Genomic DNA, 113,837 nt, shown 5'->3' on the forward strand with positions numbered 1-113,837 from the left:
TATCGCTTTCGGCGTCTTGAAGTCACAAACCGAATATCGGCCACAACCAACTCAATGAGGGTTGCGGCCGGTCAGGAGAGACGGTATCTCCTCTTCGGCTTGTCCCCAGCGCCCCTTGATTCCGTTAACTGCGATCGCCTTGCGATGCCGGTAGAAGCGCGCCCGGTCTTCTACAGTGAGGGTCAGGAGCACCGGCAGGATCGGAGCGTGGGCGCCTCGCCCACCCCCACCGACCAGGGAGCAGACCGCCGACCATGTGCCTGGCCATCCCCATGCAGATCACCCGCCTCGACGGCGACAGGGCGCGCGCGACTTCCCGCGGCATCGAGCGCGACATCGACCTGATGCTGGTCCAGGACCAGGCCCTCGCCGTGGGCGACTTCGTCATCGTGCACGTCGGCTACGCCCTGCAGCGCTTGGAGCCCGACGATGCCCTGGCGACCTGGCGGCTGATCGACGAGATGGAGGGCGCCGACGAGGCGGACGATGAGGGAGCCCCGGAACGTGCATGAGCTGAGCCTCTGTCGATCGCTGATTCGCCAGGCCACCCGAGTCGCCGCCGCGCATGGCGCGCCGAGCATTCGCCGTATCCGGGTACGCATCGGGCCACTTTCCGGCGTAGAGGTCGCGCTGATGCGCGAAGCCTTCCCGCTGGCGAGCCGCGACACCCCCGCCGAGGGCGCGCGGCTGGAGATCGCGACCTCGCCGGTGCGGATCCACTGCCCTCGCTGCGGGGAGGAGGCCGAGGCCCGGGTCAACGACCTGACCTGCCCTCGCTGCGGCCACTGGCAGACCCGACTGACCGGCGGCGACGAGCTGCTGCTGATCAGCGTCGACCTCGCAGCCCCCCATCTCCAACCAAGCCCCTAGTCCAACCAAGTCAATAGGAGACCCATCGTGTGCCAGACCTGCGGCTGCGCCCTGCCCGACCACCTTCATCCGGAATCGAGCGATGATGACGTCCACACCGTGGCGGTGCTCGAGGGCCTGAAGGCCCACAACGACGCTGCCGCGCGTCATAACCGCGCGCACTTCGACCGTGCCGGGCTGCTGGTCGTCAACCTGATGTCTTCCCCGGGCGCCGGCAAGACCCGCCTGCTGGAGGCGACCATCGAGGCGCTGGGCGACCACCATCGGCTGGCGGTGATCGAGGGCGACCTGGAGACCGAGAACGACGCCCGACGCATCCGCGCCAAGGGCGTGCCCGCGGTGCAGATCACCACCGGCAGCGCCTGCCACCTGGACGCGTCGATGGTGCACCGCGCGGCCCATGCGCTGCCGCTGGACGAGCTGGACATCCTGTTCATCGAGAACGTCGGCAACCTGGTCTGCCCCGCGAGCTTCGATCTGGGTCAGCATGCCAACGTCACCCTGCTCTCGACCCCCGAGGGCGACGACAAGCCGCTCAAGTACCCGGTCATGTTCCGCGCAAGCGACCTGGTGCTGATCACCAAGACCGACCTCTTGCCGGTGCTCGACGACTTCGACGTCGAGGCCGTGGCGGAGCACATGCGCCGGCTCGCCTCCAACGCCCCAGTGATGGCGCTGAGCAGCAAGGCGGGCTCGCTCGATGCCTGGCTCGAATGGCTAGAGGTTGGACTCGCCGAGCGGCGCCGGCGAATCTTTCGCCCGGCGGCGGGTGGAGAGCACCTGCTGACACCTCCCGCCGTTCCCGCCCCAGGCATCGCCTGATCCATGACGGCCCTGTCTCCCGGCGACTGGCTGTCGCGGATACGCGCCCTGCCCCGGCCCCCGTCGGGCCGCCTGCGGATCATGAATGTCTGCGGCGGCCACGAGCGCACCATCACCCAGGCCGGCCTGCGCACGGTGCTGCCCGACTACCTGGAGCTGATCCCCGGGCCGGGCTGCCCCGTCTGCGTCTGCCCCGAGGAGGATATCCATGCCGCGGTGGCCTTGAGCCTCGCAGACGACGTCATCGTCGCCACCTTCGGCGACATGGTGCGCGTGCCCTGCAATGCCCCGAAGCGCGAACCCCGCTCTCTCCAGGCGGCCCGGGCCCTCGGCGGCCAGGTGGTGCCGGTCGCCTCCCCCGGCGAGGTGCTGGCCCTGGCTCGCCGACATATGGATAAGCGGGTGGTCTTCTTCGCCGCCGGCTTCGAGACGACCACCGCACCGATCGCCGCGATGTTCTCGCGCCCCGACCTGCCGGCCAACCTGCTGCTGCTGCTCAGCGCCCGCCAGACCTGGCCGGCTATCGCCCACCTGCTGGAGGATGGCCGGGCCGGCTTCGATGCGCTGATCGCTCCGGGACACGTGGCCACCATCATGGGCGCCGAGCAGTGGCGCTTCGTGGCCGAGGCACATGCCTTGCCCACCGCCGTGGCCGGCTTCACCCCGGGCCTGATCCTGGAGGGCCTCTACCGGGTGCTCCAGCAGGCGCTCGACCGCGCTCCCAGGCTGGACAACGCCTACCCGCAGTGCGTCAGCGCCGAGGGCAACCGTCGGGCGCGTGAGCTGATCGCCTCAACCTTCGACATCGAAAGAGCCGACTGGCGCGGCATCGGCTCGCTTCCCGACTCGGGCTATGCCTGCACGGAGGCACTCTCCCACCGCGACGCCCGGCGGCAGTTTCCCGAGGTGTTCGAGGCCGCCTATGCCCGCCGCGGCGAGATGCCTCCCGGCTGCGACTGCGCCGAGGTGGTGCTGGGGCGGATCCGACCGCCGGAGTGCCGGCTCTACGGCAGCGCCTGCACCCCGGATCGGCCGGTGGGTCCCTGCATGGTCTCCGACGAGGGCGCCTGCCGGATCTGGTGGTCGAGCGGCGTCCGGTCGGGCCAGGCGCCGCCCGCCCGGCGGATCGCCGCCACCCCGATCGACGCAGTCCCTGATGAGACAGTCCCTGTCGATACACCCCCAGTCGAGACAACCCAGATCGAGAAAGACACTGTCGAGAAGGCCCCTGCCGAGCCATCGCCCAGCCTCGAGGCGCGCCGCTGGCGGCTGGCCGGCGTCGTTCAGGGCGTGGGCTTTCGCCCCTTCGTCCAGCGCCTGGCCAGCCGGCTGGAACTCGCGGGTGAGGTGCGCAACCGGGGCGGCGAGGTGGTGATCGAGGCCCAGGGGAACACCGAGCGACTGGCGGCGTTCGAGCGCGCCCTCCTCATGGATGCACCGCGCCTGTCGAGACCACGCCTCGTCAGCAGCGAGACGCTCGCGACCCAACCATTCGAGCTCCCGCCGAACGCGGCCCGAACGTTCGTGATCCGGCCAAGCGACGATGAGGGAGATGACGCGGGCCCGGTCCACCTGCCGCTGGACACCCCGGTCTGCCAGGCCTGCCTGGCGGAGATGCACGATCCGCAGGACCGTCACTACCGCTACCCCTTCACCCACTGCGACCAGTGCGGCCCGCGCTACAGCGTGATCGAGCGGCTGCCCTACGATCGCGCGCGCACCAGCCTGGCGGCCTTCCCGCTCTGCCCGGCCTGTCGGCGAGAATACGAGGACCCGGACAATCGGCGCTTCCATGCCCAGTCGATCGGCTGCCCGCAGTGTGGGCCCCGCCTGACGTTCGTGGAGAGTGTCGCACAGGGTGTCGTGCAGGACTTCGTGGAGAGCAATCGGACGCTCACGGATCCCGAGGAGGCGCTGGCGGCCGCCATCGCGGCCCTCGACGCGGGCCGGATCGTCGCCGTGAAGGGCGTCGGCGGCTATCACCTGATGGCCGATGCCGGCCAACCGGCGACCGTGGCGACACTGCGCGAGCGCAAGCACCGGCCCCACAAGCCGCTCGCCGTGATGTTTCCCTGGCGGGGCGAGGACGGCCTGGACGCCGTTCGCGAGCAGGCCCGGCTCGACCCGGTGGCCGCCGAGGCCCTGCTCTCGGACGAGCGTCCTGTCGTGCTGCTGCCGAAGCGAGCCGGTGCTCTCTTCACCGACGGCCTCGCCGACGGCCTCCCCGATGGCCTGGCGGCGGGCCTGGCAGAAGGCATCGCTCCGGGGCTTAACGAGATCGGTGCCCTGCTGCCCTATGCGCCCCTGCACCACCTGCTGCTGGAGGCGCTGGGGCGCTCGCTGGTCGCCACCTCGGCCAACCTCGCCGGCGAGCCCATCGTCACCGATCCCGCCTCGGCCGAGCAGCGCCTCGCCCGAATCGCCGACGCCTTCCTGCATCATGATCGCCCCATCCTGCGGGGCGTCGATGACGGCGTGCGGCGCCTTATCGCCGGCCGGGCGCGCCCCCTACGCCTGGGGCGCGGCGCGGCGCCCCTGGAGCTCGAGTTGCCCGATCGGCTGACCGTGCCGGAGGCCCAGCCCCTGCTCGCCGTGGGCGCCCACCAGAAGGCCACGGTCTGTCTCGCCTGGGGGACACGGCTGGTGCTGTCGCCGCATATCGGCGATCTCTCGAGCCTCGCCGCCCAGCGCGCCTTCGACCGCCAGGTCGAGACCCTCTCGCGGCTCTATGGCGTGCGCCCGGCGCGGGTCCTCCACGACGCCCACCCCGGCTATCACGCCACCCGCTGGGCCCGGGACAGCGGCCTGCCCTGTGATGAGATCGCCCACCATCACGCCCATGCCGCCGCGCTGTGCGGGGAACACGGCCGCTTCCGCGAGCCGACCCTGGTCTTCACCTGGGACGGCACCGGCCTGGGCCCGGACGGCACCCTGTGGGGCGGCGAGGCCCTGCTCGGCCGACCCGGCCACTGGCGGCGCCACGCCTCCTTCACGCCCTTCGCCCTGCCCGGCGGCGAGGCGGCCATCCGCGAGCCCTGGCGCCTCGCCGTCACGCTCTGCTGGCAGAGCGGCCTGGCGACGCCGGACGTTCCCGGCAGCGACGACGAGCTGGCCCTGCTGCGCGGGATCTGGGAGCGGCGCCTCAATGCGCCGCCCTGCTCCGCCGCGGGCCGGCTCTTTGATGCCGCCGCGGCGCTGCTGCTGCCGATCCGCCGGGCGAGCCACGAGGCCGAGGCGGCCATGCGCCTCGAGGCCCTGGCTGAGGAAGAGGGCGAGGGCGGCGGCGATGGCCTTGAGCTGCCCCACCATCGCGATCCGGACGGGGTGCTACGCTGTGACTGGCGCCCGCTGATCCGCCACCTCTGTGACGCCCGCCTCGCCCCGAGCCGCCGCGCCGCGGACGTTCATGCCACCCTGGTCCAGGTGCTGCGCCGCCAGGCCGAGGCGGCCCGAGAGACCTCCGGCGTGACGACCCTCGGCCTGACCGGCGGCGTGTTCCAGAACCGGCGGCTGACCGAGGCGGCCGTGGCGGCGCTGGAAGACGACGGCTTCACGGTGCTGCTGCACGAACGGCTGCCCTGCAACGACGCCGCCATCAGCGTCGGCCAGGTCATGGAGGCCCTGGCCCGGCACGATAGCCCCGACACGATAGCCCCGGCATGAGGAGACGTGAGCAATGACGCCCGACCGCGACACGGACACCGTCACCCTGGCCCACGGCAACGGCGGGCGCCTGATGCGCGGGCTGATCGAGTCGGTCTTCGTCCGCCACCTGGGCAACCCCTGGCTGGCCCCGCTCGCCGATGCCGCCGTGCTGCCCGATGCGATAGAGGAGGATGAGGCGCTGGTCTTCACCAGCGACGGCGTCACCGTGCAGCCACTGTTCTTCGCCGGGGGCAACATCGGCAGCCTCGCCGTGCACGGCACCGTCAACGACCTCGCCGTCGCCGGCGCAACCCCGCGCTACCTGAGCGTCAACGCCTTTCTCGAGGAGGGGCTGCCCCTGGCGCAGCTCGAGCGCATCGTCGAGAGCCTCGCCGCGGCGGCCCGGGCCTGCGATGTCCAGGTGGTGGCCGGCGATACCAAGGTGCTGCCGCGCGGCCTCTGCGGCGGCGCCTACTTCGGCGTCTCCGGGATCGGCCGGCGCCCGCGCGACCTGACGCTCGGCGCCGAGGGCATTCGCCTGGGCGACGCGGTGCTGGTCAGCGGGCCGGTGGGGGATCACGGCATCGCCGTGATGCTGGCCCGCGAGGCCTTCGGCCTCGGCGGCACCCTGGCCTCGGACAGCGACAGCGTGCTGCCCCTGACTCAGGCGCTGCTGGACCTGGCCGGCCTGCGCTTCATGCGCGACCCGACCCGCGGCGGCCTGGCGACGGTGCTCCACGAGGTCATTCACGCCACGGGCCTGGGGGTGACCCTTGAGGAGGCGCGGCTACCAATCCGCGGCGCCGTGCGCAGCGCCTGCGACATGCTGGGCTATGACCCGCTGTATATCGCCTGCGAGGGTCGGGTGGTCGCCATCGTCGCCGAGGACGAGGCCGACGAGGCCCTGCGGCGCTGGCAGGCGCTGCCCCAGGGGCGAGACGCGCAGCGGATCGGCACCCTCGACCCGCACCACGACCGGCTGCTGCTGATCAACGACTGGGGCGGCGAGCGCCTGCTGCAGGAGCTCGAGGACGATCCCCTGCCGCGCATCTGCTGAGATTCGACGACGTCTGCAAGGGAGACGGCAATGAAGGTGCATCACTTCCTGGCGAGAGACCGCTTCCCGTCACTCCTCGAGGCGCTGGTGGCGGCGGGCTATGAGGTCATCGGTCCCCAGGTACGCGACCACGCCATCGTCTTCGAGTCGCTCTCGACGGTGGAGCAGCTTCCCCGGGGAATCACCGACGAGCAGGCCCCTGGCCATTACCGGCTACGGCGCACCGAGTCGGGACGCCTCTTCGACTGGGCCACGGGTCCCCAGGCGATCAAGCCGCTGACCTTCGCGCCCCGCGAGACGCTGTGGCGGAGCGAGCGCCAGCCCGACGGCCGGCTGGTGTTCCGCGAGCAGCCCCCCGAGGCCCAGCCGACGGCGGTCATCGGCGTGCGCGCCTGCGACCTCGCGGCGCTGTCGATTCACGACCGCCACTTCCTGCACGACGCCCATCCCGATCCGCACTACCGCGAGCGACGCCGCAACCTCTTCCTGGTCGCCGTCAACTGCCTGCGCTCCGCGGCCACCTGCTTCTGCACCGCCACCGGGGACGGCCCGCGCGTCCAGCACGGCTTCGACCTGGCCCTCTCCGAGCTCGACGACGGCTTCGTGGTGGAGGCGCATTCGCAGGAGGGCCAGGCCATCCTCGACGCCCTGGAGACCACCCCGGCCCGCCATGACCAGCTCGAGCAGGTGGAGGCAGGGCTCGAACGGGCGACCTACCAGCAGCAGCGCCGGCTGCCCGAGGGCTCACTGCCGGACATGCTGCAGGCGGCCGTCGACCACCCGCACTGGCAGAGTCTGAACGACCGCTGCCTGACCTGCGGCAACTGCACCGCGGTCTGCCCCACCTGCTTCTGCCAGACCCACGTCGATGACCTCTCGCTGGACGGCCAGACGTCCGACCACGGCCGGCAATGGGCCAGCTGCTTCGACCCCGACCACAGCTATATCCACGGCACCGTGATCCGCGCCGAGCGGCCCCAGCGCTATCGCCAGTGGCTGACCCACAAGTTCGGCACCTGGGTGGAGCAGTATGGCCGCAGCGGCTGCGTGGGCTGTGGCCGCTGCATCGCCTGGTGCCCGGTGGGCATCGATGTGACCGAGGAGCTGACTGAGCTGTCTATGGCGCCCGAAGACGCGCCTCCTAAAGCGCCCGAACCCGCGCTGTCCAGAGCGCCCGAGAACGCGCCCCCCACGACGCCCGCTCGGCCCACCGATGGGGAGGAGCGGTCATGACCAGCGCGCTGGTGCCCTTCGAGGCCGAGGTCGTCGGCTGCAAGGACGAGACCCCGGACATGTTCAGCCTGCAGCTGCGCTTCACCGACCCCGAGGTGCAGGCCGCCTACCGCTTCGCGATGGGCCAGTTCAACATGCTCTACCTGCCGGGCATGGGCGAGGTGCCGATCTCCATCGTCTCCGATCCCGACGAGCGGGAGTGGATCGACCACACCATCCGCAAGGTCGGCTCGGTCACCCGCAACCTCGGGCGACTCAAGGTCGGTGACCGGCTCGGCCTGCGTGGCCCCTACGGCCGCGGCTGGCCCACGGAGGCGGCCGAGGGCACCGACCTGGTGATCGTCACCGGGGGGCTCGGCTGCGCGCCCTCGGTCTCGCTGATCGAATACGTCCTGCACCGCCGGGGACGCTACGGCCGCCTGCACATTATCCAGGGGGTCAAGCACTCCAATGACCTGATCTGGCGACATCGCTACGACGCCTGGCGCCAGCACCCGGACGTCGAGGTCTACCTGACCGCCGATACCGGCGACACGCTCTGGCCCTGGCATACCGGCCCGGTGACCCAGTTCTTCGAGCGCATCGACTTCGACCCGGCGCGCTGCTCGGTCTTCATCTGCGGCCCGGAGGGCATGATGCGCGCCGTCATCAAGGCGATGCGCCAACGCGAGGTGCCGGACGAGCGGATCTGGCTCAGCATGGAGCGCAACATGCACTGCGCCATCGGCTCCTGCGGCCGCTGCCAGCTGGGGCCCAAGTTCGTGTGCCGCGACGGCCCGGTCTTCACCTGCCGGGAACTGGCGCCCTACCTGTCACACCGGGGAGTCTGACCATGACCAACGGGACCCGCCGCGCGCGCATCGCCGTGCACAAGTTCAGCTCCTGCGACGGCTGCCAGCTGGCCTTCCTCAACCTGGGCGAGCCCCTGCTGGCCCTGGCCGAGACCGTCGACATCCTGCATTTCGCCGAGGCCGGGCCGGTCGACGAGGAGGCCGAGGTCGACATCGCCTTCATCGAGGGCAGCGTGGCCACCTCAAAGGACGCCGCCCGACTGCGCGGCATCCGTGAACGCAGCCGCTACCTGGTCACCCTCGGCGCCTGCGCCACCGCCGGCGGCATCCAGGCGCTGCGCAACCTCCACGACGCCGACGAGTGGATCTCCGGGGTCTATGCCCAGCCCGAGCATATCGACCTGCTCGCCGACTCCACCCCCATTGCCGAGACCGTCAAGGTCGACCTGGAGCTCTGGGGCTGCCCGGTCAGCGGCGAACAGGTGCTCGGCGCCACCAAGGCGATGCTCGCCGGCCACCTGCCCCGGGTCGACCACGGCGCGGTGTGCATGGAGTGCAAGCGCCAGCAGGCGGTATGCGTGATGGTGTCCCAGGGCAGGCCCTGCATGGGGCCTGTCACCAGCACCGGCTGCGGCGCGATCTGCCCGCGCTTCCAGCGCGACTGCTACGCCTGCTACGGGCCCGCCGTGCAGGCCAACGTCTCGGCGCTGGCCACCCATCTGGCCGATAGCGGCATGCCGGCAGGCGAAGTCGCCCGGCGCCTGCTGTTCATCAACGGCCATGCCGAGCCGTTCCGGGGCGAGGGCCTTTACTGGCAGGCGCGGATCATCCAGCGATCGGGCCGCCGCGAGGAGGAGCAGGGATGAGTCACAGCACGCAAACCGGCGAGATCCACGTGCCCATCCTGGCGCGGGTCGAGGGCGAGGGCGCTCTGGACATCCGCATCGAGGGCGGCCGAATCGAGGCGCTGAAGCTGCGCATCTTCGAGCCGCCGCGGCTGTTCGAGAAGCTGCTCGAGGGGCGCAGCACCCAGGACGTGATCGACAGCGTGGCGCGCATCTGCGGCATCTGCCCGGTGGCCTACCAGCTGAGCGCGGTCGCGGCGATCGAGTCGATCCTCGGCGTCACGCCCACCCCCTGGGTGGAGGCGATGCGGCGGGTGATGTACTGCGGCGAGTGGCTGCAGAGCCACAGCCTGCATATCCACCTGCTGGCCGCCCCCGACTTCCTCGGGTACGACAGTGCCCCGGCGATGGCCAAGGACCATCCGGACGAGGTTCGCCGCGGCCTGCGCCTCCAGGCGCTCGGCAACGAGATCATCCGCATCTTCGGCGGCCGCTCGGTGCACCCGGTCGGCCTCTGTCCGGGCGGCTTCTTCCACGCCCCCGACGCGGCGACCATCGAGGCCCTTCGAAAGCGCCTGGCCGAGGGCCTCGAGGAGGCCCGCGAGCTGATCGCCTGGACGGCCGGCCTGCCGCTGCCCGAGGACGACCAGGACTTCGTCTCGGTCTCGCTGCGCCATCCCCAGGACTACCCCATCACCGCGGGCCGGATCGTCTCCGACCAGGGGCTCGACCTCGACCCGACCGACTTCACGCAGCGCTTCCGCGAGTTCCAGGTCCCCCACTCCACCGCCCTGCACGCCCAGCTCGACGGCCACCCCTACCTGGTCGGCCCGCTGGCCCGGCTCAACAACAACCTCGGCCGGCTGCCCGCCGACCTCAGGCGGCTGCTCAGTGAGCTCGGCGTGACCTTCCCCAGCCGCAACATGTTCCACAGCGTCGTCGCCCGGGCGGTGGAGATCCATGTGGCCCTCGCCGAGGCGCTTCGCCTGACCGAGGACTATGCCCCCACCGCCGAGCCCCGCGTCGAGGCGCCCGCCCGGGCCGGGGCCGGCGTCGGGTGCACCGAGGCGCCCCGCGGCATTCTCTGGCATCGCTACGCGCTCGACGATGAGGCCCGGGTCGTCGAGGCGCGGATCGTCCCGCCGACCAGCCAGAACCAGGCGCGCATGGAGGAGGACCTCGCCGCGAGCCTCACGCGCTTCGGCCTGGAACGCGACGACGATGCCCTGCGGCTGCACGGCGAGATGGTGATCCGCAACTACGACCCCTGCATCTCCTGCGCGACCCACTTCCTGGATTTTCATGCCTGGCGAAAATAAGGCTTCCGACAATGCGCCGCGCGAGACGAAGCCAGCCGAGACGGCACCCTGCCCGGCTCGGCCGGAGGAAACCGACTGCCGGCCGGCGGGCCATGCCTACCTCTTCGGGCTCGGCTCACCCCATGGCAGCGACCGGCTGGGCTGGCTCGCCGCCGACGCCCTGCAGGGCGCATTGGCAGGCCGCGACGATGTCAGCGTCGAGTGCCTCGCCCAGCCCGTCGACCTCTTCCTCCACGCGGTGACGGCAAGCGACCGCCTGCTGCTGGTCGATGCCATGCGCGGCCAGGGTCCGCCCGGCACCCTCAGGGTCTTCGCGCCAGGGGAACTGCCGGAGAGCGGGGGGCGACTCTCCTCGCTCTCCTCGCTCTCCTCTCATGGCCTCGACTTGGCCGGCACCCTGGCGCTGGCCGAGGCCCTCGGGCTCTTCCGGGGCGGCATCCGGATCATCGGCATCGAGATGCCGGCAGACATGCCGAAAGAGGAAGGGCCCGACGCGCCCGCGCCGCGGCTCGACGGGGCAACGACCCGGCGACTCATGGAGGCGGTGCTTGGCTGGCTCGACGGCCGATGATCGCCGCGACATCGGGCCTCGGCGGCCACCCGGCTCGGGCGTGCCATAGTGAACGGAGAGATGTCGCTACCGGAGGCAGAACAGATGCAGGAGCGTAAGGTCGAGATCGCCATCGTCGGGGCCGGCAGCGCCGGGCTCAGCGCCTGGCACGCCGCCCGCAAGCATAGCGACAGCGTGCTGCTGATCGAGGGGGGCGCCTACGGCACCACCTGCGCCCGGGTGGGCTGCATGCCCTCCAAGCTGCTGATCGCCGCCGCCGAGGCCGCCCACCAGGCCCGCGAGGCCGGCGGCTTCGGCGTCGAGGTCGGCACGGTCGAGGTGGACGGGCGCGCCGTGATGGAGCGCGTCCGGCGCGAACGCGACCGCTTCGTGGGCGGCGTGCTCGGGACGGTGGAGCGCCTCGGCGAGGCGAATCGCCTGGAGGGCCACGCCCGCTTCGCCGACCCGCACACCCTGGTGGTCGGCGAGCATACCCGGGTGACGGCCCGTACCATCGTCATCGCCACCGGCTCACGGGGCACCTGGCCGGACCTCTTCGACGCGGCCGGCGACCGGCTGATCGTCAACGACGATGTCTTCGACTGGGAGGACCTGCCCGACTCGGTCGCCGTGTTCGGCCCCGGGGTGATCGGCCTGGAGCTCGGCCAGGCGCTGCACCGGCTGGGCGTGCGCCTGCGGGTGTTCGGCGTGGGCGGCGCCCTCGGACCCTTCCGCGACGAGACCGTCTGGGCCTATGCCGAGCGCACCTTCAACGAGGCGTTCTACGTCGACCCCGACGCCCAGGTGGAGCACATCGAGCGCGACGGCGACGCCGTGGTGATCACCTTCCTCGAGCGCGATAGCGGTACGCGACTCACCGAGCGCTTCGACTACCTGCTCGCCGCCACCGGCCGGCAGCCCAACCTCGACCGGCTCGATATCGAGCGGGCCCGCCTGGCGCTGGACGACCAGGGCGTGCCGCGCTTTCACCGCTTCACCCTGCAGTGCCTCAACGCCGACGAGAGCCCCGGCCATATCTTCATCGCCGGCGACGCCAACCAGGCGCTGCCGCTGCTGCACGAGGCCAACGCCGAGGGGCGCATCGCCGGCGACAACGCCGGGCGCTACCCGGAGCTGCGCGCCGGCCACCGCCATGTGCCCCTGGCGGTGGTCTTCACCGAGCCGCAGATGGCCACCGTCGGCGCCAGTCGGGCCGAGCTGGAACGCCAGTTCGGCGACGACTGCATCGCCACCGGCGAGGCCTCCTTCGAGGACCAGGGGCGAGCCGTGGTGATGCGCCAGAATCGCGGCCTGATGCGCCTGTATGCCGAGCACGGCTCGGGCCAGTTCCTGGGCGCCGAGCTGTTCGGCCCGCGGGTCGAGCACCTGGCCCACCTGCTGGCCTGGATGCTGGAGCAGCGGGTGAGCGTGGGTCGCCTGCTCGAGATGCCCTTCTATCATCCGGTGCTGGAGGAGGGCCTGCGCAGCGCCCTGCGCGACCTCAACGCCAGCCTGCGCCAGGGCCCGGCGATCACCGAACGCTGCATGGAATGCGGCCCAGGAGACTGAGCATGACGCCACGACGCCTCACCTCTGGCATTACCTCTGGCATTACCTCTGGCATTACCTCTGCCATCACCCCTGCCATCGCGTCGTCGATCGCGACCGCGCTGCTCATGAGCGTCCTGGTCAGCGCCTCGCTTCCTGCCGCCCCAGCCTTCGCTGCCGACAGGGCGATCACTGCCGCGCCCGACGCAACGGCGCGCCCGACCATCGGCCTGGCGCTGGGCTCGGGCGGGGCCAACGGCCTGGCGCACATCGCCATCCTCCAGGTCTTCGACGATCTGGGGATCGTGCCCGACCGCATCGCCGGCACCAGCATCGGCGCGGTGATCGGCGGGCTCTACGCGGCGGGCCTCTCCGCCGAGGAGATCCACGATATCTTCGACGACGTGGCCGGCTCGCCGCTGGATGCCGTCTCCGGCCTGGCCGAATCGGACCTGAAGCTGAGACAGCTGCTGCCGTTCCGGCGCGAGGAGGCCGGGCTGCTCGATTCCAGGGGCTTCCTGCGCTTTCTGGCCAGCCACACCGAAGTGCGCGCCTTCGAGGGGCTGCGTATCCCGCTCGAGATCGTGGCCACCGACTACTGGACGGGAGACAGCGTGATCCTCGACGAGGGCCCGCTGTTTCCGGCCATCGGCGCCAGCATGGCGGTGCCGGGGCTGTTCGTGCCCGTCAGCCACGGCGAGCAACTGCTGATCGATGGCGGCACCTCCAACCCCCTGCCCTTCGATCTGTTCGACGGCGAGGTCGACCTGGTCATCGCGGTGGACGTCTCGGGCAGCCAGCCACGCGACGAAGGCGAGGAGATCGGCCTGACCGACATGCTGTTCCAAAGCTTCAAGATCACGCAGAAGGCGATCATCCGACAGTCCCTGCGCTACCGTCCTCCCGACCTCTACCTGCGCCCGGAGACCCAAGGCGTGCGCCTGCTGCACTTCCATCGCCTCGACGAGATCCTGCGCCAGACCGCGCCCGCCGCAAAGGTGCTTCGCGAGCGGCTCGAGGGCTGGCGGGCGCCGCCGACCGGGACGGCCCCGCCGTCGTAAGGAGCGCCCCATGGCCCTGCCGCATCCGCCTCGCCTCCCCCTGTCCCGCCGCCGGCTGCTGCGCGGCCTGTTCGCCGCGGCGGCCGCTTCGGCGCTGCCCGGCGCCGGCGCCCTGGCGCAGTCGGCAGAGCCACTGACCCGCACGCTGCCCGGCACCGACGTGGCGCTGCCGAGGGTCGGCCTCGGCAGCTGGATCACCTTCAACGTCGGCGACGATCCGCTGCTGCTCGAAGCGTGCACCGCGGTCATGGCGGCCTTCTTCGCCGCGGGAGGGCGCCTGATCGACTCCTCGCCGATGTACGGCACGTCCCAGGCGACGATCGGCCACGCCCTGAAGCGACTCGAGGCCGTCGAGCGCGTCTACGCCGCCGACAAGGTCTGGACCTCGAGTCGCGACGAGGGGCCGGCGCAGATCGAGGCCTCCCGCCAGGCCTGGGGAGTGCCGCGCTTCGACCTGCTGCAGGTCCACAACCTGCGGGGCTGGGAAGGGCACCTCGAGACCCTGCAGGCGATGCAGGCGGCCGGCGAGGTGCGACACCTCGGCATCACCACCTCCCACGGGCGCCGCCACGACGAGGTCGAGCACATCATGCGCCGCGTGCCGCTGGACAGCGTCCAGCTCACCTACAACATCGTCGACCGCGAGGCCGAACAGCGCCTGCTGCCGCTGGCCCGGGAGCGCGGCATCGGCGTGATCGCCAACCGCCCCTTCCAGCGCAAGCGCCTGATCCGGCGCCTGGCGGGCACGCCGCTGCCGCCCTGGGCCGCCGAGATCGGGGCCGAGAGCTGGGCGCAGTTCATCCTCAAGTTCATCATCTCCCACCCGGCGATCACCTGCGCCATCCCCGCCACCACCCGGGTCGAGCATGTGCGCGAGAATCTCGCGGCCGCCCGCGAGCCGCTGCCCGACGAGGCGATGCGCCGGCGCATGGCCGAGCACGTCCGGGGACTCTAGGACATGGGCACCAGCGCCTGGTGGACCTATCGCCCCGAGGACCTGCTGATGGTCTCGCCGCGGGTCTACGCGCGGCTGTTCGAGCTGCACAACCAGGCGCTGTGGCCCGCCCAGCCGCTCGCCCTGGCGCTGGGTGTCGTCGCCCTGGCGGTCCTGCTGCGTCCCGGCCCGCAGGGCACTCGCCTGCTCCTCATGCTGCTGGCCGTGGCCTGGGCCTTCGTCGCCTGGGCCTTCCTGTGGCAGCGCTACGCCCCGATCCACTGGGGCATGGCCTATGTCGCCCCGCTGTTCGGCCTCCAGGCGCTGCTGCTGGCGGGCCTGGGCACGCTGCGCGCAGGGCTCCACCTGCCGCGACGGTGGAGCGTGCCGCGAGGCCTCGGCATCGGGCTGTTCGCCTATGCCCTGCTCCTGCATCCGCTGGTCGCCCCGGCGGCGGGACGCGGCTTCGCCGGCGCCGAGATCCTCGGGCTCACCCCCGACCCGCTCGCCATCGCCACGCTGGGCGTGATGGCCATGGCCGAACCGGCCCGTCGCGCCTGGGCGCTGCTGGCCCTTCCCGCGCTCTGGTGCCTGCAGAGCGGGCTCACCCTGGAGACCCTCGGCGAGCCCGGCGCCTGGCTGGCGCCGCTGGCCGTCGCCGCGGCGCTGGCGGCGCGGTGGTGGCCAGCGCCTGCCACGCTGCGTTGACTCGCCCCGGCCGGACGCCGCGACGAGGCTGTTAAGCTATTACTCATCTTATGGTTTCGCTTCGCCGATCAGGAGTTATCGCCCATGCCCAGGTTCCGCCTGCTGATCGCTCTCCTGCCGCTGGCCTTGCTCCAGGCCTGCGGCCAGGGTGAGCTCGCGCCGCCCGAACCCGGTGAGACGCTCAGGGTGGCCACCCGCAACGCCGCCACCACCTACTACCTCGACCGCCGTCAGGAGCCGGCCGGCCCCGAACACGACCTGGTCGAAGGCTTCGCCGAGGCCAACGGCTGGCGGGTCGAGTGGGTACCGCTGGGCTCCACCGCCGAGGTGCTCCAGGCCCTGGAGGGCGACACGGTCGACCTGGCCGCCGCCGGCCTGACTCACCTGCCCTCGCGTGACGAGCGCTTCCGCCAGGGGCCGACCCACACCGACGTCGTCGAGCAGCTGGTGTGCCATCGCGAGATGCGCCCGATGCCCCGCGAGGTGGAGGAGATGGCCGACGTCGAGATCCGCGTCACGGCGGACTCCAGCTACACGGAACGGCTCGAGAGCCTCTCCAACGATCACACCGGAATCACCTACGCGGAGGATCCGCGTACCACCGAGATGCTGCTGGCCGCGGTGGCCGAGCGACAGATCGACTGCACCCTGGCCGACTCCAACATCGTGCAGGTGGTGCGCCGCCACTTCCCGCATCTGGAGGTCGCCCTGAACCTGACCCGTGGCGATCGGCTGGGCTGGTACCTGCCCGCCGGGCACCAGGCCCTCGCCGCGCAGGCCCGGGAGTGGATGGCAAGCCCCGAGGGCGAGGCCAGCGTCGAGACGATGCAGCACCGCTACTACGACTACATCGGCGATTTCGACTTCGTCGACCTGCGGGCCCTGAACCGGCGCATCGAGGATCGCCTGCCCTCGCTGCTGACCCACTTCTTCTCCGCCGCCGAGGAGACCGGCATGCCCGCCGATCTGCTCGCCGCCCTGGCCTACCAGGAGTCGCACTGGGATCCGCGCGCCGTCTCCCCCACCGGGGTGCGCGGCATCATGATGCTGACCCAGAACACCGCCAAGTCACTGGGTGTCGCCAATCGCCTGGATCCGGCCGAGGCCATCGACGGCGGCGCCCGCTATCTGGCCGACCGGCATGACCGGCTGCCCGACACCATCCCCGAACCGGACCGCACCTACCTGGCACTGGCCAGCTACAACATCGGCCGCGGCCACCTGCTGGACGCCCGGCAGCTGGCCCGCGAGCTCGGCAAGGACCCGGACTCCTGGGCCGACATGCGAGAGGTGCTGCCGCTCAAGGCCGACAAGCGCTACTACCCCCAGACCCGCTACGGCTATGCCCGGGGCTACGAGCCGGTGCACTACGTGCAGCGGATCCGCAACTACCTGGACGTGATCAGCGCCGCGGTGGAGTGGCTTCCCCTGGAATCCCAGGACGCCGAGGACGAGAGCCTCACCCAGCAAGGCTAGGCCAGGCGGCCTCGCTCAGACCGTCGCGGGGGAATTGATGGCCAGGTGCACGGCGATGACCGCCATCATCACGCCGATGGTGCCGTCGATCGCCCGCCAGGCCAGCGGCCGGGAGAGCCAGGGCGAGAGCGCCGCACCGCCCCAGGCCAGCAAGCTGAACCAGAGGATCGAAGCGGTGACCGCCCCGGCCACGAAGGTGGCGGCGCTCTGCTGCTGGGCACCGATGGAAGGAATCAGCAGCAGGGTATCCAGGTAGACCTGGGGATTGAGCAGGGTGACCGCGAGGGTGGCGAGCAGCACGCGCCTCGGGCTACTCTCGCCCGCCCCGCCGACGGAGAGCCCCTGACGGCCGCTGGCGGCGCGGAAGAAGGCCTGGGCCGCCAGCCAGGCGAGAAAGACCACGCCCAGCCAGCGCAGCGCCTCCAGCGCACTCGGCATGCTCAAAAGCACCGCGCTGACGCCGAACATCCCGGCCATGAGCAGCAGCGCATCGGTGCTCATGCAGAGCCCCGCCGACCACCAGTGATGCTCACGGCGCACGGCCACTCCCAGCACGTAGGCATTCTGCGCGCCGATGGCGACGATGATGCCGCCGCACACCACAAGCCCGGTGAGATAGCTCTCCAGCATCGCGTTTCCCCCTCCTGGTTCCCATCGAGAGGGGCCAGCATAGCGACGCCTCGACATGCCGGAAAATCATCCTGTTAATATCACATCAGTTTTACTTATACCGAACGTCTCTCACGAGTACCCGAAGGAGGGCCGATGCTGGACTACAAGCTGCTCCAGGCGCTGGCCACGGTGATCGAGTGCGGCGGCTTCGAGCGCGCCGGCGAACAGCTGGGCCTCTCGCAGTCGGCGGTCTCCCAGCGAATCAAGGCGCTGGAGGTCCGCCTGGGACAGCCGGTGCTGATCCGCCACCCACGGCTCGCCCCTACCCCCGCGGGCCAGCGGCTGCTCAACCATGTCCAGCAGGTGCAGCTGCTGGAGCGCGACCTGCGCACGACGCTGCCGACCCTGGAGGAGGCCGCGCCGCGCCTGCGCATCGCCCTCAATGCCGATAGCCTGGCCACCTGGTGGGCCGAGGCCGTGGGCGACTTCTGCCGGGCCAAGGGCCTGCTGCTGGACCTGGTGGTCGAGGATCAGGACGTGGGGCTCAAGCGGCTGCGCGACGGGGAGGTGGCGGCCTGCCTCTGCGCCAGCGACCGTCCCATCGCCGGGGCCCGCTGCGTGCCGCTGGGCACCATGGTCTACCACCCCTACGCCACCCCGGCCTACCTCGCCCGCCACTTCCCGGACGGGCCGACGGCCGAAGCCTTCCGCCGCGCCCCGGCCATCGTCTACGGCCCCCATGACCAGCTGCAGCACCGTTTCCTGGCGAGCTGCGGCTACCATGGCCGCTTTCCCTACCACCTCTGCCCCTCGTCGGAGGGCTTCGTGAGCCTGACGCTCGCCGGCATGGGCTACGGCATGATGCCGCGCATGCAGGTGGCGCCGCTGGTGACGGAAGGCCGGCTGGCCAGCATCGCCCCGGAGCGGGCGCTGTCCGTCCCGCTTTTCTGGCACTTCTGGCGACACAGCGGCGAGGTACTGGAGCAGCTGACCAGGGTGCTGAGCAAGATCCAGCTCGAGTGAGTCACGGCTCGAGTGAGCCCCAGCTCGAGTGAGCCCCGACGCCAACCGCCCCGAGGCCCCGACCGTTCGGTGTCTCCCATGGCGGCAGCGATGGTCAGTCGAGCGAAAGCCTGTATGATGATCGAGCAACACTTTTCACCGCAGGGAGCAGCAGACACGATCGATCATTCTTTCCAGCCAGCACGGGAGGTTCTATGAAGGTCTACAAACCTGAATGGCAGTGCACGTTTAGCGTCAACGAGGGCATGGAAGAATCCGCCAGCTGGAAACAGCGAATGGCCTGGCGCTTCAGGGCCTTCGCCGATCGGCTGGATGGCGGTGGTAGAACGCTGAAGATTGACTGCAACGTGACCCCCGAAGTGAGCCGCGAGGACGTCGATACCTGCCTGGAGAAGGGCTTCGCCGTGACCCAGGGCCTGCTGATCCAGCTCGCCCATCAGGCCGCCTGCGAGAACGTCATGCGCGATGCCAAGGCGGAACTCTTCGAGGAACAGCCTCAACGCTGAGGCCATGAGCACGGTGCTGCGCTCACCGCACCCCATTCGGCTCTCGCCGGATGGGGTGTTTTCGTTTCGAAGCGCCGCGCCTGGTCGAAGCCCCCCGCTCGTCCACCGGCCGCCGCTAGTCAAAAAAACGCGACTCGCGAGCCAGGTGCACGGCGATGCCCACCATCATGATGCCGGTCACGGTCTCGATGGCGCGCCACGCCACCGGTCGGCACAGCCAGTGGGAGAGCCGGGCGCCGCCCCAGGCCAGCAGCGCGAACCAGGCGACCGATGCGGTGACGGCCCCCAGCATGAAGACCGTGGCGCTCTTGAGATGGATACCCACCGAGGGGATGACCAGCAGGGTCTCCAGATAGACCTGGGGATTGACCAGGGTGACCGCGGCCGTCGCCAGCAGCACCTGGCGACGGCTGCGCATCCTGGCCTGCGTCGAGACCAGCCGATCATTGCCGCTGATCGCTCGCCACAGGGCCTGGGCGCCGAGCACGGCGAGAAACGCCACCCCCAGCCAGCGCATCACCTCCATGGTCAGGGGCAGGGCCAGCAGCATGGCGCTGATCCCGAACATCCCGGCGCCGAGCAGCAGCACGTCACTGCCGATGCACAGCCCCGCCGACCACCAGTGGTGCTGTCGCCGGATCGCCTGGCCGAGCAGATAGGCGTTCTGGGCACCGATGGAGGCGATCAGTCCACCGTTCAGCGCCACTCCAGTGATATAGCTCTCCAGCATGTTGTGCGCCTTCCCAGCGAGGTGGCCGACGCCCGGCTCGGGCGCGGCCACCTCAGGCTAGTCGAGCCGGCCCGTTGCGCCAGGATTTACCTGACTCTCCCGTGCCGCATCGCCCGCCGACGGTGGGTCACGCGATGCTATCCCAGCGCGATCGCGACGCGAGTCGCATACGGCTTGGCGCGCCCGACGTTCTGAATTAGACTGGTCGTCTAGTACGACACGTACCCCCGCACACCGACAGGAGTCGCACGATGCAATCCCGCTTCTTCACCATCAACGATCATCCCCAGGGCACGCCGGCCCGCGAGCTGTTCGAGCTGCATGAGCAGGCGCTGCCCGCCCTCGCCGAGGGCGAGGTACGCGTCCATAACAGCTGGCTCTCGGTAGACCCCTACATGCGCGGCCGCATGAACGGCGTGACCACCTACATCGAGCCGTTCGAACTGAACGCGCCGCTGGGAGGCGCGGCCATCGGCGAGGTCATTGAATCCCGTGATGCGAGCTTCCCGGTGGGTACCAAGGTGCGCCACATGGACGGCTGGCGCGACATCGCCCAGCTGCCCGCTGATCAGCTGGAGACCCTGCCCGCCTTCGAGGTGCCGGAACAGGCCTACCTGGGCGTGCTCGGCATGCCGGGCATGACCGCCTGGACCGGCCTCAACCGCATCGCCGAGATGCAGGAAGGCGACAACGTGCTGGTCAGCGGCGCCGCCGGCGCGGTGGGCTCGCTGGCCGTGCAGCTGGCCAAGGCCAAGGGCGGCACCGTGGTCGGCATCGCCGGCTCCCAGGAGAAGCTCGACTGGCTCGAGGCGCGTGGCGTCAAGGCCGTCAGCTACAAGGGCAAGAATGCCGCCCAGCTCACCGCGGCCCTCAACGAGGCCTGCCCCGAGGGCTTCGACGTCTACTACGAGAACGTCGGCGGCACCTGCCTGGAGGCGGCGCTGAACACCCTGAGGGTCGGCGCGCGCATCGCCGTGTGCGGCATGATCGCCCGCTACAACGAGGACACCCCGAGCGCCGGGCCGGGCAACCTGGCGATGATCCTGATTCGCCGCGCCCGCATGCAGGGCTTCATCGTCTTCGATCACTGGGACCACTACCCGCAGTTCCTCGAGGAGGTCGGCCCGCAGGTCGAGAACGGCCAGATCGACTACGAGGAGACCATCGAGGATGGCCTCGAGCGCACCCCGGACGCCTTCCTCAAGCTGTTCGAGGGCGCCAACCGCGGCAAGATGCTGGTCAGGCTCTGATCCGTACCGCCCGACCTCGACGCGCCACGGGGGCGCCGGCCAGGCCGGCGCCCCCGTTGCTTTGGCCCACCCGGGCTGGAATCCTTGAGACACTCCCCTTTCCGCTATGCTCGCCCCCTGCCCCGAGGAGACGGCCATGAACGCCATCAACCCCGAGAAGCTCCACCATAGCAAGTGGACCGCCGTGCAGCCGAGTCACAAGGAGAAGCACTTCCTGGTGACGAAGCTCGTGCGCGACGAGGAGGAGACCGTGGTCGAGGTGGTCCTCGAGGCGGTCTACACCCACCGCGAGACCACCCTGCCCTGGCAGGCCCTCAAGGACGACGCCACCTGGCGGATGGGCTGGCGCTGAGCGTTCAGCGATCCGCCGCGTCGTCCCGTTCGTCCTCCTCCGATACCCGGGAGGTGACCTTGCTGATCAACTGGGGCACGAAACGCTCGGTGAAGCCCGCCACGAAGGACCAGAACAGCAGCTTGGCGAGATCCGGTCCCGAGCTCGGATAGGTGTCACGGAAGATGCGCAACATGAAGTCCTCTCCCTCCGGTATATCCTCCCGCGTGGGGAACGAGAAGGCGGGAAAGAGATCGCCCGCGACGATGCCGGACAGGAACAGCAGGTAGAGCACCAGGGCGAACACCCCGCCGAAGATGGGCACCAGCAGGATCTGGAACCAGGAGGCATCCAGCAGCACGAGCTCCTCTTCCGTGACCTTGTTGAGGCGCTGCTGGATACTGACGAACCCGCCGATGATGACGCACAGGGGCACCGCCCAGGTCACCAGGAAGCGCTGGTTCTGGTAGAAGGTCAGCGCGAAGATCACCCCGAGCACGGCGACCGCCACCGTGGTCATGATGATCAGGCGCCGGGTGATGGAATGGATATGCCGGATGCGCTCCAAGAGGCGGCCTCCGAGCCCGGATCCCCGGGCCATGACGGCGAGGATCGGGAAACCCGATCCGCTGCCTTGACGATAGCCGGCCTGCCCGGCTCCCACCACGAGGAGAAAGCTCGCCCAGCCTCTGAGGGGCCTCACCCGGCTTGCCGAGAGCCCTCCCCCATGACCACCCAAGACGCCAGCCATATCCTCGCCAGCTGCATGGCGCAGACACGGGTATGGACGAGGGGCCCGTCGTTCACCACGCGGGCAGAAGCTCCGCCTCAGCCGCGCGGATCCATCACCCCGGCAAAGCGCACCCCGCTGAGCAGGGCCATCTCGCGCTGCCAGGTAGCGAGGTCCTCGCGATTGAACTGATCCAGGCGGTGGTGACCGCAGGCCCGCGCCAGCACCTGCATCAGCGAGACGGAGGCCTCGAGGAAGGTCTGCAGCTGGCGGGCGGACTTGTCGACGTTGAGCCGCTGGCGCAGGTCCTGGCGCTGGGTAGCGATGCCGGCAGGACAGTTGTTGGTATTGCAGATCCGGGCGGCCACGCAGCCGATCGACTGGATGGCGCTGTTGGCGATGGCGATGCCGTCGGCGCCGAGCGCCATGGCCTTGACGAAGTCGCTCGGCACCCGCAGTCCGCCGGTGACGATCAGAGTGACGCGGCCGCTGGCGCCCTGCTCGTCGAGGTGGCGCCGGGCCCGCGCCAGGGCCGGAATGGTGGGCACGCTGATGTGGTCGCGAAAGAGCGTCGGGGCCGCCCCGGTGGCGCCGCCGCGACCGTCGAGGATGAGGTAGTCGGCGCCGGCGTCGAGCGCGAACTGGATGTCCCGTTCGATATGGTTGGCGCTGAGCTTGAAGCCGATCGGGATGCCGCCGCTGAGCTCGCGCACCCGATCGGCAAAGTGGCGGAAGTCGGCGACCGAGTGCAGGTCCTCGAAGGTCGGCGGCGATTCGGCCGGCTCGCCCTCCGGGATGCCGCGCACCTCGGCGATCCTGGCGGTGTTCTTGTTGCCCGGCAGGAAGCCGCCGGTGCCGGTCTTGGCGCCCTGCCCGCCCTTGAAGTGGAAGGCCTGGACCCTCTCGAGCAGCGCCTCATCGTAGCCGAACTTGGCGCTGGCGAGTTCGAAGAAGTAGCGCGAGTTCTCCTGCTGCTCCTCGGGCAGCATGCCCCCTTCGCCTGAACAGATGCCGGTGCCGGCCCGCTCGGCCCCGCGGGCCAGGGCGATCTTGGCCTCCTCGGAGAGGGCGCCGAAGCTCATGTCCGAGACCAGTAGCGGCATGGCAAGCGTCAGCGGCTTCTTGGCCTCGGGGCCGATGACCAGTTCGGTGGCGACCTCGGCCTCCTCCCCGAGCGGCTGGGTCGCCAGCTGGGCCGCCATGATCTGCAGGTCGTCCCAGTGCGGCAGGGTATGGCGCGGCACGCCCATGGCGGCGATCGGACCGTGGTGACCCATCTGCTCGAGCCCCTCGCGGGCCAGCCGATGGATGAAGGCCACCGTGGGCTCCTCCTCGGTGGCCTTGGCCTTGGGCGCCTGGTCGGACTCTTTCGCTTCGTCCGACTCGCCGCCTTCGTCTTCGGGGCCTTCCTGCCCCACCTGGTCATCGCTGAAGCGCGCATGGGTCCCGTCGCAGTAGGGGGCATCGGCGGTGTGCTTGCAGCGACACAGGGTGGCCTCGCCGTCCTGTTCGGCCACGAAGCTCAGGGGCGTGAAACCCGTGCCGGCGTGGGAACCATCGCAGAATGGCTGTTTGGCCGAGCGTCCGCAGCGGCAGAACGCGTACTCCTTGCCTTTGGTCAGGGTCACGGTCGCGGGCGAGTTGGCGGCTATCACGGGCTTGTTCATGGGCACGGGCTCCTCGATCGGCGAATCGACGCTACCTGCCAAGATAGTCACCGACCGCGACCGGCGAAAACCCCGCGGCCTCGATGTGCCCGATCGGCCCTGGCTATCGATCCCGGTTATCGATCCGGCTATCGACTCCGAGCACAGACGCCAGCGCTCTAGTCGTGCGCCGCGAACCGCGCCGCATAGGGGCGCTGGAGGGCGCGACGCACCTCGGCGAGCGAGAAGGCCCGCACGAAGGTGTCGAACCGCTGCCCCTCGAACCACAGCTCGACCACCGGCAGCGAGAAGACGCGCTGTTGGGCGCACAGCGCCGAGGCCTCGCCCTGGCAATCGACGTAGAGGGCCTCCAGGCGGGGAAACTCGGCGGCCAGCATCGCCGCCAGCCGGGGCTTGATGGCCTGACAGACGCCACAGGCCCGGCCGCCGTAGAGCACCAGCACCGCCGGACGCGCGGCCAGGGTGGCCTCGAGGGCGGCCTGATCCGCGATGGGCGTCACGGCCTCGGATCGCCGGCATCGGGCGCCTGCTCAGGTGACGCGTCAGAGGCATCGGGAGACGAGCCGGGCGCCTCACTGGCACCGCGCACGAAGCGCGTCAGGCGCACCTCCACGGTGACGGTGAGCCGCTCCAGCGCCGCCGCCCGCTCCCGGCCCTCGACGCTGGCGCGATAGAGGTGCGGGGTCATCGCCAGCAGGTCGGCGATGGGCGCGGTGCCCTCGAGCTCGAGGGGGTAGCGCACCGTCTCGGTATCGAGGCGCGTGAAGCCCCCCGGCGCCGGGGGCCGTTCCGTGCGCTCGGGCTTCAGCTCGGGATAGATGATCTCGCGCAGCTCGCGCAGGTGATCCGGCCCGGCCTCGGCCATCAGCAGCACCCCACCGGGCCTCATCACCCGAGCGAACTCCGCGGCCACCGGGAAGCCGAACAGGCACAGCAGCCGATCCAGCGTGCCCGTCTGCACGGGCAGGTGGGCGTTGCTGCCCACCACCCAGCTCGCCGACACGCCCGCCTGCTTGCCCTGCCGGGCGGCGGCGAGCACCGCCCACTTGGAGATATCCAGGCCCAGCAGCGCCAGCGACGGCGTCGCATCGCTTGCCGCGTCGCCCGATCCCTCGGGCTCCTCGTCACAGCTTTCTTCACAAGTGCGGGCCAGCTCGCGCAGGTAGTAACCCTCGCCGCAGCCGGCATCGAGGCAGCTCAGCATGCCCGGTCCCGCCCCCTCCAGCACGGCGCGGCCGACCGCGTCGGCGACCGGCCGATAGTAGCCGGCCTCGAGGAAGCGCTGACGCGCCGCGACCATCGCCTTGCTGTCGCCGGGATCGCGGGAGCGCTTCTGCTGCACCGGCAGCAGATGCACATAGCCCTGGCGGGCGATATCGAAACTGTGCCCGGCGGCGCAGCGCCAGGTGCCATCGCGGCGCTCTAGCGCCTCGCCGTCCAGCGGACAGGCCAGCGCCTCGAAGGGAGTGCTGCTCATGACACGTCACCCTGGCCAGCGGCGGCCACGGTCTGCGGCTCGGCGCGAGAGGCGATACGCTCGCCCTCGCTGCGGCCGATCACGGCGGTGCCGACGAGATCGCCGGTGACGTTGAGCGCCGTGCAGCCCATGCCGACCAGCGCATCGATGGCGGTGAGCAGCGCCACGGCCTCGATGGGCAGGCCGACCTGGGAGAACACCGTGGCGATCATCACGATGCCGGCGCCCGGCACCCCGGCGGTGCCCACCGAGATCAGCGTGCCCACCACCACGATCTGCAGCATGCTCGACCAGTCCAGCGGCGCGCCCATCACGTTGGCGGCGAACACCGCCGAGATGGCGATGCGGATCGCCGCCCCGTCCATGTTCAGCGTCGCGCCCAGCGGCAGGCTGAAGCCGTAGAGGCTGCGCGGCAGGCCCAGGCGGCTCGCGGCGTCCAGGGTCAGCGGCAGGGTGCCGGAGCTGCTCTGGGTGGCGAAGGCGGTGGCCATGGGCGTGCGCGCCTCGCGAAAAAACGCCCGCGCCGGCACGCCGAAGCCCTTGAGCAGGCCAAGATAGACCAGCAGCTGCACGCCCAGCGCAATGTAGAGCACCACCACCATGTCGCCCAGCGACAGCAGGGTCGAAAGGCCCTGTTCGGCGACGGTGCCGACCACGATGGCGAAGACCCCGACCGGCACGACGTGCAGGATGCCGCCCATCACCCGAAGCGTGGCGGCGTTGAGCGCCTCGATCAGCCCATAGAGCTTCTCACCGAGCTCCGCCTGGGACTCGGACTGGCGCATCTTCGCCACGGCCAGGCCAAACACCAGCGCGACGAAGATGATGCCCAGCAGGTCCTGCTCGGCGAAGGCGGCGACGATGTTGTTCGGCACGATGCCGAGCACCACCGAGAGAATGCCGGGGTTATCGGGCACCGACACCGAGCCGGCCCCGGCCAGCGACATGCCCTCCCCCGGCGACAGCAGGCTGGCGACGGCGAGGCCCACGGCGATGGCCAGCGCCGAGGTGGCCAGGTAGAAAAGAAACACCTTGCGGCCGATCCGCCCGAGGCTGCCGGCCCGGCCCTGGTTGATCCCGGCCATCAGGGTAAACAGCACGATGGGCAGGATGATGAACTTCAACAGCCGCATCAGCAGCTCGCCCAGCGGAGCCAGCCAGTCGGCCACCGTGGGCCCGCCGACCAGGCCGACCACCACGCCCAGCACCAGGGCGATGCTCACGCGCAGGATCAGCGAGGCATCGCGATAGCCGTGCCACAGGGGTGTCAGGAGCGTCGACATAGGGACCTCGTCAAAAAGGAAAAGCGCCGCGGACCTTAGGCCCACGGCGCACGGTGTGCAACGACCAGAAGATTAAGAGCTTATAACGTCCTGCGTCTTGTACTCGAAGTCGCTGGCGTCGTGGCGCTCATGCAGCTGCATGGACGGCTCGCCGAAGGTGCGGTTGACCATGCGTCCGCGCTGCACCGCCGGGCGGGCGTCGATCTCCTTGGCCCAGCGCTGCACGTGTTCGTACTCCTGCACCTGCAGAAACTCGCCAGCGCCGTAGATCCGGCCCAGCGCGAGCTGGCCATACCAGGCCCAGTTGGCGATATCGGCGATGGTGTAGGTGTCGCCGGCCAGGTAGCGCGTCTCGGCCAGGCGGCGGTCCAGCACGTCGAGCTGGCGCTTGACCTCCATGGCGTAGCGATCGATGGGGTACTGCAGCGGCTCGGGCGCGTAGGCGTAGAAGTGGCCGAAGCCGCCGCCCAGGAAGGGCGCACTACCCATCTGCCAGAACAGCCAGTTGAGGGTCTCGGTGCGCGCGCCGTGCTCGCTCGGCAGGAACTCGCCGAAGCGCTCGGCCAGATACAGCAGGATGGCGCCGGACTCGAACACCCGCACCGGCTCGTCGCCGCTGCGATCGACCAGCGCCGGGATCTTCGAGTTGGGATTGATCTCGACGAAGCCGCTGCCGAACTGGTCGCCCTCGCCGATGCGGATCAGCCAGGCGTCGTACTCGGCCTCCTGGTGACCGAGCGCCAGCAGCTCCTCGAACATCACCGTGACCTTCACGCCGTTGGGCGTACCCATGGAGTAGAGCTGGAAGGGGTGCTCCCCGACCGACAGCGCCTGCTCGTGGGTGGGCCCGGCGACCGGGCGATTGATGCTGGCGAAGGTGCCGCCGCTGGCCTTCTCCCAGCTCCAGACCTTCGGCGGAGTGTAATCGTTGCCTTGGCTCATGGGCCCTCCTCGGTGGCGAATCGTGTGCTGAGTGTCGATATGGGGACGCGTTAGCCTGCTATCAACCTGCGGCGAGGGAGATCAGGGCGTATCCAGCAGCGCCTCGACCAGCGCGGCCAGGCTGGCCTCGCAGCGGGCCTCGGGCGCCTGGGCCTCGTCGCCCTGGCGATACTTGCCGGAGCGCACCAGGCACGCCGCCAGGCCGACCTGCATGGCGGCGAGCACGTCGCACTCCACGTCGTCGCCCACCATCAGCGCCTCATGGGGTTCCACCCCGGCCTCCTCGAGCACGGCGCGGAAGAAGTCGCCCGAGGGCTTGCCGAGAATACGGGCCTCGGTGCCGGCGGCATACTCCAGGGCACGCACGAAGGGGCCCGCGTCCAGATGCAGGGTGCCTTTCTCGCGAAAGTAGCGATTGGTGCCCACGGCCAGCAGCGGCGCGCCCTCCAGCAGCAGCCGGAAGGCCTCGTCGAGGTGGGCGTAGTCCAGGCGCTGCCCGGCATCGCCGAGCACCACGGCGTTGGGCGCGTCCCCGGGCAGGTCGGCGAACTCCGGCTCGAGGTTCTCGTGGATCAGCAGGTAGGGCGTCAGCCGATGACGCTCGAGATGGCGCCGGATCGCCCCGGGCGCGGTGAAGACCTGCTCCGGCGCCACGTCGAAGCCGAGGCGCTCGAGCTCCTCGCAGACCGCCGCCGAGGTCTTGCGCGAGGTGTTGGTGAGAAAGCGCAGCGCCAGCCCGCTCGCCGTGAGCCGCGCCACCGCCTCCACGGCGCCGGGCAGGGCCTCGCCATCCTCGGTCAACACCCCACTGATATCGAGCAGTACAGCCTTGAGCATCGTCATGTCCTCCGCCGCGCGCCCTGAAAGCCTAGCCGCTCGCGGCTGGCTCGGCCCGGCAACGCGACGAACGTCACTCGGGGCAGCGATCGCCATAACGTTGATCAGGGTCGCGTTAGCGGCGGCGTGGGGTGGCTGCTGCGTCGATCATTCGATGGTAATGTCATCGTTAGCTAATCAAACAAGATCCGCGATGATGGACTGTCTATGGCGGAGACTCACGGCAACCTCCAGGGGCCTTCCGCTCTCATGACCCTCTTCCACGACGCGCCCCACGCGGCCACTTTCGGCGACGACGCCCTGCTCGATCGGCTCCAGACCCCCGTCTGGATCTTCGATATCGAGCAGGAAAGGATGCGCTATGCCAATGCCGCGGCGCTGAGGTTCTGGGAGGCGGACACGCCCCAGGGCCTCTACGCCCGTGACTTCACCTCGACGATGAGCGAGACGACGCGGCGCCGCCTGGCGGATTATCTCCCGCGCCTGGCGAGCGGCGAGGTCATCGACGAACACTGGAGCTTCTACCCTGGGGGCCAGGCCGTCTCGTTGCACTGTCGCTGCAGCCGTGTGGTGATGCGTGATGGGTGCAGCGGCATGCTGGTGGAGGGGGTCGATAGCGCCATCTCCCAGGATGCCTCCAGCCTGCGCGCCCTCGAGGCCGTCAGGCACTCGCCGATGATGGTCTCCGTGTTCGATGGCCAGGGGCGCCTGCTGGTGCGCAACCCGGCCGCCCTCGAGGCGCGCCAGGGGCTCGCCTCCTTCCACGCCTGTTTCACCGACCACGCCCTTGCCGAGCGGCTCCTCCCGCAGCTGGAGGACGAGCCACGCTGCTCGCTGGACGCGATCATGCAGATCAACGGCGGCGAGCGCTGGCATCATGTCGACCTGTGCCGCGCCACCGATCCCCAGACGGGACGGCCGATGATCGTGATGGGCGAACTCGACATCACCTCGCGCAAGACGCTGGAGGCCGCGCAGCTCGTCTCCCGGCGTCAGCTCGAAGTGGTCATCGAGGGGCTGGAACTGGGGCTGCTGCTCGAGGACGAGCATCGCCGGGTCATCGTGGCCAACCAGGCCTTCTGCGACCTCTTCGGGCTCGATGCGTCTCCCGAGAGCCTCGCAGAGCTGAACTGTCGGGAGGCGGCCCACTCCGTCAAGGAGTACTTCACGGAACCGGACGCCTTCGTGGCGCGCATCGAGGAGCTCGTCGTGGAGGGGCGCAAGCAGACCCGCGACCTGCTGACCATGAAGGGCGGCCGCTTCCTCGAGCGCAGCTATACGCCGCTGTTCGTCGCCGATGAGTACCACGGCCACCTCTGGGCATATCGCGACGTCACCCGGCAGAAACGCCAGCAGGCCTACTGGGCCCGTCAGGCCAGCACCGACCCCTTGACCGGGCTGGCCAACCGCCGCTCCTTCGACGACGCCGCCGGCGAGGTCGCCCGATCGGTCGAGCGCGAGGAGATCGAGGCGGCCCTGCTGATGATCGACATCGACCGCTTTAAGGCCATCAACGACAGCCTGGGGCACGCCGAAGGCGACAAGGGCCTGAAGCTCTTGGCGAACACCCTAAAAGACAACCTGCGCCCCAGCGACCTGCCCTGCCGCACCGGCGGGGAGGAGTTCATGGTGATCATGCCCGACATGGCCCCCGAGGAGGCCGAGAGCGTCGCCTGGCGCCTGCAGCGCCAGATCGCCGAGGCCTCGATCGACGCGCAAGAGCTCCCCTTCCACTTCACGGTGAGTATCGGCGTCACCCGCTTTCGTCCGGGCGATGCGAACATTCAGGCCGTGACCCAGCGCGCCGATGCCGCCATGTACCAGGCCAAGCACGAAGGCAGAAACTGCGTGGCAGTTCACTGGTAACCGCGCGCGAGGCTCAGGCAGGCATAAAACCGCCCGCCCCGCCGCCACGGTCCTAACGCGGTCAGGCAGTGATAGCAGCGCCTACCCCTCAGTGCTGCCTCTCCGAGGCTAGACCACGCCCTTCCCCCAGCCGTAGACGGCCCCGATCACCGCCCCGAAGACGAGGTGGGCGATCAGCATGGAGAGCGGTGCCACCAGCCCGAGGCCCAGGCCAAAGAAGCCGGAGCCCGCCAGGGGAAAGACCGTGACCATCACCACCAGCCAGCTGCCTACGCCGAACTCCAGGCCCCGCCGCGTGGGGGTGCGGCCGGGTAGGTAGGGCACCAGCAGCGCGAACAGCAGCCCCCAGATCAGCGTACCCACGGCGAAATGGATGCCCCAGGCCAGCATATGGCTGTCCGGCGTGCCGAGCAGGTCCTGAGCGGCCAGGTTCATGACTTCGATGGGGTCGTACCAGGGGATGATTCCCGCCGCCAGGCGCAGAATCAGGATCAACGAGATGACCAGGGTGGCCGTGAACCCGGCCATCAACCCGCGTAACAGACGATTGCTCATGGCGTCCTCCCGGCTGTCACTGTGTCTTTCAGTGTAGCCACTCGACGAAGGACTAGGCGCCGCGGCCACTCCAGGCTCCTCGCGCCCCGAGTGGATTGCCGATCACCCCAGGACACCGGAGTCAGCCGAACGCTGAAGGAACCCACCCTGTCGGGGTGACGATTCCACGCGATACCTGTACAGCAGGTCTCCGCCACCAGACCCGGCTACACTCGAGCGCAGCCACTGCCCCATGACCACGGCTCGACCGGCAAGCAGGGAAGATCGTTTCTCATCTCCGGTATTAAAATCGCCACACTATGGCGTCAGATCTCGCCGAGAAAATAGCGACACCCCCTTAAATCTTACGCCTGAAAATCATCAGACCATTAATCGGAAAAGGCGACATATTCGCGACCCTTCCGACTATCAAGTTTTGAAAGAAGCTGATTAACAATCACATAGACTATGCCAACGCACGGCAACATATCGAATATAAATCAAACACATTAATCTTAATAAATACGCAAACCCCACCGCTAAAACTTTATTTGCACGCCCCGCCCTCACCAACTATAAATGTAACTAATACACTGAAAATCCAACGATAACTGCATGAGGCTCTGTCACTAGGCTTGTCACACCTCAATCAAAAACCAGCAAATAACAATATAGAGGAACCGCCATGTACACCCATAAAGTCGGCACCTGCTTGACGGCCATCGTGATGAGCTTTTCCTTCTGGATAACTGCTCACGCCCAAGAAGAAAAGGTGGATGTCGGCAAACAGGAATATCTCAACAACTGTGCCGTATGTCACGGCAAGGAAGGCAAGGGCAACGGACCCTTTGCGGAAGTCCTCGAAACACGGGTTCCCGATCTCACCACGCTGGCTCAGAGGAACGACAACGTCTTCCCCATGGCGCGTGTCTACGAAACCATCGAGGGAACGGCCGACGTGCAGGCGCACGGTTCACGAGAAATGCCCATCTGGGGGCAACGATTTGGCATTGAAGCCGCGGAAGAATACTTCGACTTCGAGTACGATGCGGAGGCCGTGATTCGTGCCCGAATACTGGCTGTTGCCGAGTATATCTATCGTCTACAGGCGGCGGAGTAAAACGCTCTCACAACCACGATGCCCTGAATGATCCCCCCTTCCAAGCGGAAAACCTATTGCGCCACATGGAAGGGGGCATGCCCACAAATCCATCACATCCTGGCCCAAGCCAAGTGCTCCATGGTGATCGATGGAAAAGCTGTGTCTTTCTGTGTAGCCACTCCAAGAGAGGCGCAGCACGGGATCCGGCCTCTGCTCCCCATTACAAAGCTGTCATCTTGCCGTCAGCTGTTTGACGAGGCCCGCGTGTCACGATGCTGGAAACTCGCCGCGTCAACGTTCGGCGCCAGTGGAGGCATCACATGCTGATAAAAATCGCCAAGCCCAGCGATCTGCGCGAATCCGATGTGACACCGGAATCCGTCTACCTCTCCCGTCGCCGCTTCATGGGCGGCATGGCAGGCTTGGGGGCAGGGCTCGCCCTGTCCGGCAGGGCCAAGGCCAGCGCCGACTACTCGGACGTGCCCGACGGTGATGCCCCCGCCTGGCTGCAGGCGAAGCTCGGGGCCGCCCGCCCGCGCGCCATCGTGCCGGACGACCCCGAGAAGGACGCGATTGCCCCGTTCGGCGACGCCAGCGGCTACAACAACTTCTACGAGTTCGGCACCGGCAAGTCCGACCCGGCCCGCCACGCCGACGGCCTGGAGACCCAGCCGTGGAGCGTGGTGATCGACGGCGAAGTGAATAACGGCGGCCGCTTCAACCTGGAGGACTTCGCCAGCCCCTCTCACTTCGAGGAACGCATCTATCGCCTGCGCTGCGTCGAGGCGTGGTCGATGGTGATTCCCTGGCTGGGCATCTCGCTGGCCGACGTCATCAAGCGCGCCGAGCCCACCAGCAAGGCCCGCTACGTGCGCTTCGAGACCCTGGTCGACCCCGAGCAGATGCCCGGGCAGCGCTCCTCGTTCTCGCTGATCGACTGGCCCTACGTGGAGGGGCTGCGCCTGGACGAGGCCATGCAGCCGCTGACGCTGCTGGCGCTGGGCATGTACGGCCGCGAGCTGCCCAACCAGAACGGCGCGCCCCTGCGGCTGGTGGTGCCGTGGAAGTACGGCTTCAAGAGCATCAAGTCGATCGTGCGCATCTCGCTGGTGGAAGAGCAGCCCGTCAACTCCTGGCAGCGGATCGCCCCGGAGGAGTACGGCTTCTACGCCAACGTCAATCCCGAGGTCGACCACCCTCGCTGGAGCCAGGCCACCGAACGGCGCCTGCCCAACAGCCTGTTCAATCCCAACACCCTCGATACCCGCATGTTCAACGGCTACGCCGACGAGGTGGCCGAGCTGTACGCGGGCATGGATCTGCGGAAGCACTTCTGATGACGGCACAGCGCAAATGGCAGCTCTGGCGCACCGGCGTCTTCCTGGCGGCACTGGCGCCCCTGGTGCTGTGGAGCGGGCAGGTCGCCAGCAACGCCGCCGGCCCCGAGCCGGGGCGCTACCTGCTGCTGAATATCGGCCTGGGCGGGCTCTGGATGCTGCTGCTCACCCTGAGCCTGACGCCGCTCACCAAGCTCACCCGCTGGAAGGGCTTTGCGCTGATCCGGCGGCAGCTTGGTCTCTGGACGCTGGCCTACGCCAGCCTGCACCTGCTCAGCTACGCGCTGTTCATCCTGGGGCTCGACTGGGCGATGCTCGGCAGCGAGCTGATCGAGCGCCCCTACATCCTCGTCGGCCTGCTCGCCCTGATCGGCCTTGTCGCCCTAGGCGCGACCTCGAACCGCTGGTCGATGCGCCGGCTCGGCAAGCGATGGAAGCCGCTGCACAAGCTCTCCTACCCCATCCTGGGGCTGATACTCCTGCACTTCTTCTGGGGAGTGCGCGCCGACCTCGGGGAGTGGACCCTGTACGCCACAGCATCTGCCCTGATCATGGCGACCCGCCTGCCGCCGGTGGCCCGACGCCTTCCCAGGCTTCGTCAACGACTCATCAGCGCCTAGTTGACAGAGGGGTGGCCGGCACCAGCAGCGCGGCCAGAGTCCCTTAAGAACGTGCCCACGGTGAAATGCTCCTAGCTAAGGTATTAATAGGGGTCTGTCCCCCGATTATTTTTCGACCATCAACCTGCGTGACAGGCGAGACATCATGGCGTCCTCCCGGCTGTAACTGTTTCTTTCACTGTAGGCGATCACTCAAAGACCGGGGCCGTCCATGGGTCGTCCCGGGGGATACCGGCCTCATGCCCGAGGCCATACATACTGCGATCACTGCATCCGGAGGAGCACGGCAGGAACCCTCCTGATATTACCAATCGACTTTCTTGGCCGATGGAGTGGAGATATTTGGTTATCGAATGTGGTGCATTCAGAAATATTGATGGGAAAAGATAGGCTCGCAAATTACCTTCTAGGAAGAACACCAATAACCAGGTATTACCACCCACATAAAGGCCGAAAACCAATGGGGATTTCCAACAATGTCAGCCGTAGAGGCTTCCTCGGTGCCACGGGAAAACTGACGGGCGCATGTGCCATGACAGGTATGCTAGGCGGCATGGCCAGTGCCTCCTATGCATCCAGCATGGGCTCTCAAGGCCGCCACCAAGACTCTGACAAAAAAGACAAACTTACTGAGCATCACTATTACCTCACCGACGTCACCCTCGAGGAAGGATTCGAGTACGAGGGAGATATCGTCGTCGGCACCCGTACCGGCAGGCATACGCTGGAGATCAAGGACGGACGGATCACCGATGTCATTGCCGTGGGGCAAGAACCGAATGGACAGCTGCCCCGCTACAGTGCCCGGGGACACCTGCTGCTTCCCGCGACCCGGGACATGCACATCCATCTGGACAAGACATTCTACGGTGGCCCCTGGAGAGCTCCTCGATCGCGCCAGGGGAAGACCATCAGCGACATGATTGCCCTGGAGGAGAAGCTGATACCGCAGCTGCTCCCAACCTCACGGGAGCGGGCGGAAGCCTTGATTGCGCTGCTGCTGTCGAAAGGCAGTACGGTCGCCAGAAGTCATTGCAACATCGACCCGGTCAGCGGCCTGAAAAGCCTGGAGCACCTTCAACAGGCCCTCGACAACCATCGCGATGAATTTTCCTGTGAGATCGTCGCCTTCCCCCAGCATGGTCTGCTGCGCGCCGATGTCGATGGCCTGATGCGCGAGGCCATGCAGATGGGCGTGCAGTATGTCGGCGGCCTGGACCCGACGAATGTGGATGGCGATATGGAGGGATCGCTGGACGCGATGTTCCAGATCGCCATCGACCACGATGCCAAGATCGATATCCACCTGCACGAGACCGGCCCCTCTGGCCCGGCGGCCATTCGCTACATGATGGACACGGTGGAGAGCAATCCCGCGCTGAAAGGCAAGCTGACCATCAGCCATGCGTTCGCCCTGAGTACCCTGGACATGGCCGAGGTGAAGGAATTGGCGAGCCGGTTCGCCGCCCAGCAGGTGACGATTGCCTCGACGGTCCCGATCGCGGGCCTGGTAATGCCGCTGCCCACGCTGTATGAGGCAGGCGTCTCCGTCATGACCGGCACGGATAGCGTGGTGGATCACTGGTCGCCGTTTGGCACCGGAGATGTCATGGACAAGGCCAATCTCTATGCCCAGCTGTACGGTGGCATCGATGAATTCCAGCTCAGCCGGGCCATGTCGATCGCCACGGGCGGCATACTCCCCCTGGATGCCAATGGGCAACGGGCATGGCCCCGGTCAGGCGACAGCGCAGAGTTCATGCTGGTGGATGCGAGCTGCTCGGCGGAGACCGTTGCACGTGTCTCACCGCGCGTGGCCACCTTCCACCAGGGCCGTCTGGTGGCAGGAACCGTGCATCAAGCCTGAGCCGCCGGGGATGACAACGCCCCCCGATGCCTGAGACAGGATGGAAGACAGTGGTCTGCTGTCTTCCACTCTGCCATTCCCTCGACGGCCGATAGCTTCCCTACTGTCCGTGCTCCACCAGGTCCGCCAGCATGGAGGCCACCCGCCGCGTCAATGACGAAGCCCCCCGCGGGTAGTGGATGGCGACTTCCATGGGCGCCGGTACGGGCAAACCGGAACCGTCGGACAGGATACGATGGCCAGAAATCACGGTGCGTCGCGGAAGCAGGCTGACGCCCATGCCCGCGGCCACGGCTTGCTGGACGCTGGCCAGGCTGGAACTGGTATAGACGATCTGCCACTGGCGCCCTTGGGAGTCGAGCGCATCCGTCATGTCTCGACGATAGAGACCATCGGCAGGAAAGGCCACCAATGGCAGGGGATCCAGGTCCACCACCGGGTAGGACGCACTGTCGATCCAACACAACGGCTCGGGCCAGTGCATCGTGGTGCCTTCGACGCCCGGAGGTTGTTTCACCAGAACCAGGTCGAACTCGCCCAGGTCGTAGGCACGCTTCAGGTCACGACTCAACCCGCTGGTGACTTCCAGCCTGACGCGCGGATTCTCCCTCATGAAACTCGCCAGCATGGGAGTTGCGACCGAAGAGGCGAAGTCCTCGGGCAGGCCGAGACGGAGCGTCTCGCTGAGGGCATGGCCGGATAATACGCTCACCGCCTCGGCATTGAGGCGCAGGATTTTCCTCGCGTACCCCTGTAGCTGTTCTCCCGCTTCCGTCGGCCGGACATGGTGATGCTCCCTCTCCAGCAGGCGTTGCCCCACCGCCGACTCGAGCCGCAGGATTTGCTGACTGACTGTCGACTGTGTCGAGTTGAGGCGTTTTGCCGCCGCAGTGAAGCTTCCCGTATCGATGACCGTGATAAAGGTATAGAGGAGATCGTGATTGAGAGGCCTATTCATCGCATCACTGCCGGCTGTCCACGCCGGACACGTCCATTCGTCGAGGGAAGCGATGATCTTTTCAGTCTAATCACCGCGGTGCAATATCGTTCAGTATCCCGACATGCACGTTCCCCCCTCTCACCAGTATCTTCAGGCCCTCGAGTGCGGTTTCGCCGTGGACCACGCCGGCCAGCGGCCCAGACACGAAGAACCCGCCATAGGGCGGGTTCTCGTCGTTCAGCACACTAAGTGACAGGAAGGGTCACTCCCACTCGATCGTCGCGGGCGGCTTGCTGCTCACGTCGTAGGTGACGCGGGAGACGCCGGTGATCTCGTTGATGATGCGGTTGGAGACCTTCTCCAGCAACTCGTAGGGCAGATGCGCCCAGCGAGCAGTCATGAAGTCGATGGTCTCCACGGCGCGCAGCGCGATCACCCACTCGTAGCGGCGGCCGTCGCCGACCACGCCCACGGACTTCACCGGCAGGAAGACGGCGAAGGCCTGGCTGGTCTTGTGGTACCAGCCAGCGTTGTGCAGCTCCTCGATGAAGATGGCGTCGGCCTCGCGCAGGATGTCGGCGTACTCCTTCTTCACCTCGCCGAGGATGCGCACGCCCAGGCCCGGCCCCGGGAAGGGGTGACGGTAGACCATGTCGTAGGGTAGGCCAAGCTCGACGCCGAGCTTGCGCACCTCGTCCTTGAACAGCTCGCGCAGCGGCTCGACGAGCTTGAGCTTCATGGTCTCGGGCAGGCCGCCCACGTTGTGGTGCGACTTGATCACGTGCGCCTTGCCGGTCTTGGCGGCGGCGGACTCGATCACGTCCGGGTAGATGGTGCCCTGGGCCAGGAAGTCGACGCCCTCGATCTTGGCGGCCTCGGTATCGAACACGTCGATGAAGGTGTTGCCGATGATCTTGCGCTTGGCCTCGGGCTCGGCCTCGCCTTTCAGCTTGCTGAGGAACAGGTCCTCGGCGTCGACGCGGATCACCTTCACGCCCATGTGCTTGGCGAAGGTCTCCATCACTTGGTCGCCTTCCGCCTTGCGCAGCAGGCCGTTGTCGACGAACACGCAGGTCAGCTGGTCGCCGATGGCCTTGTGCAGGAGTGCCGCCACCACTGAGGAGTCCACGCCGCCGGAGAGGCCGAGCAGCACGTGGCGGTCGCCCACCTGATCACGCACGCGACTGATCTGGTCCTCGATGATCTGCGCCGGGGTCCAGTTGCGCTCGCTGCCGCAGATATCCAGCACGAAGTGCTCGAGGATGCGCTGGCCCTGCAGGGTGTGAGTCACCTCAGGGTGGAACTGCACGCCGTAGAAGCGCTTCTCCTCCCAGCTCATGGCGGCAATCGGGCAGCTCGGGGTGGAGGCGGTCACGGTGAACTCGGCGGGCACCTCGGCCACCTTGTCGCCGTGGCTCATCCACACATCGAGCAGGCTGTTGCCGGTCTCATGATCGATGTGATCCGAGATGTTCTTGAACAGCGCGGTCTCGGCATCCAGGCGGATCTGGGCGTAGCCGAACTCACGCACGTTCGACCCGGCCACCTGGCCGCCGAGCTGCTCGGCCATGGTCTGCATGCCGTAGCAGATGCCGAACACCGGCAGGCCCATCTCGAACACGCACTGCGGGGCGCGGGGCGAATCCAGCTCGGTGACCGACTCGGGGCCGCCGGCGAGAATGATGCCGTTGGGGGCGTACTCGCGAATCTCGGCCTCGGTGATGTCGAAGGCACGAACCTCGGAGTAGACGCCGATCTCGCGCACGCGGCGGGCGATCAGCTGGGTGTACTGGGAGCCGAAGTCGAGGATCAGGATCTTGTGGGCGTGAATATCGGTCATGGGAACGTCTCGGTGTGGCGGCAGGCCGGATCCAAAAGCGAGCGGCGGGGTTGCCCCCGCCGCGGTAGTTCAGAGGTCGGGATCACCCGGCCCGGTAGTTCGGGGCTTCCTTGGTGATCTGCACGTCGTGCACGTGGGACTCGTTGAAGCCGGCCCCGGTGATCTGCACGAACTGCGGCTTGGTGCGCATCTCCTGGATGTCGCGGCAGCCGGTGTAGCCCATGGAGGCACGCAGGCCGCCCATCAGCTGGTGGACGATGGCGCTCATCATGCCCTTGTAGGGCACGCGGCCTTCGATGCCTTCGGGCACCAGCTTCTCGGCGCCCTCGCTCTTGTCCTGGAAGTAGCGGTCGGCGCTGCCCTGGGTCTGGGACATGGCGCCCATGGAGCCCATGCCGCGGTAGGCCTTGTAGGTACGGCCCTGGAAGAGCTCGATCTCGCCCGGGGATTCCTCGGTGCCGGCCAAGAGGCCACCGGCCATCACGCAGCTGGCACCGGCCGCCACGGCCTTGGCCAGGTCGCCGGAGAAGCGCACGCCGCCATCGGCGATCAGCGGGATGTCGTAGGGCACCAGGGCCGCGGCGACGTTGGAGACGGCGGTGATCTGCGGCACGCCGACGCCCGCCACCACGCGGGTGGTGCAGATGGAGCCGGGGCCGATGCCGACCTTGACGGCATCGGCGCCGGCCTCGGCCAGCGCCTTGGCGGCCTCGGCGGTGGCGATGTTGCCGCCGATCACCTGGATCTGCGGGAAATTCTGCTTGACCCAGCGCACGCGCTCGATCACGCCCTTGGAGTGGCCGTGGGCGGTGTCGACCACCACCACGTCGACCCCGGCCTCGGCGAGGGCGGCCACGCGGTCCGGCGTCTCGGGGCCGGTGCCCACCGCGGCGCCGACCAGCAGGCGGCCGTCGGCGTCCTTGGCGGCGAGGGGGAAGGTGCGGGCCTTCTCGATGTCCTGGAAGGTGACCAGGCCGCGCAGGCGCTGCTCGTCATCCACCACCAGCATCTTCTCGATGCGGTGCTCCTGCATCTTGCCCTTGATGACGTCGAGGGTGGTGCCGACCGGCACGGTCACGAGCTTCTCGCCGGGGGTCATGATGTCGGCGACGCTGTCGCCGTGGTTGGGCTGGAAGCGCATGTCGCGCTGGGTCACCAGGCCAACCAGGGTCTCTCCCTCCACCACCGGGAAGCCGGAGAAGCCGTGCTCCTCGGCCATCGCCAGCAGGTCGTCCAGCTTGGCCTTGGGGCTGACGGTGACCGGGTCCTTCACGATCACGCTCTCGTGCTTCTTGACCTTGCGCACCTCGGTGGCCTGCTGCGCCATGGTCATGCTCTTGTGGATGATGCCGATGCCCCCTTCCTGGGCCATGGCGATGGCCAGGCGAGCCTCGGTGACGGTGTCCATGGCGGCGGAGACCAGCGGGATGTTCAGGTACAGATCCCGGGTCAGACGGGTCCGGAGGCTGACGTCGTTGGGCAGGACCTCGGAATACCCGGGGACGAGTAATACGTCATCGAACGTAAGAGCTTCTTGGGCCATACGTAGCATATGCGGCAACACCCATGGAGGTAGGAGGAGGGAGTGAAGTTAATCCCCCATTATAGCGGCCGGCCCGGGGGTCCGGCAATCCGTGGCGTGCTTGCTCACTCCTCCCCGGCGCGGCGAAACTCTCGGCGCCAGCGCTCCAGGAAGGCGGCGCGGCGCTGGGGATCGACGAAGGCCAGCAGCGAGGCGTTGAGGGGAATCGGGAAGAGCCGCTCGCCCACCTGATCGCGCAGCCGCGCCGCCGTATAGGGCCCGACGATGTCCGGGCGCACGCTGAACAGCGGGGTCTGGCCGGCAAGCACACGCTGGCCCTCGCGGCCGAGCAGGAAATCGACGAAGGCCTCGGCGGCCGCCGGATGCGGTGCGTCGCGATGGATGAAGGCCATGCGCATCATCACCAGCGAGTAGTCCCTGGGCACCTGCACGATCACCTCGGGGTGCTGCTGGGCCCAGACCATGGCGTAGGAGCCCAGCAGGTTGTAGCCGAGCCAGTAGCGCCCGTCGGAGAGCCCCTCGAGCATCACCCGGGTGCTGCCCTCGAGGTGAGCGTTCACCCGCCCCATGCCGGCCACCAGGTCCCAGAAGCGCGGCGTGTAGCGGGCATCCTGCTGGAAGAGCGTATAGCCCACGCCGCTCTCCAGGGGTGAGTAAGTGGTCACCCTGCCCTCGAGCATGTCCCGCTCGGTGGTCAGCAGGGTGTGCAGGTCGGCGTGGGTCTGGGGCGGCATCATGTGGCGCGAGAGATCGAGCCGGTAGGCCATGACGATGGGCTCGAAGGTGAAGCCGAACACCTCGTCGCGCCACTTGGCCCAGGCCGGCCAGCGCCGCGCCGCCGGCGAGTCCAGCCGCCGCGCGTAGCCCTGGTTGACCCGCGCCATCTGCCAGGGCATCGCCGAGCTGATCACCACGTCCGGTGCCGGGTCGGCCTCGACGACCAACGCATCGACCTCCAGGGTCGAGCGGTCGCGAAACTCCAGGGCGATCTCGGGGTGGGCGGCGCGAAAGGCGTCGAGCAGCGGCGCGACCACCTCGCGGTCCAGCGCCGCCTCGACCACCAGCGGCGTCGGCGCCGCGCGCAGCGGGGTGGACGCCAGCAGTATCGCCAGCGACATGGCCATCAGGAGCGGATGCAGAGCGTGTCGCCAGGGCGTCATGGGGCCTCCTCGGGATCGCACAGGGGCAGGTGAAGCCTCACTATCAGGCCGTGGGGCTCGCGGGCGTCGAGGGTCAGTCGCCCTCCGAGGCGATGGGCGATGGAGTCGACGATCGAGAGGCCCAGCCCCGAGCCGTCGGTGTCCTGGCGCCCACCCCGCTCGAAGGGCTGCAGCAGACGCTCGCGGGCCTCCACGGGCACGCCGGGGCCGTCGTCCTCGACGAAGAGCGCCACCTCATCCCGCCGGTCGCGACTCTGGTCGAGCCCCTCGAGCCCCTTGAGCATTTCAAGACCCAAGGTGATCACGCTGCCCGGCGGCGTGTAGCGCAGGGCGTTGTCGATCAGGTTGCCGAGCAGCTCGCGGATCGCCCAGCCCTCGGCGCGCACCCACACCGGCCCGGCGGGCAACTCGGCGAGCCCCAGATCGTGGTCGCGGGCCGCCTCGCGTCCGGCCCAGTCGAGCACGGTCTCGCGCAGCGCGGCGGCGAGGTCCAGCGGCGCCACGGCGTCGGCCTCGCCGAGGTGGCGCAGGCGGGCCAGGCTCAACAGCTGGCCGGCGAGGCGGCTGGTGCGCCCGGCGCCCTCGTGCACCGCGGCAAGGGCGGCCTGCCAGTCGGCCGGGTCCTCGCTCTTCAGCGCCAGCTCGCTCACGCTCTGCAGCCCGGCCAGCGGCGTCTTGAGCTGGTGGCTGGCGTCGGCGGTGAAGCGCAGCAGCGCCTCGCGGCTCTGGCGCTGGCGGGCAAACAGGTGATCGAGGGTCTGGGCCAGCTCGCGCATCTCCTCGGGCACCCGGGCATCCAGCGGGCGCATGTCGTCGGCGTCGCGGCGGCGCAGCGCGCGGCGCAGCCGGCGCATCGGCCCCAGCGCCACCCGCAGGGCCAGCGCCATCAGCACCCCTGCCAGCAGCACCATGGCGACGAAGCGGGTCAGGGTGCGCTCGAACAGCTCATCGGCCAGCGCCATGCGCCCGGCCCGGGTGTGGCCGACCCAGACCTGCACCGGCTCCTGGGAGACCCAGCCCGCGGAGTCGACCTCACGGCCATAGAGGCGCCAGGCCTCGCCGTCGAGGCGCGCGGTCAGCGCCAGGGGCGCGTCGGCGGCCCGCTCGCGCCAGCCGGGCTCGATGGCAAAGGGCAGGTTGGCGGAGACGGCCTCGCCGTCGGCGTCGAGCACGGCATAGAAGACGCGCTCCTGGTGCCGGGTGGCGAGTATCTGCAGGGCCGCCGCGGGCACCTCGATCAGCGGCTCGCCCTGCTGCCACTGCACGGCCTCGGCGATGGTCAGGGCGGCGGCCTCGAGCTGGCTGTCGTAGGCGCGCTCGGCGGCGCGCTGGCTGCTGACCCAGGCCTCGACCATCAGCAGCGCGCCGAGGCCGGTGACGGTGACCAGCAGCCACACCGCCAGGCGGCGCTTGAGCGAGCCCGCGACCTCGATCACCCGGCATCGTCCTCCAGCCGGTAACCGAGCCCGCGAAAGGTGCGGATCCGCAACCCCGTGCCAGAAAGCCGCTTGCGCAGCCGGCTGACGTAGACCTCCAGGGCGTTGGACCCCACCTCGTCGAAGCCGAACAGCCGCCGCTCCAGCGCCTCCCGCGGGGCGATGCTGCCGGCGTGCAGCAGCAGCCCCTCGAGCAGCAGCAGCTCGCGGCGCGGCAGCGCCAGCGGCGCATCGTCCAGGGTCGCCGCGCCGGTGGCCGGGTCGAAGGCGAGGCACCCATAGCGCAGGCGGTTGTCGCTGCGCTGCTGGCTGCGGCGCAGCAGGGCGCGCACCCGGGCCTCCAGCTCGGCGATCGAGAAGGGCTTGGCGAGGTAGTCGTCGGCGCCCAGATCGAGGCCGCTGACTCGATCGTCGATGCCGTCCCGGGCGGTGAGGATCAATACCGGGGTGGTGTCGCCGCGGTCGCGCAGCGCGGCGAGCAGCGCGAGGCCGTCACCGTCGGGCAGGCCGAGGTCGAGCAGGATCAGGTCGAAGCGGTCGTGGCGCAGGGCGGCCCGAGCCTCGGCGTAGGTACCAAACACCTCGACGGTATTGCCCAGGGGAGCGAGCGCCTGCTCCAGGGAGCGGGCGATCAGCGCATCGTCCTCGATGACCAGCAGGCGCATACGACCAATGTCTCAGGCGGTGAGGGGGAAGGTGACAGGTTGATGAAAGGTGGCGGCCCTAGCATCGCTCTGGCCATCACGCGAGGCAGAAAAGGGCCTCGCCCACCTCGCATAACAAGAGAACAGGAGTTCGCCATGAAGATCAACACGGCCATCCGCCACGCCTCCGGCCTCGCCCTGCTGGGCGGCGCCCTGCTCGCCGGCCCCGCCCAGGCCGCCGGCGATGCCGAATGCATCGCCCCCGCCAAGCCCGGCGGCGGCTACGACCTGACCTGCCGCCTGGCCGCCAACGGCCTGCTCGAGACGGGTCGCATCGACTCGCCGATGCTGGTGACCTACATGCCCGGCGGCATCGGCGCCGTGGCCTACAACCATGTCAATGGCGTGCGCACCGACGACGAGAACCTGATCGTCGCCGCCAGCACCGGCGCCGCGGTCAACCTGGCGCTGGGCAAGTTCGGCCAGTACGACGCCGACGAGGTGCGCTGGCTGGGCGCCCTGGGCGTCGACTATGGCGCCATCGTGGTCGGCGCCGACGCGCCCTGGCAGTCGCTGGACGAGCTGATGGCCGACCTTCAGGCCAACCCGGGCGAGATCGCCTTCGGCGCCGGCGGCACCGTGGGCAGCCAGGACTGGATGAAGGCCGCGCTGACCGCCAAGGCCGGCGACGTCGACCCGCGCGACCTGCGCTACGTGGCCTTCGAGGGCGGCGGCGAGGCGCTGGCCGCGCTGCTCGGCGATCACATCCAGGTCTTCACCGGCGATCTCTCCGAGCTCCAGTCGCAGCTCGAGAGCGGCAAGGTCCGGGTGCTGGCCGCGCTCTCCGAGGAGCGCATGGGCGGCCCCTACGCCGAGATCCCCACCGCCGCCGAGCAGGGCTACGACGTGCAGTGGCCGATCTGGCGCGGCTACTACATGGGCCCGGAGGTCAGCGACCAGGCCTACCAGGCGTGGGTCGAGCGCCTACAGGCCCTGGCCGAGGACCCGGCCTTCGCCGAGATCCGCGAGGCGCGTGGCCTCTTCCCGATGTCGCGCTTCGGTGACGACTTCGACGGCTACGTGAAGGAGCAGGTCGCCGGCTTTAAGTCACTGGCCGAGGAAGTGGGACTGAAATGAGCCAAGTCACCAAGCCGGTCGCCGACCGGCTGTTGGGGATCGTGCTGATCGGCCTGGCGGCGTTCGTCGCCGTCCAGGCCATCAACCTCGAGGTCCCGTTCAGCTACGAGCCCGTGGGTCCACGGGCCTTTCCGCTGGGGCTTGCGATCCTGCTCGCCGGCCTCTCGCTGGTGCTCGTCTTCAAGCCCGGCGCCGACGGCGAGTGGCCGCACAAGGCGCTGGCGATACGCCTGCTGCTGGTGCTGGGCCTGCTGCTGGCCTACGCCATGCTGTTCACCGGCCTGGGCTTCATTCCCACCTCGCTGATGGTGGTGGCCGCCCTGGCCCGGCTCTTCGGCGCCAGCAACGGCAAGGCGCTGATCACCGGCGTGCTGCTCTCCGCGGGCAGCTATGTGCTGTTCACCGAGGGCCTGGGCATCGCCCTGCCCACCGGCACCTGGCTTGCCGCGTTCATCTAGAGGACTGCCACCATGTTCGATTTCCTGATCGAGGGCTTCGGCGTCGCCCTGACGCCGCTCAACCTGGGGCTGGCCTTCCTCGGCGCGCTGCTCGGCACCCTGTTCGGGGCGCTGCCGGGCATCGGGCCGATCAACGGCATCGCCATCCTGATGCCGCTGGCCTACACCCTGGGGCTGCCGGCCGAGTCGGCGCTGATCCTGCTGGCCGGCATCTACACCGGCGCCGAGTACGGCGGGCGGATGTCGAGCATCCTGCTCAACGTGCCGGGCGATGCCGGGGCGGTGATGACCACCCTGGACGGCCATCCGCTGGCCAAGAAGGGCCTGGCCGGCCCGGCGCTCGGCCTCTCGGCGGTGAGCTCCTTCGTCGGCGCCACCATCGCCATCATCGGCCTGACGCTGTTCGCGCCGCTGCTCGCCGAGGTGGCGGTGATGTTCGGCCCCGCCGAGTTCTTCGCGCTGATGGTGTTCGCCTTCTCGTCGATGTCGGTGATGATGGGCAAGGATCCGATCAAGACCGCCATCGGCGCGGTGCTCGGCGTGCTGATCGCCACCGTGGGCGTCGATTCCGGCACCGGCGTGATGCGCTACACCTTCGGCATGCCCGAGCTCTATGACGGCATCGACTTCGTGGTGATGATCATCGGCCTGTTCGCGATCAGCGAGATCCTGCTGATGCTCGAGCACGCCCACCGCAAGGACGGCGATGGTGAGCTGCCGCCGCTGGGCCGGGTCTTCGTCAGCCTCAAGGAAGTGCTCTACTGCAAGGGCGCCATGTGGCGCTCGGGGCTGCTCGGCTTCATCATCGGCGTGCTGCCCGGCACCGGGGCCTCGGTGGCCGGCGCGGTCTCCTACACCACCGAGAAGCGCCTCTCCGACAAGCACGGCACCTTCGGCAAGGGTGACATGCGCGGCCTGGCGGCGCCCGAGGCGGCCAACAACGCCTCGGCGGCGGGCTCCTTCGTGCCGATGCTGACCCTCGGCATCCCCGGCTCCGGCACCACCGCGGTGCTGCTCGGCGCGCTGATGCTCTATAACATCACCCCCGGGCCGATGATGTTCACCGAACGCCCCGAGGTCGCCGGCGGTCTGATCGCCTCGCTCTACATCGGCAACATCGTGCTGCTGGCGCTCAACCTGCCGCTGGCCGGCGTGTTCGCCCGGGTGCTGACCATCCCGCGCTGGGTGCTGGTGCCGGCCATCGCCATCCTGGCCTTCGTCGGCGTCTACCAGCTGCACTCGGACCTGACCGCCATCTACCTGATGCTGCTGATCGGCGTGTTCGGCTACCTGCTGCGCAAGCTCGGCTTCTCGCTGGCCCCGGTGATCCTGGGCTACGTGCTGGGCGGGCTGATGGAGCAGAACCTGCGTCGGGCGCTGTCGATCAGCGGCGGCGACGTGGATATCCTCTGGCAGTCCGGCATCTCGCTGGGGCTATGGATCGCCGCCGCCGCGCTGCTGGTGCTGCCCTGGCTGGTGCCGAAGCTGCTCGCCGCGCGCAGCCGCCGCGTCGGCTGATCCCCCTCGGGCCCGCTTCGGCGGGCCCGAGACGTTTCGACCGGAGACCTCCGACGTGCCTCTTGCCTTGCCCTCCCCCCTGACCGCCCTGCTGCGCTTCCTGCCCACCCTGGCGCTGGGCCTCGCCGGCGGGGCGGCGGCCTTCGCCGTCGACCTGCCGCTGCCCTGGCTGCTCGGCGCCATGCTCGCCACTACCCTGGCGAGCCTCGCCGGCGTACGGCTGCGCTCGCCGGGGCGGGGCCGCCAGGGCGTGCTGGTGGTGATCGGGGTGATGCTGGGCGCGGCCTTCACCCCGCAGCTCTCCGGCGATCTGGGGCTATGGAGCCTGAGCCTGGCGGCGATGCTCGGGGCCACCGCGGTGATGATGGGCTTCTCGGTGTGGTTCTCGCGGCGGGTCGCCGGCCACTCGCTGGATACCGCCCTCTACGCCGGGGTCCCCGGCGGGGTGTCGGCGGTCACCGGCATGGCGCTCGGCTCCGATGCCGACCTGCGGGTAGTCGGCATGACCCACGCGGTGCGCATCCTGGTGCTGCTGGTGGCCATTCCGCCGGTGCTCGATGGCATCGGTCACATCAGCCTGAGCGCCGCCACCCCGGCCCCGGCCCGCTGGCTATGGCTGCCCGGCCCGGTGGATGCCGCCTGGCTGGCCGGGGCCGGCCTGCTGGGCGCCTGGCTGGGGCGGCGACTGCGCCTGCCCAACGCCCTGCTGTTCGGCCCGGCGCTGGTCTCGTCGGCGCTGCACCTGACGGGGCTGACCCACGCCGCCCTGCCGCCGACGCTGATCGCCCTGGCCCAGGTGATCATCGGCGTCTCGGTGGGGGTGCGCTTCACGGGGACCGCGCTGACCACGCTGGGTCATACCCTAGCGATGGCCGCGCTGCAGGCGCTGGGCCTGCTGGCGATCGCCATCTTCGCCGCCTGGGCCATTCACGAGGCGACGGGGGTGTCGCTGCCGGCGGCGCTGCTCGCCTACATGCCGGGCGGGGCGCCGGAGCTGAGCCTGGTGGCGCTGTCGCTGGGCATCGACCCGGCCTTCGTAACCGCCCATCACCTGTTGCGCATCACGCTGCTGATCCTGCTGATGCCGGTGCTGCTGAGGGCCTGCCGGCGCCTGAGCGCCTAGCGGTGCAAACCCACCAGCCCGCCTCCGGACGACGCCGCCATCCGTGCTAGGCTGGGCGGCGTTCCCGCCGGAGACCCGTCCCATGCCGCCACCCCTCAACAGCACGCCCCAGGATCCCCAAAGCGAGAGCGAGGCGCTGACCGTCAGCGAGCTCAACCAGCGCGCTCGCCGGGCCTTGGAGCAGGACGTCGGCGAGGTGTGGGTGGAGGGCGAGCTCTCCGGCGTGTCGCGGCCGAACTCGGGGCACGTCTACTTCACCCTCAAGGACGACAAGGCCCAGCTGCGCTGCGCGCTGTTTCGCACCCGTGCGCGCTTCGTCGCCGCGCCGATGCGCGACGGCGACCGCGTCAAGGTGCGCGGGCAGGTGTCGCTCTTCGAACCCCGCGGCGACTATCAACTGATCGTCGAGGCGGTGCGCGCGGCGGGCGAAGGCGAGCTGCTGGCGGCCTACGAGCGGCTCAAGGCCCGCCTCGCCGACGAAGGGGTGTTCGCCAACGCGCGTCCCCTGCCCTTCCCGCCGCGCCACCTGCTGGTGCTCACCTCGCCCACCGGCGCGGCGATCCGCGACGTGCTGGCGGTACTGGCGGCGCGCTGGCCGCTGGCGCAGGTCACGCTGATTCCGGTGCCGGTGCAGGGCCGCGAGGCGGCGCCGGCGATGATCTCGGCATTGGGGCTGCTCAATCGTCAGCAGGCGCTGGACCCGAGCCGCGATGCCATCCTGATCACCCGCGGCGGCGGCAGCCTCGAGGACCTCTGGGCCTTCAACGACGAGCACCTGGCCCGGGCGATCTTCCACTCCCGGCTGCCGGTGATGGCGGCGGTGGGCCATGAGGTGGACACCACGCTTGCCGACTTCGCCGCCGATGCGCGCGCCCCCACGCCCTCGGCCGGGGCCGAGCAGCTGGTGCCCGACCGCCGTGAACGCCTCCACCGCCTCGAGCGGCTGGCCGAGCGGCTGACCCGCGCCCAGCGCGCTCGCCTCGACACCGACGCCCAGCGCCTGGATCACCTGCGCGCCCGGCTGCGCCATCCCGGCGAGGTGCTGGCCGCGCGCCGCCAGCAGCTCGATCAGCTGGAGGCGCGGCTGCGCCGGGCCATGCGGGCACGCCTCGACCAGGAGCGGCGCCGCCAGCGCCACCTGCACCAGCGCCTCGCCCTGCGCTCGCCGGACCGGCTGACGGAGCAGGCCGGGCAGCGGCTCGAGCGCGCCACCCAGCGCCTGCATCAGGCGATGCCGAGGGCGCTTTCCCGCCACCGCGAGCGGCTGGGCGGCGTCGTTCGCGAGCTGCAGGCGGTGAGCCCGCTGGCGGTGCTGGGGCGCGGCTATGCGATCCTCGAGGACGAGCGGGGCCAGGTGGTGCGCCGGGCGGCGGACACCGTCGTCGACCAGCGCCTCGAGGCGCGCCTGGGCGAGGGGCGCCTCGCGCTGCGGGTGCTGGACGAGCGCGTCGAGTAGCCGGCCGCGAGGCGCGATGGCCGCGAGCGTTTTACATCGTCTAACGTTAAAACATCAAAGTACCAGAAGGCCGCGTCTGGCCGTTGTCGGGACGGCCGACAGCCCCGACAATGAAGAGAGTATCCGAACGGCCCTCGCAGCCTGTGGAGCAGGAGGCGGGCCGGCAGCTTCACCCACCCCAAGAAAGGGAGTTGCACCATGTCACTGCGCATCAACGACGTTGTACCCGACTTCGAGGCCGAGACCAGCCAGGGCCCCATCCGTTTCCACGACTGGATCGGCGACGGCTGGGCGATCCTGTTCTCCCACCCGAAGGACTTCACCCCGGTCTGCACCACCGAGTTCGGCGCCGTGGCCAAGCTCAACGATGAGTGGCAGAAGCGCGGCACCAAGGTGATCGGCGTCTCCGTGGACGGCGTGGAAGACCACAAGAAGTGGATCAACGACATCTCGAGCTTCGCCAGCTGCGAGGTCGGCTTCCCGATCATCGCCGACGAGGATCTCAAGGTCGCCAAGCTGTTCGACATGCTGCCGGCCGAGGCCTACCTGCCGGACGGCCGCACCCCGGCCGACAGCGCCACCGTGCGCACGGTGTTCATCATCGGCCCGGACAAGCAGCTCAAGCTCTCCATGACCTACCCGATGAACGTGGGCCGCAACTTCGCCGAGGTGCTGCGTGCCCTGGATGCCCTGCAGACCGCCAGCAGCAAGGGCGTGGCCACCCCGGCCGACTGGACCGTCGGCGAGGACGTGATCATTCCGCCGACGGTCTCCAACGAGGATGCCACGGCGAAGTTCGGCGAGTACGAGACCATCTTCCCCTACCTGCGTCGCACCAAGCTGCCCAAGTAAGCCGGGCGGTGCCTCCACGCACGACAGCGACCCCCTGCCTCGGCAGGGGGTCTGGCGTTGTGAGGAACGTGACAAGGAAGCCCTCGCGCTGCGCGATCGGCAAAGACCGACCGTCGCCGCGAGCAAAGGGTCGCTAGTGGTGCTCGGCCTGGCGCGCGGCGGGCTTGAAGGCCCCGGGCTCGAGCTCGTGGCGAGCCAGCAGCTTGTAGAAGTCGGTGCGGTTGCGCCCGGCGATACGCGCCGCCTGGGTGACGTTGCCCTCGGTGATCTTCAGCACCTTGACGAGATAGCTGCGCTCGAAGCCGGCCCGGGCATCGTTGAAGGTGGGCATGGCGTTCTCCTCGGCCACCAGCGCCTGGGCCACCAGCCCCTCGGGGATCATCGGCGAGGTGGTCAGGGCCACGCACTGCTCCACCACGTTGACCAGCTGGCGCACGTTGCCGGGCCAGGCCGAGGTGGCCAGCAGGTTGAGCGCCTCCGGCGAGAAGCCCTTGACGAAGGGCTTGTGCCGCGCGGCGGCCTGGGCGACCAGGTGCTTGGCCAGCAGCGGCACGTCCTCGGCGCGCTCCTTGAGCGGCGGCAGGCGCAGGTTGACCACGTTGAGCCGGTAGTAGAGATCCTCGCGGAACTCGCCCTCGTGCATGGCGCGATCCAGGTCGCGGTGGGTCGCCGAGATGATCCGCACGTCGATGGGCACCGAGGTGGTCGAGCCGAGCGGGCGGATCTGGCGCTCCTGCAGGGCACGCAGCAGCTTGACCTGCAGGGTCATCGGCATGTCGCCGATCTCGTCGAGGAACAGGGTGCCGCCGTCGGCCGCCTGGAAGAGGCCGTGATGCTCGCTCACCGCCCCGGTGAAGGCGCCCCGGGCGTGGCCGAACAGCTCGCTCTCCAGCAGCTGCTCGGGCAGCGCCCCGCAGTTGATCGCCACGAAGGGCTTGTCGGCCCGCGAACTCGCCTTGTGGATGGCGCCGGCGAGCAGCTCCTTGCCCGACCCCGAGGCGCCGGTGACCAGCACGCTGACGTCCGAGGCGGCGACCATGCGCGCCTGCTCGAGGATGCGCTCCATCTCCGGGCTGCGGGTGATGATGGCCTCGCGCCAGCGATCGTCGCCCTCGGTGGCGGGCGTCGAGGTCTGGGCCAGGGCGTCGCCGATGGCCGAGAACAGCTCGTCGCGATCGACCGGCTTGGTCAGGAAGCCGAACACCCCCTGGCGGGTGGCGCTCACCGCGTCGGGAATCGAGCCGTGGGCGGTGAGGATGATCACCGGCAGCCCCGGCAGCCGACGCTGGATCTCCTGGAACAGCGCCAGGCCGTCCATCTCGTCCATGCGCAGGTCGGAGAGCACCAGATCCGGGCGAGCGACCTCCAGCCGCTTGAGGGCCTCGCGTCCACTCTCGGCGGTGGTGACGCGATAGCCACGGCTCTCGAGCCGCATGCCCAGCAGTTTCAGCAGGCTGACGTCGTCGTCCACCAGCAGGATGTGCGCGCCATGATTGCCGGCGTGGGGCAGGCGTCCGGTCTGCTTCATGTCGTCTCTCCGGGGTTATTCACTCTGCTGTCGCAGGTTGATGTTCTGTTCGATGGCGGTGAGCTGCTCGAGCTTCTCGGCCATGGCCTCGAGCTCCTCGGTGAGCGCCGCCTTCTCCTCTACGGCGGCTTCATGGGCGCGGCGCTGCTCGGCCAGCTGGCCGGCCAGGCGCCGGCGCCCCTCCAGCTCGTTGAGCCAGTAGCGCAGCAGCGGCTGCAGTTCGGTCGGGGCGCTCGCCAGGTCGGCCTTGTAGAGCTCCGAGGCTTGGTTCCACTGCTGCTCGCTGCCCCAGGAGAGCAGTACGGCGCGCGCCAGGCGGCGCTCCTTGGCCTCCCCCTCCAGGCGCATCAGGGTGGCCTCTCGCCAGGCCCGGTCGCCGCGCTGGGCGGCCAGGCCGAAGGCCACCCACTCGGGCAGCAGGCACTCGACGTCGTCGAAATCCGGCACCGCGTCCGTGCAGGAGACCATGCCCTGGGAGGTATTCGGCATCGACACGCCGCTGGAATAGGGCGGCGTGGGCAGGTACTGACATCCGGCCAGCCACAGCGTGGTCAGGCACAGCAGCCAGGGGCGTCGAGTCATGACAGGTCCTTCCTTGCGTCGTCGGCCACCAGGGCGGGTCTCGGGGTCTCGTCGCTCCGCTCGGGCAGCGGGGTCGGCCAGGGCAGGGTGAGCCGGAAGCACACCGCCAGCCGCGAGTCGTCCACCAGCTCCAGGCGGCCCTGCTGGAGCCGGGCGCAGTCGGCGGCCACCGAGAGTCCGATGCCGGAGCCCTTGAGCGGGCCCTTGCGGCGCACCCGGCCCTGGTAGAAGGCGTCGAAGAGCCGCTCGCGATCCTCCTCGGCGATCGGCTCGCCGCTGTTGGCCACCTCGAGCACCAGGCGATCCGGCAGCGCGCGGGCGCGAATCTCGAGTTCGCCGCCATCCTCGCCGTAGGCCACGGCGTTGGAGATGAGGTTGTCGAGCACCCGGGCGGTGGCGGTGCCGTCGAGCGCCCAGGTCAGTGGGCCATGGAAGCAGCCGACCCGCATCTCCTTGTTGTCGAGCGCCAGGCGGTGCTTGGCCAGCACCTCCTTGACCACGGTGGCGACGTCCAGCCGGGCGATGTCGAGCTGACGGCTGTGCTTGAGCAGGTTGTAGTCGAGCAGCTGCTCGATCAGCTGCTGCAGCTCGCGCCCGCTGGTGTCGATCAGGTCGAGGATCTCGCGCTGACGCGGCGTGACCTCGCCGGCCACGCCGTCGGAGAGCAGCGACGAGCCCTCGCGCACGCTGGCCAGCGGCGTCTTGAGCTCGTGGGACATGTGGCGCAGGAACTGCTGCTTCTGGGCCTCCAGGTCGTCGAGCCGCGAGGCCAGCCAGTCCAGCCGCTCGCCCAGGGTGACCAGCTCCGCTGGCCCCTTGAGGGGGGGCTGGTGGCCCTCGGTGTCGCCGCCCAGGCTGCCGATGCCGAGGATGCGCCGCTCGAGCTGGCGGATCGGCTGGATGATCAGGCGCGTGAACAGCAGCATCAGCACCAGGCTCGCCGAGACCAGCGCCGCGGTCTGCCACCACAGGCGGATCTGCACGTCCTCGGCGCGGGCGCTGATGGCGTCGATGCGCTCGTCGATCCGCCGGTTGGTGGCCTGTCGCATCGCCTCGGTATGCTGGGCGAAGGGCAGGAAGTCGTCGAGCCGCGCCTTGAAGGCCTCGAGCGGCAGGTCGGGCAGCTCGGCGAGGCCGTCCAGCGCCTTCTCCAGCGCCGCCACATGAGGATCATTCGGCAGCAGCTGGCGCTGCTGGGCCAGCAGCTGCCGGAACTCCGCGAGGCGCTCGTCGAAGATCTCCAGGAGCCCCTGCTGCTCGACCACCGCATACTGGCGCGCGCCGCGCTCCATCTCCAGCGCCAGCGCCCCCAGCGAGCGGGCACGCCGGGTCTCCTCCACCGCCTGGCGGGCACTCACATCGGCCAGGCGCGAGAGCTCCGAGAGCGCCTGACCGGCCTGGATCATCAGCACCGCCAGCGGCAGCATCACCACCAGAAAGGCCAGCAGCACCAGCTGTAACAGCGAGCGCGGGCGCCAGCGGCGCGTAACGGCTGTGGTCATGGACAGCGTTCTTTGCAGGAGGGTAAAGGGAACCACCATCGTCCATCCCTAAGGATACCAGAGATCGGCCGACCGCCTCGCGATCGTTCGGCCTCACCCGCAGGCGAAAAAAAGGGCCGGCATGGCCGGCCCAATACGCAGGGAACTGAAGGGTCTGGAAACGCCACCGATCGACGACCTGGTCCGTCCACCGCTGACCTTCCCATGGGCCGGAGGCCCCCGAAGCCATGTGAACGCCATCTACCACCAGGGGCTGGTCGTTCTCATGCGGGTGGCCGGTCGGCCACCCCGCTTCGTCACTGGCGACAGCGCCGCAAGGGCGATGCCGCGCGATTCGATTCCCCCTGGCGAGTCGAGACCCGCGGGGGAGAGGCATCCTTGCCAGGGCATCCTTGCCCTCTCGATACCGATCCTTGCCTTTCAGCGGTACCGTCTCATCGCAACCTAAAGTCACACATCGCTTGGAGCAGACACTGGTCGCGTTCGGGGGACCGGACGCACAGGGTAGTGATGACGCGGCGCCCCCTCGGCAACCGGAAAACGGATCGAGCCGTGTGACCCGTTTTCCTTGCTCCCCCAACCCACTGCCATCCGCGTGCCAAAAACTCGCACAGCGCATTAAAATCAGTGGCTTATATAAAAAATTGAACGGCATGAATGGACGCGAGACGCCCAGACGGGGAAAAACGGGTACGCGAGCGGGGTATTTCGTCGCCATATGGCGACGCCTTTCGGCCGGGACACTAAAAAGACATCATTATCAAAAACTTATAGCGTTCCTCGGCGGAGACGCTGCGGCGCCGGGCGACGCCTCGCGGCGACAGCCCGACCGATCAGGCGAGGGTCTTGATCAGGATCTTGGACTTGCGGGCGTGGTTGTAGGTGTCGCGACGCAGGGTAGGCAGCGCCTCGATGCCGGCCAGGCGAAAGCCGTGCTCGAAGAACCAGTGGGTGGTGTGGGTGGTGAGGGCGAACAGTGACGAGAGCCCGAGGCGACGGGCCCGGCGCTCGATCTCGGCAAGCAGCCGCTCGCCGCGCGCGCCGCCCCGGTAATCGTCATGCACCGCCACGCAGGCCAGCTCGCCCATCTCGGCCTCGCCGAAGGTGTGCAGGGCGGCGCAGCCGATGATCATGCCGTCGCGATCGATCACCAGGTAGTCGTCGATCTCGTACTCCAGCCGCTCGCGGGAGCGCGGCACCAGCATGCCCCGCGACTCCAGGGGCTCGAGCAGCTCCAGCAGCCCGCCGATGTCGCCGAGCTCCGCCGGGCGCAGCTGCTCGTAGCGATGCTCGGTGATCATGGTGCCCACGCCGTCGCGGGTGAAAAGCTCGCCGAGCAGGGCATCGTGATCATGCCAGGAGAGCAGGTGGGTGCGGGCGACTCCGTGACACGCCGCCGCGCAGGCCGCGCCGAGGTGTCGGGCCAGCTCGCTGGCGGGATCGGCCTGGGTGAGCAGCGGCGCGGCCTCGGCCGGGGTCAGCTGGCGCTGCAGTCGGCCGCTGGCGTCGACCAGGCCGCTGGCCTCGCCGAGCAGGATCAGCTTGTCGGCACCGAGCGCCGTGGCGGCATGATGCGCCACCTCGGCGGCGTCCAGGTCGAAGACCTCACCGGTGCTGGAGAAGCCCAGCGGCGGCAGCACCACCAGGGCGCCGCGTTCGAGCAGGCCCTCGACGGCTTGCTCCCGCACCCGGCGCACCTCGCCGCTGCGGTCGAAGTCGACACCATCGCGCACGCCCAGCGGCTTGGCCATCACCAGGTTGCCCGAGACCACGGTCATCTCGATCCCGTGCAGCGGCGTGTTGGGCAGGCCGGGCGAGAGCCGCGCCTCCAGCCACAGCCGCTGTTCGGCGGCGATGCGCTCGACCCGTGCCATGATCGCCTCGTCGGCCACCCAGCGGCCCCGGTGGCGGGTCGGCACGATGCCCACCTCGTCCAGCGCCTGCTGCACTTGGGGGCGAATGCCGAACACCACCACCAGGCGCACGCCCAGGGTATGCAGCAGCGCCAGGTCCTGGATCAGCTGCTCGCCTCGACCGCTCGCCATGGCCTCCCCCTCGATCAGGATGACGAAGGTTCGTCCCCGATGGGCGTTGATGTAGGGCGAGGAGTTGCGAAACCAGTCGACGAAGGGGAAACGAGTATCCAAGGCCGCACTCCGGCAGCAGGTGAACGAAGAAAGGGTAGAACGCCACTATATCAGAGCGACGAAAACGGCGGCACCACGAGGTGATGCCGCCGTCTGGGCGTCCAGGCGTGATCGGACTAGCCGAAGATGCCTTTCAATGTGAAGAAGAACAGAATGGCGAGACCCGCGCCCGCCGGCAGGGTGATCAGCCACGACATGGCGATGGTGCCGATGACCCGCAGGTTGAGCGCCGCCATGCCGCGGGCCAGGCCCACGCCGAGCACCGCCCCGACCAGGGTATGGGTGGTGGAGATCGGCAGGCCGGTGCCCGAGGCCAGCACCACGGTGGTGGCCGCCGCGAGTGTGGCGGCGAAGCCGCGGCTCGGGGTCAACTCGGTGATGCCGGTGCCCACGGTGGCGATGACCTTGTGGCCGTAGGTGACCAGGCCGACGACGATGCCGCCGCCGCCCAGCACCAGCACCCACCAGGGCACCAGGGCGGCGCCCTCGACCTTGCCGCCGGCCTGCACCACGCTGATCACCGCCGCCAGCGGCCCCACCGCGTTGGCCACGTCGTTGGAGCCGTGGGCGAAGGCCATGGCGCAGGCGGTGAAGATCATCAGCACGCCGAAGACCCGCTCCACCCCGGAGAAGCCGAACTGGTCGGCCTGGCGGCTGGAGGCTTTGACGCGACGCTCCATGAAGACGCCGAGCGCCGCGATCAGCAGGCCGGCGAGGATGGCGAGCAGCAGGCTGGCGCCGAAGCTCAGGTCCAGGCCGACGTGCTTGAGGCCCTTGGTGAGGGTCACCATGGTCACCGCGAAGCCGACCAGGAAGATGTACATCGGCACGTAACGCTTGGCCGCGGCAAAGGGATCCTGGGCCTCGAAGATCAGGTGCTGGACCGACTTGAAGAGCGTGAAGGCGATGGTGCCGGAGAGCAGCGGCGAGACCACCCAGCTGGCGGCGATCTTGCCCACCGCGCCCCAGTCCACCGCGGCGGCGCCGAGGCCCGCGACCGCGAAGCCGACGATGGCGCCGACGATGGAGTGGGTGGTGGAGACCGGCCAGCCCTTCATGGAAGCGACCAGCAGCCAGGTCGCGGCCGCCAGCAGAGCCGCCAGCATGCCGTAGACCAGTAGCTGGGGGTCTTCCTTGAGCAGCTCCGGATCGATGATGCCCTTGCGGATGGTGTTGGTGACCTCGCCGCCGGCCAGCCAGGCGCCGAGAAACTCGAAGATCACGGCGATGATGATCGCCTGCTTGATGGTGATGGCCCGGGAGCCCACCGAGGTGCCCATGGCGTTGGCCACGTCGTTGGCGCCGACGCCCCAGGCCATGAAGAAGCCGAAGAGACAGGCGAGGATGATGAAGACCTCACCGTGCTGAGCAATGATCGACATAGGGAGCGTTCCCTTGTTGCGGTCAGAAGAAGAGCGAAACAACGAGGCCCCGGGGTCGCCGGGGCCGCTTGGTTCAGTTGGCCGTCATGATCTGTAGTCGGCTGCCGACGCGCTCGGCGCGGTCGGAGAGCTCGCCCACCCAGTCGATGATCTTGTAGAGGAACATCACGTCCACCGGCGGCAGGCGATCCTCGAGCTCAAACAGCTGACGACGGATCGCCACCTGCTGGCTGTCGGCCTGCTGCTCGAGCACGTGCAGCTCGCGGATCAGCTTCTGCATCACGTCGGAGACGTTGCGCCCGAAGCCGGACTCGAGCAGGTCCTTGAGCTCCTCGAGGGCGTGGCGCGCCTGGGCCACGCAGGCCACCGAGGTACGCATGTAGTCGCGCATCGGCTGGGCCAGCTCCTCGGGCATCTGCATGCGACGACCGAGCATGATGCCGGTGATGTCGCGGACCTTGTTGGCGATCTTGTCCTGGACGCTGATCAGGTCGAGCAGGTCGGAGCGCGATACCGGCAGGAACATGGTATTGGGCAGGTTGAGACGCAGCTCAGTCTTGAGCTCATCGGCCTCATGCTCGAGGCGGGTGATGGTCTCGCGATGCTGCTCTGCGGTGTCCCAGTCGCCTACCAGGGACGCCTCGAAGAAGGGCAGCAGCTCGTCAGCACAGGCGTTGGCCTTGACGATGTGGGCCAGCAACGGATGGAATGGCGAGCGGCCGAACATCGAGGAGAAGGGATTGGATGTCACCATGGGGCATCTATAAACCTGGAAAAATGGCGGCGTCAGTATAGTGACTGACACCCCCAGCGTCATGAAAAAATCACCCAACATTCATCCAATCGAGGTAGCTCTGCCGATGGCCAACGAGATCGAACTCAAGCTCGCTCTAGGGACCGGGAGTCCCGAGGCCCTGCGGCGACATCCTCGCCTGGCCGAGGTGACGCCGACGCTCACCCACCTGGGCAACACCTATTTCGACACCCCCGAGGGCGACCTGGAGGGCGCGCGCATGGCGCTGCGCCTGCGCCGCGCCGACGGGCGGCTGCTGCAGACCCTCAAGACCCGCGGCCAGGGCGGCGGCGGGCTCTCGACCCGCGGCGAGTGGGAGTGGGAGGTGCCGGGACCCGGCCTCGACCTCGCGGGGCTCGCGGCGCTGCCGCCCCTGGCCGAGTGCGAGGCGGGCCTGCTCGAGCGCCTGGCGCCGCGCTTCGCCACCGACTTCGAACGCGAGACCTGGTGGCTCGAGCACGAGGGCGCGACCATCGAGCTCGCCCTGGATATTGGCGAGATCCGCGCGGGCTCGCGGGTCGTGGCGATCCGCGAGCTGGAGCTCGAGCTCAAGGCGGGCGAGCCCGAGGCGCTCTGGTCGCTGGCCGAGGCCCTGGCCGACAGCGTGGCACTGCGCCCCTCGGACACCAGCAAGGCGGCCCGGGGCGGCGCCCTGCTCGACGGCGCACGATCGCTGCCCGAGGCCACCTCCCCCGCCGGCTGGCTGCACCGCGCCACCGCAGCACTGGATGCCCTGGCGGATACCGGCGACGACGCCTGGCGCCAGGAGGCGCGCCGGGCCTTCCACCGGCTGGCGGAACTGGGCGATGATGCTAATGGAGACAACGGCACAGGCGAGGCCTCAGGGCGCGACGCTGCCCGGGCGCTCGCCGAGGCGCTGGACGCCGAGAACTGGCTGACCCCGGTCTTCGCCCGGGACATGCTGCGCCTCGCTCGCCGACTGCCCGGCGACGCCGCCCTGAGCTGATCTGAACTGAGCTGACCCAGCCCGACAGGCAAGGCCCGCCACCACAAGGACGACGCTCGTGAACCACCTTCCCAAGCCCGCGGGCGAAGGCCTGCGTACCCGGGTCTTCCAGATCATCTTCGAGTCCGACACCCTGCTGGCCAAGGCCTTCGATATCGCGCTGATCGGGGCGATCCTGGCCAGCGTGCTGGTGGTGATGCTGGAGAGCGTCGCGGCCTTTCGCGACGGCCACGCGGCGCTCTTCTACTGGATCGAGTGGGGCTTCACGATCGCCTTCACCATCGAGCTTGCGGTGCGCCTCTACTGCCTCGAGCGACCGCTGCAGTACCTCAAGAGCTTCTACGGCATCATCGACCTGGTGGCGATCCTGCCCACCTGGCTGGCGCTGGTCGTGCCGGGCGCCCAGTCACTGGTGGTGGTGCGCCTGCTGCGCACCCTGCGCATCTTCCGGGTACTGCGCCTGATGGAGTTCGTCGGCGAGGGGCGGCTGCTGCTCGGCGCCCTGAAGCGCAGCAGCCACCAGATCTTCCTGTTCCTGTTTACCGTCTTCATGCTGGTGACCATCTTCGCCTCGCTCGTCTACCTGATCGAGCCCGAGGAGGCCGGCTTCACCAGCATTCCCACCTCGATCTACTGGGCCGTGGTCACCCTGACCACGGTGGGCTACGGCGACATCACGCCGGTCACCCCGCTGGGCCAGGCGATCTCGGTGATGGTGATGCTGATCGGCTACTCGATCATCGCCGTGCCCACCGGGGTCTTCTCCGCCGAGGTGATCCGCTCGATCCGCGCCGATCGCTACTCCGACGAGGCCTGCCCGGGCTGCGGCCACGACCGCCACGAGCAGCGCGCCAAGTACTGCCTGCGCTGCGGCACCTGGCTGGACGAGAACACCCCCGACCCGCGCCTGCCCGAGCAGGAGCAGGAGGCCTGGTGGCGGGCCCAGGACGAGTCGGACGAGTCGGACGAGGATGACGACGAGAACGCGTCGCCGCCGGCGCGCTGAGCCGGCGGCGCGGAGGATCGGCCTGGGAGATCAGGCCTGGAAGGGACGGACGTCGCCGCGCCCCTCGCGCAGGATGGTCGGCGGCAGGTCGCGCAGGTCGATCACGCTGGTGGCCTCGAGGTGGCAGGCGCCGCCGTCGATGATCAGGTCGAGATGGTTGCCGAAGCGCTCACGGATCGCCTCGGCGTCGGTCATCGGCAGCTCCTCGCCCACCGGGATCAGCGTCACGCTCATCAGCGGCTCGCCCAGGGCGCTGAGCAGGGCCCGGGTGATCTGGTGGTCCGGCACCCGCACGCCGATGGAGCGACGCTTGGGGTGCAGCAGCAGCCGCGGCACCTCGGTGGTGGCATCGAGGATGAAGGTGTAGGCACCCGGCGTGTGGGCCTTCAGCAGCCGAAAGACCGCGTTATCCACCTTGGCGTAGGTGCCGATCTCCGAGAGATCCGAGCAGACCAGGGTGAAGTTGTGCTTGTCGTCCAGCGAGCGCAGCCACTTGATCTTCTCGATGGCCTTCTTGTCGCCCAGGTGGCAGCCCAGGGCGTAGCCGGAATCGGTCGGATAGGCGACCACCCCGCCGCTGCGAATGATCTGGATCGCCTGGTCGATCAGGCGCTTCTGGGGATTGTCCGGGTGGATCTGGAAGAACTGGCTCATGCGAGCTCCCTGTTCGGTGGCCGGAAATGGAGCGCCCCACGATAACACGCGGCACCGGGCGCACGATCAGGCCTGCGGCCCAGCGGCGCGTGCTCAGCCAGCGGCCGTGGCGGCGATGCCGGCCAGGCGAGGATGGGCCCACACCGGCGGCGTGGCGGTGCGCGGCACCGGGCTCATGCTGCCCGGCGCCAGGTGCCCGCCGGGGAAATGGAAGTCGCTGCCCACCGAGCCGTAGAGCTCGCGCTCCTGCAGCTGGCGCGCCAGGTCGCGGGTCACGTCGGGATTCTGGAAGCCGCTGACCAGCTCCGCGGCCTGGCCGCCGGCGGCGGCGAAGTCGTCGAGCAGCAGCCCGCGCTTGCGCCGGGTCAGGCCGTGGCGCAGCGGATGGGCGAGCACCGCCACCCCGCCCGCGTCGAGGATCCAGGCCACCGCCGTGGCGAGGAAGGGCCAGTGGGCCTTGATGTCGCCGGCCTTGCCGTTGCCGAGGTGCTTCTTGAAGGCGCTGCCGATATCGGGCACCAGCCCGGCGGCCACCAGCGCCCGAGCAAAGTCGGGCCGCCCCAGCGGGCGGTCGGAGCCGGCCTGCTCGCGAGCCCGGGCCAGGGCATCGGTGAGGCCGATCTTCTCGAGCCGCTCGGCGATGCGCCAGGAGCGCTGCTCGCGGGCCTCGGCCTGGGCGGCCAGCCCCGCGACCAGATCACCCCGCGGCCCCTCGGGCAGCAGGCCCACCACATGGATGTTGATGCCGCGCCATTGCGTCGAGAGCTCGGTGCCGGGAATCAAGCCGATACCCTGCTCGCGGGCGGCGGCCTGCGCCTCGTCGATGCCGTCCATGGTGTCATGGTCGGTCAGTGCCATCAGGGTCACGCCCTTGGCCCGGCACAGCGCCACCACCTCGGCCGGCGGCAGGGCGCCGTCGGAGGCCGTGGAGTGCATGTGCAGATCGACGCGGTGAGGTTCGCCCTCGAATCGGGCGGGAGGTGCGGTCATGGGCATGACGCCGGCAGGTGACTTTGTCAGAATATCCCAACATGGTGCTCGCGCGACCGGTGACGGTCAATGACGAGGCCATCGGCACCCGCGGCGCGAGCCGCCCACCACCGAGGAAGTACCGCGATGCTCTACGCCATCATCAGTGAAGATGTGAAAGACAGCCTGGAACGGCGCCTGGCCGCCCGTCCGGATCACCTGGCTCGCCTCGAGGCGCTGCGCGACGAGGGCCGCCTGGTGCTGGCCGGCCCGCATCCCGCCATCGACAGCAACGACCCGGGCGAGGCCGGCTTCACGGGCAGCCTGGTGGTCGCCGAGTTCGAGAGCCTCGAGAGCGCCCAGGCCTGGGCCGACGCCGACCCCTACATGATCGCCGGCGTCTACGCCAAGGCGATCGTCAAGCCGTTCAAGAAGGTCCTGCCCTGAGCTCCATCCACAGGTTTGGCTGTCCACAGTCGGTTTCCCACAGCTGCTGTGGACAAGCCTGTTGAAACGCCGCGGACGCCTTCCTCGAGCCCGGATGCCGTGCCGCCGCGACAGGATCGATCAAACCTTGATCACCGCACTATGTATCCGCGCCCTGTATCATCGCGCCCCCTATCACCGCCCCCTGTGACCGGAACGACCGGAGCCCCGCCGTGACCGCTGCCCCCGACGCCCTGCCCCCGCTCGCCGGCCTCCAGACCGCTCGCCTGGACTGGCGACGAGACGATGGCGACGAGGAGGTGCCCCACTCCACAGCCTTCGACGACGTCTACTTCTCTCGCCATGACGGCCGCGCCGAGACCGAGCACGTCTTTATCCACGCCAACCGGCTGCCCGAGCGCTTCGCGGCCTGGCAGGAACCGCGCCCCTTCGTGATCGGCGAGACGGGCTTTGGCACCGGGCTCAACATGCTGTGTGCCTGGGCCTGCTTCGAGGCCCACGCCCCGCCGACAGCGCGGCTGCACCTGGTCTCTACCGAGAAGTTTCCCCTGGCGCGGGACGATCTCGCCCGGGCGCTCGCCGCCTGGCCGGACCTCGCCGCGCGGGCCGCCCGCCTGGTCGCCCAGTGGCCCGAGCCGGTGGCCGGCGTACACCGGCTGTGGCTCGACGACCGGGTCACCCTCGACCTGCACTTCGGCGACACCACCGAGCGGCTCGAGCGGCTCGACGGCCGGGTCGACGCCTGGTTCCTCGACGGCTTCGCGCCGTCGAAGAACCCCGAGATGTGGCGGCCCGAGCTCTTCGCCGCCCTGGCCGCCCGCTCGCGCCCCGGCGCGACCCTCGCCACCTTCACCTGCGCCGGGGTGGTCAAGCGCGGCCTCAAGGCGGTGGGCTTTACCTGGCGCAAGGTGCCGGGATTCGGCCGCAAGCGCGAGATGCTCGCCGGCGAGATCGCCGTGCCCCCCGAGGACCGGCGCCGTGCGGCCACGCCCTGGTTCACGCCCCCCGCGGCGCAGCCGGCCCGCCACGTGGTCGTGGTCGGGGCGGGCATCGCCGGCACGAGTGTGGCCGCGGCGCTGGCCCGGCGCGGCGTCGCGGTGACGCTGGTCGACCGCGAGGGCCCGGGCAGCGGCGGCTCCGGCAACGAGCAGGGGGCGCTCTACATCAAACTCGCCGCCGACACCAATCCCCAGAGCCGGGTGTATCTCGCCGGGCTGCTGCACAGCCGCCGCCTGCTCGAGACGCTCGACCCCGAGCGGGAACTATGGCGCCCCTGCGGGGTGCTGCAGCTGGCGATGAGCGACAAGGAACAGGCCCGCCAGGCGCGCTTCCTCGACCATCATCCGCTGCCCGAGCGGGTGGTCCACGGCGTCTCGGCGGACGAGGCGTCGCGGCTGTCCGGCACGCCGGTGGACCAGAACGGGCTTTACTACCCCGAGGCGGGCTGGGTGCGCCCGGCGGCGCTGTGCCGACGGCTGGCGGCCACGCCGGGGGTGGAGTGTCGCCGGGCGGAGGTGATCGACCTAACGCCGGAGGAGGACGGCTGGACGCTGGCGCTGGGCGAAGGCAAGGGCGAGGGCGAGCGGCTGGCGGCCGACCAGGTGGTAATCGCCACCGCGGCGCTCGCCAACCGCTTCGCCCAGACCGCGGCGCTGCCGCTGCAGCCGGTGCGCGGCCAGGTGAGCCGGCTGACGCTGCCCGAGGGGGCGCCGACGCTCGAGCGGGTGTTGTGCGCCGGCGGCTATGTGTCGCCGCCGCTCGACGGGACGCTCACCTTCGGCGCCACCTTCGCCCCGAACCGGGACGACACCGACGAGCGCGAGGTCGACCACGCGGCGAACCTGGCGGAACTCGAGGCCACCCTGCCGGCCTTCGTGGCCGCCCTGCGCGAGGCGGGCGCGGCACTCGACCCGGCCGAGTTGGAGGGACGGGCGGCGGTGCGCGCCGCCAGTCCCGACAAGTCGCCCTACGCGGGCCCGGTGCCGGAGGCCGAAGCCTGGGCGGCGGACTATGCCCGGCTTGCCAAGGACGCCACCCGGGTGCCCGAGACGCCGGGGCGCCACCACGGCGGCCTGTGGATCAGCGCGGCCCACGGCTCCCGGGGCTTTTCCAGCGCTCCGCTATGCGCCGAGTTGATCGCCTCACGGATCTGCGACGAGCCGCTGCCCCTGGAGGCGCCGCTGGTCGATCACCTGCACCCGGGGCGGCGGCTCATCCGCGAGCTGATCCAGGGAAAACCGTCGGCGAGAGACGCCGGAAACGGCGCGTAGAAGGGCCTGCGCCCTACCCTTCCTCGTCGTCGGCCAGGTCACGGCCGAAGGCCCGCCACTGGGCCAGGGTCATCACCTCGGTGGACTCGGTCTCGAGATCGTGGGCGATCAGCAGCTCGCCGCGGTCGAGCTGGCCCTTGAGCTGGCCGACCCAGCCGCGCATGCCCTCGCCGGTGTCGGTGGTGTCGTAGCCCTGGCGGGTAACGAAGGCCTCCAGCAGGCCGTCCAGGGTCTCCGGCGGCAGCATGCGGTAGGGCACCTCGATGAAACGATCAAAGTTCATTGGTCCGCTCCTCCCTGCTCCCATTCGGCCAGCTGCTCGAGGAAGGTGGCCTCGTCGATGACCGCCACCCCCATCTGCTCGGCCTTCTCCCGCTTGCTGCCGGCGGCGTCGCCGGCCACCACGCAGGCGGTCTTCTTCGAGACGCTGCCGGCCACCTTGGCGCCCAGCGCCTGGAGGCGGGCCTTGCCCTCGTCGCGGGTCATGCTCTCAAGCGTGCCGGTGAGCACCCAGCTCTGCCCGGCCAGGGGCTGGGGCCGCTCGCCGATCGTCTCTTCCTGCCAGCTCAGGCCGCAGGCCAGCAGGTCGTCGATGGTCTCGCGGTTGTGCGGCTGCTGGAAGAAGGTGTGCACGTGGGCGGCGACGATGGGCCCCACATCCTCCACGGCCTCCAGCGCCGCCACGTCGGCGCCCATCAGCGCCTCCAGGCCGCCGAAGTGGCGAGCCAGGTTGGCGGCGGTGGTCTCGCCCACCTCGCGGATGCCCAGGGCGAAGATGAAGCGCGCAAGCGTGGTCCGCTTGGCCTTGTCGAGGGCCGCCACCAGGTTCTCGGAGGACTTGGTGCCCATGCGCGGCAGTTCGGCCAGGCGCTCGGCCTCCAGTCGGAAGAGATCCGCCGGCGTGGTCACCCACTCACGCTCGACCAGCGTCTCGATCAGCTTCTCGCCGAGACCATCGATGTCCAGCGCCCGACGGGAGGCGAAGTGCTTCAGGGCCTCCTTGCGCTGGGCGGGGCAAAAGAGTCCGCCGGAGCAGCGCGCCACCACCTCGCCCTCCAGGTGCTCGATCTCGGAGCCGCAGGCCGGACAGTGCGCGGGGAAGACGATCGCCTCGGCATCCACCGGACGGCGCTCCGTGAGCACCCTCACCACCTTGGGGATGACGTCGCCGGCCCGGCGAATCGCCACGGTATCGCCGATCCTCACGTCGAGCCGGGCGATCTCGTCGGCGTTGTGCAGGGTGGCGTTGGAGACGGTGACGCCGGCCACCGAGACCGGCTCGAGCCTGGCCACCGGGGTGATCGCCCCGGTACGCCCGACCTGGAACTCGACGTCGTTGAGCCGGGTGGTCTCCTCCTGGGCGGGAAACTTGAAGGAGGTGGCCCAGCGCGGGGCGCGAGCGACGAAGCCGAGCTCGCGCTGCAGGCGCAGATCATCGACCTTGATCACCACCCCGTCGATGTCATAGCCGAGGCGGTCGCGCTTCTCGCCGAGCGCTCGGCAGTAGTCGATGATGCCCTCGGCGCCCTCCACCACGGCGAGCTCCTGGCTGGTGCGAAAGCCGAGGTCGCCGAGCCGGGCCATCAGCTGGCTGTGGCTGATGTCGCCCGGCTCCGGTTCGATACGCGCCACCTGGTAGGCGCTGAACTCCAGCGGCCGAGTGGCGGTGATGCGCGGGTCGAGCTGGCGCAGGCTGCCCGCGGCGGCGTTGCGCGGGTTGGCGAACACCTTGGTCTCTTCCTCCCGCGCCCGGTCGTTCAGCGCCTCGAAGCCCGCATGGCTGATGATCACCTCGCCGCGCACCTCCAGCAGGTCGGGCGGGTCGTCGCCGCGCAGCCTGAGCGGGATGGAGCGTAGGGTGCGCAGGTTGGAGGTGATGCCCTCGCCGGTGCGGCCGTCGCCCCGGGTGACGCCGGTGGTCAGCTCGCCCTGTTCGTAGACCAGCGAGACGGCGGCCCCGTCGAGCTTGGGCTCGCAGCAGAAGGCCAGCGGCTCGCCGTGGGCCTCGAGGCGGTCGGCGACGCGCCGCACGAAGGCCTTGATCTCCTCCTCGCTGAAGGCGTTGTCCAGGGAGAGCATCGGCACGGCATGCGCCACCTCGGGAAAGCCCGCATCGGGCGCGGCCCCGACCCGCTGGGTCGGCGAGTCGGCGGTCACCAGATCAGGATGCTCGGCCTCGATCTCCTGCAGGCGACGCAGCCGGCGATCGTAGTCGGCGTCGGTCAGCCTGGGCTCATCGAGCACGTAGTAGCGGTAGTTGGCGTCGTCGAGCTCGGCACGCAGGCGCGCCACTTCATCGAGAACTTCGGGATCGGCTTGGCTCATGGCGTCTCTGGTCTGGTATCACGAAGGCACGGCTATTCTCGCACACCCGCTTTTCGCCTGCCCAAACGAAACAACCCCATGATTTCATGGGGTTGTTTCACTGGTCCGCGAGGCGGCGTCGAGGCTAGTTCACCTGGTAGCGGTTGAGGCGATTGCGGCGCTCGAACTCCTGCACCCGCTGGCGCGCGAACTCCACGGTCTGGGCGGTCATCACGCTCTGATGCTCGTCCTTCAGCACGCCTCCCAGGTGACGGACGATGACCATGGCGGTCTCGACCATCGCCTCGAAGGCCGCCGCGGTGTCGCTGGCGCCCGGCAACGGCATCAGCAGGGTGATGCCCTGGGTGCGGAAATCATCCATGGCCTCGATGGGGAAGGTCCCCGGCTTGACCACGTTGACCATCGAGAACTGCAGGCGGCTGTCCGGGTCCTCGGTCTCGAAGCGGTGGAAGATCCCCATGTCGCGCCCGTAGCGCAGCCCGCAGGCCAGCATCAGGTCGAGCAGCGCCGTGCCCGAGAAGCCCTCCTCGTCACGGGACATCACGCTGATCACGAGGATCTCTTCGGCGTGACTCAGGGTCTCGCGGGCGTGCTCGGCGTTGACGTCGTGACGCAGCGCCCGCTCGAGCACCGGGTGGGCACGCACCACGTCGTCGCGCGGGGGCCGGTCGTCCCTGGCGGCCTCGACGGGTTCTTCCGTGGGCCTCTCCATGGCGGGAGCCTCGGGCTCCTGGTGCCGGCTGCGCGGCGGAGTGAAGAGCGGATCGTCACCGTCGGGGCGAGCCACCGCCTCGGCCTCGAGGCGACGACGCTCGGCCTCGCGCACGGTCTCCTCATGCTCGGCCTTCTGCCGCTGCGCCGCCTCGCGGGCGGCCTTCTCGGCGCGCGCCTGCTCCCGGCGCTGCTTTTCGTCGCGCTTGTGCTCGCGACGATCGTTCAGGGACTTCTGCAGGGAGGCGCCGAAGCGCTGCATGGAGGAGCCGACCCGCCTGGAGCCGCTCTTCAAGGAGTCGCCCATGCCCTCGAGATCCACCAGCCGATAGCGCTCCTCGTCGGCATAGCCGTCGTGATCCTCCGGATCGGCGGCCAGGGAACCGATGCCCTCGGAAACCTCATCATCCGCCCGCCTCTCGGCGCCCTCCAGGCTAGTGAGCGCTGGCTCACGGCGCTCTTCCTCGGCGGCCTCGGCACGCGGAGACGCGGGTGCATCGGCGCTTACTCGGAAGGTATCATGGTCAGTCTCATGGTCGGCGGCGTCGCGGTGGGCATGACGAGCATCGCGACGCGACGCGTCATGGCGAGCGGTCGAGGGCTCGCGCTCCTCGTCCCACTCCGCCTCTGTCGGCCGCTGGGCGTCGGCCCTGGGCACCTCGGCGTGGCGCCGGAACTCCGACAATACCCGTGACGGGCCGGGATGCTCCTGGCGCTCCAGCTTGGGCTTGGGACGCACGCCCCCTTCATCCGCCGGTCTGACGACCCGCGCCCCTCCGTTGGGCAGCTCCCAGTTGATCTCGGCCCGTCGGGCCTCGGCGTCGGGGTCCACCGCGGGCTCGGCGTGGGCGTCAGCAACGGCACTCTCGGCCTGATCCAGACGCGGTACGCGACGTTGACGCTGCAGGCGACGCACCCCATCGATGACGATGAGGGTCACCAACGCCAGCCCTAGTATGATCAGCCACTCTCTTAATTCCATGGGTCGTCATGCCTTTTGCTAAGGCGCCATGCCTGATGGTTGTCCGTCAACAGCATAGCGCGATTGCCAAAAAAAGGGCCAATTCTTTTGTTTGTCAAGTTCGGCTTTGTCATGCCGTCACCCGACCTGGCCCTTCGCAATCGCCCTTCAGGTTCCCCATGCGTCCATGCACTACCGTCTTCATTGTCATCCTTGTTAACCCGTTTACCGTTGACGTTCAAGTCCATCAGGCCTCGGCCAGGGCAGCGGCCTCCTCCACGCCCACCGAAACCAGGCGTGATACGCCCGGCTCCTGCATGGTGACACCCATCAACCGTTCCGATGCCTCCATGGCAATCTTGTTGTGGGTAATGTAGATGAACTGAACGGTATCAGACATCTCCTTCACCAGCTTGGCGTAGCGTCCGACGTTGGCATCATCCAGCGGCGCATCGACCTCATCGAGCATGCAGAAGGGCGCCGGATTGAGCTGAAAGATGGCGAAGACCATCGACAGCGCGGTGAGCGCCTTTTCGCCGCCCGAGAGCAGATGAATGGTGCTGTTCTTCTTGCCGGGAGGACGCGCCATGATGGCCACGCCGGTCTCCAGCAAATCCTCGCCGGTCAGCGTCAGCCATGCGGTTCCGCCACCGAACACTCGAGGAAAAAGTTCCTGCAGGCCGTTGTTGACTCGCTCGAAGGTGTCGCGGAATCGCGACCGTGTTTCCTGATCGATCCGGCGGATCGCCCGATCCAGCGTCTCCAGGGCCTCGCTGAGCTCGGCGTGCTGGGCCTCCAGGTAGTCGCGGCGCTCGGCCTGCTGGTCGTACTCCTCGATGGCCGCCAGGTTGATGGCGCCCAGCCGCCGGATGCGCTCGCCGACCTCCTCCAGCCGGGTCTGCCAGGCGGATTCGGTGGCATTGGGGTCGAGATGCTCGGCCAGGCTCGCGGCATCGTGGTTCAGCTCGGCGAGCTGCTCGTCCTGGGTCTCGGCCTTGAGGGCGAGGGCCTGGACCTGCATCCGCGACTCCTGCAGGCGTTCGCGGACCCCCTCAAGGTTGCGCTCGTGCCCCTGGCGGGCCTGCTCGTCCTCGCGCAGGCGCTCGACCAGCTCGGCGGCGCGGGCACGGGTCTCGTTGAGCACCCGCTCCTCGCGCTCGCGGCGGGCCAGCAGCTCGTCGAGGCGTTCGCGGCGCTCCTCGTCGGGCTCGTGGAGCCCCTCGCGGGCCTCCTCCAGCTCGGCGCAGCGCAGTTCGAGGCGCTCGCGGGCCTCGCCGGCCCGCCCCTGCTGCTCGGCCAGGCCGGTGCGCTCCGTGGCCAGCCGCTCCTGCTCGAGGGCCAGGCGCTGGGCCTGATCGGCCAGCGGGCGCTGGCGGGTGCGCAGCGCGGCCAGCCGCTCCCGGGCCTCGCGGCGCTGCCGCTCGAGACGCTCGCGGGTCTCGGCGCCCTCCTCCAGCCGGGCCATGGCCGCCTGCCACTGCTCGCGCGCCTCCTCCAGGGCCAGCATCGCCTCCTCGCGGGTTTCAGCGAGCCCCTCGAGCTCCTCGGCGAGCTCGGCGGCGCGCCCTTCGAGGTGTTCGAGTCGGCTGGCAAGCCCGCTCTCCTGCACGGCCAGCTGCTGGCGCTGCTGCTCGAGCTCGCGCTCCTCCTGGCGCGTCTGCTCCAGGGCCGCCTCGCGCTGCTCGACCCGGGCCGCGGCCGCCTCGAGACGCTGTTCCTGCTCGCAGAGTCGCGCCGCCACCTCGTCGAGGGTCTCGCGCACCTCGGCCTCGCGACGCCGGCTGACCAGCAGGGCATCGGGCCCGGCGCCGGCGCCGCGATGACGTACCCAGCCCGCGCCGAGCCAGAGGCCGTCGGGGGTGATCAGGCTCTCGCCGGCGGCGAGCCCCTCGCGCGCGGCCCAGGCCGCCTCGCGGCTCTCGACGCAGCGGATGCCGGCAAGCCACTGGCCCGCCGCCCCGGCGCCGCGCACCCGGGCGGCGAGGCTCCCCGCCGGGGCGCTGACCTCGTCGGCCTCGAGCAGGCCGAGCTCGGCCTGGGGCGGTGCCGCCATGGCCTCCTGGGACGCGTCCCGCGGCGCAAGGCGCGCGCTCAGCCAGGGCGCCAGCACCCAGGAGACCGCCTCCTCCAAGCCGGGCTCGACCTCGAGCGCCTCGCCGAGGCGCGGCCGCTCGCCCAGCCCGTGGGCGGTCAGGTGGGCGTCGAGGGCCTCGTCGTGATCGGCCAGGGCGGCCTCAATCAGGGCCTCCAGCGAGGCCAGCTCGCCCTGCAGGGTGCTGCGCCGCTGGCGGTCGGCCTCGCGGGCCTCCTCGGCCTCGCGCACCTCGCCACGGGCGGCGTCGCGTTCGGCCTGGAGCTCGCCGCGGCGCGCCTCGAGCTCGGCCAGCTGGCCCTCGAGCTCGGCGTGGCGTTCGGCGAGCTCACGCCGTTGCTCGCCGAGGCCGGCGATATCGGGGAGTTCCTCGTGCTGCTGGCGGCGGCGACGCTCGTCGGCCGCGAGGCGCTCGAGCCGGCCCTCGAGGTCGCGCAGGCGATCCTGGGCGCGCTCGGCCTCGCGGCTCTGCTCCTGCCAGCGCTCGCCGAAGCTCTCCCAGGCGGCCTCGGCCTCCTCGGCCAGCGGTTCGGCCTCTTCCAGGGCGGCCTCCAGCTCGGCGAGCTGCTCTGCCACCTCCTCCTGCTCGGGCCCCAGGGTCTCGAGGCGCTCGTCGAGACGCGCCAGGCGTTCGCCGTCGTCGTCGCCCAGGCGGGCCAGCTCGGCGAGCTCGCGGCGCGCGGCCTCGAGATCCCGGGCCAGCTGCTGGTCCCGGGAGCGGGTGTGCTCCAGGTCCTGCTCCAGGCGGGCGATGGCGGTGGTGGTCTCGTAGAAGCTCGACTGCCGACCGTCCAGCTCCTCGGCCAGGCGGTCGTGCTCGGCGCGGGCCTCCTCGAGGCGACTCTCGGCCTGACGCATGCCCAGCACCTCGCGCTCCACCGCGGTCTCGAACTCGCGGACGCGAGTCTCCTCCTCGGTCTGGCTGGCGCGCAGGGCGCGGCCGCGCAGCAGTGAAAGCTCGCCCTTGAGGCGGTGCTCCTCCTGCTTGAGGGTCTGATAGCGCCGGGCCGCCTCGGCCTGGCGCTTGAGGCGCTCGAGCTGCTTGTCGAGCTCCTCGCGGATGTCCTCCAGGCGCTCCAGGTTCTCCTGGGTGCGGCGCATGCGGTTCTCGGTCTCGCGCCGCCGCTCCTTGTACTTGGAGATGCCGGCGGCCTCCTCGAGGGTGGCGCGCAGCTCCTCGGGCCGGGCCTCGATCAGCCGCGAGATCATGCCCTGGCCAATGATGGCGTAGGAGCGCGGCCCGAGGCCGGTGCCCAGGAACAGATCGGCGATATCGCGGCGCCGGCACTTCTGGCCGTTGAAGAAGTAGCTGGACTGGGCGTCGCGGGTGACCTGACGCTTGACCGCGATCTCGGCGTACTGGGCGTAGATGCCGCCCATGGCGCCGTCGCGGTTGTCGAAGATCAGCTCGATGGAGGCCATGCCCACCGGCTTGCGGCCGGTGGAGCCGTTGAAGATGACGTCGGTCATCGACTCGCCGCGCAGGGTCTTGGCCGAGGATTCGCCCATGACCCAGCGCACGGCGTCGATGATGTTGGACTTGCCGCAGCCGTTGGGGCCGACGATGGCGGTCATGTTGCCATCGAAGGGCACCGTGACCGGGTCGACGAAGGACTTGAAGCCCGCCAGGCGGATCGATGTCAGGCGCATGGACTCACTCGACGACCCGGTCGATCACCACCTCGACGGCATCGCCGTCGATCATGCCCACCGCGACACCGCCGAGGGTGCCGACCAGGTCGCCGGGCTGCGGCGTGGCCTGTCCGCTCTGGGAGACGCGCACCGTCAGCCGCGCCGTCTCCACCTGGGAGAGCTTGGCCATCGGCGCCATGGCGTCGGCGTCGTTGAGCACCGTGGTCAGCGGCAGCTCGCCGAGGCGCGCCCGCACCACGGCCAGCGGCGGCAGCTCACCGGCGGGGTCGCGGGCCACCACGAAGACGGTGGCGTCGTCGTCGAGCCGACCGGCGAGCTCGTCGGCCAGGCTGACTCGCACGGCGATGCCCGGCCCCTCGGCGACGGCCGGCTGGGCCGGGTCGGCGTCGACCGGATCGGGAGTGACGCCCAGGCGCTGCTGGGCCACGCGGATGCCCTCGCGCAGGGCCTCGGCGGAATCCGGGTTGTTCATGCCGGCGATGGCGCGGCGCCAGCGGTCGATGGCGGTCTCGTAATCGCCGGCCTCGAAGGCCTCGATGCCGAGCATACCGAGCACCGTGGGCTGGGCGGGCTCCTCGGCCAGCACCTCGTCGACCAGCGTCTGGACCTCCTCGGTCATCTCGCGGCCGGCGGCGAAGTAGCGGATCTGGGCGAGCTCGGCGAGCAGCCAGGGCTGGCGTCCCTCCAGCGCGACCAGCCGCTCCAGGGCGCGGGTAGCCTCGGCAATGCGGCCGCTGTCGCGATAGAGCGGGAACAGTGAGCGCCAGACGTTGGGGTTGTCGGGCTGGCGCTGGGCCTGCTCCTCGAGGCGCTGGATCAGCACCGGCAGCGAGCCCTCGGGATCATTCATCACTTGCTGCTGCACGGTGTAGAGGGCGAGATCCCCCTCGGCGCCTTCGTGGAGGTACCAGGCGACGCTCGCCAGCACCACGGCCACCATCACCACCGGCACCACCAGCCGGCCGGAAGCGGCCGACGCAAGCGGGGCGCGCTCCATGCGCTCGGTGTCCTCGAGCAGGCTGCGCTCGAGCTCCAGGCGATCTTCCTCGACGCGGGCCGCATCGATCTCGCCGCGCGCGTGGGCGGCCTCCAGCGATGCCAGCCGGCGGCGATAGATGGCGAGGTTCTGTTCGGTGGTGCGGTCGTTGGCCTCGAAGTCACGCTGGGCCGCGCGCACGGTGGCGGCACGACGCAGCGGGGCTACCAGCAACCACAGGGCCGGCAGCAGCAGCACGGCCAGGGCGATCCATAGCAGGGTCATTCGTTTCTCTCGCGATTGATCAGGGCATCCAGGCGATCACGCTCCTCGGCGCTCAGTGCGCGGGCCGAGGTGCGACGACGCGCGCGTACCATCAGCACCACCACCACGGCACCGAGCAGCACCAGCGCCGCGGGCAGCCCCCACAGCAGCAGGGTGCGCCCCTCGAGGCGCGGATTGTAGAGCACGTAGTCGCCGAAGCGGCGCACCATGAAGTCGAGGATCTCCTTGTCCGAGCGGCCATCCTGGAGCTGGACGTAGACCCGGTCGCGCATGTCGCCGGCGATCGGCGAGTCGGAGTCGCCGATCGCCTGGTTCTCGCACTTGGGGCAGCGCAGGCTGGCGGTCAGGTCCTGGTAGCGCTGCTCGGTCACCGGGTCGTCGAACTGGCGGACCTCGATGCCCGCCGCCTGGGCGAGCAGCGGCAGCAGTAACAGCGCGGCCAGCAGGCCGCGGATCAGTCTCGCCATTTTTCCACCTCCGGCAGGATCGTCTCGCGCACGTCGTCCGGCTTGATGTAGCCGGTGTGGTGATAGCGGATGATGCCGTCAGCGTCGACCAGGAAGGTCTCCGGGGCGCCGTAGACGCCGAGGTCGAAGCCGAGGGTGCCCTCGGGGTCGAAGACGTTGACCTCGAAGGGGTTGCCGAACTCGGCCAGGAACTCGCGGCCCTTCTCCCGGGTGTCCTTGTAGTCGACGCCGATCAGGCGCACCCCGCGATCGGCCAGGTCGAGCAGCTGCGGCATCTCCTGCTTGCAGGTCGGGCACCACTCGCCCCAGACGTTGACCAGGGTGACCTCGCCCTCGAGCAGCGAGGCGTCGACGGTGCGCTCGGGGTCCTCCAGGGTCGCCAGCTCGAAGGCCGGGAACTCCCGGGCCATCAGCGCCGAGTCGCGATCGAAGGGATTCATCGACAGGCCCTGGTAGAGGAAGCCCCCCAGCACCAGGAAACCGAGCAGCGGCAGCAGCAGTAGCAGGCGACGCTTCATGCCGTGGCCTCCCTGGGCTCGGCCGCGGGGCCCTGCTCGGGGTCGCGGGCGGTCGCGGTGCGCCGGTAGCGGCGATCGGCCACCGCCAGGATGCCGCCGGCGGCCATCAGCAGGCCGCCCAGCCACAGCCAGCGCACGAACGGCTTGTACTGCAGGCGCATGGCCCAGCTGCCGTCCTCGAGGTCCTCGCCCATGGCGACGTAGAGGTCGCGGAACAGTCCCGGGCGCAGCGCGACATCGGTCATCGGCATGCCCCGGGCGAGGTAGAGACGCTTCTCGGGGGTCATCGCGAAACTGCGCTGGCTGTCGCCGCGGCGCACCTCGATCTCGGCGAAGTCGGCCAGGAAGTTGGGGCCGCGACGGCTGCCGAGCTCGGTCATGGTGAAGGTGTAGCCGGCGAGCTCGACGCTGTCGCCCACCCCCATGCGCACGTTGCGGTCGATGGCGTAGTTGGAGACCACGGTGACGCCGATGATGGTCACCGCCACGCCCAGGTGGCCGAGGATCATGCCCCAGTAAGCCAGCGACAGGCGCTTGGCGCCGGCCAGGCGGCCCGACGAGTGGCGCGTCTTGGCCCAGAGGTCGCGCGCCATGGGCAGCACGACCCACAGCGAGATCAGCACGCCGAGGCTCACCTGGAGGTTCCACTCGCCGCGGTAGAGCAGCGGCGCCAGCGCGCCGATGATCAGCGCCAGCAGGCCGGCCAGCCAGCTGCGCTTGAGCAGGTCACGCCCGTCGGTGCGCTTCCAGCGCGCCAGCGGCCCCAGCCCCATGAAGAGGCACAGTACCACCGTCAGCGGCACGAACAGCGCATTGAAGTAGGGCGGGCCGACGCTGATCTTGCCGAGGTTCATGGCGTCGAGCAGCAGCGGATAGACCGTGCCCAGCAGCACCGTGACGGTCATGATCACCAGCAGGATGTTGTTGATCAGCAGCAGGGCGTCACGCGACAGCCAGCTGAAGCCGACCTGGTGGCTGACTCGCGGGGCGCGCAGCGCGAACAGCAGCAGCGACAGGCCCACGGTGATGCCCAGCAGCACCAGGATGAAGAGCCCCCGGGACGGGTCGTTGGCGAAGGCGTGCACCGAGGTCAGCACCCCCGAGCGCACCAGGAAGGTACCCATCAGCGACAGCGAGAAGGTGGAGATCGCCAGCAGCACCGTCCAGCTCTTGAAGGCGCCGCGCTTCTCGGTCACCGCCAGGGAGTGGATCAACGCGGTGCCGGCGAGCCAGGGCAGCAGCGAGGCGTTCTCGACCGGGTCCCAGAACCACCAGCCGCCCCAGCCGAGTTCGTAGTAGGCCCACCAGCTGCCCAGGGCGATGCCCACGGTGAGAAACGCCCAGGCGACGTTGGTCCAGGGCCGCGCCCAGCGCGTCCAGGCGGCGTCCAGGCGGCCGCCCAGCAGGGCCGCGATGGCGAAGGCGAAGACCACCGAGAAGCCCACATAGCCCATGTAGAGCATCGGGGGATGGACGATCAGACCGAAGTCCTGCAGCAGCGGGTTCAGATCGGCGCCGTCCTGGGGCACGTTGGGCAGCAGCCGCTCGAAGGGGTTCGAGGTGACCAGCACGAAGGCCAGGAAGCCGACGCTGACCAGGCCCATCACGCCCAGCACCCGGGCCAGCATGTCCCGGGGCAGCTCACGGGAGAAGCGGCTCACCGCAAAGGTCCAGCCGCCGAGGATCAGGCTCCACAGCAGCACCGAGCCCTCGTGGTTGCCCCAGACGGCGCTGGCCTTGTAGTACCAGGGCAGCAGCGAGTTGGAGTTGTTGGCCACGTTGGCCACGCTGAAGTCGTCCAGCAGGTAGCTGGCCGTCAGGCAGGCGTAGGCGATGGCCAGGAACAGGAACTGGCCGGTGGCCATGGGGCGACCGTAGGCCATCCACAGCGGGCGACGGGTCGCCGCGCCGGCCAGCGGCATCACGCCCTGGACCAAGGCCATCAGCAGGGCAATGATCAGGGCGAAGTGGCCGATTTCGGGGATCATCAGGGTCTGCATGGACACTCCGGATCAGTTCGCGCGGGCGCCGTCATTCTGCGCCTCGAGCCGTTTGCCCACCTCGGCCGCCTGGGCCTGGTAGTCCTCCGGCGAGTAGCCGGCTTCCTCCAGCGCCTGGGCCACCTCGGGGGGCATGTAGTTCTCGTCGTGGCGAGCCAGCACCTGGTCGGCGCGCAGCCAGCCGCCCTGCTGGAGCTCACCGACCACCACCACGCCCTGCCCCTCGCGGAACAGGTCGGGCAGGATGCCGCTGTAGCGCACCTCGACGTCCTCGACGTAGTCGGTCACGGTGAACACCACCTCGAGGCTCTCGGGATCGCGCTCCACCGTGCCTTCCCGGACCATGCCGCCGGCGCGAATCTGGCGCTCCAGCGGGGCGTCGCCGGCGGTGATCTGCACCGGGCTGAAGAACAGGTTGATGTTGCTGCGCAGGGCATAGAGCGTCAGGCCCACGGCGATGGCGGCCAGCGAGACCAGCCCCAGGATCACGAACAGTTTCTGTTTGCGTTTAGCTCTCACGGGCGTGGCCCTCTTGATGTGAAACCGGTGTCGAGGCGCCGCGGCGCTGCTCGCGTCGCGCCCGGCGGCGCAGGTCGCGCAGCAGCGCCCGGCGCTCGGCGCGGGCATGGAGGACCACGCCGACCAGCAGCAGGCCGGTCAGGCCCCAGGAGGCCCACACGTAGACGCCATGGCCGCCCATGGCCAAAAAGGCCGAGAGGGAATCGAAGGCCATCAGGTCACCTCCCCGGCGAGTTCACGCACCCAGCGCTTGTTGGATTCACGACGCAGGATCTCGCTGCGCGTGCGCATCAGGGTCACCGCGATGAAGAAACAGTAGAAACCCAGCACCATGATCAGCAGCGGCGCCCACATCTCCAACGGCATGGCCGGGCGCGAGGTGACGCTGAAGGTGGCGGGCTGGTGCAGGGTGTACCACCAGTCCACCGAGTACTTGATGATGGGGATGTTGATCACGCCGACCATGGCCAGCACCGAGGCGGCGCGGGAGGCGCTGTCGCGGCTCGAGAAGGCGCCGCGCAGGGCGATCACGCCGAAGTAGAGGAACAGCAGGATCAGCATCGAGGTCAGGCGCGCATCCCACATCCACCAGGTGCCCCAGGTGGGCACGCCCCAGACCGCGCCGGAGAACAGCGCCACGAAGGTCATGGCGGCGCCCAGCGGGGCCATCATCGCCGCGGCCATGTCGGCGACCTTGATCTTCCAGACCATGAAGACGAACCCGGCGATCGCCATGCTGACGAAGATGGACTGCGCCAGGAAGGCCGCGGGCACGTGCACATAGATGATGCGAAAGCTGTTGCCCTGCTGGTAGTCGGCGGGCGCGAAGGCCAGCCCCCAGACGCTGCCGACCACGATCAGCACCGCCGCCGCCGCCCAGAACCAGGGCGAGAGCCGCGCGCTGATGCCATAGAACCACTTGGGGGATCCGAGCTTGTGTATGAAGGCCCACATGCCGATTGTCGTCCTCAACCGTTGATACTGATGCGCAGTGACGCCGCGATCGCCCAGGGGGCCAGGATCAGCGCCACTGCAAGAAGCGCCCCGAGAATCGCCAGGTGCGCCGCGACCCCCTCGCCGAAGATGGCCGCCTGCACGGCGCCGGCGCCGAAGATCAGCACCGGGATATAGAGCGGCAGCACCAGCAGCGAGAGCAGCACGCCACCCCGGGAGAGCCCCACGGTCAGCGCCGCGCCGATGGCACCGATCAGGCTCAGGCTGGCGCTGCCCAGCGCCAGCGACAGCGCCAGCACCGCATAGCTGCCCGCCGGCAGTGCCAGCATGATGCCGAGAATCGGCGCCATCAGCGCCAGCGGCAGGCCGGTCAACAGCCAGTGCACTGCCACCTTGGCCAGCGCCAGCGCCGGCAGCGGCTGGGGCGAGAGCAGCAGCTGCTCCAGGGAGCCATCCTCATAGTCGCTGCGAAACAGGCTATCCAGGGACAGCAGGGCGGCGAGCAGCGCCGCCACCCACAGAAGGCCCGGCGCGATGGTCGCCAGCAGTTCCGGGTCCGGCGAGATGCCGATCGGGAACAGGGTGATCACCAGGGCGAAGAACACCAGCGGGTTCAACACCTCGCTGCGCCGCCGCATCAGCAGCACCAGGTCGCGTTTCAGCGTTGCCCGGATTGCGACCCCGGCGCCGCCCTCGGGTTCCCGGAACAGCCGAACGGCGTCGGTTTCCCGTGCCAGGTGAGGATCAGAGTTCGGCATCGCGCGCCCCCTGACCGAGCCGGATACGCCGCAGGGCAGGCGTGTCGGCGAGTTCGTGGTGGGTCGTGACCAGCACGCAGCCGCCGCGGCGAGCATGGGCGGCCAGGCGCGCCTCGAGATCCGCGACGCCGTCGCGGTCGATGGCGGTGAACGGCTCGTCGAGCACCCACAGCGGACGCGGGATCAGCTCCAGGCGCGCCAGGGCGACGCGACGCTGCTGGCCGGCGGAGAGCTGTCCGGCGGGCAGGTCCTCGAAGCCGACCAGCCCCACGGCCGCGAGCGCCGCGAAGCGCGCCGGCTCATCGTCGGGCTCGCCCGCCAGGGCCTGGTACCAGGCGAGGTTCTCCAGCGGCGTCAGGGCCGCCTTGACCCCCGGGGCATGGCCCAGATAGAGCAGGTTGGCCAGGAAGTCCTGACGCGTCCGGCGCATGGGATGCTCGTTCCAGTAGAGCTCGCCGTCGAAGTCGGCCAGCTGCCCGGAGAGGATCTTCAGCAGGGTGGTCTTGCCACTGCCGTTGGGGCCTTCCACGCGCACGATCTCGCCGGCATGGATATCCAGGTCAAGGTCCCGGAACAGCCAGCGATCGTCCCGCTCACAGGCCAGCTTTCGGGCTTGCAGACGCAGGCTCAAGGCACTCTCCCGGCATGGATAATTGCGCCCGGAACTCTACACGGAAAGGGCCCTGGCTACCAGTCGAGCGGGTTGCGGCAGCCGGTCGCACTTGCCCTGAGTCAAGCCAGGCGTGGACAGCTTTCCCTTGCCAGTTTGCGGCCGGCTGCTATGCTCGTGAAATACTGTATGTATCAACAGGTTTAGACGACCGGGGAGAGACCGCATGCCCAACGTCACACCGCAGTACCTGCAGCGCCGACCCAACCTGCCCCTGGCCGAGGCCTGGGAGGCCATCGAGGCCGAGGCCCTGACCGAGATCCCGATGCTTGGCCAGGTCTCGGCGGGCATGCCCATCGAGGCCTGTCCGGAGGCCGGCAGCATCCGCGTGCCCACGACCATGGTGCGCCGCAACACCTACGCCCTGCGGGTGCGCGGCGACTCCATGGTCGATTGCAATATCTTCGACGGGGATGTGATCATCATCGAACGCCGCGAGAGCGCCGAGAACGGCGAGACCGCCGTGGTGATGATCAATGACCAGGAGGTCACCCTGAAGAAGTTCTACATCGAGAAGTCGGGCGTGCGTCTGCAGCCGGCCAACGAGCGCATGGCGCCGATCTACCTGCGCAACGACGACGTCCAGGTGATCGGCCTGGTGATGGGCGTGGTGCGCCAGACGGAACTGGCCGCCTGATGCGCTACGCGGTACCCGACCTGCCGCCCGGCCACCGGCACGAACGCGAACTCGAGGTGGAGAAGAGCCGCTTCATCGCCTGGATCTGTCACGCGCCGGACGCGGCCGCCTTCGAGGCGCTGCTCGCCGAGGCCCGCCGCCTGCACCCCAACGCCAGCCACCACTGCACGGCCTGGATCGCCGGCCCGCCCGGCGAGCAGACCGCCATCGGCTTCTCCGACGACGGCGAACCCGGCGGCACCGCCGGGCGCCCGATGTTCCAGGTGCTGGACGGCGCGACCCTGGGCCAGGTGGGCAGCGTGGTGACTCGCTACTTCGGCGGCACCAAGCTCGGCACCGGCGGCCTGGCTCGCGCCTATTCCCGAGCCGTCGCCCAGGCGCTGGAAACGCTGCCCCGGCGCGAGGTGGTCGAACGCGCGCCCCTGCGCCTCAAGGTCGACTTCGCCGGCGAGGCCGAGGCCCGTGCCTGGCTGGCCGAGCGCGACGTGCCGGTCGAGCAGGCCGACTACGGCGCCGAGGGGGTCCAGCTGACCGTGGGCTGGCCAAGCGACGCGCCCGTCGAGCTGAGCGCGCTTTCAACGCGCCTGCGCGGGCGCCTTGCCCTGCTGCAGGACGACTGAGCGGCCCTGTTCAGACCGAGCGGCCCGCCCCACTGACCGATGCCCATCACATAAAAAACGGCGCCCGCAGGCGCCGTTTGTGCTGGCAGACCACTCGGCCTCAGCCGAGGTACTTGATCATCACCCCGGCGGCCACCGCCGAGCCGATCACCCCGGCCACGTTGGGCCCCATGGCGTGCATCAGCAGGAAGTTGTGGGGGTTGGACTCGAGCCCCACCTTGTTGGAGACCCGCGCCGCCATGGGCACCGCCGAGACGCCGGCGGAGCCGATCAGCGGATTGATCGGCATCTTGCTGACGGTGTTCATCAGCTTGGCCATCAGGATGCCGCAGGCCGTACCGATGGCGAAGGCCACCATGCCCAGCGCCAGGATGCCCAGGGTCTCCACCGCCAGGAAGCGGTCGGCGATCAGCTTGGAGCCCACCGAGAGCCCCAAAAAGATCGTCACGATGTTGATCAGGGCATTCTGGGTGGTGTCGGAGAGACGCTCCACCACGCCGCTCTCGCGCATCAGGTTGCCGAAGCAGAACATCCCCAGCAGCGGCGCCGCATCGGGCAGGAACAGCACCACCAGGATCAGCAGGCTGAGCGGGAAGACGATCTTCTCCAGCTTCGAGACCGGGCGCAGCTGCGTCATGGTGATCTCGCGTTCCCGCTTGCTGGTCAGCGCCTTCATGATCGGCGGCTGGATCAGCGGCACCAGCGCCATGTAGGAGTAGGAGGCCACGGCGATGGCGCCCAGCAGCTCCGGCGCCAGGATGCTCGAGACATAGATCGAGGTGGGGCCGTCGGCGCCGCCGATGATGCCGATGGCGGCGGCCTGGTTGAGCGAGAAGTCCATCCAGCCCATGGCCGACATGCCCACCGCCCCGAGCAGGGTGGCGAAGATGCCGAACTGCGCCGCCGCGCCCAGGAACAGGGTGCGCGGATTGGCCAGCAGCGGGCCGAAGTCGGTCATCGCGCCCACGCCCATGAAGATCACCAGCGGGGCGATGCCCGAGGCGATGGCCACGCTGTAGAACTGGTAGAGCATGCCGTGGGCGTAGCCGCCATCCATGGCCACGTCATTGGCGGCGCGCACCAGGGCCGGCGAGATATCGCCGTGCAGCACCTCGGCGAGGCTGTGCCGCCAGGCCTCGATCCCGCCGGCCGGGTCCAGGCTGAGCTGCAGGGCCTGGGCCATCTGCTCGAGCAGCGCCGGCTGCGCCATGTGCGCCGCCTGCTCGGCGGCCGACAGGGCCAAGCCCGCCTCGGGGATGTTGGCCAGGATGCCGCCGAAACCGATCGGCACCAGCAGTAGCGGCTCGAACTTCTTCTGGATGGCGAGGTAGAGCAGCAGCAGCCCAACCAGCACCATCACGGCCTGGCCCAGGGTCAGGTTGTAGAGCCCCGAGCCGTACCAGAGGGTCAATATCTTGTCTGACATGAAAACCGTCCTCAGAGCTCGATCAGGACATCACCGACGGCGACGCTGTCGCCCTCGCCGACCTTGATGGCGGAGACGGTGCCGGCGCTCGCCGCCCGCACCTCGGTCTCCATCTTCATGGCCTCGAGGATGATCACCACGTCACCCTCGGCGACGCTGTCGCCCTCGCGCACGTTGACCTTGAAGATGTTGCCGGCCAGCGGCGCGGTGATGCTCTCGCCCGAGGGCGCGGCCGGCGCCGGGGCGCTCGCGGCCGGCTGGCCGCCGCCCTGCTCGGTCACCTGGCCGATCTCGCCGCCCTCGGCGACCTCGACCACGTACTGCTTGCCGTTGACGGTGACGGTGTAGGTCTCGGGGCCGGCCGGCGCCGGGGCCTCGGCCACGCTCTTCTGGGCAGTCGCCGGCAGGTTGGCCGGCTGCGCCTCGGCGGCCTGAGGCGCCGGCTCGAAGGCGTCGGGGTTGTCGCGGTTCTGCAGGAACTTCAGGCCGATCTGCGGATAGAGCGCATAGGTCAGGACGTCGTCGATCTCGCGCTCGCCCTCGGCGAGGCGGATGCCCTTCTCCTTGGCCTTCTCCTTGAGCTCGGCGGTGAGGGTCGCCATCTCGGGCTCGAGCCGGTCGGCGGGACGGCAGGTGATCGGCTCGCCTCCGTCCAGCACCCGCGCCTGCAGCTCCTCGTTGAACGGGGCCGGGGCGGCACCGTACTCGCCCTTGAGGACCGCCTGGACCTCCTTGGAGATAGACTTGTAGCGCTCGCCCATCATCACGTTCATCACCGCCTGGGTGCCGACGATCTGCGAGGTCGGGGTGACCAGCGGGATGAAGCCCAGGTCCGCGCGAACCCGCGGGATCTCGGCGAGCACGTCGTCGAGCTTGTCGGCGGCGCCCTGCTCCTTGAGCTGGCCTTCCATGTTGGTGAGCATGCCGCCCGGCACCTGGGCGACCAGGATCCGCGAGTCGATGCCCTTGAGCGAGCCCTCGAAGGCGGCATACTTCTTGCGCACCTCGCGGAAGTAGGCGGCGATCTCCTCGAGCAGCTCCAGGTCCAGGCCGGTGTCGCGCTCGGTGCCCTGAAGCATGGCGACGAGGGATTCGGTCGGGCTGTGGCCGTAGGTCATCGACATGGAGGAGATCGCCGTGTCGACGTTGTCGATGCCCGCCTCGGCGGCCTTGAGGGCCGTGGCGGTGGACAGGCCAGTGGTCGCGTGGCACTGCATGTGGATCGGGATACCCACGACCTTCTTGAGCTTGCTGACCAGCTCATAGGCGTCGTAGGGCTTGAGCAGGCCGGCCATGTCCTTGATCGCCAGGGAGTCGGCGCCCATGTCGGCGATGGTCTTGCCGAGCTCGACCCAGCCGTCCAGGGTGTGCACCGGGCTCACCGTGTAGGAGAGCGTGCCCTGGGCGTGGCCCTCGACCCGACGCACGGCCTGGATGGCTCGCTCGAGGTTGCGCGGGTCGTTCATGGCGTCGAAGACGCGGAACACGTCCACTCCGTTGGTCTTGGCCCGCTCGACGAACTTGTCGACGAGGTCATCGCCATAATGACGGTAGCCGAGCAGGTTCTGGCCGCGCAGCAGCATCTGCTGCGGGGTGTTGGGCATCGCCTCCTTCAACGCCCGTATCCGCTCCCACGGATCCTCGCCGAGATAGCGGATACAGGCGTCGAAGGTCGCGCCGCCCCAAGATTCCAGCGACCAGAAGCCGACACGATCGAGCTTCTCGGCGATCGGCAGCATGTCGTCCAGGCGCATGCGCGTGGCGAACAGCGACTGATGGGCGTCGCGCAAGACGACATCGGTGATACCGAGCGGGCGTGTCTTGTCATTCATGGTGTTGACCTTGTCGTTATGAATGGGAGGGGGAAGGCGGGACGATCGCCTCAGCGCTTGTGGCGCTGGCGATAGCGGTGCACCGCCGCGCTGATGACCACGGTGAGGTCATCGTCCTGGCGCGCGGCCGGGGCACGGGAATCACGGGCGGCGGGAGCGACCGGCTCGGGGAAGAAGCGGCCGATCGTCTTGGACATCAGCGTGGTAACGCCCACCAGCACGGTAAGAAAAACAAAGACGAAGCCCATGCCGAGGCCCATCAGGGCGAGGCCCTCGTTTATCAGCTGCGAATCCTGCATGCGAATTCTCCTGACTCTTGCGGCAAGTTGGGCGAGAAACGGCAAAAAAACCCGACTTGCGCATTTTTTGTGATCATATAACCTGCCAGATCCCCGACAGATTGCAATGGCGTCATGGTGGAAGTCAGCGTTGTTAATTTACTACATAAGGGTCGAATCGGCCTAGCGCCCATGGAGGGGGTCATCGACGCGGTGACCCGCGACCTGCTGACGCGCGCCCCCGGCTTCGACTGGGTGGTGACCGAGTTCGTGCGCGTCGTCGATGCCCGGCTGCCGCCCCGCGTCTTCTACAAGCACTGCCCGGAGCTTGAGACCGACACGGCCCCCGCCACCCCGAGCGGCGTGCCGGTGACGCTGCAACTGCTCGGCTCCGACCCCGCGGCGCTGGCCGCCAACGCCCGGCAGGCGCTGCGCCTCGGCGCCACCGGGGTGGATCTCAATTTCGGCTGCCCGGCCAAGCTGGTCAATCGCCACGACGGCGGCGCCTCGCTGCTGCGCGACCCGCGCCGCGTGCATGCCGCCGTGGCGGCGGTGCACGCGGCCGTGGGCGAGGCGATCCCGGTGACCGCCAAGGTCCGCCTGGGCTTCGCCGACCGCCGCCTGGCGCTGGCCTGCGCACTGGCTACCCAGGATGCCGGCGCCCAACGGCTGGTGGTCCACGGTCGCACCCGGAACGAGGGCTACCGCCCCCCCGCCCACTGGGAGTGGATCGGCCGGATCCGCCAGCGCCTGTCCATTCCGGTGGTCGCCAACGGCGACATCTGGACCCTGGAGGACTACTGGAAGGCGCGCACGCTCTCCGGCTGCCGCGACGTGATGCTCGGCCGCGGAGCCCTGGCCGATCCCCGCCTGGCCGGTCGCATCCGCCACTGGCAGGCCACCGGCGAACGCCTACCGGAGACGCCCTGGCACGCGAGAGCGGCGATTCTCGCCGAGTTTGCTGCAACGCAGCGTAGCACGCTGCCCGACCGCGTCGTCACCTCACTGCTTAAACAGTGGCTCAACCATATGCGCCAGCGCGACGCCGAGGCCGCCCGCCGCTTCCAGGCGCTCAAGCGCATCACCCAGCTCGATGCCCTGCTCGAAGGGCTGCTCGAGGGGCTGGCCGCGCCAGCGCCCCACCCCAGCTTCCAGGCCACTACGGAAGCGACGCTCAGCGCCTAGCCTGCCCCCATTGTTGCGAGGAAGCGCCGATGGCGCGCCTGAGCCTGCCCCAGCGGCGTCGCCACCAGCTGCACCTCCTGGCCGGGCGCGCACTGGGCGAGCCGCGCGCAGGCCAGCGGCGTGAGGGTGCCCAGGCGCGGATAGCCGCCGATGGTCTGGCGGTCGTTGAGCAGCGCGATGGGCTGGCCGTCAGGCGGCACCTGCACCGCGCCCAGCGCGATGCCCTCCGAGATCAGGCCGGACAGCCGGCAGCTCAGCGCCGGCCCGCGCAGCCTGACGCCCATGCGATCCGCACGGGTATCGACCCGCCAGGCCTCGTTGAAGGCCCTAAACAGGCTCGAGCCGGAGAAGTCCGCCACCTGCGCCCCGGGAATCAGCGCCAGCCGCGCCGGGCGGCGATAGTCGTGCCGCTCCCCCTCGGGGACCGTCCCCTCGGGCGCGTCACGCGCGCCGGCATCGAGGCCGAAGCCCAACCGGTCGCCCGTGGCCAGCGCACGCCCGTCGCCGGCGTGCCCACCGAGCCCCTCGCGGGCGACGCAGGCCAAGCTGCCCAGCACCGGCTCGCCGCGGAAGCCGCCCGGCACGGCCAGGTAGGACCGCAGGCCACTCGACGGCGTGGCGAAGCTGAGCCGCTGCCCCTCGCGCAGGGTGACGACGCACCAGGGCGCAACCGGCGCGCCCTCGACGCTCGCCTGCAGGTCCGCCCCGCCGAGCGCCAGCCGCGTGGTCCGCTCGGCGACGAGGACGAGCCCGCCCAATGAGATCTCCAGCGCCGCCGCGTCCCAGGCATTGCCCAGCAGGCGGTTGGCCCAGGCGAAAGCGTGCAGATCGGCCGGCCCGCCCTGGGTGACGCCGAGCCGGCGGGTGCCGAAGCGCCCGGCATCCTGAAGCATGGCCAGCGGCCCGGCCCGCTCGACCCGCAGGTAGCCCATCTCGTGCTGACTCATGACGCGACCTCCGCCAGCGGGGCCACGGGCGCGGTGTCGCCGCCCAGGCGTTCGAATTCACGGCGGGTGATGGCGGTGAAGCGCACCCGGTCACCGACCGACAGCAGGCTCAGCCCCTCGCGGCCGAGATCGAAGAGCCTCGCGGGGGTGCGCCCCAGCAGGTTCCAGCCGCCCGGCGAGACCCGTGGATAGGCCGAGGTCTGCCGCCCGGCCAGGGCCACGCTGCCGGCCGGCACCCGCGGCCGCGGGGTGGCCAGGCGCGGCGTCTCGAGGCGAGCATCCACGCTGCCCATGAAGGCGAAGCCCGGCGCGAAGCCCAGCGCGAAGACGCGATACTCCTGCCCCGCGTGGAGCGCGATCACCTCGCCGAGCGACAGGCCGGTGCTCGCCTGCAGGCGCGCGAGCTCCGGCCCCACGGCGGGGTCGTACCAGACCGGCAGCGTCTTGACCTCGCCGCCCTGTGGCTCCTCCCCCGCCGCCAGGTCCTCGAGCAGGCCCGCGAGCTTGGCGCGGGCCTCGGCCGCCGTCAGGCGCAGGGGATCGTAGTGCACGAGCAGGGTGGTGTAGGACGGCACCAGATCGACCAGCGCCTCACCGAAGGCCGCCTCGCAGCGGCGGCAGAGCGCCATCATCGCCGGCATGTTGCCCTCGTCGATGGCGTCGAACAGGCGCACCAGCCAGGCGTCGACCCCGGCATTCTCCAGGCGTGCGCGCATCATGCCGCCCCCTCGAGCCGGTCCAGCTCGCGACGGATCGCCGCCACCGCGGCGATCGATTCCGGATTGTCGCCGTGCACGCAGAGCGTCTGCGCCTCGAGGACGAGGGCGCTGCCGTCGCTCGCCGTGAGCGGCATCCCGCGGGCGATGCGGCGCGCCTGATCGAGGATGCGCTCGGGATCGCGATGCACCGCCCCGGGCTCGGCGCGGCTCACCAGGTGCCCGTTGCCGTCGTAGGCCCGGTCGGCGAAGGCCTCGAGCCACAGGGTGATGCCGTGCTCGGCGGCGAGCTCCCGGGCCACCGCCGGGTCGCGGGTCGCCATCGCCATCAGCGGCAGGTCGGCATCGAAGACCGCCAGCGCCCGCATCACCGCCGCCAGCCGCGCGGGGTCGCGCATCATGTCGTTGTAGAGCGCGCCATGGGGCTTTACGTAGCCCAGACGCGCGCCCTCGGCCCGGCACATCGCGGCCAGGGCGCCGAGCTGGTAGAGCACCAGGTTCTCGACCTCCTCGGCCGAGCAGGCCAGGGAGCGACGCCCGAAGCCGACCAGGTCGGGATAGGCCGGGTGCGCCCCGACCGTGACGCCGTGCTGCGCCGCCAGGCGCACGGTGGCGCGGATGGTATCCGGGTCGGCGGCGTGAAAGCCGCAGGCCACGTTGGCCAGGTCGACCAGCGGCATGACCCGGGCATCGCAGCCCATCTTCCAGGGCCCCAGGCTCTCGCCCATGTCGGCATTGAGCAGCAGTCGCGGCATGTGCCCTCCTCCTCGCCGTGGTGTGATCGGGCCCCGCGGCCGGGGCCCGGGGGTCAGCAGCAGCGCTGCCGCTTGATCTCGGTCCAGTCGGTGTCCGGCGCGCGGCGCCCGTGGCGGCCGCGGTAGGGCGCGGGCTCCGGCGAGCGCCAGCCGGCCAGACGCGCCTCGTCCAGGGCGTAGATCTCGACGCCGAGGGGGTGGCAGGTTTCCAGCGGGTCGCGCGCGTCGGGGCCCCACAGGTCCACCGACAGGTCACCGCCGGGGCAGCAGGACATGGCGCAGAGCAGGTCGATCTCGGCGAAGAACTCGAGATAGTCGCCCTTGCGCGCCGGGCAGGCCTTCATGAAGTACTGGTCGTCGTCGTTGAGCCCGGTGCACTGGAAGATGTTGAGCACGTCGTGGACGTCGAACTCGGTCAGCCCCCAGGGCTCCACGGCGCGCACCAGGTTGGAGTGGCAGTGGAAGTCGAAGTCCTCGCCGGTGAGCAGGCGATTGACGTAGGGATCGCAGCGCGTGCCCAGCAGGTCGTGGACGCGCCCACCCTCGTCGTCGACCCCGTAGTCGGCCAGGGTGTCGTCGATGATGGTGGCCATGGGACGCAGGTACGGCAGCGTCGACCACAGGCGATCGTAGGTGCTGACGTGGGCGCGCTGCAGCTGGCGGGTGCGCGAGGCCCACATGCGCTCGCGCGGATTGTGCAGGTTCCACATGTTGAAGTCGCCGACCTGGGAGCCCTCGATCACCTTGACCCGGAAGACGTGCCCCGCCGGCACCGTCCACGCCAGGCCGTCGCGCAGCGGCACCACGTGGCTCTCGACCAGGCGGCGCTCACCGTGCGCCTGGGTCAGTCGGTCATAGAAGGCCTGGTCCACGTCGAGGATCGAGCCCTGGGTGGCCTGGTAGGCCGCGGGTACCTTACTGCTCATGGGAAACTCCTTGCGCCTTGGCGGCGGTCGGTTCAGAAAGGGAATCCTGGGGGCGGCGCCAGGTGCGCATCAGCGTCTCGAAGCACTCGCGCTCGGCGCGCCCCTCACTCATGCGGCTGACCAGCACCACCGCCAGCAGCGACAGCGCGAAGCCGGGCACCACCTCGAACATGTCGAAGATGCCCGCCGGACCGCCGGAGAGCGGCTTCCAGACGGCCACGGTCACGGCGCCCACCAGCAGGCCGGCGATCGCCCCGTTACGGGTCATGCCGCGCCAGAACAGCGACAGCAGGATCACCGGACCGAAGGCGGCACCGAAGCCGCCCCAGGCGTAGGAGACCAGGTCGAGGATGCTGCTGTCGCGATCCTGGGCCATGAAGGTGGCCAGCAGGGCCACGGCCAGCACGCTCGCCCGGCTCAGCCAGACCAGCTCGCGCTGGCTCGCCGCGGGGCGCACGAAGCCGCGATAGAGATCCTCGGCCAGGGCGCTGGAGCAGACCAGCAGCTGGGAATCGATGGTGCTCATGATGGCCGCCAGCACGCCGGCCAGCACGAAGCCTGCCACCCAGGGGGTGAGCATCACGTTGGAGAGCTCGATGAAGACCCGCTCGCTGTTCTCGAGGCTGCCGCCGAACCAGTGATAGCCCAGCGCGCCGACCGCCACCGCCGAGCCCATGGTGATCGCCGACCACAGCAGGGCGATGCGCCGCGAGACCTTGACGTCCTCGCGCCGCCGAAGCGCCATGAAGCGTACCACCACGTGGGGCTGGCCGACGTAGCCGATGGCCCAGCCGGCCAGCGACAGCATGCCGACCAGGGTCATGCCCTCCATCATCCCGCCCAGCGGCTCGACGGCCTCGACCGAAGCGGCGGCCGGAGAGGCCTCGCCGTTGCTCAGCGCCAGCAGCGTCATGATCGCCACCGCAAACAGCGCCGCGGCCATCATCAACCCCTGAATCAGGTCGGTCCAGGAGGCGGCCAGGAAGCCGCCGAGGAAGGTGTAGGAGACGATCACCGCCGCCCCGGTCCACAGCGCCACCCGGTAGTCGATCTCGAAGAGGCTCTCGAAGAGCACGGCCCCGCCGACCAGGCCGGCCGAGACATAGAAGGTGAAGAACACCAGCATCACCACCGAGGAGACGGTGCGCAGGATCCGTTGGCGGTCGACGAAGCGCGCCTCCAGGTAGTCGGGAATGGTCAGGGCGTTGCCGGCGGCCTCGGTGAAGACCCGCAGCCGTTCGGCGATCAGCGACCAGTTGAGGTAGACCCCGAGCAGGGTCCAGACCGCGATCCAGGCCTGGGACAGGCCGCCCGTGAAGATCGCCCCGGGCAGACCCATCAGGGCCCAGCCGCTGAGGTCAGAGGCGCCGGCACTCAGGGCGGCGACGCCCGGGGGCAGGTTGCGCCCGCCGAGAATGTAGTCCGAGAGGTCGCGCGTAGCGAGATAGAAGTAGATCCCGATGCCGAGCATCAGCATCAGGTAGATCGCGAAAGACATCAGTACCGAAGTGCTCATGGACAGCCCCGTCTTGAACCTTGTTGTCGATTGTGGTGGTCGATCTCCCCCGCGCCGGCAACGAGTGAACGCCAGGCGAGATGGGGCGCTCAGGCTATCGATGATATTCTGTCAAAAAAAGTGATATAAAATCCTCGCAAACTTGATCTGAGATCATCTATGCCACGACCCTCCCTCTCCGCCCTCAAGACCTTCGAGGTCGTCGCCTACAGCGGCAGCCTGACGGCCGCCGCGGCGATCCTGAGCGTCACCCAGTCGGCGGTCAGCCACCAGCTGCGCCGCCTGGAAACGGTGCTCGGCGCCCGCCTGATCACCCGCCAGGGGCGCGGCATCTGCCTGACGCCGCGCGGCGCCCAGCTGGCGGAAGAGCTGCGGGAGGGGTTCACGCGAATCGATACGGCCGTCGACACCTTCGTCAGGCAGCAGAGCAGTAGCCAGTTGCGGATCGGATGCCTGCCCTCGGTGGCCGTGCGCTGGCTGATTCCGCGGCTCAGTCGCTTTCGACAGCAGCATCCCGGCATCTCGATCAGCTTGCAGTACGCCGGCGCCCTCGAGGAGCGCCTCCCCCGCGATGCCGACGTGCTGATCACCTGGCAGGATGCGGCACCGACCGTAGCGGCCGAGCGCCTGCGGCTCTTCAGCGGCGCCACCTGGCCGGTGGCGAGCCCCCTCTACCTGGAGCAGGCCGCGCCGCTGCATACCCCCGGCGACCTGCTCAACCAGGAGCTGCTCCACGACGAGACCTATCGCCCCTGGCAGCAGTGGTTTCGCCGCCACGGGCTGATGCCGCCCATGATCGACACGGGTGTGCTCTACCAGGACTTCAACCTGCTGAGTGCGGCGGCCGTGGCCGGCCAGGGGGTCGCCCTCTGCCCGCCGGTGCTGATCGAGAACGAGCTGGCCCAGGGCACCCTGGTCAGACTCTTCGACGCGCCGGCCAACGAGGAGCGTGGCTATTGGCTGTTCTATCGCCCGGACCCCACCGCGGCGATGACGGCCTTTCGCGACTGGCTGGCGGCGGAAGCGAGCGCCCTGCCCTGCGACACCCGGGGGACGGACGCCCCCTGAGCCGCGGCGAAAGCCGACCATCGCGCTCGAGGAGACGGCCCGAGACGACGACCTAAGACCAGAGAAAGACGCCGGACAAAAAAAGAGGCGCACGTCGCAATGCGACGGCGCCCCAAACGATCGCGGAGCCGGGGCCCATCCTGGGCGCGACCGGTCCGGCTAGCGAGAAAACATCGAAACAAAACAGAAGACCCGCCCTCGTGGTGAGGACGGGTCGTAATCTGGCGCGCCCGGGAGGATTCGAACCTCCGACCACCTGATTCGTAGTCAGGTACTCTATCCAGCTGAGCTACGGGCGCGAAAGGCAACGAGCAGACTCATTGCGGGGACGGGTACGACGGCGTGAAGCAGTCGATCACATCCAGATGAAGATGGCGCGCCCGGGAGGATTCGAACCTCCGACCACCTGATTCGTAGTCAGGTACTCTATCCAGCTGAGCTACGGGCGCTTGATCTTCATGTGTCGATAATGGCGGAGAGGGAGGGATTCGAACCCTCGAAGAGGCTATAAACCCCTTACTCCCTTAGCAGGGGAGCGCCTTCAGCCACTCGGCCACCTCTCCCTCATCGGCACGGTGCGTATCCTACCGTTCTGTAAGGCCATTGTCCAGCGGTCCCGGCAACTTTTCGCTACCGGCCCGTGGCACCAAGGCCCACGATCGTCCGCTTCGCCCTAATCGTCGTTCTCGACGTCGGTCTCGGACTTCTCGCGCTGGATACGCTGGTAGATCTCCTCACGATGCACGGCGACATCCTTGGGCGCATTGACGCCGATGCGGACCTGGTTGCCCTTGACGCCAAGGACGGTGACGGTGACGTCGTCACCGATCATCAGGGTTTCGCCGACACGGCGGGTCAGGATGAGCATGACTGATCTCCTTCTCAGACTTCTGGCTACGGGATGCTCGCCGGGAGGGACGACATGGCTGCATTGTGCGACAACTCGCCGTCCCTGACCACTGATGCCAACGCGTGGCCGGCCAGCACCACGTTGAAAGAAGGCTCTTTGACACAGGTGTCGGCGATCCTCCTAGAAGCGTAGAAGGTGTCGGCGACTCGAGTGAGCCCTTATTCCTGCTCGATGCTGCGCTTGTCGAGGCCGAACGCCTTGTGCAGCGCCTTGACCGCCAGCTCCATGTGCTTCTCGTCGATCACCACGGAGATCTTGATCTCGGAGGTGGAGACCATGCGGATGTTGATGTTCTCGTCGGCCAGCACGCGGAACATCTTGGAGGCCACCCCGGCGTGCGAGCGCATGCCCACGCCGACCAGCGAGACCTTGGCGATGTTGTCGTCGCCGCGCAGATCACCGCCGCCGAGGTCGGGAATCACCTGATCCTGGAGGATCTTCATGGTCTGGCGGTAGTCGCCCTTGGCCACGGTGAAGGTGAAGTCGGTGTAGTCGCCGGCGGGCGCCACGTTCTGCACGATCATGTCGATCTCGATGTTGGCATCGGCGATCGGGCCCAGGATGCGCGAGGCGACGCCCGGCACGTCCGGTGTGTTGAGCAGGGTGAGCTTGGCCTCGTTGGCGGTGAAGGCGATACCGGAGATCAGCGGTTCTTCCATGGAATCCTCGTCTTTGTCAGAGTCTGCAATGATCAGGGTGCCGGGGCCGCCCTCGAAGCTGGACAGCACGCGCAGCGCGACGTTGTACTTGCCGGCGAACTCGACGGCGCGGATCTGCAGGACCTTGGAGCCGAGGCTCGCCAGTTCCAGCATCTCCTCCACGGTGATGGTCTCCAGGCGCTGCGCCTTGGAGCAGACCCGCGGGTCGGTGGTGTAGACGCCGTCGACGTCGGTATAGATCTGGCACTCATCGGCCTTGAGCGCCGCGGCCAGGGCCACGCCGGTGGTGTCGGAGCCGCCGCGACCGAGGGTGGTGATGTTGCCGTCCTCGTCGACCCCCTGGAAGCCGGCGACCACCACCACCTGACCCGCGTCCAGGTCGGCCTGCAGCTCGTCGGTCTCGATGCGCTGGATGCGCGCCTTGGTGTGGGCGCTGTCGGTCTGGATGCCCACCTGGGAGCCGGTGTAGGAGGTCGCCGGCACGCCCAGCTTGTGCAGGGCCATGGCCAGCAGCGAGATGGTGACCTGCTCGCCGGTGGAGACCAGCATGTCCATCTCGCGCGGGGTCGGCTCGTCATTGATCTCGTTGGCCATGCCGATCAGGCGGTTGGTCTCGCCGCTCATGGCGGAGACCACGACCACGATCTGGTGGCCCTGGTCGCGAAAGCCCTTGACCTTCTCGGCCACGGCCTTGATGCGCTCCACGGAGCCCACCGAGGTGCCGCCGAATTTTTGTACGTATAGTGCCATTTGCCGTTTTCCCTCGTATGTCGAGTGCGCATAGCGCTCGGATGAGTGAAAGGTGTCCAGATACGACGAGGGCCGGTGCATCGCTGCTACCGGCCCTTGTGTATCCTACTTCAGTCGCTCCTCGACCCAGACGGGTACGCTCGCAAGCGCACCCGGCAGTGCCGAGACATCGCTACCCCCGGCCTGGGCCATGTCGGGTCGGCCGCCGCCCTTGCCGCCGACCTGGGAGGCCACGTGGTTGACCAGCTCGCCGGCCTTGACGCGGCCGGTGAGGTCGTCGGTCACGCCGGCGATCAGGCTGACCTTGCCGGCCTCGGCGTCGGCGACGCCCAGCACCACGATGCCGGAGCCCAGCTTGTTCTTGAGCTGATCGAGCATGCCGCGCAGCTCCTTGCCGGCCACGCCGTCGAGACGCTTGGCCAGCACCTTGATGCCCTCGACCTCATGGGCCTCGCCGAGCATGTCGTTGCCGGCGGCGCTGGCAAGCTTGGCCTTGAGCCGCTCGAGTTCCTTCTCCAGGGTGCGGTTGCGCTCGAGCAGCGAGTCGACGCGCTCCTCGGCCTGCTCCGGCTTGGCCTTGAGCCGCTCGCCGATACGGTTCAGGCGCGCCTCCTGCTCGCGGAACCAGGCGAGCGCGCCCGCCCCGGTGATCGCCTCGATGCGCCGCACGCCGCTGGCGATCCCCGCCTCGCTGACGATGTGGAAGCAGCCGATGTCGCCGCTGCGGGCGACGTGGGTGCCGCCGCACAGCTCGATGGAGAAGTCGTCGGCGCCGATGGTCAGCACGCGCACGCTGTCGGAGTACTTGGCCTCGAACAGCGCCGCCGCCCCCTTCTCCTTGGCCTCGTCGAGGGTCATCTGCTCGGTGCGCGTCGCCGCGTTGGCGAGAATCTGCTCGTTGACCAGGCGCTCCACCTCGGCCAGCTGCTCGCCGGTCAGCGGCTCGAAGTGGCTGAAGTCGAAGCGCAGGCGCTCGGGGGTGACCAGCGAGCCCTTCTGCTGGACGTGATCGCCGAGCACCATGCGCAGCGCCTTGTGCATCAGGTGGGTCGCCGAGTGGTTGCGCACCGTGGCGGCGCGCAGGCTGGCGTCTACCCGGGGATGCACCAGGGCACCCACGGCCAGCTCGCCTTCGAGCAGTACGCCGTGGTGCAGGTGATGGCCGGCCTGCTTCTGGGTGTCGGTGACCAAAAAGCGCCCGCCGTCGAGCTCCAGGTAGCCGGTATCGCCGACCTGGCCGCCGGACTCGCCGTAGAACGGTGTGCGGTCGAGCACCACGACGCCGCGCTGCTCGGGGGTCAGCTTGGCCAGGGCGTTGCCCTCGCGATCGACGATGGCGGTGACCGTGGCGCGATCCTCCAGCTGGTCATAGCCGGTGAAGGCGGTCTCGCCCTCGAGCTCGATCGCCGCCGTGTAGTCGGCGCCGAACTGGCTGGCCGCCCTGGCGCGCTCGCGCTGGGCCTCCAGCGCCTCCTGGAAGCCGGCCTCGTCGAGGCTGACGTCACGCTCGCGGCAGACGTCGGCGGTCAGGTCGTAGGGGAAGCCGTAGGTGTCGTAGAGCTTGAAGACCGTCTCGCCGGGCAGGGTATCGCCCTCGAGTTCGGCCAGGGCCTCCTCGAGCAGGCCCATGCCGTGCTCCAGGGTGCGGGCGAACTGCTCCTCTTCCTTGAGCAGCACGCGCTCGATCTGATGGCGCGCCTCGCGAAGCTCCGGATAGGCCTCGCCCATCTCCGCGTCCAGCGCGCCCACCAGCTTATGGAAGAAGTTGCCGCGCGCGCCGAGCTTGTGGCCGTGGCGGATGGCGCGGCGGATGATGCGACGCAGCACGTAGCCGCGCCCCTCGTTGGAGGGCAGCACGCCGTCGGCGATCAGGAAGGCGCAGGAGCGGATGTGGTCGGCGATCACCCGCAGCGAGGGGGCAGTGGTGTCACCGTGGCCGGTGGCCCGAGCCGCGGCCTCGAGCAGGTGCTGGAAGAGGTCGATCTCGTAGTTGGAGTGCACGCCCTGCATCACCGCGGCGATGCGCTCCAGGCCCATGCCGGTGTCGATGGAGGGCTTGGGCAGCGGATTGAGGGTGCCGGCCGCGTCACGATCGAACTGCATGAACACCAGGTTCCAGATCTCGATGTAGCGGTCGCCATCCTCTTCCGGGCTGCCGGGCGGGCCACCCCAGACCTCGGGTCCGTGATCGAAGAAGATCTCGGAACTCGGCCCGCAGGGGCCGGTGTCGCCCATCTGCCAGAAGTTATCCTCGTCGAGCTTGGAGAAACGTTCGGGGTCGATGCCCATCTCGTCCTTCCAGATGCGCTCGGCCTCGTCGTCGCTGATGTGCACCGTGACCCACAGCTTCTCCTTGGGCAGCCCCAGCACCTCGGTCAGGAAGGTCCAGGCGAAGCGGATGGCGTCGCGCTTGAAGTAGTCGCCGAAGCTGAAGTTGCCCAGCATCTCGAAGAAGGTGTGGTGGCGGGCGGTATAGCCGACGTTGTCCAGGTCGTTGTGCTTGCCGCCGGCGCGCACGCAGCGCTGGGACGAGGTGGCACGCACGTAGGGGCGCGGGTCGCGACCCAGGAAGACGTCCTTGAACGGCACCATGCCGGCGTTGGTGAACAGCAGGGTCGGATCGTTGCCTGGCACCAGCGAGCTGGAGGGCACGATGGTGTGGCCCTGCTCCTCGAAGAAACTCAGGAAAGCCTGTCTGATGTCTGCGCTTTTCATGGGGTATCCGTAGCGATGAGCATGGTGGCCCGGTGGGTCGGCAAGCGGCGTGTCGATGCCGGTATCGGCTCGCCACTGCGCCACAGGAGCGCCACCCGGGGCATTCGCAAAGGGGGGCATTATAGCGCAGTTGTCAATCGACTGAAGGGGAGCGGGCCGATGCGGGCTCAGTCGTCGGTCAACCAGGCCGCTTCCAGGGCGTGGCGCACCTGGTCGAAATCGAAGCCGCGGCCGGCCAGGAAGCGCTCGCGCCGGGCGCGCTCGCGGGGGGTATCGCCCGGGCCGGGAAAGCGCCGCGCCAGGGCCTCACAGGCGAGGGCGAACCAGTCGCCCTCGCCGCGCCGGGCGGCCTCGTCGAAGGCGTGGCGAATCTCCTCGCGATCCAGCCCGCGACGCTCCAGGTCGAGACGAATCTTCATAGGCCCCTGGCCGCGCAGGATGCGCGAGCGCAGGAATCCCTCGGCGAAGCGCTCGTCGGACTGCAGGCCCTGCTCGGCCAGGGCATCGAGGCACTCGGCGATCGCCTCGGCCTCGTGCCCCTTGGCCGCCAGCCGCTCGGCCAGCTCGTGTCGCGAATACTCGCGACGGGCCAGCAGGCGGATGGCGTCGCTGCGGGGCGTCGACTCGCCGCCCCCCGAGGTATCGCTGAGCATGGCTTAGGCCCGGTCGTCGCCGCCGTCCTCGGCGGCCAGCGTTTCGTCGGCGGCCTCTTCCTTCTTCGGCTCCACCGGGGTCAGCAGCTGGGCGCGGATCTGGCTCTCGATCTCCTCCATCACCGCCGGGTTGTCCTCGAGGAACTGGGCGGCGTTGGCCTTGCCCTGGCCGATCTTGTTGCCCTGGTAGCTGTACCAGGCGCCGGCCTTGTCGACCAGCTTGCACTGCACGCCGAGATCGACCACCTCGCCAGCATGGTAGATCCCCTTGCCGTAGAGGATCTGGAACTCGGCCTGGCGGAACGGCGGCGCCACCTTGTTCTTGACCACCTTGACCCGGGTCTCGTTGCCGGTCACCTCATCGCCCTGCTTGACCGAGCCGGTGCGACGGATATCCAGGCGCACGCTGGAGTAGAACTTCAGCGCGTTGCCACCGGTGGTGGTCTCGGGGCTGCCGAACATCACGCCGATCTTCATGCGGATCTGGTTGATGAACACCACCATGCAGTTGGCGTTCTTGATGTTGCCGGTGATCTTGCGCAGCGCCTGGGACATCAGGCGCGCCTGCAGGCCGACGTGGGAGTCGCCCATCTCACCCTCGATCTCGGCCCGCGGCGTCAGCGCCGCCACCGAGTCGATGATGATCACGTCGACGCCGCCGGAGCGCACCAGCATGTCGCAGATCTCCAGCGCCTGCTCGCCGGTGTCCGGCTGGGAGACCAGCAGGTCATCGAGATTGACGCCAAGCTTCTCGGCATAGCTCGGATCCAGGGCGTGCTCGGCGTCGATGAAGGCGCAGGTCTTGCCCTGCTTCTGGGCCTGAGCGATCACCGACAGGGTCAGGGTGGTCTTGCCCGAGGATTCCGGGCCGAAGATCTCGACCACCCGGCCCAGCGGCAGCCCGCCGATGCCGAGCGCGATGTCCAGGCCCAGCGAGCCGGTGGAGACCGACGGCATCACCACGCGGGGCGCATCGCCCAGGCGCATCACGGTGCCCTTGCCGAACTGGCGCTCGATCTGGGAGAGGGCAGCATTCAGCGCCTTGCTGCGGTTTTCGTCCTGAGCCATGAAGAAACTCCTGAAAGGTAGCGAATGGGACGTGCCGAATGAGAGTAACGACGGCCGTCAACCACTGTATGACTGAACAGTATTATGGCGAAAAATTCGCGTCGCGACCAGCGTCATGAGCGGCAATGCGCGCCGGATGGAGGTCAGATGGGCCTCAGCCGCCGCACCAGGCCGATCAGCGCCTCTCGCACTGCCTGCTCGCGCACCGCGGCGCGATCGCCAGGAAAGTGATGACACGTCGACTCGGCCCCCTCGGCGCTGCCCCAGGCCAGCCAGACGGTGCCCACGGGCTTGTCGACGCTGCCGCCGCCGGGGCCGGCGACGCCGCTGATCGCCACGCCGAGCCCCGCGCCGCTGTCGCGGCAGGCGCCGATGACCATCGCCTCGACGACCTCGCGGCTCACCGCGCCGTGCTCAGCCAGCAGCGCCTCGGGAACCCCGAGCAGCCGCGTCTTGGCGCCGTTGGCGTAGGTCACGTAGCCGGTCTCGAACCAGGCGGAGCTGCCGGCCACGGCGGTGATGGCGCTGGCCACCCCGCCGCCGGTGCAGGACTCCGCCGCGGTGACGGTGATACCCCGCGCGCGGCAGCGCTCGCCGAGACGCTCGGCGAGGCCCCGCAGATCATGGCGCTCGAGATCCTCGGCGTGCGCGGTCATGGCCTTCCTCCCTGACGATGGTGACCCGCCGGCGGCCTGACGTCGACCGCCCTTGGGCGTAGAATACTGGCTTTGCCCGAGACATGCATGGCGTGCCCGACGCCGGTCTCCCCCGCATCTCGCCACCCTCTTCACCGAACGTCCAAGGAAGCCCATGTCACAGGCCAGCGCCCAGCATACCCCGATGATGAGCCAGTTCCTGAAGATCAAGCGCGAGCACCCCGACGTGCTGCTCTTCTACCGCATGGGCGACTTCTACGAGCTGTTCTTCGATGACGCCAGACGCGCCGCCGCCCTGCTCGACATCACCCTCACCCAGCGCGGCCAGTCGGCCGGCCAGCCGATCCCCATGGCCGGCGTGCCCTACCACAGCGCCGAAGGCTACCTGGCCCGGCTGGTGGCCGCCGGGGAATCGGTGGCGATCTGCGAGCAGATCGGCGACCCGGCGACCAGCAAGGGACCGGTGGAGCGGCGCGTGGTGCGCATCGTCACCCCCGGCACCCTCTACGACGAGGCGCTGCTGGATGCCCGTCGCGACAACCTGCTGGTGGCCATGGCGCCGCTCGGGGCACGCTGGGGGCTGGCCTGGCTGGAGCTCTCCAGCGGGCGCTTCAGCGTGCTGGAGGTCGAGGGCGAAGGCGAGATGCTCGCCGAACTCACCCGGCTGGACCCGGCCGAGCTGCTGGTCGCCGAGAGCCTGTCGCTGCCGCCGGCCCTGGAGGGCCGGCGCGGCCTGCGCCGCCAGAGCGACTGGCTGTTCGACCTCGAGAGCGCTGAGCGCACCCTGTGCGATCAGTTCCAGGTCCAGGACCTGCGCGGCTTCGGCTGCGCCCACCTGGAGGCGGCCATCACCGCCGCCGGGGTGCTGGTCGACTATGCCCGGGACACCCAGCGCACCGCCCTGCCCCACGTCACCGCCATCGGCGTGGAGAGCCGCGAGGACGCCGTGGTGATCGACGCGGCCAGCCGGCGCAACCTGGAGATCGACGTGAACCTCGGCGGCACCGCCGACAACACGCTGGCCAGCGTGCTCGACACCACCGCCACGGCCATGGGCTCGCGACTGCTCAAGCGCTGGCTCAACCGTCCGCTGCGCGACCGCGACCAGGTCGGCGCCCGCCAGGCGGCGGTGGCGCTGCTGCTCGACGACGAGGGCTTCGAGCCCCTGCGCGACTCGCTCAAGGCGATCGGCGACGTCGAGCGCATCCTCGCCCGGGTCGCCCTCTACAGCGCGCGGCCCCGCGACCTGGCGCGCCTGCGCGACGCCCTGGTCGCCCTGCCCGCCCTCGAGGCCGAGCTTGCGCACTACGCCGAGGGCACCACGCTTGACGAGCTCAGGCGCCATATCCACCCCTATCCGGAGCTCGCCGACACCCTGAGCCGCGCCCTGGTGGAGAACCCGCCGGTGGTGATCCGCGATGGCGGGGTGATCGCCGAGGGCTTCGACGCCGAACTCGACGAGCACCGCGGGCTCGCCGAGCACGCCGGCGACTACCTGGTGGCCCTGGAGACCCGGGAGCGCGAACGCACCGGGCTTGCCGGCCTCAAGGTCGGCTACAACCGGGTCCACGGCTACTACATCGAGATCCCCCGCGCCCAGGCCCGGGACGCCCCGGTGGACTACGTGCGCCGCCAGACCCTCAAGAACGCCGAGCGCTTCATCATCCCCGAACTCAAGGAGTTCGAGGACAAGGCGCTCTCGGCCAAGTCCCGGGCGCTGGCCCGGGAGAAGCTGCTCTACGACGGCCTGCTCGACACCCTGAACGCCGAGCTCGCCACCCTGCAGGATACCGGCCGGGCGCTCGCGGGGCTGGACGTGCTGTGCGCCTTCGCCGAGCGCGCCCGGGCGCTGGAGCTCGTGCGCCCGTCGCTGCCCGGGGCGCCGGGCATCGACATCCGCGGCGGGCGCCACCCCGTGGTCGAGCAGGTCAGCGAGGCGCCCTTCGTGCCCAACGACCTGGTCATGGACGACGCGCGCCGGATGCTGGTCATCACCGGCCCCAACATGGGCGGCAAGTCGACCTACATGCGCCAGGCGGCGCTGATCACCCTGCTCGCCCATACCGGCAGCTTCGTGCCGGCGGAGGCGGCCAGCATCGGCCCGGTGGATCGCATCTTCACCCGCATCGGCTCCTCGGACGACCTGGCCGGCGGGCGCTCCACCTTCATGGTCGAGATGACCGAGACCGCCAGCATCCTGCACAACGCCACCGACCAGAGCCTGGTGCTGATGGACGAGATCGGCCGGGGCACCAGCACCTTCGATGGCCTGTCGCTGGCCTGGGCCAGCGCCGAGCACCTGACGCGCTCGCGGGCCTTTACGCTGTTTGCCACCCACTACTTCGAGATGACGGCACTGCCCGAGCAGGCCGAGGGGGTGGCCAACGTGCACCTGACGGCCGCGGAGCACCGCGACGGCATCGTCTTCATGCACCGGGTGGAGGATGGCCCGGCCAGCCAGAGCTACGGCCTGCAGGTGGCCCAGCTCGCCGGCGTGCCCCAGGCGGTGATCGCCCGCGCCCGGGAGAAGCTGGCCACCCTCGAGCAGCAGGAGATCGACCAGGGCAGCCGGCTGCCGCCGGCCGCGGCCGGCGACGAGCGATCTACCGGTGCCCCCCGCCAGGCCGACCTCTTCGCCAGCACGCCCCATCCGCTGGTCGAACAGCTGGGCGAGCTGGACCCCGACGCGCTGTCGCCGCGCCAGGCCCTGGAGCTGCTCTACCGCTGGAAAGAGGCGCTGTGAATGGCCGACAATGGCGGCCCGACGCGCTTGCGGGCGCCCCGTGCCGCGACTAGAATGGCTCGACCAAAAGCCTTGAAATTATAAGAAATGCTTTTCTTATAACCAATATCGAATCAATGACTATCGGCCACGCCCCGGCCGGAGAATGGGAGACTGGCATGACATTCGTCGTCACCGAGAACTGCATCAAGTGCAAGTACACCGACTGTGTCGAGGTCTGCCCGGTGGACTGCTTCTACGAGGGTCCCAATTTCCTGGTGATCCACCCCGACGAGTGCATCGACTGCGCGCTCTGCGAGCCGGAGTGCCCCGCCGAGGCGATCTTCGCGGAGGATGAGCTGCCAGAGGGCCAGGAAGCGTTCATCGAGATCAATGCCGAGCTGTCCGAGGTGTGGCCCAACATCAGCGAGAAGCAGGATCCGCCGGAAGACGCGGAGAGCTGGGACGGCAAGCCGGGCAAGCTGGAGCTGCTTGAGCGCTGAGCAACACGCACGGAACAAGCCCGCCAGACACGACGACGCCGGATGTCTCTCGACATCCGGCGTCGTCGTTGTGTCCTGAACCAGGCCGCCAACCGCGCGATCCAGCAAGCTCTCGGCCAACAAGTTCTCGGCCGCAAAAAAGGCGGCCCGCAGGCCGCCCGCTCCCAGCCAATCCTTGAGCGGTTCCCTCCGCTCGACTCCCGTGATGACGTCCCTGCCCGGGGGCGGCGTCCTGCCGCGCCGAGCGCATCACTCTTGCTTGCATCCCAATGCATCCTGCCGGAGAGCGTTGCCACTCTCCCCTAATCCCGAGGCCATTGTGACACGCCGGCCCGGCCACACAAGCTTGCCCATGGCGACTTGCGAGGCTCCTCGTCACCGGCCTCTCGCGACCAAAAAACCAAAAAAGGGTTTAAAATCAATATAATAAAAAGGGCCTACCCCGCAAAGGGTCGGCCCTGTCCGACGCATGAATAGCGAATGTCGTCGTCACCGTGTAGGCGATCTCCTACACGAGGCCACACCAAAGGCAACACTGTTCGCTGACTCGATGCGCTTACTCGAAGTACTTACTCGACGTGCTTACTGGCCCTTGATCGCGGCGCGCCCCGGGTAGTCGACCGCCTCGCCCAGCTCCTGCTCGATCACCAGCAGACGGTTGTACTTGGCGACGCGATCCGAGCGGCACAGCGAGCCGGTCTTGATCTGGCCGGCACAGGTACCCACCGCGAGATCGGCGATGGTGGTGTCCTCGGTCTCGCCGCTGCGATGGGAGATCACCGCGGTGAAGCCGGCATCCTGGGCCATGCGCACGGCCTCCAGGGTCTCGGAGAGCGAGCCGATCTGGTTGAACTTGATCAGGATGGAGTTGCCGATCTGCTCGTCGATGCCGCGCTTGAGGATACGGGTGTTGGTGACGAAGAGATCATCGCCCACCAGCTGGACCTTGTCGCCGAGCTTGTCGGTCAGGGCCTTCCAGCCGTCCCAGTCGGACTCGTCCATGCCGTCCTCGATGGAGACGATGGGGTACTGGTCGCACAGCTCGGCCAGGTAGTCGGCGAAGCCCGCGGCATCGAAGCTCTTGCCCTCGCCGGACAGGTTGTACTCGCCGTCCTGGTAGAACTCGGAGGAGGCGCAGTCGAGGGCCAGGGTCACGTCGCTGTCGAGCCCGTAGCCGGCGTTGGAGACGGCCTCCTTGATCACCGCCAGCGCCTCGGCGTTGGAGGCGAGGTTCGGCGCGAAGCCGCCCTCGTCGCCCACCGAGGTGGAGAGGCCGCGGGCGGAGAGCACCTTCTTCAGGGCGTGGAAGATCTCGGCGCCCATGCGCAGGCCTTCGCGGAAGCTCGGCGCGCCCACCGGCTGGATCATGAACTCCTGGATGTCGACGTTGTTATCGGCATGCTCGCCGCCGTTGAGGATGTTCATCATCGGCACCGGCATCAGGTAGCGGCCCGGCTGACCGTAGAGCTCGGCGATATGGGCGTAGAGCGGCACGCCCTTGGCGGTGGCGGCGGCCTTGGCGGCGGCCAGGGAGACGGCCAGGATGGCGTTGGCGCCCAGCGTGGCCTTGTTGTCGGTGCCGTCGAGCACCCGCATGGCATCGTCCAGGCCGTGCTGGTCGCAGGCATCCATGCCGATCAGGCGCTCACGAATCCCGCTGTTGATGGCCTCCACGGCCTTCAGCACGCCCTTGCCCAGATAGCGACTCTTGTCGCCGTCACGCAGCTCCAGGGCCTCGCGGGAGCCGGTGGAGGCGCCGCTCGGGGCGCACGCCACGCCGATGGCGCCGCTCTCCAGGCGCACTTCGGCCTGGACGGTTGGATTGCCGCGTGAGTCCAGCACCTCGAGGGCGCGGATGTCGACGATATGGGTCATCTTGTTGGTCCTTGTCGTGTCAGCGTTGGGAAGAATCAGGAAATCTCGAGAGGCGCGAACCCCTTGACCAGATCATCGATGGCCTTCAGCTGGGCCAGGAAGGGCTCCAGGCGGTCCAGCGGCAGGGCGCAGGGCCCGTCGCACTTGGCGTTGTCCGGGTCGGGATGGGCCTCGAGAAAGAGCCCCGCCAGGCCCACCGCCACGCCGGAGCGCGCCAGCTCGGCGACCTGCTGACGCCGGCCGCCGGCGCTGTCGGCCCGGCCACCCGGGCGCTGCAGGGCGTGGGTGACGTCGAAGAACACGGGGTAGCCCGTCTGCTTCATGTCGCCGAAGCCGAGCATGTCGACGACCAGGTTGTTGTAGCCGAAACTGGAGCCGCGCTCGCAGAGCAGCAGCCGGTCGTTGCCGGCCTCCTCGCACTTGCGCAGGATGTGGCGCATCTCGTGGGGAGCCAGGAACTGCGGCTTCTTGATGTTGATCACCGCCCCGGTCTCGGCCATGGCCACCACCAGGTCGGTCTGGCGCGCCAGGAAGGCCGGCAGCTGGATGATGTCGGCGACCTCGGCCGCCGGCGCGGCCTGCCAGGGCTCGTGCACGTCGGTGATGATCGGCACGCCGAAACGCTCCTTCACCTCGGCCAGGATCTCCAGGCCCTTGTCGAGGCCCGGGCCGCGGAAGGAGTGGATGGAGCTGCGGTTGGCCTTGTCGAAGCTCGCCTTGAAGACGTAGGGCATGCCGAGGCGAGACGTCACCTCGACGTAGGTCTGGGCCACCTCGAGGGCCAGTTCGCGGGACTCCAGCACGTTCATGCCGCCGAGCAGCATCAGCGGCAGGGAGTTGCCGGCCTCGAGGCCGGCAATGCCGATGTGTCGCTCCGGGGTCTCACCTTGGGATGCCGACATCGACCTCACTCCTGGTGGACGGACTGGGCACGCGTGCGTGCCGTCTTGTGCTCCAGCGCCGCGCTGACGAAGCCGGTGAACAGCGGATGACCGTCACGCGGCGTGGAGGTGAACTCGGGGTGGAATTGGCAGGCGACGTACCAGGGGTGATCCGCCAGTTCGACCACTTCCACCAGGGAGTTGTCGACGCTCTTGCCGGAGACCACCAGGCCCGCCTGCTCGAGCTCGCCGATGAACTGATTGTTGACCTCGAAGCGGTGGCGATGGCGCTCGACGATCTCGTCGCTGCCGTAGGCCTCGCGGGCCTTGCTGCCGGCCTTGAGCTGACAGACCTGGCCGCCCAGGCGCATGGTGCCACCGAGATCGGAGGCCTCGTCGCGCAGCTCGACCTTGCCCTCGGGGCTCAGCCACTCGGTGATCAGGCCCACGACCGGGTGCTGAGTATCGTGGGTGAACTCGGTGGAATCGGCGTCGTCCCAGCCGGCCACGTGGCGCGCGAACTCGATCACCGCCACCTGCATGCCGAGGCAGATGCCGAGGTAGGGGATGCCGTTCTCGCGAGCAAAGCGGGCAGTGGCGATCTTGCCCTCGACGCCGCGCTCGCCGAAGCCGCCGGGCACCAGGATGGCGTCCTTGCCGGCCAGGCGCTCGGCGCCGTGGTGCTCGATGTCCTCGGAGTCGATGTAGTCGACGTTGACCTTGATGCGGGACTGGATGCCCGCGTGGATCAGCGCCTCGTTGAGCGACTTGTAGGCGTCGAGCAGCTCCATGTACTTGCCGACCATGGCGATGTTGACCGACTTCAGCGGGTTGAGCTTGGCATCGAGCACCTTCACCCACTCGCCGAGGTCCGCCTCGCCGGGCTCCAGGCGCAGCTTGTCGCAGACGATGTCATCGAGGCCGCGCTCGTGGAGCATCAGCGGGATGCGATAGATGGTGTCGGCATCCTGAAGGGGGATGACGGCACGCTCCTCGACATTGGTGAACAGCGCGATCTTGCGACACTCGGTCTCCTCGAGCTCCACTTCGCTGCGGCAGATCAGGATATCCGGCTGGATACCGATCGAACGCAGCTCCTTGACGCTGTGCTGGGTCGGCTTGGTCTTGGTCTCGCCGGCCGTCTTGATATAGGGCACCAGGGTCAGGTGCATGAAGATCGCCCGGCTCGCGCCCAGCTCGCTTCTGATCTGGCGGATCGATTCCAGAAACGGCAGCGACTCGATGTCGCCCACGGTGCCGCCGATCTCGACCAGCGCCACGTCGAAGCCCTTGCCGCCCTCGTACACCCGGCGCTTGATCTCGTCGGTAATGTGCGGGATGACCTGCACGGTGCCGCCCAGGTAGTCGCCGCGACGCTCCTTGCGCAGCACGTGCTCGTAGACGCGACCGGTGGTGAAGTTGTTGGCCTGGGTCATCTTCGTGCGGATGAAGCGCTCGTAGTGCCCCAGGTCGAGGTCGGTCTCGGCGCCATCCTCGGTGACGAACACCTCGCCGTGCTGAAAGGGGCTCATGGTGCCCGGATCCACATTGATGTAGGGATCGAGCTTGAGCATGGTGACCTTGAGGCCGCGCGCCTCGAGAATCGCCGCCAGCGAGGCCGACGCGATGCCCTTGCCGAGAGAGGACACAACGCCGCCGGTCACGAAGATATATCGTGTCATGGAGAACCTGTCGAAACGTGATCGGTAGGCACGGCAGGAAGCCGGGCCAGGATGGGACGACAGACTAGCAGAATGCGACCAAAGGCTCAATTTCAGCGCCGCGCGCCGCCACTAGAACAGGCGGCGCTGACGGCGGCTGGCCACCGATCTGAGCGGCCCCGGGGACAGGTCGAAGCGGAGGTCATTTGCCATGGATGGCAAATGTAGCGCCCAGGGAGGGGTTCACAGCGCCTCCGCGTAGACCTGTCGCCGGGAAAGCCACGAGTCAGGCCCCCGTTCACACCTCCAGGTAGTCGAGGATGCCCTCGCCGGCCTGGCGTCCCTCATAGATGGCGGTGACAACCAGGTCGGAGCCGCGCACCATGTCGCCACCGGCGAAGATCTTCTCGTTGGTGGTCTGGAACGGATGGGCACGCCCCGCCTCGGGCGCCTTGACCCGGCCACGCTCGTCGATCTCGATGCCCACGGTCTCGAACCAGGGCGCCGGGCTCGGCTGGAAGCCGAAGGCCACCACCACGGCATCGGCGGGAATGACCTCCTCGGAACCGGGCACCACCTCCGGGCGCTGGCGGCCGTTCTCGTCGGGTTCGCCGAGCCGGGTACGCACCACCTTCACGCCCTCGACCTTGCCCTCGCCGACCACCGCCACCGGCTGGCGGTTGAACAGGAACTCCACGCCCTCCTCGCGGGCGTTGGCCACCTCGCGCTTGGAGCCCGGCATGTTCTCCTCGTCGCGGCGATAGGCACAGGTCACGCTGGATGCCCCCTGACGAATCGCCGTGCGGTTGCAGTCCATGGCGGTGTCACCGCCGCCCAGCACCACCACGCGCTGGCCCTTCAGCGAGGTGTACTCGTGAGGCTCCTTCTCGAAGCCCAGGCAGTGATTGACGTTGGCGATCAGATAGTCGAGCGCCTTGTGCACCCCGGGCAGGTCCTCGCCGGGGAAACCGCCCTCCATGTACTTGTAGGTGCCCATGCCCAGGAAGACCGCATCGTACTCCTCGAGCAGGGCGTCGAAGGCGATGTCCTTGCCCACCTCGACGCCGAGGCAGAACTCGATGCCCATCTCCTCGAAGACCGCGCGGCGACGCTCCATCACCGTCTTGTCGAGCTTGAACTCGGGGATGCCGAAGGTCAGCAGCCCGCCGATCTCCGGGTACTTGTCGAACACCACCGGCTTGACGCCGTTGCGCACCAGGATGTCGGCGCAGCCCAGGCCCGCCGGGCCGGCGCCGATCACCGCCACCTTGCGACCGGTCGCGGTAACCCTGGAGAGGTCCGGCCGCCAGCCCATGGCGAAGGCGGTGTCGGTGATGTACTTCTCCACCGAGCCGATGGTCACGGCGCCGAAGCCATCATTGAGGGTGCAGGCACCCTCGCAGAGGCGATCCTGGGGACAGACTCGCCCGCACACCTCGGGCAGCGAGTTGGTCTTGTGGCACAGCTCCACCGCCTCGAGGATGTTGCCCTCGCTGACCAGCTGCAGCCAGTTGGGAATGTAGTTGTGGACCGGACACTTCCACTCGCAGTAGGGATTGCCGCAGTGCAGGCAGCGATGCGCCTGCCCGGCCGCCTCCTGGGGCTTATAGGGCTCGTAGATCTCGGCGAACTCCCGTGCCCGGGTCCGCGCCGCCTTCTTCTCGGGGTCCTGGCGACCCACGTCGATAAACTGGAAATCGTTGCTCAAACGGTTGGCCATGGTCTCTGCTCCTCTCTGCCTGGCTTACTCGGGACGCCGACGGGATTCGGCCAGCAGGCTGCTCAGGCTTGCCGCCTTGGGCTTCACCAGCCAGAAGTGGCGAGTGAAGTCGCTGAAATCCTCGAGGATCGCCTTGCCGCGCTCGGAGCCGGTCTCGGCAACGAATTCCTCGATGACCTCCCGCAGGTGCCGCCGGTAGGCCTCCATGGCCTCGGTGTTCACCCGGTGGATCTCCACCAGTTCGTGGTTGTACTTGTCGACGAAGGTGCGGTCCTCGTCGAGCACGTAGGCGAAGCCGCCGGTCATGCCCGCGCCGAAGTTGACGCCCACCTCGCCCAGTACGCAGACCATGCCGCCGGTCATGTACTCGCCGCAGTGGTCGCCGGCCCCCTCGATCACCGCATGGGCGCCGGAGTTGCGCACCGCGAAGCGCTCGCCGGCGGTGCCGGCGGCGAACAGCTTGCCGCCGGTAGCGCCGTACAGGCAGGTGTTGCCGATGATCGCCGTCTCGTGACTCGCGAAGGCGCTGCCGGCCGGCGGCACGATCACCACCCGGCCGCCGTTCATGCCCTTGCCCACGTAGTCGTTGGCGTCGCCCTCCAGGTAGAGGTGCAGGCCGCGGGCGTTGAACACCCCGAAGCTCTGGCCGGCCACGCCGGTGAAGCGGGCGATGACCGGGGCGTCCTCGAGCCCCTCCTCACCGTAGCGCTTGGCGATGGCGCCGGAGATCAGCGCGCCCACCGAGCGGTCGCAGTTGGTGATGGTGAAGTCGAACTCGCCGCCGGACCTGGCCTCGATGGCCGCCTCGAGCGCCTCCAGGACCTCCTGGTTCTTGGCGCCCGGGTCGTGGGGCACGTTGCGGTTCACCCGGCAGAACTGCGGTGCGTCTTCAGGCACGAAGTCGTTACCCAGCAGACCCGACAGGTCGAGCTTGCGCTGGGAGGCGGTGACGCCCTCGATCACCTCGAGCAGGTCGGTGCGGCCGATCAGGTCGGTCAGCTGGCGCACCCCAAGCAAGGCCATCAGCTCGCGCACGTCCTCGGCGATGAAGCGGAAGTAGTGCTTGACCATGTCGACGGTGCCGCGGAAGTGCTCGTCGCGCAGGTACTGCATCTGGGTGGCCACGCCGGTGGCGCAGTTGTTGAGGTGGCAGATGCGCAGGTACTTGCAGCCCAGCGCGACCATCGGCGCGGTGCCGAAACCGAAGCTCTCGGCGCCGAGGATCGCCGCCTTGACCACGTCGAGGCCGGTCTTCAGGCCGCCGTCGGTCTGCAGGCGAATCTTGTCGCGCAGGCCGTTGATGCGCAGCGCCTGATGCACCTCGGGCAGGCCGAGCTCCCAGGGGCTGCCGGCGTGCTTGATCGAGGTCAGCGGGCTCGCCGCGGTGCCGCCGTCGTAGCCGGAGACGGTGATCAGGTCGGCATAGGCCTTGGCCACGCCGGTGGCGATGGTGCCGATGCCGGGCTCGGAGACCAGCTTCACCGAGACCTGGGCGTCCGGGTTGACCTGCTTCAGGTCGAAGATCAGCTGCGCCAGGTCCTCGATGGAGTAGATGTCATGGTGCGGCGGCGGCGAGATCAGGGTCACGCCGGGCACCGAGTAGCGCAGCCGGGCGATCAGCTCGTTGACCTTGCCGCCGGGCAGCTGGCCGCCCTCGCCGGGCTTGGCGCCCTGGGCCACCTTGATCTGCAGCACCTCGGCGTTGACCAGATAGGCCGGCGTCACGCCGAAGCGCCCGGAGGCGATCTGCTTGATCTTGGAGCTTCGGATGGTGCCGTAGCGTGCCGGGTCCTCGCCCCCCTCACCGGAGTTGGAGCGGCCGCCGGCCTCGTTCATGGCCTGGGCCAGCGCCTCGTGGGCCTCCGGCGAGAGCGCCCCGAGGCTCATGCCGGCGCTGTCGAAGCGCGGCAGCAGGTCCTCGATCGCCTCGACCTCGTCAAGCGGCAGCGGCTCGGCGGCCGGCTTGAGGGCGAGCAGGTCACGCAGGGTGGCAGGATCGCGCTCGTTGACCAGCCGGGCAAACTTCTTCCACTTGGTGTAGTCGCCCTCCTGGACCGCCTCCTGAAGCGCCGTGACCACGTCGGGGTTGTAGGCGTGATACTCGTGGCCGTGGACGTACTTCATCAGGCCGCCCTGGGCGATGCCCTTGCGCGGCGTCCAGGCCTCGCGTCCCAGCAGCTCCTGCTGCAGCTGCAGCTCACTGAAGCCGGTGCCCTCGATGCGCGACGCCATGCCGGTGAAGCACAGATCGACCACCTCCGAGGAGAGACCCACCGCCTCGAACAGCTGGGAGCCGCGATAGGAGGCCAGGGTCGAGATACCCATCTTGGAGAGGATCTTGTAGAGCCCCTTCTGCAGGCCCTTGCGGTAGTTCTCGCGGGCATCGGCGGGGTTGCCGACCAGCTCGCCTGCCCGGTGCATGTCGGCCATCACCTGGTAGGCCAGCCACGGAAAGACCGCGGTGGCGCCCACACCAAACAGCACCGCCATCTGGTGGGCGTCCCGGGCGTAGCCGGTCTCGACCACGATATTGACCCGCGGGCGCAGCGCCAGGCGGCCCAGGTGGTGATGGACAGCGCCCACGGCCAGCGCGGCATGAATCGGCACCTGCCCCTTGCCCAGCTCGGCGTCGGAGAGCACCAGGATCACCTGGCCGTCATGGACGGCCTGCTCGGCCTGGCGGCAGAGCGCGTGGATCGCGCCCTTGAGGCCGATCTCCTGGGGATCGTAGCCAAGCGGCAGAACCTGACTCGTGAAGGCCGGATCGTCCTGGTGCATCAGCGCGGCGAACTTGCGCGGCGAGAGCACCGGCGTGGTCAGGATGATGCGGTGCGCGTGCTCCGGGGTCGCCTTGAAGACGTTGAGCTCGGCCCCGATGCAGGTCTCCAGCGACATCACGATCGCCTCGCGCAACGGATCGATGGCGGGATTGGTGACCTGGGCGAACTTCTGGCGGAAATAGTCGGTGAGCAGGCGCTGCTTGCCGGAGAGCACCGCCATGGGCGTGTCGTCGCCCATGGAGCCGACGGCCTCCTGGCCGCTCTCGGCGAGCGGGCGCAGCACCTGGTCGCGCTCCTCGAAGCTGACCTGGAACATCTTCTGCTGGGCGAGCAGCGCGTCCGAGTCCATGGAGTGGAAATTGGCCAGCTCGGTCAGCGCCGATTCGAGGTACTGGGCCTCCTGCTTCAGCCAGCGCTTGTAGGGATAGGCGGCCTTCAGGCGCTGGTCGATGTCGGCGGTATGCAGCACCTCGCCGGTGTGGGTGTCCACGGCGAGGATCTGGCCCGGGCCGACCCGCCCCTTGGCGACCACGTCCTCGGGCCGATAATCGTAGGTGCCGATCTCGGAGGCCAGGGTGATATAGCCGTTCTTGGTGATCACCCAGCGCGCCGGGCGCAGGCCGTTGCGGTCGAGCATGCAGACCGCCTGGCGGCCATCGGTCATCACTACCCCGGCCGGGCCGTCCCAGGGCTCCATGTGCATGGAGTTGTACTCATAGAAGGCGCGCAGGTCGGCGTCCATGAGCTCGACGTTCTGCCAGGCCGGCGGCACCATCATGCGCACCGCGCGGTGCAGCTCCATGCCGCCGGTCAGCAGCACCTCGAGCATGTTGTCCATGCTCGAGGAGTCGGAGCCGCTGGTGTTGACGATCTCGTCGAGGCCGGCGATCTCGGGCAGCCGGTCGCTCAGGAAGTTCTCCTTTCGGGAGTTCGCCCAGCCACGGTTGGCCTCGACGGTGTTGATCTCGCCGTTGTGGGCCAGCAGGCGGAACGGCTGGGCCAGCGGCCAGCGCGGCGCGGTGTTGGTGGAGAAGCGCTGATGGAAGACGCAGATCGCGGTCTCGAGGCGCGCATCACCCAGGTCGCGGTAGAAGGCCGGCAGGTCCACCGGCATCACCAGCCCCTTGTAGGAGAGTACCTCGGCGGAGAGCGAGCAGACGTAGAAGTCCGGCTCGTCGCGCAGCGTCTCCTCGGCGCGGCGGCGCGCCATGAAAAGATCGACGTCGAAGGTGTCGCCCGTCGTCTCGCCCGGCTCCACGAACAGCTGGCGGATGCGCGGCAGGCAGTCGAGTGCCATGGGGCCGCAGACGCTGGGGTCCACCGGGACCTCGCGCCAGCCCGCCACCTTAAGGCCGCGCGCCTCGAGCTCGGCGACGAGGATGTCGCGCCCGCGGGCCTCGCGAGCGTCGTCGTCGGGCAGGAAGATGGCCCCCACGGCATAGCGCTCGCCCAGGGTCACGCCCAGCGCCTCCTTCGCCATCTCGCGCATGAAGGCATCCGGCATCTGCAACAGCAGCCCACAGCCATCGCCAGTCTTGCCGTCGGCCGCGATGCCGCCACGGTGGGTCATGCAGGTCAGGGACTCGATGGCGGTCTTGAGCAGGTCGTGACTGGCCTGGCCCTCCATATGGGCGATCAGGCCGAAGCCGCAGTTGTCACGGAACTCGCCGGGCTGATGGAGACCTCTGTTCATGGGCGTGCCTCGGGTTAAGTGGTTTCTTTGGCAGTCATCGCATGGTATTGTTTTCGGTTTTTCTTTTTCCATGCTGCTCCTGACGGGAGCGAGAACTGCTCTGCAAAAGGCCGACCAGCATAGCCAGAGGCGCGCCCACCGCGCAATCGACCCCACCCGACATCCCCACGGAAACCGCCGCCAAATCCGCCACTTGCACGACACCCAAGGCAAAAAAACTCGCTAACTCAATAGCTTGCAAAGCCACACAACGCTTCTTCAACGCAGAGTGAAGCTCGTTAGACTTTAGTCGATAAAGACTCGATTTTGCCATGCCGATCCGGCATGAGGCATGCGAAAGGCTTAAAGGAAGCACCACTCAGGACGCCGACGCTGCCCAGACACGACGACGCCCGCGCTAAGGCGGGCGTCGAATCGATGGGTCGAGGCGCTGGCGGGGTATCAGGGGATCAGCGGCGAGGGAAGGCCTCGATGAGCGCGGCAAGGGTCGGCGGCGGCGTCTCGTCATGGATGCAGGCATCGCCCAGCGCACGCAGCAGGATCAACCGCAGGCGGCTGTCGAGGTTCTTCTTGTCCAGGCGCATGATGGCGAGAAAGTCATCCACCCCCATCTCGGCCGGGGCCGCCAGCGGCAGGCCGGCGGCCTCGATGAGCGTCCGCACGCGGGCCACCTCGGCCTCGCTGAGCCACCCCAGCCGGCACGAGAGCTCGGCTGCCATCAGCATGCCGGTCCCGACGGCCTCGCCGTGGAGCCAGTGCCCATAGCCCTGATGCGCCTCGATGGCGTGGCCGAAGGTGTGACCCAAGTTGAGCAGCGCCCTCACGCCCTGCTCGGTCTCGTCCTCGGCGACGATCTCGGCCTTGAGCGCGCAGCTGCGCTCGATGGCGCGGGTCAGGGCAGCGGCATCGAGACCCCGCAGCGCGGGCATCTCGGCCTCGAGCCAGGCCAGGAAGTCGGCGTCACGGATCAGCCCGTACTTGAGCACCTCGGCGAGCCCCGCCGAGAGCTCGCGCGGCGGCAGCGTCGCCAGGGTGTCGGTGTCGATCAGCACCGCGCGGGGCTGCCAGAAGGCGCCGATCATGTTCTTGCCACGCGGATGGTTCACGCCGGTCTTGCCGCCCACCGAGGAGTCGACCTGGGCGAGCAGCGTGGTCGGCACCTGCACGAACGCCACGCCGCGCTGGTAGCAGGCGGCGGCGAAGCCGACCATGTCCCCGGTCACCCCGCCGCCGAGGGCGATCAGGGTGCAGCGGCGATTGAAGCCGGCGGCGAGCAAGGCATCCCAGATCCGCTCCACCTGGGCCAGCGTCTTGGTGGCCTCGCCATCGGGCAGCACCAGGGTGCGCACCTCGAGGTCGTCGGACAGCCCCTGGATCAGCTTGTCGAGATAGAGCGGGGCCACCGTCTCGTTGGTAACCACCATGACCTGTCGCCCGGCCAGGTGCGGCGCCAGCCACTGCGGGTCGCCCAGCAGGCCGGGACCGATATGGATGGGGTAGCTGCGATCGCCCAGCGCCACCTCGAGGGTGGACGGGGCAGCGGGGGACTCGATCATGGACTCAGGCCTTGCATTGCAGGGGATCGACCAGGCGCGTCACGCGCCGCACGATCTCGTTGACCACGGCCCGTGGGCCGCGACGGTCGGTGCGCACCACCACATCGGCGGTGGCGCGGTAGAGGGGGTCGCGCAGCGCGAACATGTCGCGCAGCACGGCCTCCTTGTCGGGGCGCTGCAGCAGTGGCCGATTGCGATCCTTGGCAGTACGCCGCAGTTGCTGCTCCACGGTGGTGAGCAGGTAGATCACGGTGCCGCTCTCGCGCAGCACCCGACGATTCTCTTCCCGCAGCACGGCACCGCCACCGGTCGC

The 113,837-nt window shown here is 69.0% G+C and carries 99 protein-coding genes and 3 tRNA genes (1 of these 102 running past the window's edge); 40 read left to right on the top strand and 62 right to left on the bottom strand.

The features are described from left to right. The first annotated feature begins 254 nt into the window (after positions 1–254). The 15 genes from ABE957_RS11055 to mltF all read left to right on the top strand — a co-directional run bounded on the left by ABE957_RS11055 (position 255) and on the right by mltF (position 16,859). Positions 255–512 carry a HypC/HybG/HupF family hydrogenase formation chaperone gene (locus ABE957_RS11055; RefSeq protein WP_349758751.1) on the top strand — a complete coding sequence of 86 codons (258 nt, stop codon included), beginning with the start codon at positions 255–257 and terminating at the stop codon, positions 510–512. Continuing rightward, complete coding sequence (locus ABE957_RS11060; RefSeq protein WP_349758752.1) at positions 487–870, top strand: hydrogenase maturation nickel metallochaperone HypA/HybF; 384 nt, start codon at positions 487–489, stop codon at positions 868–870. Before ABE957_RS11055 ends, ABE957_RS11060 begins: the two co-directional genes overlap by 26 nt. Positions 871–897: 27 nt before the next feature. Further along, positions 898–1,692: a hydrogenase nickel incorporation protein HypB gene (hypB, locus tag ABE957_RS11065; RefSeq protein WP_349758753.1), complete on the top strand. Its 795-nt coding sequence runs from the start codon at positions 898–900 to the stop codon at positions 1,690–1,692. Positions 1,693–1,695: 3 nt separating this feature from the next. Further along, positions 1,696–5,355: a carbamoyltransferase HypF gene (gene hypF / locus ABE957_RS11070; protein WP_349758754.1), complete on the top strand. Its 3,660-nt coding sequence runs from the start codon at positions 1,696–1,698 to the stop codon at positions 5,353–5,355. A gap of 13 nt (positions 5,356–5,368) precedes the next feature. Next, positions 5,369–6,394: a hydrogenase expression/formation protein HypE gene (gene hypE / locus ABE957_RS11075; protein ID WP_349758755.1), complete on the top strand. Its 1,026-nt coding sequence runs from the start codon at positions 5,369–5,371 to the stop codon at positions 6,392–6,394. A 30-nt stretch (positions 6,395–6,424) separates the two neighbouring features. After that, complete coding sequence (locus tag ABE957_RS11080) at positions 6,425–7,627, top strand: 4Fe-4S dicluster domain-containing protein (RefSeq protein WP_349758756.1); 1,203 nt, start codon at positions 6,425–6,427, stop codon at positions 7,625–7,627. Further along, positions 7,624–8,457: an FAD/NAD(P)-binding protein gene (locus ABE957_RS11085; RefSeq protein WP_349758757.1), complete on the top strand. Its 834-nt coding sequence runs from the start codon at positions 7,624–7,626 to the stop codon at positions 8,455–8,457. The genes ABE957_RS11080 and ABE957_RS11085 overlap by 4 nt, the downstream gene beginning before the upstream one ends. A 2-nt stretch (positions 8,458–8,459) precedes the next feature. After that, positions 8,460–9,284: an NADH-quinone oxidoreductase subunit B family protein gene (locus ABE957_RS11090; protein ID WP_349758758.1), complete on the top strand. Its 825-nt coding sequence runs from the start codon at positions 8,460–8,462 to the stop codon at positions 9,282–9,284. Next, positions 9,281–10,582: a Ni/Fe hydrogenase subunit alpha gene (locus tag ABE957_RS11095; RefSeq protein WP_349758759.1), complete on the top strand. Its 1,302-nt coding sequence runs from the start codon at positions 9,281–9,283 to the stop codon at positions 10,580–10,582. The genes ABE957_RS11090 and ABE957_RS11095 overlap by 4 nt, the downstream gene beginning before the upstream one ends. Further along, a complete protein-coding gene (locus ABE957_RS11100) occupies positions 10,566–11,153 on the top strand; it encodes a hydrogenase maturation protease (RefSeq protein WP_349758760.1) in 588 nt (195 codons plus the stop codon). The genes ABE957_RS11095 and ABE957_RS11100 overlap by 17 nt, the downstream gene beginning before the upstream one ends. A gap of 84 nt (positions 11,154–11,237) precedes the next feature. After that, the gene (locus ABE957_RS11105) at positions 11,238–12,701 is read left to right on the top strand and encodes a dihydrolipoyl dehydrogenase (protein ID WP_349758761.1); all 1,464 of its coding nucleotides are present in this window, start codon (positions 11,238–11,240) and stop codon (positions 12,699–12,701) included. Between the two features lie 2 nt (positions 12,702–12,703). Further along, positions 12,704–13,741, top strand: coding sequence for a patatin-like phospholipase family protein (locus tag ABE957_RS11110; RefSeq protein WP_349758762.1), 1,038 nt, complete (start codon positions 12,704–12,706; stop codon positions 13,739–13,741). 10 nt (positions 13,742–13,751) lie between these two features. After that, the gene (locus tag ABE957_RS11115) at positions 13,752–14,696 is read left to right on the top strand and encodes an aldo/keto reductase (protein ID WP_349758763.1); all 945 of its coding nucleotides are present in this window, start codon (positions 13,752–13,754) and stop codon (positions 14,694–14,696) included. Between the two features lie 3 nt (positions 14,697–14,699). After that, complete coding sequence (locus tag ABE957_RS11120) at positions 14,700–15,383, top strand: DUF6064 family protein (RefSeq protein WP_349758764.1); 684 nt, start codon at positions 14,700–14,702, stop codon at positions 15,381–15,383. Between the two features lie 84 nt (positions 15,384–15,467). After that, a complete protein-coding gene (gene mltF / locus ABE957_RS11125; protein ID WP_349758765.1) occupies positions 15,468–16,859 on the top strand; it encodes a membrane-bound lytic murein transglycosylase MltF in 1,392 nt (463 codons plus the stop codon). A gap of 15 nt (positions 16,860–16,874) precedes the next feature. On the opposite strand, the gene ABE957_RS11130 is transcribed toward mltF, so the two are convergent. Further along, on the bottom strand, positions 16,875–17,489 hold the full coding sequence (locus ABE957_RS11130; protein WP_349758766.1) for a LysE/ArgO family amino acid transporter: 615 nt from the start codon (positions 17,487–17,489) through the stop codon (positions 16,875–16,877). Between the two features lie 135 nt (positions 17,490–17,624). Here ABE957_RS11130 and ABE957_RS11135 point away from each other — a divergent pair, with 135 nt between their 5' ends. Together ABE957_RS11135 and ABE957_RS11140 are read left to right on the top strand one after the other, a co-directional pair. Then, on the top strand, positions 17,625–18,494 hold the full coding sequence (locus tag ABE957_RS11135; protein WP_349758767.1) for a LysR family transcriptional regulator ArgP: 870 nt from the start codon (positions 17,625–17,627) through the stop codon (positions 18,492–18,494). 194 nt (positions 18,495–18,688) lie between these two features. Further along, on the top strand, positions 18,689–19,000 hold the full coding sequence (locus tag ABE957_RS11140) for a hypothetical protein (RefSeq protein ID WP_349758768.1): 312 nt from the start codon (positions 18,689–18,691) through the stop codon (positions 18,998–19,000). 115 nt (positions 19,001–19,115) lie between these two features. Here the strand turns inward: ABE957_RS11140 and ABE957_RS11145 are convergent, their stop codons facing one another. Further along, entirely contained in the window at positions 19,116–19,730 is a 615-nt protein-coding gene (locus ABE957_RS11145; RefSeq protein WP_349758769.1) for a LysE/ArgO family amino acid transporter, read from the bottom strand. Between the two features lie 251 nt (positions 19,731–19,981). Here ABE957_RS11145 and ABE957_RS11150 point away from each other — a divergent pair, with 251 nt between their 5' ends. Together ABE957_RS11150 and ABE957_RS11155 are read left to right on the top strand one after the other, a co-directional pair. Continuing rightward, positions 19,982–20,980, top strand: a complete 999-nt coding sequence (locus tag ABE957_RS11150) for an NADP-dependent oxidoreductase (RefSeq protein ID WP_349758770.1) — start codon at positions 19,982–19,984, stop codon at positions 20,978–20,980. 136 nt (positions 20,981–21,116) lie between these two features. Continuing rightward, positions 21,117–21,332, top strand: a complete 216-nt coding sequence (locus ABE957_RS11155) for a TIGR02450 family Trp-rich protein (protein WP_349758771.1) — start codon at positions 21,117–21,119, stop codon at positions 21,330–21,332. A gap of 4 nt (positions 21,333–21,336) precedes the next feature. Here ABE957_RS11155 and ABE957_RS11160 read toward each other — a convergent pair whose 3' ends face one another. The 7 genes from ABE957_RS11160 to ABE957_RS11190 form a co-directional block, all read right to left on the bottom strand. Further along, positions 21,337–21,879, bottom strand: coding sequence for a hypothetical protein (locus tag ABE957_RS11160; RefSeq protein WP_349758772.1), 543 nt, complete (start codon positions 21,877–21,879; stop codon positions 21,337–21,339). A gap of 260 nt (positions 21,880–22,139) precedes the next feature. Further along, positions 22,140–23,708 carry a glutamate synthase-related protein gene (locus tag ABE957_RS11165; protein ID WP_349758773.1) on the bottom strand — a complete coding sequence of 523 codons (1,569 nt, stop codon included), beginning with the start codon at positions 23,706–23,708 and terminating at the stop codon, positions 22,140–22,142. A 158-nt stretch (positions 23,709–23,866) separates the two neighbouring features. Beyond that, positions 23,867–24,208, bottom strand: coding sequence for a thioredoxin family protein (locus tag ABE957_RS11170; RefSeq protein ID WP_349758774.1), 342 nt, complete (start codon positions 24,206–24,208; stop codon positions 23,867–23,869). Then, complete coding sequence (locus ABE957_RS11175; protein ID WP_349758775.1) at positions 24,205–25,185, bottom strand: putative RNA methyltransferase; 981 nt, start codon at positions 25,183–25,185, stop codon at positions 24,205–24,207. The genes ABE957_RS11170 and ABE957_RS11175 overlap by 4 nt, the downstream gene beginning before the upstream one ends. Continuing rightward, on the bottom strand, positions 25,182–26,468 hold the full coding sequence (locus ABE957_RS11180) for a dicarboxylate/amino acid:cation symporter (RefSeq protein ID WP_349758776.1): 1,287 nt from the start codon (positions 26,466–26,468) through the stop codon (positions 25,182–25,184). The genes ABE957_RS11175 and ABE957_RS11180 overlap by 4 nt, the downstream gene beginning before the upstream one ends. Before the next feature lie 72 nt (positions 26,469–26,540). Beyond that, positions 26,541–27,410, bottom strand: a complete 870-nt coding sequence (yghU, locus tag ABE957_RS11185) for a glutathione-dependent disulfide-bond oxidoreductase (protein WP_349758777.1) — start codon at positions 27,408–27,410, stop codon at positions 26,541–26,543. Positions 27,411–27,491: 81 nt separating this feature from the next. Then, entirely contained in the window at positions 27,492–28,247 is a 756-nt protein-coding gene (locus ABE957_RS11190; protein WP_349758778.1) for a TIGR01458 family HAD-type hydrolase, read from the bottom strand. 249 nt (positions 28,248–28,496) lie between these two features. Here ABE957_RS11190 and ABE957_RS11195 point away from each other — a divergent pair, with 249 nt between their 5' ends. After that, positions 28,497–30,113, top strand: a complete 1,617-nt coding sequence (locus ABE957_RS11195; protein WP_349758779.1) for a sensor domain-containing diguanylate cyclase — start codon at positions 28,497–28,499, stop codon at positions 30,111–30,113. A 108-nt stretch (positions 30,114–30,221) separates the two neighbouring features. Here the strand turns inward: ABE957_RS11195 and ABE957_RS11200 are convergent, their stop codons facing one another. After that, positions 30,222–30,668: a DUF6789 family protein gene (locus ABE957_RS11200; protein WP_349758780.1), complete on the bottom strand. Its 447-nt coding sequence runs from the start codon at positions 30,666–30,668 to the stop codon at positions 30,222–30,224. 664 nt (positions 30,669–31,332) lie between these two features. On the opposite strand from ABE957_RS11200, the gene ABE957_RS11205 reads away from it, so the two are divergent. The 4 genes from ABE957_RS11205 to ABE957_RS11220 all read left to right on the top strand — a co-directional run bounded on the left by ABE957_RS11205 (position 31,333) and on the right by ABE957_RS11220 (position 35,573). Further along, entirely contained in the window at positions 31,333–31,767 is a 435-nt protein-coding gene (locus ABE957_RS11205; RefSeq protein ID WP_349758781.1) for a c-type cytochrome, read from the top strand. Between the two features lie 302 nt (positions 31,768–32,069). Further along, positions 32,070–33,086, top strand: coding sequence for a protein-methionine-sulfoxide reductase catalytic subunit MsrP (msrP, locus tag ABE957_RS11210; protein ID WP_349758782.1), 1,017 nt, complete (start codon positions 32,070–32,072; stop codon positions 33,084–33,086). Continuing rightward, on the top strand, positions 33,086–33,706 hold the full coding sequence (gene msrQ / locus ABE957_RS11215; RefSeq protein WP_349758783.1) for a protein-methionine-sulfoxide reductase heme-binding subunit MsrQ: 621 nt from the start codon (positions 33,086–33,088) through the stop codon (positions 33,704–33,706). The genes msrP and msrQ overlap by 1 nt, the downstream gene beginning before the upstream one ends. A gap of 460 nt (positions 33,707–34,166) precedes the next feature. Next, complete coding sequence (locus ABE957_RS11220; RefSeq protein WP_349758784.1) at positions 34,167–35,573, top strand: amidohydrolase family protein; 1,407 nt, start codon at positions 34,167–34,169, stop codon at positions 35,571–35,573. Positions 35,574–35,673: 100 nt separating this feature from the next. On the opposite strand, the gene ABE957_RS11225 is transcribed toward ABE957_RS11220, so the two are convergent. The 6 genes from ABE957_RS11225 to ABE957_RS11250 form a co-directional block, all read right to left on the bottom strand. Then, positions 35,674–36,531, bottom strand: a complete 858-nt coding sequence (locus ABE957_RS11225; RefSeq protein WP_349758785.1) for a LysR family transcriptional regulator — start codon at positions 36,529–36,531, stop codon at positions 35,674–35,676. A gap of 244 nt (positions 36,532–36,775) precedes the next feature. Continuing rightward, the gene (gene guaA / locus ABE957_RS11230) at positions 36,776–38,353 is read right to left on the bottom strand and encodes a glutamine-hydrolyzing GMP synthase (protein WP_349758786.1); all 1,578 of its coding nucleotides are present in this window, start codon (positions 38,351–38,353) and stop codon (positions 36,776–36,778) included. Between the two features lie 82 nt (positions 38,354–38,435). Continuing rightward, the gene (guaB, locus tag ABE957_RS11235; protein WP_349758787.1) at positions 38,436–39,905 is read right to left on the bottom strand and encodes an IMP dehydrogenase; all 1,470 of its coding nucleotides are present in this window, start codon (positions 39,903–39,905) and stop codon (positions 38,436–38,438) included. A gap of 95 nt (positions 39,906–40,000) precedes the next feature. Beyond that, positions 40,001–41,056 (bottom strand): ABC transporter substrate-binding protein, encoded by a 1,056-nt coding sequence (locus ABE957_RS11240; RefSeq protein WP_349758788.1) that lies wholly within the window; start codon positions 41,054–41,056, stop codon positions 40,001–40,003. Next, on the bottom strand, positions 41,053–42,492 hold the full coding sequence (locus ABE957_RS11245; protein WP_349758789.1) for a sensor histidine kinase: 1,440 nt from the start codon (positions 42,490–42,492) through the stop codon (positions 41,053–41,055). Before ABE957_RS11245 ends, ABE957_RS11240 begins: the two co-directional genes overlap by 4 nt. Next, positions 42,489–43,157, bottom strand: coding sequence for a response regulator (locus ABE957_RS11250; protein ID WP_349758790.1), 669 nt, complete (start codon positions 43,155–43,157; stop codon positions 42,489–42,491). Before ABE957_RS11250 ends, ABE957_RS11245 begins: the two co-directional genes overlap by 4 nt. Before the next feature lie 135 nt (positions 43,158–43,292). Here ABE957_RS11250 and ABE957_RS11255 point away from each other — a divergent pair, with 135 nt between their 5' ends. The 6 genes from ABE957_RS11255 (at position 43,293) to ABE957_RS11280 (ending at position 49,680) form a co-directional block, all read left to right on the top strand. Next, entirely contained in the window at positions 43,293–44,273 is a 981-nt protein-coding gene (locus tag ABE957_RS11255; protein ID WP_349758791.1) for a Bug family tripartite tricarboxylate transporter substrate binding protein, read from the top strand. Next, positions 44,270–44,731 (top strand): tripartite tricarboxylate transporter TctB family protein, encoded by a 462-nt coding sequence (locus tag ABE957_RS11260; RefSeq protein ID WP_349758792.1) that lies wholly within the window; start codon positions 44,270–44,272, stop codon positions 44,729–44,731. Before ABE957_RS11255 ends, ABE957_RS11260 begins: the two co-directional genes overlap by 4 nt. A 12-nt stretch (positions 44,732–44,743) precedes the next feature. Next, positions 44,744–46,249, top strand: a complete 1,506-nt coding sequence (locus ABE957_RS11265) for a tripartite tricarboxylate transporter permease (RefSeq protein ID WP_349758793.1) — start codon at positions 44,744–44,746, stop codon at positions 46,247–46,249. Positions 46,250–46,304: 55 nt separating this feature from the next. Then, positions 46,305–47,372, top strand: a complete 1,068-nt coding sequence (locus tag ABE957_RS11270) for an AbrB family transcriptional regulator (RefSeq protein WP_349758794.1) — start codon at positions 46,305–46,307, stop codon at positions 47,370–47,372. An 82-nt stretch (positions 47,373–47,454) separates the two neighbouring features. Continuing rightward, positions 47,455–48,828: an exodeoxyribonuclease VII large subunit gene (gene xseA, locus ABE957_RS11275; protein WP_349758795.1), complete on the top strand. Its 1,374-nt coding sequence runs from the start codon at positions 47,455–47,457 to the stop codon at positions 48,826–48,828. Between the two features lie 198 nt (positions 48,829–49,026). Further along, positions 49,027–49,680, top strand: a complete 654-nt coding sequence (locus tag ABE957_RS11280; RefSeq protein ID WP_349758796.1) for a peroxiredoxin — start codon at positions 49,027–49,029, stop codon at positions 49,678–49,680. Positions 49,681–49,813: 133 nt separating this feature from the next. On the opposite strand, the gene glrR is transcribed toward ABE957_RS11280, so the two are convergent. The 6 genes from glrR to ABE957_RS11310 all read right to left on the bottom strand — a co-directional run bounded on the left by glrR (position 49,814) and on the right by ABE957_RS11310 (position 57,575). After that, positions 49,814–51,208 carry a two-component system response regulator GlrR gene (glrR, locus tag ABE957_RS11285; RefSeq protein ID WP_349758797.1) on the bottom strand — a complete coding sequence of 465 codons (1,395 nt, stop codon included), beginning with the start codon at positions 51,206–51,208 and terminating at the stop codon, positions 49,814–49,816. A 15-nt stretch (positions 51,209–51,223) separates the two neighbouring features. Next, the gene (locus tag ABE957_RS11290) at positions 51,224–51,790 is read right to left on the bottom strand and encodes a hypothetical protein (RefSeq protein WP_349758798.1); all 567 of its coding nucleotides are present in this window, start codon (positions 51,788–51,790) and stop codon (positions 51,224–51,226) included. Continuing rightward, positions 51,787–53,292, bottom strand: a complete 1,506-nt coding sequence (locus ABE957_RS11295) for a sensor histidine kinase (protein WP_349758799.1) — start codon at positions 53,290–53,292, stop codon at positions 51,787–51,789. The genes ABE957_RS11290 and ABE957_RS11295 overlap by 4 nt, the downstream gene beginning before the upstream one ends. A gap of 833 nt (positions 53,293–54,125) precedes the next feature. Next, complete coding sequence (gene argA, locus ABE957_RS11300; RefSeq protein WP_349758800.1) at positions 54,126–55,439, bottom strand: amino-acid N-acetyltransferase; 1,314 nt, start codon at positions 55,437–55,439, stop codon at positions 54,126–54,128. Positions 55,440–55,555: 116 nt separating this feature from the next. Further along, positions 55,556–56,821: an inorganic phosphate transporter gene (locus ABE957_RS11305; RefSeq protein ID WP_349758801.1), complete on the bottom strand. Its 1,266-nt coding sequence runs from the start codon at positions 56,819–56,821 to the stop codon at positions 55,556–55,558. Between the two features lie 73 nt (positions 56,822–56,894). Beyond that, positions 56,895–57,575, bottom strand: coding sequence for a TIGR00153 family protein (locus tag ABE957_RS11310; protein ID WP_349758802.1), 681 nt, complete (start codon positions 57,573–57,575; stop codon positions 56,895–56,897). A 106-nt stretch (positions 57,576–57,681) separates the two neighbouring features. Here ABE957_RS11310 and ABE957_RS11315 point away from each other — a divergent pair, with 106 nt between their 5' ends. Beyond that, the gene (locus tag ABE957_RS11315; protein ID WP_349758803.1) at positions 57,682–58,581 is read left to right on the top strand and encodes a CYTH domain-containing protein; all 900 of its coding nucleotides are present in this window, start codon (positions 57,682–57,684) and stop codon (positions 58,579–58,581) included. Between the two features lie 58 nt (positions 58,582–58,639). Then, positions 58,640–59,587: an ion transporter gene (locus tag ABE957_RS11320; RefSeq protein WP_349758804.1), complete on the top strand. Its 948-nt coding sequence runs from the start codon at positions 58,640–58,642 to the stop codon at positions 59,585–59,587. Positions 59,588–59,617: 30 nt separating this feature from the next. On the opposite strand, the gene ABE957_RS11325 is transcribed toward ABE957_RS11320, so the two are convergent. Next, on the bottom strand, positions 59,618–60,241 hold the full coding sequence (locus ABE957_RS11325) for an L-threonylcarbamoyladenylate synthase (protein ID WP_349758805.1): 624 nt from the start codon (positions 60,239–60,241) through the stop codon (positions 59,618–59,620). Positions 60,242–60,334: 93 nt separating this feature from the next. Continuing rightward, entirely contained in the window at positions 60,335–61,237 is a 903-nt protein-coding gene (locus ABE957_RS11330) for a PHP domain-containing protein (protein WP_349758806.1), read from the bottom strand. 120 nt (positions 61,238–61,357) lie between these two features. Between ABE957_RS11330 and ABE957_RS11335 the strand changes: the two genes are divergently transcribed. Together ABE957_RS11335 and mnmC are read left to right on the top strand one after the other, a co-directional pair. Further along, the gene (locus tag ABE957_RS11335; RefSeq protein ID WP_349758807.1) at positions 61,358–61,657 is read left to right on the top strand and encodes a YciI family protein; all 300 of its coding nucleotides are present in this window, start codon (positions 61,358–61,360) and stop codon (positions 61,655–61,657) included. A gap of 212 nt (positions 61,658–61,869) precedes the next feature. Continuing rightward, entirely contained in the window at positions 61,870–63,927 is a 2,058-nt protein-coding gene (gene mnmC, locus ABE957_RS11340) for a bifunctional tRNA (5-methylaminomethyl-2-thiouridine)(34)-methyltransferase MnmC2/FAD-dependent 5-carboxymethylaminomethyl-2-thiouridine(34) oxidoreductase MnmC1 (protein WP_349758808.1), read from the top strand. A 13-nt stretch (positions 63,928–63,940) separates the two neighbouring features. On the opposite strand, the gene ABE957_RS11345 is transcribed toward mnmC, so the two are convergent. From ABE957_RS11345 to ccmA, 13 genes are all read right to left on the bottom strand, one after another. Continuing rightward, on the bottom strand, positions 63,941–64,210 hold the full coding sequence (locus tag ABE957_RS11345; protein ID WP_349758809.1) for a YheU family protein: 270 nt from the start codon (positions 64,208–64,210) through the stop codon (positions 63,941–63,943). Next, complete coding sequence (gene ligA / locus ABE957_RS11350; protein WP_349758810.1) at positions 64,207–66,252, bottom strand: NAD-dependent DNA ligase LigA; 2,046 nt, start codon at positions 66,250–66,252, stop codon at positions 64,207–64,209. Before ligA ends, ABE957_RS11345 begins: the two co-directional genes overlap by 4 nt. Before the next feature lie 124 nt (positions 66,253–66,376). Then, positions 66,377–67,945 (bottom strand): cell division protein ZipA, encoded by a 1,569-nt coding sequence (gene zipA / locus ABE957_RS11355; RefSeq protein WP_349758811.1) that lies wholly within the window; start codon positions 67,943–67,945, stop codon positions 66,377–66,379. Positions 67,946–68,171: 226 nt separating this feature from the next. Further along, positions 68,172–71,666, bottom strand: coding sequence for a chromosome segregation protein SMC (smc, locus tag ABE957_RS11360; RefSeq protein WP_349758812.1), 3,495 nt, complete (start codon positions 71,664–71,666; stop codon positions 68,172–68,174). A gap of 4 nt (positions 71,667–71,670) precedes the next feature. After that, positions 71,671–72,930, bottom strand: a complete 1,260-nt coding sequence (gene ccmI, locus ABE957_RS11365; RefSeq protein ID WP_349758813.1) for a c-type cytochrome biogenesis protein CcmI — start codon at positions 72,928–72,930, stop codon at positions 71,671–71,673. After that, complete coding sequence (locus ABE957_RS11370; protein ID WP_349758814.1) at positions 72,927–73,397, bottom strand: cytochrome c-type biogenesis protein; 471 nt, start codon at positions 73,395–73,397, stop codon at positions 72,927–72,929. The genes ccmI and ABE957_RS11370 overlap by 4 nt, the downstream gene beginning before the upstream one ends. Then, positions 73,385–73,915, bottom strand: coding sequence for a DsbE family thiol:disulfide interchange protein (locus tag ABE957_RS11375; RefSeq protein WP_349758815.1), 531 nt, complete (start codon positions 73,913–73,915; stop codon positions 73,385–73,387). The genes ABE957_RS11370 and ABE957_RS11375 overlap by 13 nt, the downstream gene beginning before the upstream one ends. Then, positions 73,912–75,903 carry a heme lyase CcmF/NrfE family subunit gene (locus ABE957_RS11380; protein ID WP_432765415.1) on the bottom strand — a complete coding sequence of 664 codons (1,992 nt, stop codon included), beginning with the start codon at positions 75,901–75,903 and terminating at the stop codon, positions 73,912–73,914. Before ABE957_RS11380 ends, ABE957_RS11375 begins: the two co-directional genes overlap by 4 nt. Before the next feature lie 24 nt (positions 75,904–75,927). Then, complete coding sequence (ccmE, locus tag ABE957_RS11385; protein ID WP_349758817.1) at positions 75,928–76,434, bottom strand: cytochrome c maturation protein CcmE; 507 nt, start codon at positions 76,432–76,434, stop codon at positions 75,928–75,930. Further along, positions 76,424–76,648: a heme exporter protein CcmD gene (ccmD, locus tag ABE957_RS11390; protein ID WP_089848515.1), complete on the bottom strand. Its 225-nt coding sequence runs from the start codon at positions 76,646–76,648 to the stop codon at positions 76,424–76,426. The genes ccmE and ccmD overlap by 11 nt, the downstream gene beginning before the upstream one ends. Further along, positions 76,648–77,388 (bottom strand): heme ABC transporter permease, encoded by a 741-nt coding sequence (locus tag ABE957_RS11395; protein WP_349758818.1) that lies wholly within the window; start codon positions 77,386–77,388, stop codon positions 76,648–76,650. The genes ccmD and ABE957_RS11395 overlap by 1 nt, the downstream gene beginning before the upstream one ends. 14 nt (positions 77,389–77,402) lie before the next feature. Next, positions 77,403–78,146: a heme exporter protein CcmB gene (gene ccmB, locus ABE957_RS11400; protein ID WP_349758819.1), complete on the bottom strand. Its 744-nt coding sequence runs from the start codon at positions 78,144–78,146 to the stop codon at positions 77,403–77,405. Beyond that, positions 78,133–78,777: a cytochrome c biogenesis heme-transporting ATPase CcmA gene (gene ccmA, locus ABE957_RS11405; RefSeq protein WP_349758820.1), complete on the bottom strand. Its 645-nt coding sequence runs from the start codon at positions 78,775–78,777 to the stop codon at positions 78,133–78,135. The genes ccmB and ccmA overlap by 14 nt, the downstream gene beginning before the upstream one ends. A 205-nt stretch (positions 78,778–78,982) precedes the next feature. On the opposite strand from ccmA, the gene lexA reads away from it, so the two are divergent. Together lexA and ABE957_RS11415 are read left to right on the top strand one after the other, a co-directional pair. Then, positions 78,983–79,453, top strand: coding sequence for a transcriptional repressor LexA (lexA, locus tag ABE957_RS11410; RefSeq protein ID WP_349758821.1), 471 nt, complete (start codon positions 78,983–78,985; stop codon positions 79,451–79,453). Continuing rightward, complete coding sequence (locus tag ABE957_RS11415; protein ID WP_349758822.1) at positions 79,453–80,073, top strand: IMPACT family protein; 621 nt, start codon at positions 79,453–79,455, stop codon at positions 80,071–80,073. Before lexA ends, ABE957_RS11415 begins: the two co-directional genes overlap by 1 nt. A 100-nt stretch (positions 80,074–80,173) precedes the next feature. On the opposite strand, the gene ABE957_RS11420 is transcribed toward ABE957_RS11415, so the two are convergent. From ABE957_RS11420 to ABE957_RS11430, 3 genes are read right to left on the bottom strand one after another with little or no spacing between them, the layout of a single operon-like run. Continuing rightward, positions 80,174–81,499, bottom strand: coding sequence for a sodium ion-translocating decarboxylase subunit beta (locus tag ABE957_RS11420; RefSeq protein WP_349758823.1), 1,326 nt, complete (start codon positions 81,497–81,499; stop codon positions 80,174–80,176). 11 nt (positions 81,500–81,510) lie between these two features. Continuing rightward, on the bottom strand, positions 81,511–83,331 hold the full coding sequence (oadA, locus tag ABE957_RS11425) for a sodium-extruding oxaloacetate decarboxylase subunit alpha (protein ID WP_349758824.1): 1,821 nt from the start codon (positions 83,329–83,331) through the stop codon (positions 81,511–81,513). Positions 83,332–83,381: 50 nt separating this feature from the next. Then, positions 83,382–83,630 carry an OadG family protein gene (locus ABE957_RS11430; RefSeq protein WP_349758825.1) on the bottom strand — a complete coding sequence of 83 codons (249 nt, stop codon included), beginning with the start codon at positions 83,628–83,630 and terminating at the stop codon, positions 83,382–83,384. Between the two features lie 171 nt (positions 83,631–83,801). Here ABE957_RS11430 and ABE957_RS11435 point away from each other — a divergent pair, with 171 nt between their 5' ends. Continuing rightward, on the top strand, positions 83,802–84,794 hold the full coding sequence (locus ABE957_RS11435; protein WP_349758826.1) for a tRNA dihydrouridine synthase: 993 nt from the start codon (positions 83,802–83,804) through the stop codon (positions 84,792–84,794). Here the strand turns inward: ABE957_RS11435 and ABE957_RS11440 are convergent. The 5 genes from ABE957_RS11440 to putP are packed head-to-tail and all read right to left on the bottom strand — an operon-like array spanning position 84,791 to position 89,654. Further along, complete coding sequence (locus tag ABE957_RS11440) at positions 84,791–85,741, bottom strand: 5-oxoprolinase subunit C family protein (RefSeq protein ID WP_349758827.1); 951 nt, start codon at positions 85,739–85,741, stop codon at positions 84,791–84,793. The two genes, ABE957_RS11435 and ABE957_RS11440, sit on opposite strands and share 4 nt — an antisense overlap. Beyond that, positions 85,738–86,457 (bottom strand): 5-oxoprolinase subunit B family protein, encoded by a 720-nt coding sequence (locus ABE957_RS11445; protein ID WP_349758907.1) that lies wholly within the window; start codon positions 86,455–86,457, stop codon positions 85,738–85,740. The genes ABE957_RS11440 and ABE957_RS11445 overlap by 4 nt, the downstream gene beginning before the upstream one ends. Beyond that, entirely contained in the window at positions 86,457–87,212 is a 756-nt protein-coding gene (locus ABE957_RS11450; RefSeq protein WP_349758828.1) for a 5-oxoprolinase subunit PxpA, read from the bottom strand. The genes ABE957_RS11445 and ABE957_RS11450 overlap by 1 nt, the downstream gene beginning before the upstream one ends. Positions 87,213–87,265: 53 nt before the next feature. After that, positions 87,266–88,138 (bottom strand): urea carboxylase-associated family protein, encoded by an 873-nt coding sequence (locus tag ABE957_RS11455; protein ID WP_349758829.1) that lies wholly within the window; start codon positions 88,136–88,138, stop codon positions 87,266–87,268. Continuing rightward, complete coding sequence (gene putP / locus ABE957_RS11460; protein ID WP_349758830.1) at positions 88,128–89,654, bottom strand: sodium/proline symporter PutP; 1,527 nt, start codon at positions 89,652–89,654, stop codon at positions 88,128–88,130. The genes ABE957_RS11455 and putP overlap by 11 nt, the downstream gene beginning before the upstream one ends. 159 nt (positions 89,655–89,813) lie before the next feature. Between putP and ABE957_RS11465 the strand changes: the two genes are divergently transcribed. Then, positions 89,814–90,722: a LysR substrate-binding domain-containing protein gene (locus ABE957_RS11465; protein WP_349758831.1), complete on the top strand. Its 909-nt coding sequence runs from the start codon at positions 89,814–89,816 to the stop codon at positions 90,720–90,722. Positions 90,723–90,944: 222 nt separating this feature from the next. Here the strand turns inward: ABE957_RS11465 and ABE957_RS11470 are convergent. The 9 genes from ABE957_RS11470 to ABE957_RS11510 all read right to left on the bottom strand — a co-directional run bounded on the left by ABE957_RS11470 (position 90,945) and on the right by ABE957_RS11510 (position 98,133). Further along, positions 90,945–91,021: transfer RNA gene (locus tag ABE957_RS11470), tRNA-Arg, on the bottom strand. Positions 91,022–91,094: 73 nt separating this feature from the next. Further along, a tRNA-Arg gene (locus ABE957_RS11475) sits at positions 91,095–91,171 on the bottom strand. A 21-nt stretch (positions 91,172–91,192) separates the two neighbouring features. After that, positions 91,193–91,285 (bottom strand) — tRNA-Ser (locus tag ABE957_RS11480). Positions 91,286–91,395: 110 nt separating this feature from the next. Then, complete coding sequence (csrA, locus tag ABE957_RS11485) at positions 91,396–91,590, bottom strand: carbon storage regulator CsrA (protein ID WP_349758832.1); 195 nt, start codon at positions 91,588–91,590, stop codon at positions 91,396–91,398. Between the two features lie 200 nt (positions 91,591–91,790). Then, positions 91,791–93,041 carry an aspartate kinase gene (locus ABE957_RS11490; protein ID WP_349758833.1) on the bottom strand — a complete coding sequence of 417 codons (1,251 nt, stop codon included), beginning with the start codon at positions 93,039–93,041 and terminating at the stop codon, positions 91,791–91,793. A gap of 105 nt (positions 93,042–93,146) precedes the next feature. Further along, complete coding sequence (gene alaS, locus ABE957_RS11495; RefSeq protein ID WP_349758834.1) at positions 93,147–95,756, bottom strand: alanine--tRNA ligase; 2,610 nt, start codon at positions 95,754–95,756, stop codon at positions 93,147–93,149. 167 nt (positions 95,757–95,923) lie between these two features. Further along, positions 95,924–96,409 (bottom strand): regulatory protein RecX, encoded by a 486-nt coding sequence (locus tag ABE957_RS11500; protein ID WP_349758835.1) that lies wholly within the window; start codon positions 96,407–96,409, stop codon positions 95,924–95,926. Positions 96,410–96,412: 3 nt separating this feature from the next. Continuing rightward, positions 96,413–97,477, bottom strand: coding sequence for a recombinase RecA (gene recA / locus ABE957_RS11505; protein ID WP_349758836.1), 1,065 nt, complete (start codon positions 97,475–97,477; stop codon positions 96,413–96,415). Positions 97,478–97,620: 143 nt separating this feature from the next. Next, positions 97,621–98,133: a CinA family protein gene (locus ABE957_RS11510; RefSeq protein ID WP_349758837.1), complete on the bottom strand. Its 513-nt coding sequence runs from the start codon at positions 98,131–98,133 to the stop codon at positions 97,621–97,623. A gap of 154 nt (positions 98,134–98,287) precedes the next feature. Between ABE957_RS11510 and mutS the strand changes: the two genes are divergently transcribed. Beyond that, positions 98,288–100,876 (top strand): DNA mismatch repair protein MutS, encoded by a 2,589-nt coding sequence (gene mutS, locus ABE957_RS11515; RefSeq protein ID WP_349758838.1) that lies wholly within the window; start codon positions 98,288–98,290, stop codon positions 100,874–100,876. Positions 100,877–101,034: 158 nt separating this feature from the next. Further along, a complete protein-coding gene (gene fdxA / locus ABE957_RS11520) occupies positions 101,035–101,358 on the top strand; it encodes a ferredoxin FdxA (RefSeq protein ID WP_349758839.1) in 324 nt (107 codons plus the stop codon). A gap of 582 nt (positions 101,359–101,940) precedes the next feature. On the opposite strand, the gene eno is transcribed toward fdxA, so the two are convergent. From eno to aroK, 8 genes are all read right to left on the bottom strand, one after another. Beyond that, positions 101,941–103,233, bottom strand: coding sequence for a phosphopyruvate hydratase (eno, locus tag ABE957_RS11525; protein ID WP_349758840.1), 1,293 nt, complete (start codon positions 103,231–103,233; stop codon positions 101,941–101,943). Between the two features lie 35 nt (positions 103,234–103,268). Further along, on the bottom strand, positions 103,269–104,135 hold the full coding sequence (gene kdsA, locus ABE957_RS11530; RefSeq protein WP_349758841.1) for a 3-deoxy-8-phosphooctulonate synthase: 867 nt from the start codon (positions 104,133–104,135) through the stop codon (positions 103,269–103,271). A gap of 5 nt (positions 104,136–104,140) precedes the next feature. Further along, the gene (gene pyrG / locus ABE957_RS11535) at positions 104,141–105,796 is read right to left on the bottom strand and encodes a CTP synthase (protein ID WP_349758842.1); all 1,656 of its coding nucleotides are present in this window, start codon (positions 105,794–105,796) and stop codon (positions 104,141–104,143) included. Between the two features lie 277 nt (positions 105,797–106,073). Then, positions 106,074–107,495 (bottom strand): FAD-dependent oxidoreductase, encoded by a 1,422-nt coding sequence (locus tag ABE957_RS11540; RefSeq protein WP_349758843.1) that lies wholly within the window; start codon positions 107,493–107,495, stop codon positions 106,074–106,076. A 24-nt stretch (positions 107,496–107,519) separates the two neighbouring features. Beyond that, positions 107,520–111,968 (bottom strand): glutamate synthase large subunit, encoded by a 4,449-nt coding sequence (gltB, locus tag ABE957_RS11545; RefSeq protein ID WP_349758844.1) that lies wholly within the window; start codon positions 111,966–111,968, stop codon positions 107,520–107,522. A gap of 34 nt (positions 111,969–112,002) precedes the next feature. Beyond that, the gene (locus ABE957_RS11550; RefSeq protein WP_349758845.1) at positions 112,003–112,281 is read right to left on the bottom strand and encodes a hypothetical protein; all 279 of its coding nucleotides are present in this window, start codon (positions 112,279–112,281) and stop codon (positions 112,003–112,005) included. A 136-nt stretch (positions 112,282–112,417) separates the two neighbouring features. Next, the gene (gene aroB / locus ABE957_RS11555; RefSeq protein WP_349758846.1) at positions 112,418–113,524 is read right to left on the bottom strand and encodes a 3-dehydroquinate synthase; all 1,107 of its coding nucleotides are present in this window, start codon (positions 113,522–113,524) and stop codon (positions 112,418–112,420) included. Positions 113,525–113,528: 4 nt separating this feature from the next. Continuing rightward, positions 113,529–113,837 carry the 3' portion of a shikimate kinase AroK gene (gene aroK, locus ABE957_RS11560; RefSeq protein ID WP_349758847.1) on the bottom strand. The gene runs 234 nt beyond the window's last position, so only the last 309 of its 543 coding nucleotides appear in the window; the start codon falls outside the window, past its right edge; its stop codon occupies positions 113,529–113,531.

The organism is Halomonas pelophila (assembly GCF_040196315.1).
In the GTDB taxonomy this organism is placed as follows: domain Bacteria; phylum Pseudomonadota; class Gammaproteobacteria; order Pseudomonadales; family Halomonadaceae; genus Halomonas; species Halomonas pelophila.

Coding starts and splice junctions, on each gene's coding strand:
- ABE957_RS11055 (WP_349758751.1), top strand. CDS start 255: ATGTGCCTGGCCATCCCCATGCAGATCACCCGCCTCGACGGCGACAGG.
- ABE957_RS11060 (WP_349758752.1), top strand. CDS start 487: ATGAGGGAGCCCCGGAACGTGCATGAGCTGAGCCTCTGTCGATCGCTG.
- hypF (WP_349758754.1), top strand. CDS start 1,696: ATGACGGCCCTGTCTCCCGGCGACTGGCTGTCGCGGATACGCGCCCTG.
- hypE (WP_349758755.1), top strand. CDS start 5,369: ATGACGCCCGACCGCGACACGGACACCGTCACCCTGGCCCACGGCAAC.
- ABE957_RS11080 (WP_349758756.1), top strand. CDS start 6,425: ATGAAGGTGCATCACTTCCTGGCGAGAGACCGCTTCCCGTCACTCCTC.
- ABE957_RS11085 (WP_349758757.1), top strand. CDS start 7,624: ATGACCAGCGCGCTGGTGCCCTTCGAGGCCGAGGTCGTCGGCTGCAAG.
- ABE957_RS11090 (WP_349758758.1), top strand. CDS start 8,460: ATGACCAACGGGACCCGCCGCGCGCGCATCGCCGTGCACAAGTTCAGC.
- ABE957_RS11095 (WP_349758759.1), top strand. CDS start 9,281: ATGAGTCACAGCACGCAAACCGGCGAGATCCACGTGCCCATCCTGGCG.
- ABE957_RS11100 (WP_349758760.1), top strand. CDS start 10,566: ATGCCTGGCGAAAATAAGGCTTCCGACAATGCGCCGCGCGAGACGAAG.
- ABE957_RS11105 (WP_349758761.1), top strand. CDS start 11,238: ATGCAGGAGCGTAAGGTCGAGATCGCCATCGTCGGGGCCGGCAGCGCC.
- ABE957_RS11110 (WP_349758762.1), top strand. CDS start 12,704: ATGACGCCACGACGCCTCACCTCTGGCATTACCTCTGGCATTACCTCT.
- ABE957_RS11115 (WP_349758763.1), top strand. CDS start 13,752: ATGGCCCTGCCGCATCCGCCTCGCCTCCCCCTGTCCCGCCGCCGGCTG.
- ABE957_RS11120 (WP_349758764.1), top strand. CDS start 14,700: ATGGGCACCAGCGCCTGGTGGACCTATCGCCCCGAGGACCTGCTGATG.
- mltF (WP_349758765.1), top strand. CDS start 15,468: ATGCCCAGGTTCCGCCTGCTGATCGCTCTCCTGCCGCTGGCCTTGCTC.
- ABE957_RS11130 (WP_349758766.1), bottom strand. CDS start 17,489: ATGCTGGAGAGCTATCTCACCGGGCTTGTGGTGTGCGGCGGCATCATC.
- ABE957_RS11135 (WP_349758767.1), top strand. CDS start 17,625: ATGCTGGACTACAAGCTGCTCCAGGCGCTGGCCACGGTGATCGAGTGC.
- ABE957_RS11140 (WP_349758768.1), top strand. CDS start 18,689: ATGAAGGTCTACAAACCTGAATGGCAGTGCACGTTTAGCGTCAACGAG.
- ABE957_RS11145 (WP_349758769.1), bottom strand. CDS start 19,730: ATGCTGGAGAGCTATATCACTGGAGTGGCGCTGAACGGTGGACTGATC.
- ABE957_RS11150 (WP_349758770.1), top strand. CDS start 19,982: ATGCAATCCCGCTTCTTCACCATCAACGATCATCCCCAGGGCACGCCG.
- ABE957_RS11155 (WP_349758771.1), top strand. CDS start 21,117: ATGAACGCCATCAACCCCGAGAAGCTCCACCATAGCAAGTGGACCGCC.
- ABE957_RS11165 (WP_349758773.1), bottom strand. CDS start 23,708: ATGAACAAGCCCGTGATAGCCGCCAACTCGCCCGCGACCGTGACCCTG.
- ABE957_RS11175 (WP_349758775.1), bottom strand. CDS start 25,185: ATGAGCAGCACTCCCTTCGAGGCGCTGGCCTGTCCGCTGGACGGCGAG.
- ABE957_RS11180 (WP_349758776.1), bottom strand. CDS start 26,468: ATGTCGACGCTCCTGACACCCCTGTGGCACGGCTATCGCGATGCCTCG.
- yghU (WP_349758777.1), bottom strand. CDS start 27,410: ATGAGCCAAGGCAACGATTACACTCCGCCGAAGGTCTGGAGCTGGGAG.
- ABE957_RS11190 (WP_349758778.1), bottom strand. CDS start 28,247: ATGCTCAAGGCTGTACTGCTCGATATCAGTGGGGTGTTGACCGAGGAT.
- ABE957_RS11195 (WP_349758779.1), top strand. CDS start 28,497: ATGACCCTCTTCCACGACGCGCCCCACGCGGCCACTTTCGGCGACGAC.
- ABE957_RS11200 (WP_349758780.1), bottom strand. CDS start 30,668: ATGAGCAATCGTCTGTTACGCGGGTTGATGGCCGGGTTCACGGCCACC.
- ABE957_RS11205 (WP_349758781.1), top strand. CDS start 31,333: ATGTACACCCATAAAGTCGGCACCTGCTTGACGGCCATCGTGATGAGC.
- msrP (WP_349758782.1), top strand. CDS start 32,070: ATGCTGATAAAAATCGCCAAGCCCAGCGATCTGCGCGAATCCGATGTG.
- msrQ (WP_349758783.1), top strand. CDS start 33,086: ATGACGGCACAGCGCAAATGGCAGCTCTGGCGCACCGGCGTCTTCCTG.
- ABE957_RS11220 (WP_349758784.1), top strand. CDS start 34,167: ATGGGGATTTCCAACAATGTCAGCCGTAGAGGCTTCCTCGGTGCCACG.
- ABE957_RS11225 (WP_349758785.1), bottom strand. CDS start 36,531: ATGAATAGGCCTCTCAATCACGATCTCCTCTATACCTTTATCACGGTC.
- guaA (WP_349758786.1), bottom strand. CDS start 38,353: ATGACCGATATTCACGCCCACAAGATCCTGATCCTCGACTTCGGCTCC.
- guaB (WP_349758787.1), bottom strand. CDS start 39,905: ATGCTACGTATGGCCCAAGAAGCTCTTACGTTCGATGACGTATTACTC.
- ABE957_RS11240 (WP_349758788.1), bottom strand. CDS start 41,056: ATGACGCCCTGGCGACACGCTCTGCATCCGCTCCTGATGGCCATGTCG.
- ABE957_RS11250 (WP_349758790.1), bottom strand. CDS start 43,157: ATGCGCCTGCTGGTCATCGAGGACGATGCGCTGATCGCCCGCTCCCTG.
- ABE957_RS11255 (WP_349758791.1), top strand. CDS start 43,293: ATGAAGATCAACACGGCCATCCGCCACGCCTCCGGCCTCGCCCTGCTG.
- ABE957_RS11260 (WP_349758792.1), top strand. CDS start 44,270: ATGAGCCAAGTCACCAAGCCGGTCGCCGACCGGCTGTTGGGGATCGTG.
- ABE957_RS11265 (WP_349758793.1), top strand. CDS start 44,744: ATGTTCGATTTCCTGATCGAGGGCTTCGGCGTCGCCCTGACGCCGCTC.
- xseA (WP_349758795.1), top strand. CDS start 47,455: ATGCCGCCACCCCTCAACAGCACGCCCCAGGATCCCCAAAGCGAGAGC.
- ABE957_RS11280 (WP_349758796.1), top strand. CDS start 49,027: ATGTCACTGCGCATCAACGACGTTGTACCCGACTTCGAGGCCGAGACC.
- glrR (WP_349758797.1), bottom strand. CDS start 51,208: ATGAAGCAGACCGGACGCCTGCCCCACGCCGGCAATCATGGCGCGCAC.
- ABE957_RS11290 (WP_349758798.1), bottom strand. CDS start 51,790: ATGACTCGACGCCCCTGGCTGCTGTGCCTGACCACGCTGTGGCTGGCC.
- ABE957_RS11295 (WP_349758799.1), bottom strand. CDS start 53,292: ATGACCACAGCCGTTACGCGCCGCTGGCGCCCGCGCTCGCTGTTACAG.
- ABE957_RS11305 (WP_349758801.1), bottom strand. CDS start 56,821: ATGTCGATCATTGCTCAGCACGGTGAGGTCTTCATCATCCTCGCCTGT.
- ABE957_RS11310 (WP_349758802.1), bottom strand. CDS start 57,575: ATGGTGACATCCAATCCCTTCTCCTCGATGTTCGGCCGCTCGCCATTC.
- ABE957_RS11315 (WP_349758803.1), top strand. CDS start 57,682: ATGGCCAACGAGATCGAACTCAAGCTCGCTCTAGGGACCGGGAGTCCC.
- ABE957_RS11325 (WP_349758805.1), bottom strand. CDS start 60,241: ATGAGCCAGTTCTTCCAGATCCACCCGGACAATCCCCAGAAGCGCCTG.
- ABE957_RS11330 (WP_349758806.1), bottom strand. CDS start 61,237: ATGCCCATGACCGCACCTCCCGCCCGATTCGAGGGCGAACCTCACCGC.
- ABE957_RS11335 (WP_349758807.1), top strand. CDS start 61,358: ATGCTCTACGCCATCATCAGTGAAGATGTGAAAGACAGCCTGGAACGG.
- ABE957_RS11345 (WP_349758809.1), bottom strand. CDS start 64,210: ATGAACTTTGATCGTTTCATCGAGGTGCCCTACCGCATGCTGCCGCCG.
- ligA (WP_349758810.1), bottom strand. CDS start 66,252: ATGAGCCAAGCCGATCCCGAAGTTCTCGATGAAGTGGCGCGCCTGCGT.
- zipA (WP_349758811.1), bottom strand. CDS start 67,945: ATGGAATTAAGAGAGTGGCTGATCATACTAGGGCTGGCGTTGGTGACC.
- smc (WP_349758812.1), bottom strand. CDS start 71,666: ATGCGCCTGACATCGATCCGCCTGGCGGGCTTCAAGTCCTTCGTCGAC.
- ccmI (WP_349758813.1), bottom strand. CDS start 72,930: ATGACCCTGCTATGGATCGCCCTGGCCGTGCTGCTGCTGCCGGCCCTG.
- ABE957_RS11370 (WP_349758814.1), bottom strand. CDS start 73,397: ATGGCGAGACTGATCCGCGGCCTGCTGGCCGCGCTGTTACTGCTGCCG.
- ABE957_RS11375 (WP_349758815.1), bottom strand. CDS start 73,915: ATGAAGCGTCGCCTGCTACTGCTGCTGCCGCTGCTCGGTTTCCTGGTG.
- ABE957_RS11380 (WP_432765415.1), bottom strand. CDS start 75,903: ATGATCCCCGAAATCGGCCACTTCGCCCTGATCATTGCCCTGCTGATG.
- ccmD (WP_089848515.1), bottom strand. CDS start 76,648: ATGGCCTTCGATTCCCTCTCGGCCTTTTTGGCCATGGGCGGCCATGGC.
- ABE957_RS11395 (WP_349758818.1), bottom strand. CDS start 77,388: ATGTGGGCCTTCATACACAAGCTCGGATCCCCCAAGTGGTTCTATGGC.
- ccmB (WP_349758819.1), bottom strand. CDS start 78,146: ATGCCGAACTCTGATCCTCACCTGGCACGGGAAACCGACGCCGTTCGG.
- lexA (WP_349758821.1), top strand. CDS start 78,983: ATGCCCAACGTCACACCGCAGTACCTGCAGCGCCGACCCAACCTGCCC.
- ABE957_RS11415 (WP_349758822.1), top strand. CDS start 79,453: ATGCGCTACGCGGTACCCGACCTGCCGCCCGGCCACCGGCACGAACGC.
- ABE957_RS11420 (WP_349758823.1), bottom strand. CDS start 81,499: ATGTCAGACAAGATATTGACCCTCTGGTACGGCTCGGGGCTCTACAAC.
- oadA (WP_349758824.1), bottom strand. CDS start 83,331: ATGAATGACAAGACACGCCCGCTCGGTATCACCGATGTCGTCTTGCGC.
- ABE957_RS11430 (WP_349758825.1), bottom strand. CDS start 83,630: ATGCAGGATTCGCAGCTGATAAACGAGGGCCTCGCCCTGATGGGCCTC.
- ABE957_RS11435 (WP_349758826.1), top strand. CDS start 83,802: ATGGAGGGGGTCATCGACGCGGTGACCCGCGACCTGCTGACGCGCGCC.
- ABE957_RS11440 (WP_349758827.1), bottom strand. CDS start 85,741: ATGAGTCAGCACGAGATGGGCTACCTGCGGGTCGAGCGGGCCGGGCCG.
- ABE957_RS11445 (WP_349758907.1), bottom strand. CDS start 86,457: ATGCGCGCACGCCTGGAGAATGCCGGGGTCGACGCCTGGCTGGTGCGC.
- ABE957_RS11450 (WP_349758828.1), bottom strand. CDS start 87,212: ATGCCGCGACTGCTGCTCAATGCCGACATGGGCGAGAGCCTGGGGCCC.
- ABE957_RS11455 (WP_349758829.1), bottom strand. CDS start 88,138: ATGAGCAGTAAGGTACCCGCGGCCTACCAGGCCACCCAGGGCTCGATC.
- putP (WP_349758830.1), bottom strand. CDS start 89,654: ATGAGCACTTCGGTACTGATGTCTTTCGCGATCTACCTGATGCTGATG.
- ABE957_RS11465 (WP_349758831.1), top strand. CDS start 89,814: ATGCCACGACCCTCCCTCTCCGCCCTCAAGACCTTCGAGGTCGTCGCC.
- csrA (WP_349758832.1), bottom strand. CDS start 91,590: ATGCTCATCCTGACCCGCCGTGTCGGCGAAACCCTGATGATCGGTGAC.
- ABE957_RS11490 (WP_349758833.1), bottom strand. CDS start 93,041: ATGGCACTATACGTACAAAAATTCGGCGGCACCTCGGTGGGCTCCGTG.
- alaS (WP_349758834.1), bottom strand. CDS start 95,756: ATGAAAAGCGCAGACATCAGACAGGCTTTCCTGAGTTTCTTCGAGGAG.
- ABE957_RS11500 (WP_349758835.1), bottom strand. CDS start 96,409: ATGCTCAGCGATACCTCGGGGGGCGGCGAGTCGACGCCCCGCAGCGAC.
- recA (WP_349758836.1), bottom strand. CDS start 97,477: ATGGCTCAGGACGAAAACCGCAGCAAGGCGCTGAATGCTGCCCTCTCC.
- ABE957_RS11510 (WP_349758837.1), bottom strand. CDS start 98,133: ATGACCGCGCACGCCGAGGATCTCGAGCGCCATGATCTGCGGGGCCTC.
- mutS (WP_349758838.1), top strand. CDS start 98,288: ATGTCACAGGCCAGCGCCCAGCATACCCCGATGATGAGCCAGTTCCTG.
- fdxA (WP_349758839.1), top strand. CDS start 101,035: ATGACATTCGTCGTCACCGAGAACTGCATCAAGTGCAAGTACACCGAC.
- eno (WP_349758840.1), bottom strand. CDS start 103,233: ATGACCCATATCGTCGACATCCGCGCCCTCGAGGTGCTGGACTCACGC.
- kdsA (WP_349758841.1), bottom strand. CDS start 104,135: ATGTCGGCATCCCAAGGTGAGACCCCGGAGCGACACATCGGCATTGCC.
- pyrG (WP_349758842.1), bottom strand. CDS start 105,796: ATGACACGATATATCTTCGTGACCGGCGGCGTTGTGTCCTCTCTCGGC.
- ABE957_RS11540 (WP_349758843.1), bottom strand. CDS start 107,495: ATGGCCAACCGTTTGAGCAACGATTTCCAGTTTATCGACGTGGGTCGC.
- gltB (WP_349758844.1), bottom strand. CDS start 111,968: ATGAACAGAGGTCTCCATCAGCCCGGCGAGTTCCGTGACAACTGCGGC.
- ABE957_RS11550 (WP_349758845.1), bottom strand. CDS start 112,281: ATGGCAAAATCGAGTCTTTATCGACTAAAGTCTAACGAGCTTCACTCT.
- aroB (WP_349758846.1), bottom strand. CDS start 113,524: ATGATCGAGTCCCCCGCTGCCCCGTCCACCCTCGAGGTGGCGCTGGGC.